69 protein-coding genes, 1 tRNA gene and 1 pseudogene (1 of these 71 cut by a window edge) are annotated in these 83,628 nt (G+C 62.0%); 40 read left to right on the top strand and 31 right to left on the bottom strand.

Annotation, left to right across the window (positions count from 1 at the left end; genetic code table 11):
- A pseudogene (locus HBJ59_RS31320) lies at positions 1-223 on the top strand (IS110 family transposase); the annotation flags it as partial.
- Between the two features lie 360 nt (positions 224-583).
- Here the strand turns inward: HBJ59_RS31320 and HBJ59_RS29660 are convergent.
- Positions 584-1,936, bottom strand: a complete 1,353-nt coding sequence (locus tag HBJ59_RS29660) for a tetratricopeptide repeat protein (RefSeq protein ID WP_167665614.1) — start codon at positions 1,934-1,936, stop codon at positions 584-586.
- 340 nt (positions 1,937-2,276) lie between these two features.
- Here HBJ59_RS29660 and HBJ59_RS29655 point away from each other — a divergent pair, with 340 nt between their 5' ends.
- The 5 genes from HBJ59_RS29655 (at position 2,277) to HBJ59_RS29635 (ending at position 8,521) form a co-directional block, all read left to right on the top strand.
- Complete coding sequence (locus tag HBJ59_RS29655; protein WP_167665613.1) at positions 2,277-3,860, top strand: ABC transporter substrate-binding protein; 1,584 nt, start codon at positions 2,277-2,279, stop codon at positions 3,858-3,860.
- A complete protein-coding gene (locus HBJ59_RS29650) occupies positions 3,857-4,834 on the top strand; it encodes an ABC transporter permease (RefSeq protein ID WP_076015720.1) in 978 nt (325 codons plus the stop codon). Before HBJ59_RS29655 ends, HBJ59_RS29650 begins: the two co-directional genes overlap by 4 nt.
- Positions 4,834-5,661 (top strand): ABC transporter permease, encoded by an 828-nt coding sequence (locus tag HBJ59_RS29645; RefSeq protein WP_167665612.1) that lies wholly within the window; start codon positions 4,834-4,836, stop codon positions 5,659-5,661. The genes HBJ59_RS29650 and HBJ59_RS29645 overlap by 1 nt, the downstream gene beginning before the upstream one ends.
- Complete coding sequence (locus HBJ59_RS29640) at positions 5,658-7,238, top strand: ABC transporter ATP-binding protein (protein ID WP_167665611.1); 1,581 nt, start codon at positions 5,658-5,660, stop codon at positions 7,236-7,238. The genes HBJ59_RS29645 and HBJ59_RS29640 overlap by 4 nt, the downstream gene beginning before the upstream one ends.
- 422 nt (positions 7,239-7,660) lie before the next feature.
- On the top strand, positions 7,661-8,521 hold the full coding sequence (locus HBJ59_RS29635) for an alpha/beta fold hydrolase (protein ID WP_076015717.1): 861 nt from the start codon (positions 7,661-7,663) through the stop codon (positions 8,519-8,521).
- Here HBJ59_RS29635 and HBJ59_RS29630 read toward each other — a convergent pair.
- The 5 genes from HBJ59_RS29630 to HBJ59_RS29610 form a co-directional block, all read right to left on the bottom strand.
- Entirely contained in the window at positions 8,488-9,210 is a 723-nt protein-coding gene (locus HBJ59_RS29630; protein WP_167665610.1) for a L,D-transpeptidase, read from the bottom strand. The two genes, HBJ59_RS29635 and HBJ59_RS29630, sit on opposite strands and share 34 nt — an antisense overlap.
- 83 nt (positions 9,211-9,293) lie before the next feature.
- Positions 9,294-10,055: a M15 family metallopeptidase gene (locus HBJ59_RS29625; RefSeq protein ID WP_372241511.1), complete on the bottom strand. Its 762-nt coding sequence runs from the start codon at positions 10,053-10,055 to the stop codon at positions 9,294-9,296.
- A gap of 67 nt (positions 10,056-10,122) precedes the next feature.
- Positions 10,123-11,643 (bottom strand): glycosyltransferase family 39 protein, encoded by a 1,521-nt coding sequence (locus HBJ59_RS29620; protein ID WP_167665609.1) that lies wholly within the window; start codon positions 11,641-11,643, stop codon positions 10,123-10,125.
- 59 nt (positions 11,644-11,702) lie between these two features.
- A complete protein-coding gene (gene arnT / locus HBJ59_RS29615) occupies positions 11,703-13,358 on the bottom strand; it encodes a lipid IV(A) 4-amino-4-deoxy-L-arabinosyltransferase (protein ID WP_167665608.1) in 1,656 nt (551 codons plus the stop codon).
- Positions 13,359-13,708: 350 nt separating this feature from the next.
- Positions 13,709-14,392: a histidine phosphatase family protein gene (locus HBJ59_RS29610; RefSeq protein ID WP_167665607.1), complete on the bottom strand. Its 684-nt coding sequence runs from the start codon at positions 14,390-14,392 to the stop codon at positions 13,709-13,711.
- 346 nt (positions 14,393-14,738) lie between these two features.
- Here HBJ59_RS29610 and HBJ59_RS29605 point away from each other — a divergent pair, with 346 nt between their 5' ends.
- From HBJ59_RS29605 to HBJ59_RS29590, 4 genes are all read left to right on the top strand, one after another.
- Positions 14,739-15,407: an ABC transporter ATP-binding protein gene (locus HBJ59_RS29605; protein ID WP_167665606.1), complete on the top strand. Its 669-nt coding sequence runs from the start codon at positions 14,739-14,741 to the stop codon at positions 15,405-15,407.
- Position 15,408: 1 nt separating this feature from the next.
- Positions 15,409-17,883, top strand: a complete 2,475-nt coding sequence (locus HBJ59_RS29600; protein WP_167665605.1) for an FtsX-like permease family protein — start codon at positions 15,409-15,411, stop codon at positions 17,881-17,883.
- A complete protein-coding gene (locus HBJ59_RS29595) occupies positions 17,873-18,937 on the top strand; it encodes a lipocalin-like domain-containing protein (RefSeq protein WP_167665604.1) in 1,065 nt (354 codons plus the stop codon). Before HBJ59_RS29600 ends, HBJ59_RS29595 begins: the two co-directional genes overlap by 11 nt.
- Before the next feature lie 121 nt (positions 18,938-19,058).
- Positions 19,059-20,528 carry a hypothetical protein gene (locus HBJ59_RS29590; protein ID WP_167665603.1) on the top strand — a complete coding sequence of 490 codons (1,470 nt, stop codon included), beginning with the start codon at positions 19,059-19,061 and terminating at the stop codon, positions 20,526-20,528.
- Positions 20,529-20,582: 54 nt separating this feature from the next.
- Here the strand turns inward: HBJ59_RS29590 and HBJ59_RS29585 are convergent, their stop codons facing one another.
- Entirely contained in the window at positions 20,583-21,260 is a 678-nt protein-coding gene (locus HBJ59_RS29585; RefSeq protein ID WP_167665602.1) for a sterol desaturase family protein, read from the bottom strand.
- Between the two features lie 931 nt (positions 21,261-22,191).
- Positions 22,192-23,595, bottom strand: coding sequence for a PLP-dependent aminotransferase family protein (locus HBJ59_RS29580; RefSeq protein ID WP_167665601.1), 1,404 nt, complete (start codon positions 23,593-23,595; stop codon positions 22,192-22,194).
- A 129-nt stretch (positions 23,596-23,724) separates the two neighbouring features.
- On the opposite strand from HBJ59_RS29580, the gene HBJ59_RS29575 reads away from it, so the two are divergent.
- The 3 genes from HBJ59_RS29575 (at position 23,725) to HBJ59_RS29565 (ending at position 26,797) form a co-directional block, all read left to right on the top strand.
- Entirely contained in the window at positions 23,725-24,360 is a 636-nt protein-coding gene (locus HBJ59_RS29575) for a LysE family translocator (protein WP_167665600.1), read from the top strand.
- Positions 24,361-24,439: 79 nt separating this feature from the next.
- Positions 24,440-25,498 (top strand): diguanylate cyclase, encoded by a 1,059-nt coding sequence (locus tag HBJ59_RS29570; protein WP_167665599.1) that lies wholly within the window; start codon positions 24,440-24,442, stop codon positions 25,496-25,498.
- Between the two features lie 69 nt (positions 25,499-25,567).
- Positions 25,568-26,797 carry a M20/M25/M40 family metallo-hydrolase gene (locus HBJ59_RS29565; protein ID WP_167665598.1) on the top strand — a complete coding sequence of 410 codons (1,230 nt, stop codon included), beginning with the start codon at positions 25,568-25,570 and terminating at the stop codon, positions 26,795-26,797.
- Positions 26,798-26,948: 151 nt separating this feature from the next.
- On the opposite strand, the gene HBJ59_RS29560 is transcribed toward HBJ59_RS29565, so the two are convergent.
- Both HBJ59_RS29560 and HBJ59_RS29555 read right to left on the bottom strand, forming a co-directional pair.
- A complete protein-coding gene (locus HBJ59_RS29560; RefSeq protein ID WP_167665597.1) occupies positions 26,949-30,020 on the bottom strand; it encodes an efflux RND transporter permease subunit in 3,072 nt (1,023 codons plus the stop codon).
- A 2-nt stretch (positions 30,021-30,022) separates the two neighbouring features.
- Positions 30,023-31,129, bottom strand: coding sequence for an efflux RND transporter periplasmic adaptor subunit (locus HBJ59_RS29555; protein WP_076015700.1), 1,107 nt, complete (start codon positions 31,127-31,129; stop codon positions 30,023-30,025).
- Between the two features lie 198 nt (positions 31,130-31,327).
- Here HBJ59_RS29555 and HBJ59_RS29550 point away from each other — a divergent pair, with 198 nt between their 5' ends.
- The 8 genes from HBJ59_RS29550 to HBJ59_RS29515 all read left to right on the top strand — a co-directional run bounded on the left by HBJ59_RS29550 (position 31,328) and on the right by HBJ59_RS29515 (position 41,669).
- Positions 31,328-32,194: a pirin family protein gene (locus HBJ59_RS29550; protein ID WP_076015699.1), complete on the top strand. Its 867-nt coding sequence runs from the start codon at positions 31,328-31,330 to the stop codon at positions 32,192-32,194.
- A 63-nt stretch (positions 32,195-32,257) separates the two neighbouring features.
- Positions 32,258-33,700 (top strand): mechanosensitive ion channel domain-containing protein, encoded by a 1,443-nt coding sequence (locus tag HBJ59_RS29545; protein ID WP_167665596.1) that lies wholly within the window; start codon positions 32,258-32,260, stop codon positions 33,698-33,700.
- A gap of 965 nt (positions 33,701-34,665) precedes the next feature.
- Positions 34,666-35,592, top strand: a complete 927-nt coding sequence (locus HBJ59_RS29540; RefSeq protein ID WP_017475204.1) for a substrate-binding domain-containing protein — start codon at positions 34,666-34,668, stop codon at positions 35,590-35,592.
- 63 nt (positions 35,593-35,655) lie between these two features.
- Positions 35,656-37,164, top strand: coding sequence for a sugar ABC transporter ATP-binding protein (locus HBJ59_RS29535; RefSeq protein WP_167665595.1), 1,509 nt, complete (start codon positions 35,656-35,658; stop codon positions 37,162-37,164).
- Positions 37,130-38,122 carry an ABC transporter permease gene (locus HBJ59_RS29530; protein WP_076016153.1) on the top strand — a complete coding sequence of 331 codons (993 nt, stop codon included), beginning with the start codon at positions 37,130-37,132 and terminating at the stop codon, positions 38,120-38,122. Before HBJ59_RS29535 ends, HBJ59_RS29530 begins: the two co-directional genes overlap by 35 nt.
- Before the next feature lie 69 nt (positions 38,123-38,191).
- A complete protein-coding gene (locus HBJ59_RS29525; protein WP_167665594.1) occupies positions 38,192-39,271 on the top strand; it encodes an alcohol dehydrogenase catalytic domain-containing protein in 1,080 nt (359 codons plus the stop codon).
- A gap of 1 nt (position 39,272) precedes the next feature.
- Positions 39,273-40,805: an FGGY-family carbohydrate kinase gene (locus tag HBJ59_RS29520; protein ID WP_167665593.1), complete on the top strand. Its 1,533-nt coding sequence runs from the start codon at positions 39,273-39,275 to the stop codon at positions 40,803-40,805.
- Between the two features lie 138 nt (positions 40,806-40,943).
- Positions 40,944-41,669, top strand: coding sequence for an SDR family oxidoreductase (locus tag HBJ59_RS29515; protein ID WP_167665592.1), 726 nt, complete (start codon positions 40,944-40,946; stop codon positions 41,667-41,669).
- Here HBJ59_RS29515 and HBJ59_RS29510 read toward each other — a convergent pair.
- From HBJ59_RS29510 to HBJ59_RS29465, 10 genes are all read right to left on the bottom strand, one after another.
- Positions 41,666-42,670, bottom strand: coding sequence for a LacI family DNA-binding transcriptional regulator (locus HBJ59_RS29510; protein WP_167665591.1), 1,005 nt, complete (start codon positions 42,668-42,670; stop codon positions 41,666-41,668). The two genes, HBJ59_RS29515 and HBJ59_RS29510, sit on opposite strands and share 4 nt — an antisense overlap.
- 51 nt (positions 42,671-42,721) lie before the next feature.
- A complete protein-coding gene (locus tag HBJ59_RS29505; RefSeq protein WP_167665590.1) occupies positions 42,722-43,585 on the bottom strand; it encodes a LysR family transcriptional regulator in 864 nt (287 codons plus the stop codon).
- 163 nt (positions 43,586-43,748) lie between these two features.
- Complete coding sequence (locus HBJ59_RS29500) at positions 43,749-45,152, bottom strand: amidase (RefSeq protein ID WP_167665589.1); 1,404 nt, start codon at positions 45,150-45,152, stop codon at positions 43,749-43,751.
- Complete coding sequence (locus HBJ59_RS29495) at positions 45,149-46,420, bottom strand: Zn-dependent hydrolase (RefSeq protein ID WP_167665588.1); 1,272 nt, start codon at positions 46,418-46,420, stop codon at positions 45,149-45,151. Before HBJ59_RS29495 ends, HBJ59_RS29500 begins: the two co-directional genes overlap by 4 nt.
- A 13-nt stretch (positions 46,421-46,433) precedes the next feature.
- Positions 46,434-47,129: an ABC transporter ATP-binding protein gene (locus tag HBJ59_RS29490; RefSeq protein WP_008430585.1), complete on the bottom strand. Its 696-nt coding sequence runs from the start codon at positions 47,127-47,129 to the stop codon at positions 46,434-46,436.
- The gene (locus tag HBJ59_RS29485) at positions 47,129-47,878 is read right to left on the bottom strand and encodes an ABC transporter ATP-binding protein (protein WP_167665587.1); all 750 of its coding nucleotides are present in this window, start codon (positions 47,876-47,878) and stop codon (positions 47,129-47,131) included. Before HBJ59_RS29485 ends, HBJ59_RS29490 begins: the two co-directional genes overlap by 1 nt.
- On the bottom strand, positions 47,875-48,885 hold the full coding sequence (locus HBJ59_RS29480; protein ID WP_076016159.1) for a branched-chain amino acid ABC transporter permease: 1,011 nt from the start codon (positions 48,883-48,885) through the stop codon (positions 47,875-47,877). The genes HBJ59_RS29485 and HBJ59_RS29480 overlap by 4 nt, the downstream gene beginning before the upstream one ends.
- 1 nt (position 48,886) lies before the next feature.
- A complete protein-coding gene (locus HBJ59_RS29475; protein WP_003215751.1) occupies positions 48,887-49,747 on the bottom strand; it encodes a branched-chain amino acid ABC transporter permease in 861 nt (286 codons plus the stop codon).
- Between the two features lie 67 nt (positions 49,748-49,814).
- A complete protein-coding gene (locus HBJ59_RS29470) occupies positions 49,815-51,017 on the bottom strand; it encodes an ABC transporter substrate-binding protein (protein ID WP_076016160.1) in 1,203 nt (400 codons plus the stop codon).
- Between the two features lie 96 nt (positions 51,018-51,113).
- Positions 51,114-51,884, bottom strand: coding sequence for a FadR/GntR family transcriptional regulator (locus HBJ59_RS29465; protein WP_076016161.1), 771 nt, complete (start codon positions 51,882-51,884; stop codon positions 51,114-51,116).
- A gap of 1,000 nt (positions 51,885-52,884) precedes the next feature.
- Here HBJ59_RS29465 and HBJ59_RS29460 point away from each other — a divergent pair.
- Complete coding sequence (locus tag HBJ59_RS29460) at positions 52,885-53,787, top strand: LysR family transcriptional regulator (protein ID WP_063028932.1); 903 nt, start codon at positions 52,885-52,887, stop codon at positions 53,785-53,787.
- A gap of 3 nt (positions 53,788-53,790) precedes the next feature.
- On the opposite strand, the gene HBJ59_RS29455 is transcribed toward HBJ59_RS29460, so the two are convergent.
- The 7 genes from HBJ59_RS29455 to HBJ59_RS29425 form a co-directional block, all read right to left on the bottom strand.
- On the bottom strand, positions 53,791-55,137 hold the full coding sequence (locus tag HBJ59_RS29455) for an OprD family outer membrane porin (RefSeq protein ID WP_167665586.1): 1,347 nt from the start codon (positions 55,135-55,137) through the stop codon (positions 53,791-53,793).
- Positions 55,138-55,238: 101 nt separating this feature from the next.
- Positions 55,239-56,591: a citrate-proton symporter gene (locus tag HBJ59_RS29450; protein ID WP_076016432.1), complete on the bottom strand. Its 1,353-nt coding sequence runs from the start codon at positions 56,589-56,591 to the stop codon at positions 55,239-55,241.
- Between the two features lie 94 nt (positions 56,592-56,685).
- Entirely contained in the window at positions 56,686-58,074 is a 1,389-nt protein-coding gene (locus HBJ59_RS29445; RefSeq protein WP_167665585.1) for an amidase, read from the bottom strand.
- Positions 58,075-58,256: 182 nt separating this feature from the next.
- A complete protein-coding gene (locus HBJ59_RS29440) occupies positions 58,257-59,084 on the bottom strand; it encodes a hypothetical protein (RefSeq protein ID WP_076016430.1) in 828 nt (275 codons plus the stop codon).
- Between the two features lie 3 nt (positions 59,085-59,087).
- Positions 59,088-59,276, bottom strand: a complete 189-nt coding sequence (locus HBJ59_RS29435; RefSeq protein WP_003208968.1) for a hypothetical protein — start codon at positions 59,274-59,276, stop codon at positions 59,088-59,090.
- Positions 59,277-59,398: 122 nt separating this feature from the next.
- The gene (locus tag HBJ59_RS29430; RefSeq protein WP_178124301.1) at positions 59,399-59,989 is read right to left on the bottom strand and encodes a cupin domain-containing protein; all 591 of its coding nucleotides are present in this window, start codon (positions 59,987-59,989) and stop codon (positions 59,399-59,401) included.
- Positions 59,965-61,920, bottom strand: a complete 1,956-nt coding sequence (locus tag HBJ59_RS29425; protein ID WP_167665583.1) for an FAD-dependent oxidoreductase — start codon at positions 61,918-61,920, stop codon at positions 59,965-59,967. The genes HBJ59_RS29430 and HBJ59_RS29425 overlap by 25 nt, the downstream gene beginning before the upstream one ends.
- 132 nt (positions 61,921-62,052) lie before the next feature.
- Here HBJ59_RS29425 and HBJ59_RS29420 point away from each other — a divergent pair, with 132 nt between their 5' ends.
- The 11 genes from HBJ59_RS29420 to HBJ59_RS29370 all read left to right on the top strand — a co-directional run bounded on the left by HBJ59_RS29420 (position 62,053) and on the right by HBJ59_RS29370 (position 75,263).
- Entirely contained in the window at positions 62,053-62,811 is a 759-nt protein-coding gene (locus HBJ59_RS29420; RefSeq protein ID WP_076016427.1) for a class II aldolase/adducin family protein, read from the top strand.
- Positions 62,812-62,852: 41 nt separating this feature from the next.
- Positions 62,853-63,491 (top strand): TetR family transcriptional regulator C-terminal domain-containing protein, encoded by a 639-nt coding sequence (locus HBJ59_RS29415; protein WP_076016426.1) that lies wholly within the window; start codon positions 62,853-62,855, stop codon positions 63,489-63,491.
- Positions 63,492-63,644: 153 nt separating this feature from the next.
- The gene (locus tag HBJ59_RS29410) at positions 63,645-64,436 is read left to right on the top strand and encodes an enoyl-CoA hydratase/isomerase family protein (RefSeq protein WP_076016425.1); all 792 of its coding nucleotides are present in this window, start codon (positions 63,645-63,647) and stop codon (positions 64,434-64,436) included.
- 42 nt (positions 64,437-64,478) lie between these two features.
- A complete protein-coding gene (locus tag HBJ59_RS29405; protein ID WP_167665582.1) occupies positions 64,479-65,639 on the top strand; it encodes an acyl-CoA dehydrogenase family protein in 1,161 nt (386 codons plus the stop codon).
- 18 nt (positions 65,640-65,657) lie between these two features.
- Positions 65,658-67,757, top strand: a complete 2,100-nt coding sequence (locus HBJ59_RS29400; RefSeq protein WP_167665581.1) for an acetate--CoA ligase family protein — start codon at positions 65,658-65,660, stop codon at positions 67,755-67,757.
- A gap of 11 nt (positions 67,758-67,768) precedes the next feature.
- Positions 67,769-69,379: a 5-guanidino-2-oxopentanoate decarboxylase gene (locus HBJ59_RS29395; protein ID WP_167665580.1), complete on the top strand. Its 1,611-nt coding sequence runs from the start codon at positions 67,769-67,771 to the stop codon at positions 69,377-69,379.
- A gap of 12 nt (positions 69,380-69,391) precedes the next feature.
- Complete coding sequence (locus HBJ59_RS29390) at positions 69,392-70,978, top strand: ABC transporter substrate-binding protein (RefSeq protein ID WP_167665579.1); 1,587 nt, start codon at positions 69,392-69,394, stop codon at positions 70,976-70,978.
- Between the two features lie 164 nt (positions 70,979-71,142).
- On the top strand, positions 71,143-72,102 hold the full coding sequence (locus HBJ59_RS29385; RefSeq protein ID WP_143503627.1) for an ABC transporter permease: 960 nt from the start codon (positions 71,143-71,145) through the stop codon (positions 72,100-72,102).
- A 3-nt stretch (positions 72,103-72,105) separates the two neighbouring features.
- Positions 72,106-72,933: an ABC transporter permease gene (locus tag HBJ59_RS29380; RefSeq protein ID WP_167665578.1), complete on the top strand. Its 828-nt coding sequence runs from the start codon at positions 72,106-72,108 to the stop codon at positions 72,931-72,933.
- Between the two features lie 2 nt (positions 72,934-72,935).
- Positions 72,936-74,555, top strand: coding sequence for an ABC transporter ATP-binding protein (locus tag HBJ59_RS29375; protein WP_167665577.1), 1,620 nt, complete (start codon positions 72,936-72,938; stop codon positions 74,553-74,555).
- 9 nt (positions 74,556-74,564) lie between these two features.
- Positions 74,565-75,263 carry an NAD(P)H-dependent oxidoreductase gene (locus HBJ59_RS29370; protein ID WP_167665576.1) on the top strand — a complete coding sequence of 233 codons (699 nt, stop codon included), beginning with the start codon at positions 74,565-74,567 and terminating at the stop codon, positions 75,261-75,263.
- A 124-nt stretch (positions 75,264-75,387) separates the two neighbouring features.
- On the opposite strand, the gene HBJ59_RS29365 is transcribed toward HBJ59_RS29370, so the two are convergent.
- Positions 75,388-76,464 (bottom strand): 3-deoxy-7-phosphoheptulonate synthase, encoded by a 1,077-nt coding sequence (locus HBJ59_RS29365; protein ID WP_167665575.1) that lies wholly within the window; start codon positions 76,462-76,464, stop codon positions 75,388-75,390.
- 339 nt (positions 76,465-76,803) lie between these two features.
- Entirely contained in the window at positions 76,804-76,938 is a 135-nt protein-coding gene (locus HBJ59_RS31775) for a hypothetical protein (RefSeq protein WP_017475425.1), read from the bottom strand.
- Between the two features lie 145 nt (positions 76,939-77,083).
- Here HBJ59_RS31775 and HBJ59_RS29360 point away from each other — a divergent pair, with 145 nt between their 5' ends.
- On the top strand, positions 77,084-77,836 hold the full coding sequence (locus tag HBJ59_RS29360) for a carbon-nitrogen hydrolase family protein (RefSeq protein WP_076016445.1): 753 nt from the start codon (positions 77,084-77,086) through the stop codon (positions 77,834-77,836).
- Positions 77,837-77,849: 13 nt separating this feature from the next.
- A complete protein-coding gene (locus HBJ59_RS29355; protein WP_167665574.1) occupies positions 77,850-78,284 on the top strand; it encodes a GNAT family N-acetyltransferase in 435 nt (144 codons plus the stop codon).
- A gap of 64 nt (positions 78,285-78,348) precedes the next feature.
- On the opposite strand, the gene HBJ59_RS29350 is transcribed toward HBJ59_RS29355, so the two are convergent.
- On the bottom strand, positions 78,349-78,588 hold the full coding sequence (locus HBJ59_RS29350) for a DNA-binding protein (RefSeq protein ID WP_076016416.1): 240 nt from the start codon (positions 78,586-78,588) through the stop codon (positions 78,349-78,351).
- An 81-nt stretch (positions 78,589-78,669) separates the two neighbouring features.
- Between HBJ59_RS29350 and HBJ59_RS29345 the strand changes: the two genes are divergently transcribed.
- The 5 genes from HBJ59_RS29345 (at position 78,670) to HBJ59_RS29325 (ending at position 82,400) form a co-directional block, all read left to right on the top strand.
- Positions 78,670-79,035 carry a helix-turn-helix domain-containing protein gene (locus HBJ59_RS29345; RefSeq protein ID WP_076016415.1) on the top strand — a complete coding sequence of 122 codons (366 nt, stop codon included), beginning with the start codon at positions 78,670-78,672 and terminating at the stop codon, positions 79,033-79,035.
- Between the two features lie 151 nt (positions 79,036-79,186).
- Positions 79,187-79,828, top strand: coding sequence for a UvrY/SirA/GacA family response regulator transcription factor (gene uvrY, locus HBJ59_RS29340; RefSeq protein WP_008436066.1), 642 nt, complete (start codon positions 79,187-79,189; stop codon positions 79,826-79,828).
- Position 79,829: 1 nt separating this feature from the next.
- Entirely contained in the window at positions 79,830-81,668 is a 1,839-nt protein-coding gene (gene uvrC, locus HBJ59_RS29335; protein ID WP_218586003.1) for an excinuclease ABC subunit UvrC, read from the top strand.
- A gap of 32 nt (positions 81,669-81,700) precedes the next feature.
- Entirely contained in the window at positions 81,701-82,261 is a 561-nt protein-coding gene (pgsA, locus tag HBJ59_RS29330) for a CDP-diacylglycerol--glycerol-3-phosphate 3-phosphatidyltransferase (RefSeq protein WP_167665573.1), read from the top strand.
- Between the two features lie 63 nt (positions 82,262-82,324).
- Positions 82,325-82,400 (top strand) — tRNA-Gly (locus tag HBJ59_RS29325).
- A 123-nt stretch (positions 82,401-82,523) separates the two neighbouring features.
- Here HBJ59_RS29325 and HBJ59_RS29320 read toward each other — a convergent pair.
- Positions 82,524-83,628: the 3' portion of a GGDEF domain-containing phosphodiesterase gene (locus HBJ59_RS29320; protein ID WP_167665572.1), read on the bottom strand. The gene runs 692 nt beyond the window's last position; the window shows 1,105 of its 1,797 coding nt (coding positions 693-1,797); its start codon lies off the right edge, out of view; it ends in the stop codon at positions 82,524-82,526.

The following is an 83,628-nucleotide window of genomic DNA, read 5'->3' as shown; positions in this document are numbered from 1 at the left end:
GGGGGACTCGGAGATCCGTCGGTTGCTGCATAACGCGGCGTCAGCAGGTATCAAGTCAAACGCTTGGAAACCGCTCTATCAAAGCTATCTGGGCAGAGGCCTGAAAACGACTCAGGCCTTGGTTATCATCGCTCGCAAGCTAGCGCGTATCGCGCTCTCCCTCATGAAAAACCAAAGTGAATACCAGTCGAAAGCAGTTTTGGGGGCTTCCCCCAAACCATAGAATCTCCCACATTTGGACCGTGCCCGCTTTAGCTTCTGATCTTGCTGTTGCTGTTGCCCACCACACTCAAGCCGGCCGGTAGGCCGCTGTGCTCTTGATCTGCTGTTGATCTTGATCTTAGGCGCCCCGTTAAACCACGCTGGCCGAACGTAGGCTTTGGAGCGTGGGTAACCCGGCAGGACGCCGGGTTAGCCGCGCTGGGCCAAGGATGGCCCATCGCGGCGGCCCACGCTCCAAAGCCGGAGTGAGGGCACACCGAGCCCAAGCGAGGTGCCGAGTGGTGGGGCAAGAGCGTTTTGGTTACTTTTGCGCTTTTCAAAAGTGAGCCGCTGTAAGAGCGGAACCCTATGCGGCCGTTACCTAAATAACGGATATACCCCCAATCCGCGCCCGCGCCCGCAGCGCCTGCTCAGGCAACCCCAGCGCCTCATACACCACCACCAAAGCCCGATTCGTCGGCACATCCAGCCCGTCATACCGCCGGCGTAATTCCAGCGCCTGCTGCGCCCCGAACCAATCCCCAATCCGCAGCCGCGCATCCAGTTCCACCTGCGCAAACAAATCCCGCTGGGCGTGACTCCCGCCAATCTCATTCAGCCGCGGCAACGCAATTCCCAACTGCTCCAGGGCCCGCCCGGCATCGCCCCTGGCATGCGCCAACAACCCCTCGGCCAACGGCAAAGTGACTTCCCCCCACACCGGCCGCGCACCAAGGCTGTGCCTGCGCAAAGCCGACAACAACTGATCCGCCTCAGGCTTACCCGCCCGGGCCAACCCGTACAGATACTGCACACTCAAAAACGGCTGAACCGCATCCCCAACCCGCCGCTGCAGGTAAGGCGCCAACGCCTGCCACCGCTCACCCACATCAATCCCGGCCAACTCCAGCCGCGCCAGCAACGACACCGCGCCCACCTGGTCCTGGGAGTACTCCGGCAAGATCCCCCACACATGCCGGTCATAAATCTCCAGCACCCGCTGGTCCTCACCGCGTGCCAGATAAAACAACGCCAGGTGCCACCAGTTATGGGTGTACATAAACGAGTTCAAACCGTCCCAGTGATGCTTCACCCCCTCGAGAAACCCGATGCCTTCCTCGATACGCCCCTGAGTCAGCATCACATGGGCCAGCGCGTGATGAGCCCACGGCTCGGACGCTTGCAGGCGCAAGGCTTCCCGAGCACTGGCCTCGGCTTCCTCCAGCAAATGACACTGCTCATACGCAAACGCCAGTAACCCATGACTGTGGGCGATATCCGGCGCGCCGGCGGTGGCTTTCAAACCGATACGCAGCAGCGCCGGCCAGTTGCCCCGGTTGAATTCCAGATACTGGTTGAGCTTGGCGGCAAACAAGTCCCGGGGATAGAGGTCCAGCAGATGCTCGCTGAGGCGCAGCACCTCATCCAGCTCATCACTGATCCAGGCCTGCAGCAGCTCCAAATACCGTAGAGCTCGGGGATGTTGCGAATTCACCGCCGCCGCTCGTTGGCGGTACTTCTCTGCCAGTGCGGGGCCTTCAGGCGACTCGATAAACATCAGCAACAGCCCGGCAAATCCACTGGCCAGCGCTGAATCGGGATCGGCGTCGGCCGCCGTGAGAATGCCCTCGGCGCGGGGCTGATAGCCGAGAAAACCACCGATGAAATCATCCAGGCCCTGACGGGTGACGGGGTTGAGGGTGTCGATGGGGTTGCCCAGATAATCCAGTGACATGCGCTTCAAACTCATGGGTTCAGATAGCGGTTAGACGGGCAAACCTTGTGCCAGTGATGGGTCCCTCAAACTTCAAACCTTACCGTAGCAGCTGCCGAGCCTTGGCGAGGCAGCGTTGGCGGGTTACCTGACACACCGCAGACGCAGCCTCGCCAAGGCTCGGCAGCTGCTACGCACAACCATTTCTCAAGAGGGCGGGCTGTTGCTTTTTCCACACTCGTCCCGGCCACTGTGGTTTTTTCATCACTGCGGTGGCCCCTGACCGCCGTAAACCCAAGGCCATCGCCCCATGGCACAGCCCTTGCTAAATCCCTGACAAAACCTTAGTCAAGGAGTCTCCATGCGCCCTTTATCTTTTCGCCGTGTCCTTTCATACCTGGGACTTGGCGCCGTGCTGCTGGCCGGCACCGCTCAGGCGCAACCCCATGACGGCGGCGTGCTGAACCTGGTGGCCCAACCCGAACCGCCGTCGCTGATGCACGGCGTGGTCAGCCACGTGTCCACCCAGTACGTCAGCGGCAAGATCCTCCAGGGCCTGCTGACCTTCGACACCGACCTGAAACCCAAACCGGTATTGGCCAAGGCCTGGACCGTTTCCCCCGATGGCCTGACCTACACCTTCGATTTGCAGGACAACGTGCGCTGGCATGACGGCCACGCCTTCACCGCCGATGACGTGGTGTTCAGCTTCCAGGCCTTCTACCCCGAAGTGGACAAGCGCCTGGGCGGGGTCTTCACCGAGTACGTCGACAGCATCACCGCAAAAGGCCCGCTGCAGGTGGTGTTCCAGCTCAAGAAACCCTTCGCGCCGTTGCTCTCGGCCCTGGGCAGCGGGCTGCGGCCTGTGGTACCCAAGCACCTCTACGAGAACACTGACTTTCGCAACAACCCCTATAACCTCAAGCCTGTCGGCACCGGCCCGTTTGTGTTTGTGGAGTGGAAACGCGGCGCCTATATCAAGCTGGCAAAGAACCCCGACTACTGGAAAAAGGGCCTGCCACACCTGGATGCGATCATCTTCCACGTGATCCCGGACGGCTCGTCCCGCGCTGCGGCTTTCGAGCGCAACGACGTGCAGGTGCTGCGCAGCGGTGATGCCGACTATTCCGACCTCAAGCGCCTGACCGCCTTGCCAGATGTGCAGTCGTCGGAAAAAGGCTGGGAGCTGTATTCCGGCCTGGCCTTCCTGCAGATCAATACGCGCAAGCCACCGCTGAACAACCCCAAGGTGCGCCAGGCGATCCTGTATGCGCTGAACCGCCAGTTCATCGTCGACAACATCTTCTTCGGTTCGGGCAAGGTTGCCCCCGGCCAGTTCGTGTCCACCTCGCCGTACCATGACCCGCAATTGCCGCAGTACACCTATGACGTGAAAAAAGCCAAGGCGCTGATTGCCGAGTCCGGCGTGGACGTGGGTGCCGTGCGGATTCGCCTGCTCAACGGCGAGAAGGGCGGCGCCTGGGAGCGCTTGGCCGAATACACCAAGCAAGCCCTGCAACCGCTGGGCTTCAAGGTACAAGTGGTGACGTCCGACGCCGCCACCTGGTTCCAGCGAGTCAGCGATTGGGACTTCGACCTGACCTACAACTTCATCTTCCAGATCGGCGACCCGTACCTGACCAACGCCTACCTGTACCGCTCCGACTACATCCTCAAGACTTCGCCGTTTGCCAACGTCAGCGGCTACAACAGCCCCGAGGCCGATGCCCTGTGGACCCAGGTCGCCAACACCCCGGAAGGCCCGGAACGCACCAGGCTCTATAGCCAGTTGGAAAACGTGCTGAACACCGACCTGCCGATCGCGCCGATCTTCGAAATGCGCTACCCGACGTTGTTCCACAAAGAGGTGAAGAACCTGCTGCAAACCGCCACCAGCCTTAACGAAGACTACGAAAGCGTCTACCTCGACGCGCCTGCACCATGAACGGGTTGCTGTATTTCAGCGGTCGCCTGCTCAAGGCACTGTTGATGATTGTGGCGGTGCTGGTGCTGGGCTTTTTGCTGATCCGCCTGGCGCCGGGTGATCCGGCGCTGCTGTTGGCCGGCGAGGCAGGGGTGGACGATGTGCAGTTCATCGAACATCTGCGCCAGACCATGGGCCTGGACAAGCCGTTGCTCACGCAGTTGCTGATCTACCTGGGCAATATCGCCCATCTGGACCTGGGTTATTCCTACCGCAACCAGACCCCGGTGTGGTCGCTGATTGCCGAGCGTTTGCCGGCGACCTTGGCCCTGATGGGCTCGGCATTTTTGCTCTCGTCGGTGCTTGGCGTCACCCTGGGGACGTTGGCCGCCCGGGCCCGGCAGAAGCGTCACTGGCTGGATGGCGTGATCTCCCACGGCGCATTGCTGCTGTATGCGATGCCGCCATTCTGGCTGGCGATGCTGCTGATCCTGTTGTTCTCCGTCAGCCTCGATTGGTTGCCGGCGTTTGGCATGGAAACGGTGGCGCAGGACTTTTCCCTGCTCGACCGGCTCAAGCACCTGCTGCTGCCGTGCGTGTCGTTGAGCGTGCTGTTCCTCGCCTTGTATATCCACCTGACCCGCGCCGCCGTGCTCGACGCCCTTGGCCAGGAATACGTGCGCACCGCCCACGCCAAGGGCCTGCACCCGCGGCGGATTTTGTACGTGCATGTGTTGCGCAATGCGCTGTTGCCGGTGGTGACCTTTGCCGGTTTGCAACTGGGCCAGTTGGCCAGCGGCGCGTTGCTGGTGGAGGTGGTGTATTCCTGGCCGGGGATTGGTCGCTTGATGTACGACTCGCTGGCCCAGCGTGACTACGGCGTGTTGATGGGCGGTTTCCTGGTGATCTCGATTCTGGTGGTGGGCTTTAACGTGTTGACCGATGTGATCTGTCGTTTTCTCGACCCGCGTATCGGTGCAGGAGTGCAAGGCTGATGCTGGTTTTCCGACGTTTTGTGCGCCAGCCTGCGGCGTTGATCGGTGCGCTGTTTTTGCTGCTGCTGACGCTGTTGGCGATCGCCGCACCCTGGCTGACCAGCAGCTCGCCATGGGAGATGAACAGCCAGCCGATGCTCGCGCCATTCCACGACCCGGCCCATTGGCTGGGCAGTGACCTGCTCGGTCGCGACCTCGCCAGTGGCCTGCTGTACGGCGCGCGAGTGTCCCTGGCCGTGGGGGCGCTGGCCAGCCTGGCGACCCTGGTGGTGGGCCTGCTGGTCGGCGCGGTCGCCGGCTATTTCGGTGGCTGGCTCGACGGTGTGCTGATGCGCATTGCCGAGTTCTTCCAGATCATTCCGCAACTGGTACTGGCGGTAATCCTGGTGGCGATCCTTGAGCCGTCCCTGTTCTCCATCGTGCTGGCCATCGCACTTGTAGCGTGGCCGGCGGTGGCACGGTTGGTGCGCAGTGAGTTCCTGACCCTGCGCCAGCGCGAATTCGTGCAGGCCGCGCGGGTGCTGGGGCAGTCGCCGCTGGGGATCATCGTCCAGCAGATCCTGCCCAACGCCCTGGCGCCGTTGCTGGTGACCATGACCTTTGTCATGGCCACGGCGATCCTCACCGAAGCGGCCCTGGCGTTTCTCGGCTTGAGCGACCCGGAAGCCATGAGCTGGGGCTACATGATCAATGCCTCCCGTGGCTTGCTGCGGGACGCCTGGTGGATGAGCTTTCTGCCGGGGTTGGCGATTGTGCTGTGCGTGCTGGCGGTCAATCGAGTCGGCGAAGGTTTGCGTGTGGCCTTTGAGCCCGGGAGGTCGCTATGACGTTGTTGAGTGTTGAGCATTTGCGCATTGCCTTGCCGGCCGGTGCCGACCGCAGCCATGCGCTGTATGACCTGTCACTGCAACTGAACCGTGGCGAATGCTTGTGTGTGGTGGGTGAATCCGGTTCCGGCAAGTCAATGCTGGCCAGGGCTTTGCTGCGCCAGTTGCCGGACTCGCTGAAGGTAGAACGCGGGCGTCTGGTGTTTCGCGACGAAGACCTGGCCGACCGCAGCGAGGAGGCCATGCGTCAACTGCGCGGGCGGGATATCAGCATGGTATTCCAGGAGCCCATGAGCGCCCTCAACCCACTGTTGCGGGTGGGCGAACAGATCGATGAAACCCTGCGCGCCCATGGCGTGGCAGCGGCACGGGTGCGGCGTCAGCGGGTGGTGGATTTGCTCGGTTATGTCGGCTTGCCCGACCCTGAGCGCTTGCGACTGGCGTATCCGTTTGAACTGTCCGGCGGGCAGCGTCAGCGGGTGGTGATCGCCATGGCCCTGGCGTTTGATCCGGCGCTGTTGATTGCCGATGAGCCGACCTCGGCGCTGGACGTGACCACCCAGGCGCAGATTCTCGACCTGCTGCGCAAGATCCAGCAGGACAAGGGCATGGCGCTGTTGTTTATCACCCACGACTTTGCCGTGGTTGAGGCGATTGCCGACCGGGTATTGGTGCTGGAAAAGGGCCGGGTGGTGGAGCAGGGCACGGCCCCGACGGTGTTGCGGGTGCCCCGTGAAGACTACACCCGGCAATTGTTGGCGGCGGTGTCGGCGCAACCGCTGGTACCGCGTACACAGGTGGCCGGTCCGGTGGTGCTCAGGGCCGAAGCGCTGGGTAAGGTATTCAGCAGTCGTAGCGGTTGGTGGGGGCGGCGTACGACTCAGGCGTTGGACGCGGTTCAGCTGCAATTGCGTGAAGGCGAAACGTTGGGGATTGTGGGGGAGTCGGGGTCGGGCAAGTCGACCCTGGGCCGGTGCCTGGTGCGTCTGTTGCGCGCTGACAGCGGGCGGATTGAGTGGTTGGGGCGGGATGTCGCGGGGCTGTCTGAAGGGCGGCTGCGAGCGTTGCGCAGTGATGTGCAGATGATTTTCCAGGATCCGTTTGCGTCGCTCAATCCACGGCAGACAGTGGGGCAGATTGTTATGACTGGGCCTTTGGTGCAGGGGGTTTCCAAGGCGGATGCCGAGCGGCGGGCCCGTGAGTTGCTGGGGTTGGTGGGGTTGCCGGCAGCGGCGTTTGAGCGGTTTCCCCATGAGTTTTCTGGTGGGCAGCGGCAGCGCATAGGCATCGCCCGGGCGTTGGCGGTGGAGCCTAAGGTGTTGATCGCTGACGAGTGTGTGTCGGCGCTTGATGCATTGATCCAGGTGCAGATTCTGGAACTGCTGGAGTCGCTGCAGCGGCGGTTGAAGTTGAGCATTGTGTTTATTACTCATGACTTGCGGGTGGCTGCGCGGTTGTGTGATCGGATTGCGGTGATGCGTCAGGGGCAGGTGGTGGAGCAGGGGGAGACGGCGGCGCTGTTTGCTGATGCGCGGCATCCGTATACGCGGGAGTTGTTGATGGCTGAGGCGATCTGACTTGGGTTGTTGGGGTTGGGGGCATATCCGTTATTCAGGTAACGGCCACCTATGGTTTCGCTCTTACAGCGAGTCACGTTGCAAAAGCGGCAAAGGCGACCTGAGTGTTAGAGCAAAAGCAGAGCCGCTTTATGTGGGAGCGGGCTTGCTCGCGAAGAACCTGAGAGCGCCGCGTTGAATCAGGATGTTCGCGTTATCGTTAACGACCTTCGCGAGCAAGCCCGCTCCCACATTTGGATCGTGTCCGCCTTTGATTTTGCTGTTGCTTCAACTGAGTGGTGGGGCAAGAGCGTTTTGCTTACGTTTGACTGGGCTGGCATTCCGGCTGTTCAAAAGTGAGCCGCTGTAAGAGCGGAACCGATACAAGCCATCACCTGAATAACGGATATGTACCCAACCCTTTCACTTATTGAGAAACCTCCATGCCGACCTCTTTCACCGAACTGCCAGTGATCCAGGGCCAACAACTGGAAATCCGCCCCAACCGTCACCTGAGCATCACCCATCACGCGGGCACCACCCAACCCGACACGGTAGTGTTCTTCTGCCACGGCGCCGGCGGCAACAAAGACCAGTGGCGCCACCTATGGCAAGCCCTGAAAAACGAGGGCTACAGCCTGGTCGCCTGGGACCTCCTGGGCCACGGCGCCAGCGCAAAACCCTATAACCCAGAGGCCTATGCCTGGCCCGAACTGGTCGCCGACTACCTGGAAATCCTCAAACGCTACAGCGGCCCCCGCAACCTCATCGTCGCCCACTCCTTCGGCACCGGCCTGAGCCTGAGCGCCTTGCTGGCCAACCCCGCGATCCCCATCGAAGCCGCATTACTGCTGGGCACCCAACTGAACCGCCCCGGCAAAAGCGGCGGCCTGATGCGCCTGCCCGCATGGATGTTGGAATGGCTGCGCCCAACGCTGGCCAAAGGTTTCCGCCAGGCCGCCTGGAACGCCAAGGCCGACCCCGCACTGGTCGCCTACGAAGAAAAACTCACCGAGCGCAACCCGCTGTACATGTTCAAGGCCCTGATGAAAAACGTCCAATGGCCAGACGCCAATGCACTGCTCACCCTGACCTTGCCCGTGAGTGTGCTGGCCGGCGACAGCGACGGCCTGACCCCGGCCAGCGGCGGCGAAGCACTCGCCCGGCATTTGCCCAATGCCGAGTATCAGTTGCTACCCGAATGCGGCCACCAACTCATGCTGGAAAAACCCGATGAGGTATTGGCCGCGTTTCACCGTCTGCAGTCAGCTCAACGTGACGGCAGTTTCCAGCGCTCACGGTAGAGGTCGTACTGCGCCACAGGCAGTTGCACCAGCACCGGGTTTTCTCGCGGGTCCAGCCAGGCAAACAACGCCTGGATATTCACCGACTCCATTGCCGTGCAGCCCAATGTCCCCGCACTGACGCTGCGCCAGATATGCAGGAAAATACACGAACCGGCGTTGGCTGAAGCCGGGGTGTTGTGCTCGACAAAAATCCCCTGGCGGTACAGCTGATCCTTGCGCAGCATCCGCTCGGAGCTGGTCCAGTCCTTGTTCACCACCGAGCGGTCGACCAGGGTGTTGTAATGGCTGGACTGGCTGTCATCCACGCATTCGCGGGTGGCGGTGCTGGCGGTGTAAGGCAACCGGGTATCGGCGGTGGGGGCGTAGCCGAAGGCGCTGCCGAGCTTGAAGATGCCGGCCGGGGCCTTGCCATCGCCTTCATGCTTGAGAGGCTGCTGGTCGGGGGTTGGCGTGGTAAGGCCGGTGCCCCAGGCCATGCCGTTTTTGCCCACCACGATGGCAAACGGTTCGCCGACTTTCTGAAAGCCTTGCCCATGCCGCTCATAACGTTGTGCGGTGCCCTGAAGGGCGTTCCAGTCCGGGGTGGTGACCACGATCAGTTGCCGGCTGTCGTCGGGGATTTGCGCGAGCGCCACGTTTGAAAGCAGCGTCAGCAGCGCCGCGCAGGTTTTGATGAGCGTGTTCAACGTCGTTCAGTCCTTGAAAAGAGGGAAACCTCAAACGCTAGTTTTCGCCCCGGGCTTTATCAAGCTGAAGCTGTGTTTTGATGTTACCGCAGCGGTTCGATAGGGAAGTCCATCGGCTCGGCCCGCACCGGGTTTCGGCTATAGGTGAAGTGCCACCATTCACCGGCATAACCGGCAAAGCCTTCCTTGGCCATCGCAGCGCTCAGCCGTTGGCGATTCTGCCGTGCCGCCTGGCTGATGTGGGGGCTGTTGGTATGGGCCATTTCGTCGAAGCAATCAAAACCGGTGCCCATGTCCAGGCCGCCATCCGGCAGGCGTCGTCCGTAATCGGCCGCGCAATCCACCGCCGCGGTGTCGGCGCTCCAGGCCTGGGCTGGCCGTGCATCGGGGCCGGTCAGGGTCACGTCGACTGCCGCGCCCCGGGAATGGTTGGAAACCTTCGCCACATAGCCCAGGCGCCAGAAACCCTGCTTGTTCACCCGGGGATAGAACTCGGCCTTGGCCGGATCGCCCGGCAGGCTGGCGAAGCGGCCCATGTTCGCCACGGCACGGCTGGGGCGATAGCAGTCGAATACCTTCAAGCCGTAACCCTGCCTGGCCAACTCGGCCTGGACCCGTACCAGTGCCTTTGCCGCGTCGGCAGACAGCACGCATTCGGCGGCGTTGTAGCCGTCCAGCGGCGCTCCGGTGAAGTTGTGGGGGCTGGCGTAGCGAATGTCCTGGGCGATGCTCGGGTCGAGGTTTCGCAGGTAAACCATGTTGGCTGGCATTGGCGTGTCTGCCGCTGCCGGCGCGGCGAGCACCAGGAGGCTAAGGGCGGCAACTGCGGGGAAAGAGTAGGGCATGGGCGGCCGGGCTCGGGCGGTGGCTTAAGCGCGCCACACTAGCAATGCCCGGCCCATGCCGCCAGTGCTACGGCGCGGCGTTGGGCACAAACGCCACGCTGCCACCGTCACGCTTGTGGAACAACCGTTCGCCGTTGTCCGGCTGGGTCGTGATGACCTGATGATCGTTGCCCAGATAGGCCAGCGGCGTCGGGTCATCCTTGGTGTACTGCGTGACAATAATCGTGCGCTTGGGATCAAAGGTGCGGCCGCTGGTTTTTTCCAGCCAGGCCATGAACGCCGCACTGTCGCCCTGGCGCGGAAAATCCTGGGTTTCGGCCACGTAGTAGAACGGCGCGCCGTGATTTTGCAGGGACATCGGCACCTTGTTGTCGACTTCCACCATCACCATTTGCCACTGATCCCACGCTGCGCTTTTCTCCGCCTGCGCTTGCACGTCGGCAGCGAAACGGGTCACGCCGCCGTTGCCATTGGTCCACGGATACACCACCCCGAGCACCAGCAGCATCACCCCGGCGGCGATGCCGAAGCCGCGGTACCAGGCTCGGCCGACCGTGCCGTTGCGGGCGATACGCTCACTGACCCACCACGCCGCCAGCAACTGCGCGAACGGCACCAGCGGCAGCACGTAGTAACTGCGTCGGCTGCCGCTGGCGGTGAAGAACACAAACAGCAGGCCCAGGCCCCACACCAGCCAGCGGGTGTTGGGCGGGGTGTCGCGCCAGTGCCGCACGGCCAGCCACAGGCCGAGGATCCAGCACGGGGCCCAGGGCAAGGTGTAGGCCGGGAGGTAGATCAGGTAGGTGTAGATCGGTCCCATATGGTCGAACGGGTCGAAGAAGCGCACCACGTTTTCCCGGAACACCAGTTCCAGGCCGCTTTCACCGTAGGTCGGTGCGCCGTAGAGATGGGACAGTACAAACGGAATCGCATAGAACGCCCCGGCGATAACCACGGCCAACACCAGCCGCAGGTTGAGATGACGCTTGTAGCGCTGTTCGCTGAGCAGGTGCGGCAACAGCACCAGGCCCGGCAGTACAAAGCCGATCAGCCCCTTGAACAGCGACGTCGCCGCCAGTAACAGGAAGAACACCGTGTAGCGCCCCAGCCGCGTGTCGTCCGGCCCCCGCCAATACCACCAGACGGCCGCCAGCACCCCGCACACGGTCAGCACGTCCGCCGTGGCCACTCGGGCCCAGAAGATGAAGTAGAAGGTGGTCGCGAGCATCCAGCCGGCAATCAGGCCGGTGCCTTTGCGAAATAGCCGCTCGCCGATCAGGTAGACCAACCAGATGCTCAGCCACGCCGAGATGACCGAAGACAGGCGCAACGACCACGGCCCCAGGCCGCCCATCAGGTTGGCAAAACCGGTGATCAGCCAATACGACGGCAGGGGTTTGTCGTAGTACGGGGTGCCCTTGAGGTACGGGTCAAAGTAGTCGCCGCTTTGCAGCATCTGCAGGGTGATGTTCGCCCAGCGGGTTTCCGGGCCCCACAGGTCGCGGGCGCCCAGGCCCAGCAGCAGGATTACGGCGGACACGCCTAGGAGCAACAGCAGGGCGCCGCGGTCGGTTTTCCAAAAATTCATGGAGCAGTTCCGATGTGGGATGAGCGTCGAATGGGTCACCCCACATTAATGCGGCTGTGTTACGGCAATGCCGGGTAAATGATGATCTCCAGATCGCCCTTGTAATAACGCTTGCCCCCCAGCGGCAGCTGGCCGGCTTCGCGCATTTCGCTGGTGCTCCTGACCCGCATCATCACGCCCACCGGGCCCTGCTGGCGCGCCTGCTTGAGCCAGGCTTGAACGCTGTCCAGATCCACCTTGCGGTGCATCGAGTCAGCGTATTGCAGGCCATAGCGCAGTTCGCCTTCAGTGTTGTAGAGCGTCACTTCGGGCCGGCGCAGGCGCCATGCCAAGGCAGACGCCGACTCCAGTTCGTTGCTCAGCAGCGCATGGGTCTGTTGCAGCTCCTCCAGGTGCTGGAGCACGAACTGGTCAGGCATCTGGTTATCTTCGATCACCGCCGGCATGCCGGCGGGCAACAGCGCCACCAGCAGGCCAATGCCCAAGGCCGGCATCGCCCACAGCACCAGCGGGCGGAACGCTTGCAGCAGGTTGGCGAGCATCCAGCCCATCAGCACGATGAACGTCAGGGACAGGTTGAACATCTCGCTGTGGCTGTTGCCGTACAACGGCCGGTCGATTTGCAGGTAGATCAACGTCACCATCGCCGCGAGGCCGATGCCCAGGTTGAGCAGGCCATTGACGCGCAGCGTGCGGGTGCGGGCGTTGGCCAGCAGGTCGATCAACGCATGGCCCATCAGCAGCGCCAGCGGCAGCAGGCACGGCATGATGTAGGTTGGCAACTTGCCGTTGCTCAGGCTGAAAAAGCCCAGGGGCAGCAGCATCCACAGCGCGAGGAAGACGATGGCGGGTTGGCCTTTGTCCTTCCAGGCCTTGCATAGCGTTGCTGGCAGCAGCGCCGCCCACGGCAGGCAGGACACCACCATCAGCGGCAGGTAGAACCACCACGGCCGCGCATGTTGGGCGTTGTCGGAGGCAAACCTGCGAATGTGTTCGTGCCAGAAAAAGAAGCGCCAGAAGTCCGGCTCCTGCAGGTGGACCGTCAGCGCCCAGGGCAGGCACACCACGACCGCCGTCAGAATCGCCAGCGGGCCGTAGCGCAGCAGCTCGCCCAGGCGGCGCTGCCAGAGCATGTAAGGCAGGGCGATCAGTACCGGCAGCAGCCACGCAAGGAAGCCCTTGGTCATGAAGCCCATGCCGCAGGCCACACCCAATAAAGTCCAACTGGCGAGGCGGGTACGTGGGTTGGCACTGTCGAGGGCAAACCACAGGGCCACGAGGCTCAGGTTGACCCAGAAGGTGAATTGCGGATCCAGGTTGGAGTAACCCGCTTGCCCGGCCACCAGGCCGAAGCTCATATACAGCAGCGCGCAGGCAAAACTCTTGCGCGGGTCGCTCCACAGCCGGCGGGCGATCAGATAGGCGAGCATCACGCTCAAGCCGGTGGTCAGCGCGGAGGCGATGCGTACGCCGAACAGGTTGTCACCGAATATCGCTTGGCCCAACGCGATCAACCAGTAACCGGCGGCGGGTTTTTCGAAGTAGCGCACGCCCATGAAGTGCGGTGATACCCAGTTGCCGCTCATGATCATTTCCTGGCTGATCTGGGCGTAGCGGGTTTCGTCGGGAATCCACAGGCCGTGCAGGCCCAGCGGCAACAAATAGAACATCACGAATGCCAGTAGCAATACCGGCAATGGTTTAAGGCGGGTCATGAATATTGCACTCTCAAGCGGTATTGACGGCGGATCAGCGCGAGCACTGGAACAGCCATGCGCGAGGGGTGAAGCGTGGTTGTGGTCGGGTAAACATCCGGCACAGAACGTTATTCCTTAAACAGTCTGTTAGTGGGCGCGAAACGGAGTGTCCATGCGCCCTGGTTAAGTTCGTTAAACGTGTGGCGTCCAATGAGGCATCGAACATCATCGTCATGGTGTTAACGTGTGAAAAGTTAGCGAGCTAAGAGTTTTCTGGAAAAAACGCCTATTAAAAATAGGTAGAAGATGCCATGGCATGGCTGTCTTTTTGCTGAACGAACTTGAATGATTAAATGTAAAGAAGTGTTCTAAAGTTGTTTAAGTGCGGCCGCCCAGTCCTTGCTGTTCATAATGCCCAGCGCCTTGAACTTGCCATTGGGCAGAAGCTTTACAAACAATGCACTGCCGTATTCGGCATGTGCAGCATGTTCGAAGCCCAGCGCCTCCTCGAAGTCGCTGATGCAGGCGCTATGAGTGACAAGCAGCAAGTTGCGATCAGGCTGTTTATGGGGGCGCAGTTCTTCGCCGATGGCAGGGCCGCAGATGGCCAGCGGGCCAGGTGACAATTCGGCCTTGCCAAACATGAACAGCGAGGTCTGCGCGGTGCGGGTCGTGGGGCTGCTCAGGACGTCAGTGTTTTCCATGCCCAGGGTCTGAAACGCCTTGCCCACAGCGCTGGCGGACAACGTGCCGAGGGTCGTCAGGCCGTCCGCCGGGCCGAGGCAGGGGTTGTTGGAGCGGTCACAGCGCTCTTCATGGCGCACCAGTATTACCAGGTCTCCGTTGCGCCAGGCTTCCAGCACGCCGGAAGTGAGCAGGCGATGGCCCACGCCCAGGTCAAGCGGCGATCTTGGCCACCAGATAAACGCTGTTACCGCGAGGCTGACCATCACGATACCCGCCACGCCAAGCCATAGCTTGTTCAACTGTTTTAAAAACGCCCAGCGCGAGCGAGACTTGCTTAGAGTCAGGTCAACCACACTATTCACCATTGGTAACTTCCAGGCGTAATCCGGTAACTGCCAGCAGCAAGTTAGGCAGGGCGCCAAGTGAAGAGCGCTTAGGCAGGAATGTGCAAAAGCGTGTCACAGGGGCGCTGTCTTTTTGCTGAACATACCGATATAAAAATTTGTTCACTTGCACTGCAAGGCTTGAAAATAATCAGCCTGTTATCTGTTCGTGGGCGGCAATTTAAAGTGCGGCAGGTGGCCGCCGGGTGAAATCGATGTGAAAAATTTGCAGGGGGTCATGGGTCGCTCCTTTTGCCCATGGTTGTGACATAAAAATGTGACAACCGTTATTCTCCGGCTTAAGTCCAGAAGCGTATGGGGAAGGGTGATGCTGCAGGTACAAGGGGTATTCAAGCGTTACGGCACGCCGCAGGGGCCGCTGGCTGTACTGGCGGGTGTCGACCTTTACCTGGGGGAGCGCAGCAGCCTGGCGTTGATGGGGGAATCCGGCAGTGGCAAAAGCACGCTGCTGCATCTGGTGGCCGGGCTCGACCAGGTCGACCGTGGCAGCATCCAGGTCGGCGATCAGCGCCTGGACCAAATGAGCGAAGCGCAGTTGGCCCACTGGCGCCGCACCGAGATCGGCCTGGTGTTCCAGCAGTTCAACCTGATCGGCAGCCTGCGAGTCGAAGACAACCTGGCATTCCAGGCGCGCCTGGCCGGGCGCCTCGATCCGGCATGGCAAGCACAGCTTGTGGAACGCCTGGGCCTGGGAGACTTGCTCAAGCGTTACCCCGAACAACTGTCCGGCGGCCAGCAGCAACGGGTGGCGGTGGGGCGAGCCCTGGCGTCGCGGCCCGGCTTGTTGCTGGCGGACGAACCCACCGGCAACCTCGACGAGGCCACCAGCGATGAAGTGCTGCAACTGCTGCTGGACCTGCTGCGGGACAGCCCTACCAGCTTGTTGATGGTGACTCACAGCCCGCGTATCGCCGCGCGCCTGGACCAGCAGGTGGTGTTGCACCGCGGCCAGGTACTTGCCGCGGATCCCCTCTGAAATGCGTGTCTTCTATTGGACGCTGTGCGCGTTGCTCAGCCATTGGCGCCGCCACCCGGTGCAGTTTTTCAGCGTGCTCACCGGCCTGTGGCTGGCCACCGCGCTGTTGACCGGGGTGCAAGCCCTCAATAGCCAGGCGCGGGACAGCTACGCCCGCGCCAGCCAACTGATCGGTGGCGAACCCCAGGCCAGCCTCGGTGCGCCGGACGGTGCCAGTTTCCCCCAGGCGCTGTTCGCCGAGCTGCGCCGCGCCGGGTGGCCGGTGTCGCCGGTGGTGCAGGGCCGCGTGACGCTCAAGGGGCATGAAGACCAGCGCTTGCAAGTGATGGGCATCGACCCGGTGTCGTTGCCTGGCGGTGGTGCGGTGGCCGGGCAGACCCTGGACCGGGCGCAGATGGTCGCGTTCTTCAACCCGCCGGGACGTACCTGGATTGCACCGCAGACCTTGCAGGCGCTGGGCCTGAAAGAAGGTGATCAGCCGCTGACGGCCGCCGGGCTTGCGCTGCCGCCCCTGCATGTACAACCGGACATGGCTCCCGGACTGTTACTGACTGACATTGGCTTCGCCCAACCCCTGCTGGACATGCCTCAACGTTTGTCGCGGCTGTTGCTGGACAAGGCCTTTGCTGCGGCTCATCCCGCCTTGCCGCCCGAATTGGGCGCGCAACTGCAACTCAAGCAGGCCGAAGAAAACAACCTCGCACGCCTCACTGAAAGCTTCCACCTGAACCTCGATGCACTGGGCTTTTTGTCCTTCGTCGTGGGGCTGTTTATCGTGCACGCCGCCATCGGCCTGGCCCTGGAACAACGGCGCGGCCTGCTGCGAACCTTGCGTGCGTGCGGGGTCAGCGCGCGGATGCTGATCCTCAGCCTGGCGGTCGAACTCGGTGGCATGGCCATGCTCGGCGGCCTGGTGGGCGTGGCCAGCGGGTACTTGCTCGCCAGCCTGTTGCTGCCGGACGTGGCCGCCAGTTTGCGCGGCTTGTACGGAGCCGAGGTGCCCGGCCAACTGAGCCTTAGCCCGCTGTGGTGGCTCAGTGGCCTGGGCCTGGGTTTGCTCGGCGCATTGCTTGCCGGGGCCAGCAGTTTGTGGCGCGCGGCGCGTTTACCGTTGCTGGCACTGGCCAATGCCCAGGCCTGGCATCAGGCGCATGGGCGCTGGCTGCGGCGTCAGGGCTGGGTGGCAGGCGCTGCCTTATTGATCGCGCTGCTGGCGCTGATGTTTGGTGACAGCCTGGCCAGTGGGTTTGTCTTGATGGCGGCCTTGTTGCTGGGCGCGGCGCTGGGCTTGCCGGTGGTGCTCAATGGCGTCCTGAAGACGGTGTTGGGGCGCAGCCGTTCGGTGTTGGGGCAATGGTTTCTCGCCGATTGCCGCCAGCAGTTGCCGGCCCTGAGCCTGGCGCTGATGGCCTTGCTGCTGGCGTTGGCCGCCAACATCGGTGCGGGTTCGATGACATCGGGCTTTCGCCACACCTTCAACAACTGGCTGGAACAACGCCTGACCGCCGAGCTGTACCTCAACCCGCAAAACCCGGCCCAGGCCGACGCGCTGCAAACCTGGCTGGTGCAGCAGCCACTGGTGCAGGCGGTACTGCCCACCTGGCAGGTTGCGGTGCAACTGCAAGGTTGGCCAGCGGACCTGTTCGGCGTGGTCGACGATCCTACTTATCGCGAGCATTGGCCGTTGCTGGAAGCGGCGACGGACCCATGGGGCCAGTTGCTGCAGGACGACACCCTGATGCTCAGCGAACAAATGGCGCGCAGGCTCAAGGTGCGGCTGGGCGATTTCATCAACATTCCCACGCCTGAAGGTCCATGGTCGCCCAAGGTGGTGGGGATTTACGCCGATTACGGCAACCCCAAAGGCCATCTGCTGGTGAACTCGCGGCACCTGTTGCAGCACTGGCCGGGATTATCACCGGCACGTTTCAACCTGCGGGTACTGCCCGGCAATGTACCGCTACTGGTGCGTGAAGTGCAGAACCGGTTCGCCTTGGAAGACAGCCGCATCGTCGATCAGCAGCAGCTCAAGGGTTGGTCGAGCCAGGTCTTCGAACGGACTTTTGCCGCCACCGCCGCCCTCAACAGCCTGACCCTGGGAGTAGCCGGCGTGGCGTTGTTCATCAGCCTGCTGACCCAAAGTCAAAGCCGCCTCGGCCAGTTGGCGCCGTTGTGGGCGCTGGGCGTGACGCGCCGCCAATTGATGCTGCTCAACCTCGGCCAAACCTGGCTGCTGGCGGTGCTGACTCTAATACTGGCATTGCCGTTGGGCTTGCTGCTGGCGTGGTGCCTGGATGTAGTGATCAACGTCCAGGCCTTCGGCTGGCGCCTGCCGTTGCAGGTATTTCCGTGGCAACTGGCGCAACTGCTGGGGCTGGCGATGTTGGCCACCTTGCTGGCGTCGGCCTGGCCGCTGTGGCAGTTGTACCGCAGTCGCCCGGCGGATTTGTTGAGGACCTTTGCCAATGAAGATTAAGTGCCTGCTTTGGGCGACCTTCCTGCTGCTCGGCGCCTGCGACAAACCGCCAGCGCCTGAAGCAAGCTTCGCCGGGCTGGGCAGCCAGGCGGCGGACTTTGCCCAAGTGGTGCCCGGCAAAGTCTTCAGCTTTCCCGAGGACCACGGCCCCCATGACGGCTATCGCATCGAATGGTGGTACCTCACCGCCAACCTCAAGGATGGGGAGGGCAATGCTTACGGCGTGCAATGGACGCTGTTTCGCAACGCGCTCAAGGCCGGGCCGACGCAACCGGGCTGGCACGACTCGACGATCTGGCTCGGCCACGCCGCCGTGACCTCGGCTACCCGGCATTATGCCGCCGAACGCTATGCCCGTGGCGGCGTGGGTCAGGCGGGCGCCCAGGCGGTGCCATTCAATGCCTGGATCGATGACTGGAATTTCGCCACCCGCCTCGATGCCGCCAGCCCTCTGGCGGACATGCAGTTGAAGGCCGCTGGAGAGCATTTCAACTACGACCTGCACCTGACCTCCAGCCGGCCATTGGTGCTCCAGGGCGATAACGGCTACAGCCGCAAGTCCGACCAGGGCCAGGCGTCGTACTACTACAGCCAGCCGTTTTTCCAGGCGGATGGCCGCGTGACCATCGATGGAAAACCTTATCAAGTCACCGGCACCGCCTGGCTCGACCGCGAATGGAGCAGCCAGCCCCTGACCGCCAGCCAGACCGGCTGGGACTGGTTCTCCCTGCACCTGGACAGCGGCGAGCAGCTGATGCTGTTTCGGGTGCGGCAGACAGACGGACCGTCGTACCTGACTGGCACCTGGATCGACAAGGATGGCCACACACAGACCCTGCACAACCAGGATATTCAACTGACGCCACTGGGCACGACCGCGATCGATGGGCGCAGCATTCCCACCCAGTGGTCATTGAAAATTCCGGGCAAACATCTGGATATCACCACGGAAGCGGTCAACCCAAAGGCCTGGATGAACCTGAGCATTCCCTACTGGGAAGGGCCGGTGAAATTTCAGGGCGGGGTGGGGTACCTGGAGATGACTGGGTATTAATTGTAAGAATCGGCTTACAAAATACTGGGCATACATACAGTAATTAATTAGATTCCATCCCAGGTGACCGGATGTCACCGGTTACCTGAGCTTCAATTTTTTAACTATGGATGGATAAAAAATGAAATCTAAAAAAGCCTTTGTATTGGGCGCGGCCATGATGGCTGTCAGCTTCGTTTCGGCCTTTGCCCTGGCCGAGCAATACCCGTCGCAGAGCAGCGTGCATCTGAGCGAAAAAAGCTTGAGTGCAGCGGTCAAGGGGGCCCTGAAATCTGGTGGCAAGGTGCAGGCCTCCGCGTCTTCGGCGCAGGTCCTGGACAAGCTCAAGGCTGCACAAAAAACCAAGACCCTCGGTGTGCCCAAGAAGGCTGCCAGTGTCGCGAAGCCTTCTGAAAGTGTGCAGGTCTCGCCGGCCACCCGGCTGGTAAAACCGGCCAAGGCGCCTGCGGCCCAGGCCGCGTTTATACCGCTGTGCGACAGCCTCGATATTAACGTCGGTTACAGCTATGACGGCTTGCAGAGCGGTGAATCAAAGTGCTTCCACTTTAATGTGCCCGCCAAGGCCAAGGTGCAGATCTACCTCGCCGGCCAGCAGCCGGGGACCGAAATGGCCCTGACGCTGTTCCAGGACGACGGGCAGAACAACCTGACGGCACTGATCACTTCTGATAACCCGGGCAACGGCGACGAAGTCATCAGCGGCATGCTTGAAGCCGGGGACTACTACTGGTTCCTGGAGGCCAAGGTTGCCGACGGTTCGGCCTTCGACTTCGGCGCGATCGTCAACACGGCAATTGACGCCTACGAGCCCAACGACACTGCGGAAACTGCCTTCGCCTTGCCGGACCGCTTGAATTATCTGGCGGGCAACCTCGACAGCCCGGATGACGTTGACTACTTCGATTTCGCCGCCGTACGCGGGCAGGGTGTCAGCCTGTTCCTCGGTGATGACGACAAGGGCGTGCGCAATCAGTGGATCTTCGAGTACTTCAACGGCAGCGCCTGGGTCAACATTCCGGGTGGCTCGACGGCGACCTTTCCGAGCCGGGCGCCAGGCTTTGTCTACAAGGCGCGCGTGCGGGCCAACCCCGCTGAGGCGTGGGATGCCACGTCCGAGTACAAGCTGACGTTCGGTTCGAGTCCGCGCCTGACGGACTCCGATGCGAGGGGCGGAACGGTGACCCGAATCCCGGTGGGCATCGCACCTCTGGCGACCCAGGTTGGTCGTCTCATGACCTGGAGAACCGAATGGAAAGACAGCACTGGCGTACCGTTGGTGGGGGTCACTTCACAGCTCAAGGTCGACAAGCGTTTTGTTCCGGGTCCGGACTTTAACTGGACGGTATTCTCGGACGTCACCGACAGTGCTGGCAAAACATCCGGAAGCGCGGAATTGGGCGGTTGTGTGGGGGATTACCGTGCCCAGTACTACGACAGCAGCACGGGCGTGAAGTACCTCTGGGACACCTGGTACAACGTCGGCGGCTGGCGCATCGACCTCAAGGAACTGCCGAATGTCGGCGTCGGTGGCGATAACGTTGCCTATGTGAGCCTGGGGCATATCTGCAGCCAGGACATCATTGGCCGATAACGGGCGCACAAGAGCCCTCTGAACTGTAAACGCTCCACTTAGGTGGGGCGTTTTTTATGGGTCTTTTTTTGATTCACGCGCTGGTGGTTCCCAATGCAGGGTGCCGAACAGGTAGTCCATCAGCGGCAGGACGATATTGAAGTTGCGCCCTTGCATCAGTTCACGACGGTGATGGAGGGCGTGCAGGTGATGCATCTGGCGGATCCACGGCAGGCGGGCCAAGGGGTGGTCGGGGTGCAGGTGTTCGCAGGCGTGGAAGCATTCATAGAGCAGATAGCCGAGGATCATGCAGCCGGCGAACAGGCCGGCGACGTTGGGGTTGAGGTGTTTGAGCAGCCACCAGGCGGGGAGGGTAACGGCCAGGCTGTGGAGCAGGATGAGCCAGGCGGGGAACAGGATGACGCGCCAGTCTCGCGGGCTGTCGTAGGTCATGTGGCCAGGGGTGAAGAAGCTGTGGTGGTCGCCGGTGTGGCGGGCGTAGAACAGGCGGGCGAGGGTGTGTTTGTGGTGGCCCAGGTGGCGGTGGACGAGGTAGATGCACAGGTTGAAGAAGATCAGGGTGAGGGGGATGGTCAGCCATTCCAGGGGGTGGATTTGTTGGGTGGTGGACCAGTACAGGGTGATGCAGAGCAGGCCGTAGCCGAGGACGAAACCGGCGTGGAGCCATGGGTTGTAGTGGGGGGTGATGCTTGCGCGGTAGCTGGCGCGGAAGGCCTCGGTGGGGTGGGTCATTGGGGGGCGCTCGGTGTTGTTTTTGTTGGGGGGTGAGCTTAGTTGGGATTGGGGGGATTGCTTGGCTTCGCGGGGGGGATTCCTGTGTACATATCCATTTCTTCGGTAACGGCGGCTTATGGTTCCGCTCTTACAGCGGGTCACTTTTGGCAAACGCCCCAAAAGTAACCAAAAGGTCTTTGCCCCACCACTCGGTGCCTCGCCCAGGCTCGGCATGCCCGCACTCCGGCTCGGCTCCGCGGGCCGCCGCGACGGGCCATCCATGGCCCGGCGCGGCTAAATCGGCATCCCTGCCGATTTACCCGCTCCACCGTGCCTGCTTGCGGCCATCGTGGTTAACGGGGCCCGCAGATCAAAATCACAAGCCAGATCAAAAGCAAGAGCACAGCGGCCTACAGGCCGGCTTGAGTGTTAAAAGCAAAAGCAGAGCTGCTTTTCTGTAGGAGCGAGCTTGCTCGCGAAAAACCTGAGACCGCCGCGTTGAATCAGGATGCCCGCGTCATCGTTAACGACCTTCGCGAGCAAGCCCGCTCCCACATTTGGACCGTGCCCGCTTCTGATTTTGCTGTTGCTGTTGCTGTTGCTGTTGCTGTTGCTTCACCACACTCAAGCCGGCCTGTAGGCCGCTGTGCTCTTGATCTGCTGTTGATCTTGATCTTAGGCGCCCCGTTAAACCACGCTGGCCGAACGCAGGCTTTGGAGCGTGGGTAACCCGGCAGGACGCCGGGTTAGCCGCGCTGGGCCAAGGATGGCCCATCGCGGCGGCCCACGCTCCAAAGCCGGAGTGAGGGCACACCGAGCCTAGGCGAGGTGCCGAGTGGTGGGGCAAGAGCGTTTTGCTTACTTTTGCGCTGTTCAAAAGTGAGCCGCTGTAAGAGCGGAACCCATATCAGCCATCACCCAAATAACGGATATACACCCCAAACCCCGCCTACACCTGCGACAGCAACAAGCCCTCAAACTCAACCTGAACCCGCGCCTGATCACAATGCGCCACATTAAACCGCATAAAATCCCGCAACCCCGGCTCATACCCAAACAACGCCCCCGGCGCCAACACCATCCCGCGTTTCAACCCGGCTTCAGCCAGCCGCTCACCATTAACCTCTGCCGGCAACCGCGCCCAGATAAACATCCCCCCCTCAAACCCCATCGGCAACTCACACCCACAACGCCGCAGCCACTGCTCAACGCGCCCCCCAGCCTCCAGCAGCCGCTGAACCATGCGCTTGCGATGCCTGGCATACCCACCCTCACTCAACAGCCGATACACAATCTGCTCAAACAACTCCGACGTAATCCCACCGCTCATCAACTTCATATTGGTCAGATTCGCCGCCAACTGCGGCGCCGCCACCACATAACTGACCCGCGCATTCGCCGTCAGCACCTTCGAAAACCCCGACAGATATGTCACCTGCTCCAACCCCGCCAACGTCGCCAAACGCGGCGGCGGGTTAGGGTGCAAGTCCCCGTAAAGATCATCCTCAACGATATGGCAGCGATACTCCCGGGCCAGCTGCAATAACCGAAACGCCTGGCTCGGACTAAACGAATGCCCGGTCGGGTTATGCAGCACACTGGTGGTCAGGTACAAACTGGGACGATGCTCCGCGAGCAACTGCTCAAGCGCGACAAAATCAAACCCGTCGGGCCGGCGAGCAATCGTCACCACCTTGACCCCATGCAATGCCAGGTTCGCGTGGAAGTTGAAATAACACGGCGCGTCCAGCAACACCGTGTCCCCGGGCCGCGCCAGCAGGCGCATTAGCATGTCCAGGCCTTGCACGGTGTTGGGCGTGGTGATGATCTGCTCCACCGGCACCGACAACCCTTCACCGTGCAGTTTCTGCTGCAACGCCTGGCGCAACGGCAGCAGGCCCGCCGGGGTGCCCAGCCCGGCGATGCGCAACGTGGGAGCACGCACAGCACTGCGCATGGCTTGGCGCAGCACGTCGGAATCCAGCCAGTCTTCCGGCAGGTGGCCGCCGCCGGGGCGCAGGTCGCCTTGGGCCATGGCCAGGGGGCGGCGCAGTACGCTGAGCAGGTCCTGAGGCAGCAAGTCGACCCAGGTGCTGGACGACGGTTGCGCCAGGCTGCTGGCGACAAAGTGCCCGCGACCCTGGCTGGAGGTCAGCAGGTGGCGCCCGCGCAGGCGGTCCAGCGCTTCATTTACGGTGAATTTTCCGACGCCCAGCAAGGCCCCCAACTCACGCACCGACGGCAGTTTGCTGCCGGCCGCCAGCTCGCCTTGCTCAATCGCATGGGCCAGTGCATCGACGATCTGCTGCACCTTCGGCGCTCGGTCATGAAAGTGAATCGCAGGAATGGGCATCGCACTGTCCTTAAGTTTGCCGCCAACTTTACCGGTAAAGTCTGCGCTTATTTCCGCAGAGTTTACCTGCCTGTGGCACGCCGTGCGCCCTAGACTGCAAACCTTCTTTCCTGCTGTGAACCCCACGCCATGGCCACTGCGCTGACGCTGTCTTCGTTTTTGTATTTCCTGCTGTTGTGCACCACCCTGGCGTTCAGCCCCGGCCCCATGACCTTGTTGTTGCTCAGCCTCGGCTTGAAAGACGGCCTGCGCCGCTCTTTGCCGGCACAGTTCGGTGCGAGTGTGTCCTATCTGGTCTCGATCCTGATCTTTGCCGTGGGCTTTTCCGAACTGATCAAGGACTACCCGCTGATCACCCGGATCATCCAGGTGGTGGGTGTCGCCTACATCCTTTACCTGGCCTACAAGCAATGGACCAGCAGCGGGGTGACGATCACTGCCCACGACGCAACCCCGGAAAATGCCCGTAGCCTGTTCGGTAAAGGCTTGCTCACCGGCCTGTCGAACCCCAAGGCGATCATCCTGTTCAGCGCTGTATTCCCACAGTTCGCCGCCATTGGCCAGGGCAGTGCGGCCGCTGACATCGCCATCCTCGGCCTGACTTTCCTGCTGCTGCAATTCGCCAGCGGCTGCCTGTATTGCTACTTCGGCCAGCGTATCAAGCACGTACTGGAGAACCCCAAGCGCCGGGTGCTGTTGCAACGGGCTACGGCGGTGCTGCTGCTGGGTGTGGCGTTGATGCTAGCCCGGGGCTTTTCCAACTGATGGCCAGCTTATGAGCGGTAGTGGCGATCTGCCGTTGCCCTGATAGACTTCGGGCATTCATCCAGGATCAAGCCAGACCATGCCAGCCGCAGGAGGAAAGGGGCTTTCGCTCGCTTCACGTCTGTACAAGTCGCGCGCCCTGGGATTGACCCTCGGGTTTGTCTGCGTGGCCGCCGCCATCTACCCGTTGAATAAACCCGTTTGGGTCTGGGGGGTGATGATCGCCAATGCCTTTATCTGGCCACATGTGGCGTACCAATGGTCGCGGCACTCGAAAAACTCCCTGCGCGCGGAACACCGCAACTTGTTGCTCGACTCGTTCTGCGGCGGGTTCTGGGTCGGCGCCATGCAGTTCAACCCGCTGCCCAGCGTGACCACCTTGTCGATGATGACCATGAACAATGTCGCCATTGGCGGCCCGCGCTTCATGCTCGCCGGGTGGGTGGCCCAGGCGCTGGGTATCGGCGCCTCGCTGCTGGTGTTCACCCCGGCAGTGACGGCCCTGACCAGCGAAGTGCAGCTCTACGCCTGCCTGCCGATCCTGATGCTCTATCCCCTGGCCCTGGGTTGGATCTGCTACCGGCAAGCGATTACCCTGGCCCGGCACAAACGCGAGTTGTTGGCCCTGAGCCGCACCGACAGCCTGTCGGGCCTGCTCAACCACGGCGCCTGGAAAGATCACCTGGAAATCGAGTTCCAGCGCTGTCGCCGCGACCAGCAGGGCGCGGCCATCGCGCTGATCGACATCGATCACTTCAAGACCATCAACGACACCTACGGCCATGTCACCGGCGATATCGTGCTGCGCCAATTGAGCAAAGTGCTGCGCCAGAATCTGCGGGCCACTGACCTGGCCGGGCGTTATGGCGGCGATGAGTTCTGCGTGATCCTGCCGGACATGCCGCTGAACCGTGCCACCGAAGTGATGGATGCCCTGCGCGACCGCTTCAACTCCCTGGCCTACGCACAGGACCCGACCTTGCGCGCCAGCCTGAGCATCGGCCTGGCGCCGTATCGACCGGCCCACGGCGACGCCACCAGTTGGCTGAACGACGCCGACCAGGCGCTGTACGAAGCCAAAAGCAGCGGGCGCAACCGGGTCAGTTCGGTGCAGGGAAGTTGGCTGAGGTCGATCTGAGGATCAACAAATTGTTTTTTGTCAGGTAGGGTGGAGCGCTACCTCCCAACAAAAAACAAGGATCGGTTCATGCTCTTCAACTTCCCGCGTACCTTGCTGGCAGCCACCCTGGCGCTGTCGTTCGCCATGCCGGCCTTCAGCGCCGAGCCCCACAAACAGATTCAGGCCGATTCCGAGCAGTACAAGGCCGATGCCTTGAAACTGTTGGAGCGCCTGGTGAATATTGATTCAGGCTCCGGCTACGAGCCGGGCCTGACCCAAGTGCGTGACATCGCTGTCGACGAGCTCAAACAACTGGGTTTCAGCATCCAGCTGGTGCCGGATGCTGCGGCCCATAACAGCCATGTCATCGCCACCCTCAAAGGCACCGGCAAGGCCAAGATCCTGCTGATGGCCCACATGGACACGGTGTTCAAGGAAGGTTCGGTTGCCGCGCGGCCGTTCCACATCAAGGACGGTCGTGCCTATGGCCCGGGCGTAATGGATGACAAAGGGGGCATTGTCGCCGGCATCTACGCCTTGAAAGTCCTGAAAAACCAGGGCTTCAAGGACTACGCGCAAATCACTTTCCTGCTGGACGCCAGCGAAGAAACCGGCACCGATGGCGCTTCCGAGCTGATCCGCAACACCGCCAAGGGCCACGACGTGACCCTCAACCTGGAACCGGGTCGCCCGGCGGATGGCCTGGTGGTGTGGCGCAAAGGCAGCGCCACTGCGGTGGTCGAGGTCAAGGGCAAGGCCGCCCACGCCGGCGTCGCTCCGGAACTGGGCCGCAATGCCGCAATGGAAGCGGCGCACCAGATCTTGCAACTGGGCAAGCTGGGGGATGCCGAGAAGAAAACTACCATCAACTTCACCGTGATCAACTCCGGCGACCGGGTCAATGTGATCCCGGACCAGGCCACCGCCAAGGCGGACGTGCGGGCGGCGTTGCCGGAAGAGTTTGATCGGATCGAGAAGGACCTGGCGCGAGTCTCGGCCAACAAGCTGATCCCCGAGACTGAAGTGACCACCAGCCTGCACCGTGGCCTGCCGCCAATGCCGCAGACGCCGGAGTCGGACAAGCTGGTGGCGATCGCCCAGGGGATTTATGGCGAGCTGGGGCGCAAGCTGACCATTGAAGGCAGCGGCGGGGCGGCGGATGCCAGCTTGTCGGCCGGCGTGGGTACGCCGACCCTGGACGGGTTCGGGATTGTTGGGGGCAATATTCATACGCCGGAGGAATATGCCGAGGTGGAGAGTGTGGCGCCGCGGATTTATTTGCTGAGCCGGATGATTATGGAGCTTTCCAAGCGCTGACTTAAGAACGCCACACCTCTAAATGTGGGAGCGGGCTTGCTCGCGAATGCGGTCTATCAGTCGACATCTGCTTGTCTGGTACACCGCTTTCGCGAGCAAGCCCGCTCCCACACAAGCCCGCTCCCACATGGGTTCTGTGGTGTTAGTGAGGTCAGGTTGCGATCACCGCCTCCCGCGTCTTCTCCCGCCCCAACACCAAACTGCACAGCGCCGGCAAGAACAGCAACGTCAACACCGTCCCCACCAACACCCCGCCAATCAGCACATACGCCAGCGACGACCAGAACACCGACAACGTCAGCGGAATAAACGCCAACGCCGCCGCCAGCGCTGTCAGGATCACCGGCCGTGCCCGGCGCACCGTGGCCTCGATGATCGCTTCACGAATCACCATGCCCTGGTCCTGGTTCTGCCGAATCTGGTCGGTGAAGATCAGCGTATTGCGCATCAAGATCCCGCCAATCCCGATCAGCCCCAATATGGCGTTGAACCCGAACGGCTGGTTGAACAGCAGCAACGTCGGCACCGCCCCGATCAACCCCAGTGGCGCGGTGGCGAACACCATGAACATCACCCCGAATGAACGCACCTGGAACATGATCACGGTCAACGTCAGCAGGATCATGATCGGGAACAGCGCCGCCAGGGCGACGTTGGCCTTGGCGCTTTCTTCCACCGGGCCGCCGATGACGATTTGATAACCGGCCGGCAGCTTGGCGATCAAGGGTTGCAGATCCTTGTACACGGCCATTTCCACATCCGGCGGCTGGGTGCCGTCGACGATGTCGGCGCGCACTTCCACGGTCAGCGCACGGTTGCGACGCTTGAGGATCGGTTCTTCCATCACCGCCTGGAAATGCCCGACCTGGGCCAATGGCACCGACACGCCGGCGCTGTTGGTCAGGGTCATGTTGTCCAGGTTGCCGAGGTCTTCGCGCTGGCTGCCCTGGGAGCGGGCAACCACTGAAACGGTGCGATTGCCCTCGCGTACTTCGGTGATCGGGTTGCCGCTGAGCAACGCATTGAGTTGGGATTTCACCCCGTCGGGGGTAAAGCCCAGCAGGCGCAGGCGGTCCTGGTCCAGCACCAGGCGATAGCTGCTGGCGCGCTCGCCCCAGTCGAGGAAGCTGTCGCGGGTGAGGGTGTTGGCGGCGACCACTTGACGCACGTCTTCAGACAGGCTGCGCAGCACATTCAGGTCGGGACCGGACACGCGAAACACCACCGGGAACGGCACCGGCGGGCCGAACACCAACTGGGTGACCCGCACCCGCGCCGATGGAAATTCGCCTGCCGCGATGCGTTCATCCATGCGTTTTTTCAGGGCGTCCCGGGCGTGGGCGTCGGCGGTCTGCACGATCAGCTTGGCGAAGGCCGGGTCTGGCAACTCGGGGTTCAGCGACAGGAAAAACCGCGGCGCACCACCGCCGACGTAGGTGTCGACCATCACGGTTTGCGGCTCCTCCATCAGCGCTTTTTCCACCTGCGCCGCTACCGCTTCGGTGCTTTTGAAGGCGCTGCCCGGCGGCATGTACACCTCAAGAATCAGCTCGGAACGGTCGGAGTTGGGAAAGAACTGCTTCTTCACCACGCCCATGCCCAGGCCACACAACACGAATGCCGCCACCACCAGCCCGGTCACCAGCCAGCGTCTGCGCACGCAAGCGTCCACCAGGCGGCGCAGTTTCTGGTAATAACGCCCGGCATAAATCGCATCGTGGCCGCCGGCAACCGGCTGGATGTGCGGCAGCAGCTTGACCCCCAGGTACGGCGTGAACACCACCGCCACCAGCCACGAAGCGATCAGCGCAAAGCCGACGATCCAGAAGATATTCCCGGCATATTCCCCGGCGCCCGAGCGGGCGAAACCCACCGGCAGGAAGCCGATAATCGTCACCAGCGTGCCCGTGAGCATCGGCGCGGCGGTGGAGCTCCAGGCAAACGTGGCCGCATGAATCCGGTCAAAACCTTCTTCGAGTTTGACCACCATCATCTCAATCGCAATGATCGCGTCGTCCACCAGCAGGCCGAGGGAAATGATCAGCGCGCCCAGGGTCACCCGGTCGAATTCACGGCCGGTCATCAGCATGATTACAAATACGATCGACAGGGTCAGCGGCACGGCGGCCGCCACCACCAGCCCGACCCGGAACCCCAGGGCCAGCAGGCTGATGATCATCACCACTGCCAGGGCAACGAAGAACTTCAGCATGAACTCGTTGACCGCCAGGCTGATGTTTTTCGCCTGGTCGGAGACCTTGGCAAAGTTGACCCCCAGGGGCAGGTCGGCCTGGATTTTCGCTTCCTGGGCCTTGAGGGCCTTGTCCAGTTCCAGACCGTTCCAGTGCTTCTCCATGATCACGCCAAGCATCAGCGACGGGTCGCCCTGATGGCGGATGCGGTAGCTGGGCGGGTCTTCATAGCCCCGGCTGACGGTGGCCACATCGGCGATGCGCAGCAGCTTGCCGTTGGCTTCCAGCGGGACGTTTTCGATCAGCGCCAGGCTGTCGAAGGCGCCATCGATACGGATATAGGCACGTGCCCCGGCAGTCTCGACAAAGCCTGAAGGCGCCACGGCGTTCTGGGCGGCGAGGGCGGCGAAGATCTGTTCGGGCTTGATGCCCAACGTGGCCAGGCGCTCATAGGAAAACTCGACAAAGATCCGCTGCGCCTGCTCGCCAAGAATATTGACCTTCTTCACCCCCGGCAGGTTGAGCAGGCCTTGGCGCATGTCCTCGGCCATCTGTACCAATTGCCGGTGTGGCAGGTGTTCGGCCTCCAGCGCGTACAGGGAAAAGTACACGTCGGAGTATTCATCGTTGAAGAACGGCCCGATCACGCCCTTGGGCAACTTCGCGGCTTCGTCGCTGAGTTTCTTGCGGGTCTGGTAGAACAGGTCCTGGATCTCGCTGGGGCGCGTGGACTCCAGGTACGTCATGCGCATCGAGACAAAACCCGGCTGGGCGATGGTTTCGACGCGGTCGTAGTAGTCCAGCTCCTGCAGGCGTTTTTCCAGGCGGTCGGCCACTTGTTCCTGCATTTCCTGGGCGGTAGCGCCGGGCCAGGCGGCGGTGATGGTCATGACCTTGACGGTGAACGAAGGGTCTTCGGCGCGCCCCAGTTTGCCAAAGGCAAAGACCCCGGCGGCGAGGATCGCGATGATCAGGAACAGCGTGACCGCGCGATGTTTGACCGCCAGTTCGGAGAGGTTGATCCCGCGCATTATCAGTGTTCCTGCTGACGGTTGAGGGCCAATACCTGGGCCGGCAACAGGCGTACCGCGTCACCGCTGTGCAGCAGGTGCGCTCCAAGGGCGACGACTACTTGGCCAGGGCTCACGCCGCTGTCCAGCAACGCGTCTTCCTGGCCGAGGCTGGCGACTTTGACCGGGGTGAAGCTGACCTTGTCGTCGGCGCCGATCACCCACACACCGGTACCTTTGCCGGCATCCTGCAGTGCGCCAATGGGCACGCGGGTCTGTTGGGCCTGGCCGTCGCCTTGCAGGCGCACGGTGATGGTCGAGCCGAGGGCGAAGCGGTCGACGGGGCCATGCAATACATAGCGCGCACGGTAGGTGCGGGTGGTCGGGTCGGCGCTGGCGGACAGCTCGCGCAAGGTGGCCGTCACCGCCTGTTCGGGGGCGCCGAAGGGGAAGGCCAGGGCTTTTTGCGAAGCCTGGTCGCGCTGGTTTTCCGGCAGGTTGACGATGGCTTCCCGGGCGCCGTCGTGGGCCAGGCGCGCAACCACTTGCCCCTCGGCCACCACTTGGCCGCGATCCACCCGCACGTCGGTGATGATGCCGTCGCTATCGGCCTTCAGCACCGAGTAGGTGCGGCGATTTTCGATCTGGCTGGCGTCGGATTGCGCGGAGGCCAGTTCGGCTTCGGCCACCCGCAGGTTGGTGGCGGACTGGTCGAAAATCTGCCGCGACACGGCGCCGGTATTCGCCAGGCGCTGGTAGCGGGATTCATCATCCCGCCGTTGACGCAGTTGCGCCTGGGCCGCATTGACGCGGTTTTTGGCCGAGCGCAGGGCCAGTTCGAAGTCGCCGATATCCAGCACCAGCAAGGTGTCGCCACGGCTGACGTGCTGGCCGGGATCCACCTTGCGCTCGATCACCTTGCCGCTGACGCGGAACCCCAGGTCACTTTCCGTACGTGCAGCCACTACGCCGGTGTAGGCGCTTTGCTGGCTGCCGGCGGCTTCGACCTTGGCGGCGAGCACCGGGCGGGGCAGGGGTGCTTCGGCGACGGGGTCGGCCTTGTTGTTACAGCCGCTGAGTACCGCTAACAGGGCCAGGGGCGTGAGAAGACGCAGGGGAAGAGGGTTCATGTCGGGCTCCGTGGGGCGGGTGAGCGTGTTAGGTGATAAAAAATTACGTGCGTAATATTTAACGCCATATTATGGCCGAAATATAAAATAATCCAGCCCTCGAACTTCCGTTCCATAGGTAGGACGATCCAGGCCGATTTTGCCGTCTAGCGCTGAATTGGTATCGGATTTAAGGTGTATCCATTACTGGAGACACATATGAAAAAGATCATCGGCCTCTACACCAGCCCGCGCGCCCATTGGGTCGGCGACGGCTTTCCGGTTCGTACCCTGTTTTCCTACGACACCATGGGCAAGCAGATCAGCCCGTTCCTGTTGCTGGATCACGCCGGTCCTGCGGCGTTCACCCCGACCGAGCAACGACGCGGCGTGGGCCAGCATCCCCATCGCGGTTTTGAAACCGTGACCATCGTCTACAAGGGCGAAGTCGAGCACCGCGATTCCACCGGCGCCGGCGGCACCATTGGCCCGGGCGATGTGCAATGGATGACCGCAGCCAAGGGCATCATTCACGAGGAGTTTCACTCCGAGGCATTCGCCCGCAGCGGTGGCGCCCTGGAAATGGTCCAGTTGTGGGTCAACCTGCCGGCCAAGGACAAAATGACAGATGCCGGTTACCAGACCATCCTCGATGGCGATATCCCGACGCTGCCCCTGGCCGACAACGCCGGCAGCCTGCGCTTGATCGCGGGCGAGTTCGACGGGGTCAAGGGCCCGGCCCGAACCTTCACGCCGATCGACGTGTGGGACATGCGCCTCAACGCCGGCCGTTCGGTGACGCTGGACCTGCACGCAGGGCGCAATACGGCGCTGGTGGTATTGCGCGGCACGGTGCGGATTAACGCGACAGACGTGGCGCGGGAAGGGCAGTTGGCGCTGTTTGAGCGCGACGGCACGCAACTGCGCCTTGAGTCCAGCGACGATGCCATGGTGTTGCTGCTCAGCGGCGAACCGATCGACGAGCCCATCGTCGGCCACGGCCCGTTTGTGATGAACACCGAGCAGGAAATCCACCAGGCGTTTGCTGACTATCAGTCCGGGCAATTCGGGCAGATGCAGCGCTAGGGCGCTATACCCTCCAAAGGCATTTCATGCGATCTTCATGGCATTCGCCCTGGAGTCGCCTGGATGCCCTCATTTATCTCCGATCACCCGATGTTTTGTGCGTTGGCGCTGGTGCTGATCGACATTGCCGTATGGCGCCTGATCTCTGCCGATTTCGCCAATTGGAAGCTGGCGGCGCGGCTGGTGATTTTTGCGGTGTTCAGCGCCGTGCTGTTCAACGAAGGCATGAACCCGATGCAGGTCGCGCCGTTTGGCGACAACGTGGCGCTGCACCTGGCGGCGACGGCGTTTCAGATCGGCTGGTGGTTGTTCGCGGCACGCACCCTCACGGTATTGCTCGGCGCGGTGATGATGCAGCGGGTCGGCCATACCGGGCGGCTGTTGCAGGACCTGGTGGGCGCGGTGATCTTCCTGATCGCGATCATCGCAGCCATGGCCTACGTGCTCGACCTGCCGGTCAAGGGCGTGCTGGCCACTTCCGGTGCGGTGGCGATCATCGTCGGCCTGGCGTTGCAAAGCACCTTGAGCGACGTGTTTTCCGGCATCGTCCTCAACACCACCAAGCCCTACCAACTGGATGACTGGATCTCCATCGACGGCATCGAAGGCCGGGTGATTGACATCGACTGGCGCGCCACTCAACTGCAAACCTCCCAGGGCAGCCTGGCGGTGGTGCCCAATTCGTTGGCGGCCAAGGCCAAGATCATCAACTTCTCGCGCCCGGCGGATATGTTTGGCTTGTCGGTCAGCCTGCAGGTCAGCCCCCATGCGCGGCCGCAAACCGTGCTGGATGCGTTGGAGCGGGCGATGCAGGGGTGTCGGCCGTTGTTGGCCAAGCCGGCGCCGAGTGTGGCGTTCAAGACGTCGGCCAGTGGTGGGGTGGAGTATGAGATCAGTGGGTTTGTGCCGGCGATGACGCTCAAGCGTGAGGTGCGTAACCAGCTTTATGATTTGGCGTTTCGGCATTTGCAGGCGGCGGGGGTGAGTTTGTTGTCGTCGGCCGAGGGTAATGCGCCGGTGGCGGTTTCCCGGGCTCGGGCGTTGTTGGAGAGTTCGTCTATTTTCTCGACGTTGAGGCAGGAGGAGAAGGAGACGTTCAGCCAGAACATGACGCTGCAGACCTTCCGCGCCGGGGAGATGATTTTGCCGGCCGGGGAGGTGAGTGATCACCTGTTTATCATTGAGTCCGGGGTGATTTCGGTGATGTTGACCAAGGCTGGGCACAAATTTGAAGCCGGGCGGATGGGGCCTGGCGAGGTGATCGGCGAGGCCGGGATTTTGTCGGAGCAGGGTGTGCCTGCGGACTTTTCGGCGAAGACGTTTTGTACGTTGTATCGGATTGAGAAGGAGTATCTGAAGCCTTGTCTGGATGCTCGGCATGACATTAGTGAGGCGATGAAGAGTTTGTTGGATTTCAGGTTGCATGCGGCTCAGAGTTTGACGCAGGAGGCGCCTGTGGTACCGGTTAAGAAGGGGTTTATGCAGTGGCTGCGGAGTCGGGGCTGACGGGGTGCATATCCGTTGCTGCGGTAACGGCCGCCTATGGTTCCGCTCTTACAGCGGGTCACTTTTGGCAAACGCCCCAAAAGTAACCAAAAGGTCTTTGCCCCACCACTCGGTGCCTCGCCTGGGCTCGGCATGCCCGCACTCCGGCCCGATTCCGCGGGCCGCCGCGACGGGCCATCCATGGCCCGGCGCGGCTAAATCGGCATCCCTGCCGATTTACCCGCTCCACCGTGCCTGCTTGCGGCCATCGTGGTTGACGGGGCCCGCAGATCAAGATCAAAAGCAGATCAAAAGCAGAGCACAGCGGCCTACAGGCCGGCTTGAGTGTGGTGAAGCAGAGGCAAGATCCAGAGCGAAAACAGGGCTGCTTTTCTGTGGGAGCGGGCTTGCTCGCGAAGAACCTGAGACCGCCGCGTTCATTCAGGATGCCCGCGTCATCGTTAACGACCTTCGCGAGCAAGCCCGCTCCCACATTTGGACTGTGCCCGCTCTTGATTTCGCTGTTGCTGTTGCTGTTGCTTCACCACACTCAAGCCGGCCGGTAGGCCGCTGTGCTGTTGATCTGCTGTTGATCTTGATCTTAGGCGCCCCGTTAAACCACGCTGGCCGAACGCAGGCTTTGGAGCGTGGGTAACCCGGCAGGACGCCGGGTTAGCCGCGCTGGGCCAAGGATGGCCCATCGCGGCGGCCCACGCTCCAAAGCCGGAGTGAGGGCACACCGAGCCCAAGCGAGGTGCCGAGTGGTGGGGCAAGAGCCTTTTGGTTACTTTTGGGCTCCTTTCAAAAGTGACCCGCTGTAAGAGCGGAACCAATAGCCGCCCTGACCGCAGCAACGGATATGTACACCACCCCCGCCACCACCGATCAAACACCCCTTGCGACCCCCCAATTTCTTTGCTAGCTTCTTACAAAATGTTAACGATAACATTTGCTCTAAAAATAAAAACAAAACAGAGATCCCCACCATGAAAATGCTTCCGAAAACCCTGTGTTTGTTGGCTCTGAGCATCAATCTTGGCACTTCTGGCCTGGCCCTGGCCGACACCAAACCCGCCCCCATCCGCATCGGCGCGTCCTTCCAGGAAATCAACAACCCTTACTTCGTCACCATGAAAGACGCCCTGCAGGAAGCCGGGGCGACCATCGGTGCGCAGTTGATCATCACCGACGCCCGCCACGACGTGTCCAAACAGGTCAGCGACGTCGAAGACATGCTGCAAAAGGGCATCGACATCCTGCTGATCAACCCCACCGACTCGGTCGGCGTGCAATCAGCCGTCAAATCCGCCCACGCCGCCGGCGTAGTCGTGGTCGCCGTCGACGCCCAAGCCGAAGGCCCACTGGACTCCTTCGTCGGCTCGAAAAACTTCGACGCCGGCTTCCAGGCCTGCGAATACCTGGCCAAGAACATCGGTGACAAGGGCAATATCGCCATCCTCGACGGTATCGCCGTCGTACCGATCCTGGAGCGCGTACGCGGTTGCAAAGAGGCCGTGGCCAAGCACCCGGACATCAAGATCGTGAGCATCCAGAACGGCAAGCAGGAACGTGACCAGGCGCTGACCGTCACCGAAAACATGCTGCAGGCCCAGCCCACCCTCAAGGGCATTTTCAGCGTCAACGACAACGGCTCCCTCGGTGCACTCTCGGCCATCGAAGCCAGTGGCCTGGACGTCAAACTGGTGAGCGTCGACGGCGCGCCGGAAGCGATCAAGGCCATCCAGAAACCCGGCAGCAAATTCATCGCCACCTCCGCGCAATACCCCCGTGACCAGATCCGCCTGGCCCTGGGCATCGCCCTGGCCAAGAAATGGGGCTCGCAAGTGCCGGCCACGATCCCGGTGGACATCACCCTGATCGACCAGGCCAAGGCCAAGGATTTCAGCTGGTAAAACACCCAGGCCCCACGCCAGGCGTGGGGCACAGGTCATCCATCTGAATGCGAGGTCGGCGGTATGAGCAGTCTTCTGAAGCTGGAAAATATCTGTAAGCGCTACCCGGGGGTGCAAGCTCTCAAGGCGATCAACCTGGAAGTGCAGCGCGGCGAAATTCATGCGTTGCTCGGGGAAAATGGCGCGGGCAAATCGACCCTGATGAAGATCCTTGGCGGGGTCGAGCACCAGGACGAAGGGCAGATCCTGATCGACGGCGAGGCCCGGCAGTTCGCGACCTACCGTGATGCGATTGCCGCCGGTATCGGCATCGTGTTCCAGGAATTCAGCCTGATTCCCTACCTCACGGCAGTGGAAAATATCTTCCTCGGCCATGAGCTGAGCAACCGCTTCGGCCTGTTGCGCAAGCGCGAAATGGTCGAGGCGAGCGAGGCGTTGTTCAAGCGCCTCGGCGTCAGCATCGACCTGCAATGCGCGGTCAAGCACCTGAGTGTGGCCGAGCAGCAGTTCGTCGAGATCGCCAAGGCCCTGGCCCTGGATGCGCGGCTGCTGGTGCTCGACGAACCCACCGCCACGCTGACGCCGAGCGAAGCCGAGCTGCTGTTCGATATCATGCGTGAGCTCAAGCGCCAGGGCGTGGCGGTGATTTTTATCTCTCACCACCTGGAGGAGATTTTCCAGGTGTGCGACCGCATCAGCGTGCTGCGCGACGGCGGCAATGTGGGCGTCACCGATGTGGCCGACAGCGATATCGACCGCCTGGTGGAAATGATGGTCGGCCGCCGCCTGGAATGCAGCTTTCCGCCCAAGCCCAGCAGCGAACGTGGGCCGCTGTTGCTGGAGGTCAAGGACATCCAACTGGTGCGCAACGGTCCCCACAACCACTTTGAATTGCACAAGGGCGAGATTCTCGGCTTTGCCGGCCTGGTGGGTTCCGGCCGTACCGAATTGGCGCTGGGCATGATGGGCGCGCTGCCATCGGTGAGCAAAGACGTATGGCTGCGCGGCGAAAAAATCACCCTTGACGACCCGGCCCAGGCCTTGGCCCATGGCATCGGCCTGCTGCCGGAAAGCCGCAAGACCGAAGGCCTGATCACCGACTTCAGCATTCGCGAAAACATCTCCCTCAACAACCTGCCCAAATACCAGAACGCCAGCGGCCTGATCGACAAGGACAAGGAATGCGCCAGCGTCGAAGCGCTGATGCGCCAGCTGTCGATCAAGGCTCCCAGCGGCGAGAGCCGGGTGTTCAACCTCAGCGGCGGCAACCAGCAGAAAGTCGTGATTGCCCGCTGGATCAACCATCACTGTGACGTGCTGGTGTTTGATGAACCCACCCGTGGCATCGACGTGGGGGCCAAGGCGCAGATCTACGCACTGATGCGCAGCCTCACCGAACAAGGCTACGCAATCATCATGATTTCCTCGGAACTGCCGGAAGTCATCGGCATGTGCGACCGCGTCGCCGTGTTCCATAAAGGCGCCATCGTCAAGGTACTGGAAGCGTCTGCCGTCAATCCTCAAGAGGTCATGCGCCATGCAACAGGGGGCTCAAGTGAATACGTCCATTAATGCCGTGACGCCTGGCCGGCTGCGGCTGAACCTGGCGCGGTTGATTCGCTCACCGGCGTTTTATCCCTTTGTCGGGCTGCTGGTGGTGACGTTGGTGATGATCTTCGCCAGCGATAATTTCCTCACCGCCAACAACCTGTCGAACATTGCGCGCCAGGTGTCGATCAACGCGATTATCGCGGTGGGCATGACCTGCGTGATTCTCACCGGCGGCATCGATTTGTCGGTGGGGCCGGTGATGGCCTTGTCCGGCACCCTGACCGCCGGCTTGATGGTCGCGGGCTTGCCGCCGGGGCTGGCGATTGGCGCCGGGATGCTGGTCGGCGTGGCCTTCGGCATCGGCAACGGCTTGTTTGTCGCCTACCTGCACATGCCGCCGATCATCGTCACCCTGGCGACCATGGGCATCGCCCGCGGGTTCGGCCTGATGTACACCGATGGCTACCCGGTTTCCGGTTTGCCGGAGTGGTTTGGCTTCTTTGGTCGCGAAAGCCTGTTCGGTATTTCGGTGCCGATCCTGATCATGCTGGTGACGTACCTGGCGGCCTATGTGCTGCTGCAACACACCCGCATCGGTCGCTATATCTACGCGATTGGCGGCAATGAGGAAGCGGTGCGCCTGTCCGGTGTGCGGGCGGCGCGCTTCAAGTTGCTGGTGTATGGCATCAGCGGTTTTACCGCCGCGATTGCCGGGCTGGTGCTGACCTCGCGCTTGATGAGTGGCCAGCCGAATGCCGGGGTGTCGTTTGAACTCGACGCGATTGCGGCCGTGGTCCTGGGCGGCGCCTCGATTGCCGGCGGGCGCGGGGTGATTGTCGGCACCTTGCTCGGCGCCATGCTGCTGGGGGTGTTGAACAACGGCTTGAACATGCTCGGGGTCTCGCCCTACGTCCAGAGCGTGATCAAGGGCGGGATCATTTTGCTGGCGATCTTTATCAGCCGTCAGCGCCACAAGTAAACCGGTTATCTCCACGCGGCCATGGTGGCCGCGATGGGTTCTCTCATGCTCAAGAAAGGTCCGCACATCATGGAAAAGCACAACCAAATGCAAGCCGTCGTCTGCCACGGCCCGAAAGACTACCGCCTGGAACGCATCAGCAAACCCCAGGCGCGGGTCAATGAACTGGTGATCCGTATCGCCGCCTGCGGCATCTGCGCCAGTGACTGCAAATGCCACTCGGGCGCTGCGATGTTCTGGGGCGGCGACAACCCGTGGGTCAAGGCGCCGGTGGTGCCGGGGCATGAGTTTTTCGGCTACGTGGTGGAAGCGGGTGAGGGTGCCGAGGAACACTTTGAAGTGAAGGTCGGCGACAAGGTGATCGCCGAGCAGATCGTGCCGTGTGGCAAGTGCCGTTTCTGCAAGTCCGGCAAGTACTGGATGTGTGAAGTGCACAACATCTTCGGCTTCCAGCGTGAAGTCGCCGAGGGTGGCATGGCCCAGTACATGCGCATTCCGAAGACCGCCATTGTGCACAAGATTCCGGAGTCGGTGTCCCTGGAAGATTCGGCGCTGATCGAGCCGATGTCCTGCGCGATTCACACCGTCAACCGCGGTGAGATCCAGTTGGATGACGTGTTGGTGATTGCTGGTGCCGGCACCCTGGGCCTGTGCATGGTGCAGGTGGCGGCGCTAAAAACGCCGAAGAAACTGGTGGTGATCGACATGGTCGACGAGCGCCTGGAACTGGCGAAGCAGTACGGGGCCGACGTGGTGATCAACCCGTCGCGAGACAATGCTCGCGAGATCATCAATAGCCTGACCGACAACTACGGCTGCGACGTGTACATCGAAACAACCGGCGTACCGGCGGGCGTTACCCAGGGCCTGGACTTGATCCGCAAGCTCGGGCGGTTTGTCGAGTTCAGTGTGTTTGGTGCCGAGACCAGCGCCGACTGGTCGATCATCGGCGACCGCAAGGAACTGGACGTACGCGGCGCGCACCTGGGGCCGTATTGCTACCCGGTGGCCATCGACCTGTTCGAGCGCGGCCTGGTGACCTCCAAGGGCATCGTGACCCATGACTTCGGGCTGGATAACTGGGCCGAGGCGTTTGAACTGGCCAACTCGACCAAGTCGATCAAGGTGCTGCTGAAGCCGGTGGTCTGAGATGAACTACGTAATGGGTGTGGACATCGGCACGCAAAGCACCAAGGCGCTGCTGGTGGATGCGGACGGTTTGATCATCGCCCAGCACAGCCAAGGGTATCGCGTGGACACCCCGAAAGTGCGCTGGGCCGAGCAGTGGCCGCAGGTCTGGCTGGATGCGGTCGAGGTCTGCGTCGCCCAGTGCATGGCCAAGGCCGGCGTCGCGAAAGAACAGGTCAAGGCGCTGTGCATCAGCAGCCTGTACGGCGGCTCTGGAATTGCCGTGGACGCGCAGATCACGCCGCTGCACCCGTGCCTGATCTGGATGGACCGGCGCGCGGGCGAGCAAGTGGAGTGGGTGCGCGAGCATGTGGACCTGGAGCGGCTGTTCGCGATTACCGGCAACTCGGTGGACAGCTACTACGGCTTCACCAAGATGCTCTGGCTCAAGCAGCATCAGCCGCAGGTGTGGGCCAACACCCGCTACCTGCTGCCGCCCAACAGCTATATCAACTATTGCCTGACCGGTGAGTTGGCGGTGGATCACAGCAGCGCCGGCAATATCGGTGGCGTCTACGATGTGGTGCAGCGTAGCTGGTCGGCCGAGATGCTGGCGGCGCTTGAGATTCCGTTGGCGATGATGCCGGAGCGCTTGCTGTATTCCAGTGAAGTGGTGGGCGGGTTACTCGAGGAATGGGCGCAGCGATTGGGCTTGTCGGCGGGTACGCCGATCCTTGCCGGAGGCGTGGATGCAGCCATGGCTACATTGGCCGCCGGAGTGACGCGACCGGGCAATCACGTGGCGATGATCGGCACCAGCATGTGCTGGGGTTATCTCAATCAGCAGGTGGACGCGCGCCATGGCCTGGTGAGCATGCCCCACGTCTATAACGGCCATCAGGACCTGTACATCTTCGGCGGTGCGATTACCGCCGGGGCGTCGGTCAGTTGGTTTCGCGAGCAGTTCTGCCAGGCCGAAGAGCAGCAGGCCAGGGACACCGGCCAGGACAGTTTGTGGCTGCTGGAGCAGAGCGCCGCGAAGATCCCGGCGGGCAGTGAAGGGCTGTTGTTCCTGCCGTACCTCATGGGCGAACGCAGCCCGGTGTGGGATGACCGCGCCAGCGGCAGCTTTGTCGGGCTGAACCTGTATCACAGCCGTATCCACCTGTACCGCGCGGTGCTCGAAGGGGTGAGTTTTGCCCTGCGGCACAATATCGAAGCGGGGACCCGTGGGGCGCATTCCCTTGATCCACGGTTGATTGTGGTGGGCGGCGCGAGCCATTCGGATTTGTGGATGCAGATCATTGCGGACATCACCCACTACCCGGTCTACACCATTGTGCAAGAGGTGGAGGCAGCACTGGGCGCGGCGTTGCTGGCGGCCCATGCAGTGGGGTTGGTGGATGATCGGCAGATGGAGAAGGGCTGGGTGCAGTTGGAGCTGCGGGCGGAGCCGGAGGTTGGGAATGTCGGGGTGTATGACCGGGCGTTTGCCAGTTATCTAGAGCTGTATCCGGCGCTGAAACCGGTGATGCACAGCTTGCAATTAAATTAAGCGAACACCGAGCCAAATGTGGGAGCGGGCTTGCTCGCGAATGCGGTGTATCAGTACCAAATTGATTACCTGACCCACCGCATTCGCGAGCAAGCCCGCTCCCACATTGGATCTCCATCGTTTTAGAGATCGTGAACCATGAACGCTACCTTCGACTTCACCCACCAGCGCATCCTCGTCACCGGCGCCAGCAGCGGCATCGGCCGGGAAATCGCTCTGCAATTGATCGCCAGCGGCGCCGAGGTTTTCGCCTTGGGCCGCGACGCCCAATCCCTGGCCCAACTCGGCTGCGCAGCCCTGTGCCTGGACATCGCCAACAGCGCCGCGCTGGACCTGGCCCTGCAAGGTTTGCCGCCGATGCACGGCCTGGTCAACTGTGCCGGCATCTCTCGCCTGGAACCGGCTGCCGCCATCAGCGCCGAAGCCTTCGATCAGGTGATGAACGTCAACGCCCGCGCCGCCGCCCAGGTCGCCAGCCGTATCGCCGCGGCAATGATTGAAGCCAAGATCGCGGGCAGCATCGTCAACGTTTCCAGCCAGGCCTCACTCGTAGCGTTGGACGATCACCTCGGCTACTGCGCTTCTAAGGCCGCACTGGACGCCATCACCCGCGTGCAATGCGCGGAATGGGGACGTTTCGGGATTCGCGTCAACAGCGTCAACCCCACCGTCACCCTCACGCCCATGGCGCAGATGGCCTGGTCGGCGCCCGCCAAGCGCGACCCGGCATTGGCGGCGATTCCCCTCGGGAGGTTTGCCGAAACGGCGGAGGTGGCCCTGCCGGTGCTGTTCCTGCTGAGCGATGCCGCCAGCATGATCAGCGGCGTCAGCTTGCCGATCGATGGCGGGTATACCAGCCGCTAGCCGTTCTCCAGTTTGCCGGCGATCACCACTTTGTCCCGCGGTTTGTGCGGGTCTTCAAGGCGGTCCAGCAGCAGCCGCACCGCGCTGCTGCCGGCCAGTGATGCGTCGTGGGCCACGCAGGCAATCGGCACGCCGAAGATATCGGCGAAGGGCAGGCGGTCGATGCCGCAGATGGTCAGGCTTTCGTGGGGGATGTTGTGCATGCGCAACGCGCGCAAGGCGCCGAGGGTGATCAACTGATTGAAGCCCATGATCGCGTCCGGCGCCGAATGCTCGGCCAGGTAGTCGAGGGTGTGCAGGTAGGAGGGCATCAGTGTGTAGTCGCCGGCACACACTTCGACGTGCACTTGAGGGTGCTCGGCCAGGACTTCTTTCAGGCCCTTGAGGCGCTCCATGGTGATGCGCGAATGCTCCGGCCCGGTCAGCACCAGCAGGCGCTTGAGATTCGGGGTTTGCCGCACCAGGTACTGCGCTGCCTCGATGCCGCTGTGGTAGTTATCCAGCACCACGCGGCTGAACGGGCTCTCGTGGATGGTGCGGTCGAGCAATACAACCGGCGTCTTGCCGTTGGCCAGGCGCTCCAGGTAATCGGGCTGGTAGCTGGGCTCATCGGAGACCGGCGACAGGATGATTCCCGCCACGCGGTAGCCCAACAGGGTGTCGACTGCCTTGCTTTCCAGTTCTTCCAGCTCGTCGGTGTCCACCAGCATGATGGTGTAGCCGTGCTTTTTCGCCTCGCGGGAAATCGCCTTGATCATCTCGCTGTAGAAGGGGTTGTCCACCGAAGCGGTGATCACGCCGATGATCAGGCTTTCGCTGCGCTTGAGCCCGCGGGCGAAGGCGTTGGGCACGTAGTCCAGCTCCCGCGCCACCTCGAGAATCCGCGCCAGGGTGGCGGGCTTGACCAGGTCGGGTTTGCTCAGCGCCCGGGACACCGTGATGGTGGTCATGTTGACCCGTTTGGCGATGTCGCTGATGGTGACGGATTTTTTCTTGTTCATCGGCAGGGGGAAACCAGGAGAAAACAACCTGAGGCTACCATGTGCACGGCTTCAAATCACCGGATCCCAGCGCTGCGACCAATCCTTTTCCGCCTCCACCACCGCTCGCAGCAAGGCCAGTGCCTGTTGCAAAACCGCCGAGTCGCGCTCGCGGGAATACACCAGGTACGTCGGAAAACTGAACTCCGGCGCCTTGGGTACCCGTTCCATCACGCCGCTGTCCAGGTAGCTCTGCACCACCCGCGTGCGGAAATACCCGGCGCCGCCGTTCTCAAGAATGTACTGCAACGCCAACGGCCCCAGATTGAAACTTAGAGCTGCGCGGGCCTTTTCCGGCAGCGCCGCATCGTGTTGTTGGCGAAAGCCCTGGCCCCAGTCGATATACACGTAGGGCTCGGGCCGCGCCGCCAGTTGCACCAGGATCAGCTTTTCTTCCAGCACCTGCTCCACCTGCAACCCCGGCCAGTATTGCGGCTGGAACACCAGTGCAGCGTCCAGCACGCCCAGCTCCAGCTGACGCAACAGGTATTCGCCTTCGCGAATCTCGGTGCGCAAGGCATGACCGGGGATGTGTTCACGCAGGGCCTGGGCCCAGCCGAGCATCAACGGGTTGCACAGGCTGACTTCGCCACCGATGTGCAGCACGTTGCGGTAACCATCGGGCAACGGCAGGTCGCGGCGGGCGGCTTCCCAGGTTTGTACCAACTGGTTGGCGTAGACCACGAAGGCTTCGCCGTCCGGGGTCAGGCGGGCACCGGCGCGGTTGCGCACGAACAGGGTGCTGTTGAGCTGGCTTTCGAGGTTTTTGACGCGGGCGGTGATCGCGGTCTGGGTGACGTGCAGCTTCTCGGCCGCCGCGGCGAGGCTGCCGCAGCGGGTGATTTCGAGGAAGGTGCGTGCCAGTTCGATGTCCATAAAAGCCCCTTGGATGATAGGAGGCATTGTAGGGGCTGATGATCGGAATACGGACAAAAATGTGGGAGCGGGCTTGCTCGCGAAGGCGGTGTGTCAGTCACCGGATGCCTTGACTGATACACCGCCTTCGCGAGCAAGCCCGCTCCCACAGTTTGATTGCATTTCAGGTTGGGGTTTTTGGGGCTTGCAAGTGCGAGGTCGGGAAAGCCTTGGCATACGCCTGGCAAACCCTCAGCACCTGCTCATCCGCAAACCGCGCCCCCACCACATGCAACCCCACCGGCAACCCATTCGCGGCCAACCCGCACGGCACCGACGCTGCCGGTTGCTGGGTCAGGTTGAAGGGATAGGTAAACGGCGTCCATTCCATCCACTCCCCAAGGCCCGAACCCGGCGGTACGTTATGCCCGGCCTCGAACGCGGTGATCGGCATCATCGGCGAAACCAGCACATCGTAATGTTCATGGAACGCCGCCATGCGCGCGACCAGCGCAGCCCGTGCTTCCAGCGCCGCACTGTAGTCACTGAGGCTGATCTGCTCGCCCAGTCGGGCAATGCGCAGCAACCCCGGGTCCATCAGTTGCCGTTGCGCATCGCTCAACGGCCCGGCCAGGCGTGCCGCGCCGGCGAACCACAGGGTATTGAACACCTCCAGCGGATCACTGAACCCCGGATCAATCTGTTCAACATGGGCACCCAACTGCACCAGACCTTCGACCGCCTGGGCGACGACGCGGGCCACTTGCGGGTCCACGTCCACATAGCCGAAATTCGGGCTGTAGGCGATACGCAGGCCCTTCAAGTCAGCCCCGGCCTGCAACCATGGCGTGGTCCGTGGCGCGCCGATCAAACCGTCCCGCGGGTCCGGCTGGGCGATGGTTTGCAGCATCAGCACCGAGTCTTCCACGGTGCGGGTCATCGGCCCCAGGTGGGACAGAATGGTCATCGAACTGGCCGGCCATTGCGGCACGTAACCGAATGTCGGCTTGATGCCAAAGGTGCCGGTGAAGGCGCAGGGAATCCGGATCGAGCCTCCGGCATCGCTGCCCTGGTGCAGCACGCCCAGGTTCAAGGCCGCTGCCGCACCGGCACCGCCGGACGAACCGCCCGCCGTCATGCGCGTGTTCCACGGGTTGCGGGTAATCCCATACAACGGATTATCCGTGACGCCTTTCCAGCCGAACTCCGGCGTGGTGGTCTTGCCCAGCAGCACCGCGCCGGCCTTGCGCATGAAGGCCGAGAAGGGCGCATCCACATCCCACCGGCCCTCGGCGGAGGTGGTGCGCGAACCCTTGCGCGTCGGCATGCCGATGGTCTGCGTCAGGTCCTTGATGGACGCCGGCACACCGTCCAGCGCGCCGCACGGCTGGCCCTTGAGCCAGCGCTGTTCCGAGGCTCGGGCCGCGTTCAAGGCGCCTTCCGGGTCGACGTGGCAGTAGGCGTTGACCGCCGGGTTGTAGCGTTCGATTCGCAGCAATGCATCTTCGGTGACTTCCACCGGCGACAGGCTTTTATCCCGATAGAAAGCCAGCAGCTCAACAGCGGTCAGGTTGGCGATATCCGTCATGCCGCTTTCCCTCCTTGCGCCGCGTTGACCATGGCCCGCAGCAACACGGCGCAGCCCGCTGCCAGGTCATCCGGTGCGGCGTTTTCGATTTCGTTGTGGCTGATGCCGCCTTCGCATGGCACAAAAATCATCCCGGCCGGGCCCAGTTCGGCGACGAAGATCGCGTCATGCCCGGCGCCGCTGACGATGTCCATATGGCTCAGGCCCAGGGCGCTTGCACCCTCGCGCACGGCGTTGACGCAGGCGGGGTTGAAGTCCAGCGGCGGGAAGTCGGCAGTAGGCGTCAGTTCAAAGCTCAGGCCGTGTTGCTCGGCAGTCGCTTCGATCACCTGGCGCACTTCGTCGACCATCGCTTGCAGCTTGTCGGCGTGCAGGTGGCGCAGGTCGATGGTCATGTGCACTTGGCCGGGAATCACGTTGCGTGAGCCAGGGTGCAAGCTCAGGCAACCGACAGTGCCGCAGGCATGGGGTTGCTGTTCGTGGGCGATGCGATTCACCGCGCTGACCACTTGCGCCGCGCCTACCAAGGCGTCTTTGCGCAGGTGCATCGGGGTGGGGCCGGCATGAGCTTCGACGCCGGTGAGGGTCAGGTCGAACCACTTCTGGCCCAGGCAGCCCATGACCACGCCGATGGTGGTGGCTTGGTCTTCCAGCACCGGGCCCTGTTCGATATGCGCCTCGAAATAGGCACCCACCGGATGGCCCAGCACGGTGCGGGAACCGGCATAGCCGATGCGCTGCAATTCGGCGCCCACCGACAGGCCGTGCTCGTCCTGTTTGTCGAGGGTTTCCTGCAAGTCGAATTTACCGGCGAACACCCCGGAACCCATCATGCACGGCGGGAAACGCGAGCCTTCTTCGTTGGTCCACACCACCACTTCGATCGGTGCTTCAGTCTCTATATTCAAATCGTTAAGGGTGCGGATCACTTCCAGGCCGGCCATCACGCCATAGCAGCCGTCGAACTTGCCGCCGGTAGGCTGGGTGTCGATATGGCTGCCGGTCATCACCGGCGCCAGTGCCGGATTACGCCCGGCGCGGTGGGCAAAGATATTGCCGATGGCGTCGATGCTGACGCTGCAGCCGGCCGCCTCGCACCATTGCACAAACAGGTCGCGGGCCTGGCGGTCAAGGTCGGTGAGGGCCAGGCGACATACGCCACCTTTTGGCGTGGCGCCCAGGCGGGCGAGGTCCATCAACGATTGCCACAGGCGGTCGCGGTTGATCAGCGGGGCGTTGCTCTGGAGCGGTTGCGCAAAACTATTCATCAGCAGTCTCCGGTCAGGCACTCAGGGCCAGGTAACGGTTCTTGATCGTCGGGTCGGCGCGGAAGGCTTCGGCACTGCCTTCGTACACCACGCGGCCTTGTTCGAGGACGTAATGGCGGTCGGCGAGCTTGTCGCAGACCATCAGGTTCTGTTCCACCAGCAGCACCGGCAGGCCGTCTTCCTTGACCTTGCGCAGGATCTTCACCAGTTCGTCGACGATCACCGGCGCGAGGCCTTCGGTGGGTTCGTCGAGGATCAGCAGCTTCGGATCGTTGAGCAGGGCGCGGGCGATGGCGAGCATCTGTTGCTCGCCGCCAGACAGTGCGTGGCCGGCGTTTTTGCGGCGCTCCTTGAGACGCGGGAACATGCCGTACACGTCTTCCATCTGCCAGCGGCTGGTTTTGCGCACCGCGATGCGCAGGTTTTCCTCGACGGTCAGCAGGCGGAAGATCCCGCGATTCTCCGGTACCAGTGCCAGGCCCTGACGGGCGATTTCGAAGATTTTCTGCCCCACCAGCGGCTGGCCGTTGAAGTGAATCTGGCCCTGGCGCGGGCAGATAATCCCGAGGATGCTGCGCAGGGTGGTGGTCTTGCCGGCACCGTTGCGCCCCAGCAGGGTCACCAGTTCGCCGGGATTGACGGTCAGGGACACGCCTTCAAGGACATGGCTCTTGTCGTAGTAGGAATGGATATTGTCGACGGTCAGCATCAGGCGGCTTCTCCCAAATAGGCGGTGCGCACGCGCTCGTCGGCGCGCACGAATTCCGGTGTGCCTTCCACCAGGATCTGGCCGTGGCTCATCACGGTGATGCGTTGGCTGATGGACATGACGATGCTCATGTTGTGCTCGATCAGCAGCACGGTATGGTCGCGGCCGAGGTCGCTGATCAGTTGGGTCATGATCGGGATGTCGTCGATGCCCATGCCCGATGTGGGTTCGTCGAGCATCAGCAGCTTGGGTTTGGAGCAGATCGACATGCCGACTTCCAGCACCCGTTGCTGGCCGTGGGACAACTCGCCGGCCAAGGTGTCGGCGCGGGCGGTGAGTTGCAGGCGTTCCAGCACCTGGTCGGCCATCTCCAGGTGTTCGCGCTTGCTGTCGACCCGGCGCCAGAAGTTCAGGGCGCGGGCACCGTCGCGGCCCTGGGCGGCCAGGCGCAGGTTCTCGCGCACGCTGAGGTTCTGGAACAGGCTGGTGAGCTGGAACGAGCGGGCCATGCCCAGGCCGACGCGGCCGTGGGCCGGTTTGCGCATCAGGTTCTTGCCGTCGAAATGAATCGCCCCGGCAGTGGCCTGGCGTTCGCCGGTCAGGCAGTGGAACAGGCTGGTCTTGCCCGCGCCGTTGGGGCCGATGATGGTGTGGATGGTGCCGGCTTCCACCTTGAGGTTGACGCCGTTCACCGCGTGGAATGCGCCGTAGGCCAGTTCCAGGTTTTTGGTTTCCAACAGGATGCTCATGACAGCTTCTCCTTGCTCACAACGTCGGCCTTGCGGCTGCCGCGCACACGTTCGAACAGGGTCGACAAGCCGCCCCACAAACCGCCGCGCATGAAGATCACCACCAGGATCAGAATCACCCCCAGCAGCATGAGCCAGCGCGGCCACAGGTCAGACAGGAAGTCCCCCAGCAGCACGATGGAGCCGGCGCCCAGCAAGGAGCCGAACAGCGACCCGGTGCCGCCGACGATGGTCATGATCAGGATGTTCTCGGACATCGCCAGGTCGATATTCGACAGCGGCACAAAGTGCAGCAGCATCGCGTACAGCGCCCCGGCAATCCCGGTCACGGCGCCAGACAGTACGAACACCAGTATCTTGAAGTGGCGGGTGTCGTAGCCGATGGCTGAAGCGCGGGTTTCGTTTTCGCGAATCGCCATCAACGTGCTGCCGAATGGCGAGGCGATCACCCGGCGCGCGCCGATGAAGATCAGCAGGAACAGCACCGCGACAAACCCGTAGAACGCGCGGGCATCGGTGAGGGACAACAGCACCGTGTCACCGATGCGGATTTCCGGGCGCGGCACGCTGAGCAGGCCGTTGTCGCCGCCGGTCCAGTCGCTCAGGGTGTAGGCGACGAAGTAGGCCATCTGGCTGAAGGCCAGGGTCAGCATCACGAAGTAAATGCCGGTGCGGCGGATCGCCAGGGCGCCCACCAGAAACGCCAGGAAACCACCGGCGACCGCAGCGCCCAGCAATGCGCTGAACAGGCCCAGTTGCAGGTGGATCATCAGCAACGCCGCGCAGTAGGCGCCGGCCCCGAAGAAGATGCCTTGGCCGAACGACAGCAGCCCGGTGTAACCCAGCAGCAGGTTGCAGGCGAGGGCCGCCATGGCAAAGATCAGGATCTCGGTGGCCAGGGTCGCCGAGGGCAAAATCAACGGTAAGCCGATCAATACCGCCAGCACCAACAGCAGCATGTAGCGCGACTGGGTTTTGGCGAACGGCAGGGGATTTTTCTCGCTCATGTCAGGCTCTCCCGAACAGGCCGTAAGGGCGCACCAGAATCACCACGGCCATTGCACCGTAGATCATCAGGCTCGCGCCCTGGGGCCAGAGTGTGGTCATCAGGCTTTGCACCACGCCGACCAACAGGCCGCCGACCAGTGCGCCGCTGAAGGAACCCATGCCGCCAATCACCACCACCACGAAGGCCACGCCGAGGATTTCCGGGCCGACAAAGGGCTGGGCGCCGCGCAACGGCGCGAACAGCACACCGGCAACGCCGGCCAGGGCCACGCCGAGGGCGAAAGTCATGGAGAACAGGCGGAAAATGTTGGTGCCCAACAAGGACACGGTTTCCGTGCTTTCACTGCCGGCGCGCACCAGGGCGCCGAAGCGCGTGCGTTCCAGCAGCAGCCACAGGCCAAGGCCAACGAGGCCGGAGAACACGATCAGGAACAGCCGGTAGTAGGGGTAGACGAAATCGCCGACCACCAGTACCCCGCGCAGTAATTCCGGCACGGCGACGCTTTTGCCCACCGGGCCCCAGATCATCACGCTGGCTTCCTGGATGATCAGGGCGATGCCCAGCGTTACGAGGATCTGGAACATGTGCGGCAAGTGATAAATCCGCTGGATCAATAATCGCTCGATCACCCAGGCCAGCGCGGCCACCACCAGCGGCGCAATCAGCAGTGCCAGCCAGAAGCTGCCGGTGAGGCTGACGGCGGTGTAGCAGATGTAGGCACCCAGCAAAAAGAACGCACCGTGGGCGAAGTTGACGAAGTTCAGCAAGCCGAAAATGATCGTCAAGCCGACCGCGATCAGGAAGTAAATCATCCCAAGGCCCAGGCCGTTGAGAATCTGGAACAGGTAAAGATTAAGCATGCAGGAACCCTCGGCAGGTGGCCGCGTGAGCGGCCCTGCGCTGTGTCACCAGTAGATTTTCAGCGGATCAGCCGAGCACGCAGCCCGTGGCTTCCACCGGTGGAAACGACTGACCGGAGCTGAGCACCTTGGCCAGGTCGTCCTTGTCGGCCATATCGGCGGCGGCCTTGCCTACCAGCAGGTAGTAATCCTTGATCACCTGATGGTCGCCGGCGCGGATCGATTCCTTGCCAGTGGGGCCTTCGTAGCTCAAGCCCTGCATGGCCTTAGCCACGGTCGGGCCGTCGAAACTGCCAGTGGAGATGATGGTTTCGAGCATGACCTTGGTGCTGATGTAGTCAGCGGCCAGCGGGTAGGTGGGGTTGATGCCGTATTTGGCCTTGGTCAGTTTCACCAAATCGCGGTTGAGCGGGGTGTCGACCTGATGCCAGTACTGCGCGCCGAGGTACACGCCTTCCAGTACGTCACTGCCCAGCTCCTGAAACTGATCGAGGCCGGCGGACCACACCAGCAGCACTTTCATGCGCTCCTTGATGCCGAAGTTCACCGCTTGGCGCAGGGTGTTGGACGACTGGCTGCCGAAGTTCAGCAGCACCAGCACATCGGGTTTGGCGGCGATTGCGTTGGTCAGGTAACCGGAGAATTCCTGTTCCTGCAGCGAGTGGTAGCTGTTGCCGGCGTGTTCCAGGCCATGCTCGGCCAGCACCGATTTGGCGCCTTCGAGCAGGGCTTCACCGAACACGTATTGCGGGGTGATGGTGTACCAGCGCTTGGCGTCGGGCAGCAGCTTGATCAGCGGCACGATGGTCTCGCGGATCGCACCGTAAGTCGGTACCGACCAACGGAAGGTGGCGCTGTTGCAGTCCTTGCCGGTGACTTCATCGGCGCCCACCGGGGTCATGAACACGCCACCGGCCTTGCTCACTTCCTTGGCCACCGCGAGTGCCGAAGACGACAGGGTACAGCCCTGGAAGAAGCGTGCACCGTCCTGCTGGATTGCTTCCTGGACCTTGCGCACGGCCTTGCCGGCGTTGCCTTCGGTGTCGATCACCTTGTAGACCAACGGGCGACCGAGCAGCTCGGGGTGTTGTTCCACCGCGAGGCGTGAACCCATGTCGGCAAATTTGCCATAGCTGGCAAAGGCGCCAGACATGGACTTGAGGCCGTAAAAGGTAAAGGGCTCGGCGGCGAATGCAGAACGCACGCTCAGCGGAAGGCTGAGGGCGGCTGCGGCGGTGAGACTGGCTTTCAACAACGTACGACGCTGCATGGGGTGACTCCCTGGATTAGTTATTGGCAGGAGTGGCAATGGCGATACGGTGGAGCACGGCCTGTGGTCAGGCCTTTTATTGGGGGTTGGGGGGTGTCAGTGGTTGTGATCGAACTCCAGTAGAAAGTGCGGGCTGACTTCACCTTCAAGGGCGGTCATGTGGTGTTCGGCGTCGCACATGTGTTCGTGCATCAGGCTGCGTACGGTGGCTTCGTCTTCGGCTCGGAAGGCGATCAGCAGTTGCTTGTGGTAGTCGAGGTTGGCGGCGTCGAATTGCTTGCGCTTGGGTTTGTAGGCTTTTTTCAGGACGACCAGGTCGCGCAGCAGGTCGTTGAGGAATTGCGCCATGAAGCTCAGTAGCGGGTTGGGGCATGCCTTGGCCAGCAGGTTGTGGAATTCGAGTTCGGCGATGCGTTGTTCGCGTTGGCCGGCTTCGCTGTCTTCGGGGGCGCTGCAAAAGTCGACGTTGTCCTGGAGGGCGCGGTAGTCGTCTTCGCTCAGGTGGCCCAGCACGGAGACGGCGAGTTCGACTTCGATGACTTTGCGCAGTTGGTAGACCTGTTCGCCGTCCAGGTGTTGGAAGTGCAGGTAGTTGCGCAAGGCGCGGCTGGCGGGTTCGGTGCCGGCCTGGTTGAGGTAGGCGCCGCCGCTGGGGCCGGTGCGGGTGTTGACCAGGCCTTCGACTTCCAGCGCCTTGAGGGCTTCGCGGGCGGAGCCTTTGGAGCACTGGAAGCTTTCCATCAGCTCGCGTTCGGTGGGCAAACGGTCGCCGGGTTTCAGGGCATCGGTGACGATTGAGCGTTTGACCGACTCGACGATGACGTCGGAGAGCTTCTGGCGTTTGCGGCGCAACGGGCGGCTTAGCATGGTGGTTGATTGATCCTATTAATGCGCATTAATAGTACTTAATAGGGGTTTGGGGTGGGGCGTCAACGGAGGGGGTCGTTTTTGGTTTGGATGGGTCGTAAATGGGGTGGGGGTGTATATCCGTTGCTGCGGTCAGGGCCGCTTATGGTTCCGCCCTTACGGCGGCTCACTTTTGAACAGCGCAAAAGTAAGCAAAACGCTCTTGCCCCACCACTCGGCTCCTCGCCTAGGCTCGGAGTGCCCTCACTCCGGCTTTGGAGCGTGGGCCGCCGCGATGGGCCATCCTTGGCCCAGCGCGGCTAACCCGGCGTCCTGCCGGGTTACCCACGCTCCAAAGCCTGCGTTCGGCCAGCGTGGTTTGACGGGGCGCCTAAGATCAAGATCAACAGCAGATCAAGGGCACAGCGGCCTACAGGCCGGCTTGAGTGTGGTGAAGCAACAGCGAAATCAAGAGCGGGCACAGTCCAAATGTGGGAGCGGGCTTGCTCGCGAAGGTCGTTAACGATGACGCGGGCATTCTGGATGAACGCGGCGTTCTCAGGTTTTTCGCGAGCAAGCCCGCTCCCACAGAAAAGCAGCTCTGCTTTCGCTCTGGATCTTGCCTCTGCTTCTCACACTCAAGCCGGCCTGTAGGCCGCTGTGCTCTGCTTTTGATCTGCTTTTGATCTTGATCTGCAGGCCCCGTTAACCACGATGGCCGCAAGCAGGCACGGTGGAGCGGGTAAATCGGCAGGGAAGCCGATTTAGCCGCGCCGGGCCATGGATGGCCCGTCGCGGCGGCCCGCGGAGACGGGCCGGAGTGCGGGCATGCCGAGCCTAAGCGAGGCACCGAGTGGTGGGGCAAAGACCTTTTGGTTACTTTTGGGGCGTTTGCCAAAAGTGACCCGCTGTAAGAGCGGAACCATAAGCCGCCGTGACCGAAGAAACGGATATGTACACATGAATGGCGCAGTAATTGCGTCCCCCCCCAACCCCAACCCCCCAAAAAAAGGAGCACCCCATGCAACTACGCGCCTTGCGATATTTCCATGAGGTCGCCCGCTGCGCCTCCCTGCGTAAGGCCGCCGAACGTCTTTACGTCACCCCAACCGCCGTCAGCCGCCAGATCGAACACCTTGAACACTTCTTCGGCGCCGCCCTGATTGAACGCGGCCCCCGCGGCATCCGCCTCACCGCCGAGGGCGAATGCCTGGCCGAACAAGTCACATCAACCCTGCGCGGCCTCGACCAGGTGCGCGAAGTCATCGCCAGCCGCCAAAGCCAGGTAGCCGGTAACATCAGCATCCATGTGTCAGAAAGTATCGTTTCCACCGTACTCGCCCCGGTACTCGCCACCTTCTACCGCGCCCACCCCAAGGTCACCTTCAACATCGTGATCGCCAGCGCATCGGCGACCCTCGACGCCCTGTGCAGCGGCGAGGCAGACCTGGGCCTGGCCTTCTACCTGCAAGAGCGCGCCGACGTCGAAGTCACCGCCCACTGCCAGTTATGGCACCGGGTGCTGGTCAGCGCCGAACACCCCTTCGCCCAGCGCGAAAGCATCGAATTGAGCGAACTGCAAGGCCAACCCCTGGCGATTCCCGACTCGGCCTACGGCGTGCGCCAGGCCCTGGAAGTGGCCGCAAAAAAACGTGGAGTCACCCTCGAACCGGTGTTCACCACCAGCTCCCTGGAAGTGCAGAAAAGCCTGGCCCGGCAACGGGCAGCGGTGCTGATTTTGCCCCAGGTAGAGGCAGACGTGCGGGACTTGGGCGACGGCCTGGTCGCCGTGCCGATCGCCGATGAAGACCTCGGCCGCATCCGCATCGACTTGTGCGTCTATCGCAACCGCCCCCGTTCGGTGGCGGTGCTCAAGTGCCAGGAGATGCTGGCGGGGGCGATGCAGCGTTGTTCGCTGAACTGAGGCTTAGAAGATATTGATCGGCATGTTGGCGACGAGGCGGAACTCGTCGTAGCTGCCGTCGATCTGCCCGCCGCTGGCGCGGTGGTTGTAGACGATGCTGCGCAGTACAGTGTTTTTGAGGGTGCCGGACTGGATCACGTAGGCCACCATCAAGCCGTTTTCGTTGTGCTTGGCACCATCCAGGCTGCGCACGTTGTAGCCGGTGTTGTGGCCGTTGCGGTCGCCGTCGTAATGGGTGCCGTCAATGTCCCAACCCTTGGCGTGCCACAGGCTGGCGGTGAGGCCGGGCACGCCGTAGGCGGCGAAGTCCAGGTCGTAGCGCAGTTGCCAGGATTTTTCGTTGGGGCCGTTGTAGTCCGAGTACAGCGAGTTGGCCATGTAGTTGCCGGTGGATTCCCACACGTAGTCGAAGTATTCATTGCCGAAGACCTGCTGCCAGGCCAGGGTCAGGCTGTGGGCCAGGTGCGTGGCGGTGAAGGCCAGGCTGGCGGCGTTGTTGTCGATGTAGCCGAGGTTTTTGTCCCCCGAATCGCTGGTGTGGTAGTAGTTGAAGGCGGTCTTCAAGGCGATGTCGCTTTTGTCGCCGATGCGGTGGGTCAGGCCGACATAGGTCTGGTCCCACATGTCTTCGAAGCGCGAGGCGTAGACGCTGGCTTCCAGCCCGTAACCCGGCTTGACCGTGGCCCCCAGGTAGCTGATGCGCGCGCCGCTGTAGGCGCGGTTGCCGAAGGTGGTGGTGAGCTTTTCGGCGCCAGTGCCGGTGCGCGGGATCGCCCGCTCGAAGCTGCCGCCCTGCACCGACAACCAGTCGAATTCGTTGCTGAACAGGCCCACGCCCTGGAAGCTGGAGGGCAGGGCACGGTTGTCCTTGTAGCGCAGGATCGGGTTGTCGGTCATCAGCCGGCCCGCCTTGATCTCGGTGCTGGACAGGCGCAAACGCACGTCGCCCACGCCCAGGCGGCTCCAAGTGGGAATCGCATCGCCGTCGCCGTCCACCAGTACTCGGTCGCCACCATTGGCCACCTTGCCGTGGCCACGCTCCAGGTTGACCGCACTGAAGATCCCCGCGTCCACACCCACGCCGATCAGGCCCTGGGTGTAGCCGGAGCTGTACTTGAGCATGCTGGTCTGCACCCAGGTTTCACGCACGCGGGTGGGCTCGATGCCGCCGGGTTTCTTGATGCTCAGGTGGGTGGTGCGTTTGGTGTGCTGGTTGGAATAGTAGTGCCGCAGGTTCAGGTCCAGGGTGCTGCCTTCAAGGAAGCCCGGTGCGTTGGCTTGAGCGTTCTCTTGGGCGAAAGCCTGGGTGCTGGAAGCCAGGGTGACGGCCAGCAAAAGACGTGGATACATGGTAAATCCCCATACAAATCAGACGTAAGGCGACCGTCCCGGCAGGCCCTTGGGCGCTGCCGGTCGGTGGCGAAAAGACGCGGGACAGTGGGAAAAGGTATTCAGCGAACCGGGGCTTCTGTGAGCCGGGTTTCGCGGGCCGGGCTGCCGGGCAGCGACGGGCGGGTTTCCTTGGCGAACCAGGCGGCGGTGAGGCACACCAGGTTGGCGATCAGCAGGTACCAGACCGGCGACATTGGATCGCCGGTGGTGCCGATCAGCCAGGTAATGATGATCTGCGCGGTGCCGCCAAACGCCGCCACACCGAAGGCGTAGACGATGGAGAAACCGGTGGAGCGCACGGATTTCGGAAAGCTTTCCACCAGCAACACGATCAACGCTGCGCCGCTCATGCCGTGCAGGCCCGAAAGTACCGCGAGGGTCAGCAGGAAGGTCGCCGGGCTGGGGTGCTCGGTCATCAGTTGCAGGGCCGGGAACAGGATCAACAGCAACACCACCCGCGGTGTCATCAGGATCACCCGGCGCCCGAAGCGGTCGCAGAGCATTCCGCCGGCCACCGCACACACGGCCATGGCGGCGCCCGCCACCAGGGTCGAGAGCATGGAGATGCTGGTGGGCAGCTTCAGCTCGGTGAGGGCGAAGGTGGTCATGTAGTTGAGGAAGTACTGGGTGATGGTGCTGCCGGAAAGGATCAGCAGCCCCAGCACCAGCGCCCGTCGGTGCTTGCCGCAGACTTCCCGCACCAGGTCGCCGGTGCTGGTCTGCTCGCCGTGGCCGTGGAAGGTTTCGGCGAGGTTGCGACGGATGTAAATGCCGATCGGCAATACCAGCAGGCCGAACACAAACGGTACGCGCCAGCCCCAGCTGTTGAGGTCTTCGGGGGACATGACTTTGGTCAGGGTAAAACCCACCAGCCCGGCCACCATGGCTGCGACGCCCTGGGCAACCACTTGCCAGCAGGCGTACGTCCCGCGTTTGTGGGGCGGTGCCGCTTCGAGGATGTAGGTGGTGGCGGGGCCGGCTTCACCGCCCCAGGCCAGGCCCTGGATCATGCGGGTGACTACCAGCAGGATCGGCGCCGCGATGCCGATGGTCTCGTAGCCGGGCAATATCGCGATGCTGCCGGTGCCCACGGCCATCATCACCAGGGTCAACAGCATCGCCGGTTTGCGCCCGACGCGGTCGGCATAGGCGCCGATCAGCACCGCGCCCAGCGGCCGGACGATAAAGCCGATACCGAACGCGGTAACCGACAGCATCAAGCTGACGAAGGCGCTGTCGGACGGAAAAAACGTGTGGCCGATCATCACCGCAAAGGTTGCGTACACACCAAAGTCGAAAAACTCCACGGCGTTACCCAGGACCACGGCGAAGATGCTCTTTTTGCCGGCGTCCGGGGACGGTGTTTCGGGTGCGTGATCAGGATCGGATCGTGTCAATTGCTCGGTGTGCATACCAGCCCCTCGATTTTAGTTATAGGTCGTCCGAGCTCCTGGCCGAGTAGGCCCGGAGCTGGCGTGTGGGTGGGCAGTTCTTACAGCGTCAAAGTCAGGAAGGATTCGGCCAGTGGTGGATTGCGCCACGCCAGCTCTCGTAGGTTTTAGCGATTTGCAGCAGCCATTGATCGGCGAAACGCGGGGCGATCATCTGCAAGCCGATAGGCATGCCATCGGCAGCGAAACCGCAGTTGATCGACAGCGCCGGTTGTTCGCCCATGTTCCAGGGCACCGTGAACACAATGTGTTCGAACGGCAGTTGTGGGTCGTTGCTGGGTGATGGCCACTCGGCAGGGAAGGCGTTGACCTGGTTGGTGGGGGACAGCACCAGGTCGAGTTCGGTGAACACCTGCGCGGCGCGGCGGCGCATTTCGAAGGTCTGGTTGAAGCCTTTAACGGCCTGTACGCCGCTGACCTCGGCGCCCGGCGCGGCCCAGTCGCGGATATACGGCAAGACCTTGTCGAACTGCTCGCTGCTCAGCGCGGACAAGTCACCCCACTGGCGGGCGCGCCAGAAATGGTCGAGGCCGTCGAGTTGTGCGCGGTCCATGATCGGCGGGATCAGCGTGACCTTGGCGCCGTGGGCTTCGAACAGCCGCGCGGCTTGCTCCACTGCTTCACACACGAAGCCTTCAGGCTGCATGCCCACGCCGGGCTCGAGCATCAGGCCGACGCGCAGGCCCTTGACCGACAACGGCTGGTTGCTCCATTGGGTGGTGAGTGGCGGCAGGCTGGTGGCGTCTCGGGCATCGGGCCGGGCCAGGTGTTGCATCAACAGTACGCAGTCATCGACGCTGCGGGTCATGGGCCCGGCGGCGCGGCCGGTGTAATACGGGTCGATGGGGATGCGTCCCAGGGTCGGCTTGAATCCCACCAGGCCGCACCAGGCGGCGGGCAGGCGCACCGAGCCGCCGATGTCGGTGCCCACGTGCAGCGGGCCATAACCGGCGGCGGCCGCAGCGGCGGCACCGGAGCTGGAACCGCCGGTGTTGTTGGCGGTATTCCACGGGTTGCGGGTGATGCCGTGGAAGCTCGACAGTCCGGAAGACAGCATGCCGAAATCCGGGTTGGTGGTCTTGGCCAGGATAATCGCCCCTGCTTCACGCATACGGGCTGCGGGCGGTGCGTCCTTGAGGGCAGGGGTCAGGCGGGTGGCGGCGCTGCCGAGGGGAATGGGCACGCCCTCGGTGGCGATCAATTCCTTGAGGGTCACCGGTACACCGTCGAGGGCACCGTTGGGTTGGCCCTTGTTCCAGCGTTCGGTGGAGGCCTGGGCCTGCTGGCGCACCTGTTGCGGGTCGAAGGCATAGAGCGCGTTGATCTGCGGCTCCCAACGGTCGATATGGGCCAGGAGCTGGTCGTAGTAGTCGATGGGCGCGAGTTGCCGGCTGGCAAATTGCGCCAGCAGTTCGGCAGCCGTAAGGGTGTGCAGGTCAGTCATCGAACGCTTCCTTGTGATGGGCCGGCTGGCTCATGGCGGGTTGCAGTAGGGACGACTATATAAACCCCAGTGTGACGCGGCCATTACAATCGGTGCAGTTCAGTGTTGCGTTTTTGTGTGCACTGAAACCGACGGGTAGATGTGGGATATGGCTGGAAGGTTTACTGTTCGGCAGGCGGACCTCAGGCGCAGGCGCCTGGCGTCTTTTTCTTGCGTGCCGACGGACGACGATAGCTCCGGGTAGGCTGGGGTTTTGCCCGTGTGCGGGATTGGAAAGACATCCACGTCGCAGGATCAAAGCGGGTGGCTGATACCACCGCTTCCTGGAGCAGCATGATGGAAATGGCGTCTGACGCATCCGGGTATTCAGTATCGAGGATGATTTCCAGGGTGTCCTTGTCGCGATAGCCGCTGCAGGTCGGAATCAGACTGAAGGCGTGATCTATACCTTCGGACTCATTCGGCTCGCAGATGGATGAAACGACGCCCACATAAACATTCCGATCGTTCAGCGTGAACATGCATTGAGAGCCGCGCGCAATGGATTCCCTGAGCAGGGTCCTGAGGGGGCGCCCCGTTAGAAGCTCGAGCATCAATTGCTGGTTCAGTTCCTCCTCTGAAGCAAGTTGCAGTCGTCGTCGACGCCAACGCACAAATAATCGCGCCCAGCAGTAGGGAATGATCATGGCTGTCAGGCCGACCTGGAGCAAAAATACCCAGAGGCCATGATTTCTCTCGGTGGCAATATCCAGCTCTATCAGCAGCTTGCCCAGATAAGCACTGTAATCAATGGGGATTGTCTGGCCAGCCAGTTGCAGCGGCTGTTTGGACAGGCAAAGAATCAAGGTGGTCAGTACGAACGACAGTACGAGGCAGGTCCAGCCTAATCTTGCGACCTGTAGATAGAGTAACTGGCCCTCAAAGCGGTGGAGGCGGCAGTAATGGCCGGGGTGTTTCAAACACACCAAATAGCCACTCACCAGTAACGGCAGTATCAGTAGTAGCCCCATGGGTTATTTGAATATCAGTTCACGTATCTTGCGCTTGTGTTCCTTGAACTCGGGTGAGTTGGCGATTTCCGCCGGGTCGACAGAAATTCCCCACTCACCCACTATCCTCATGGTTTTGTACCGCTTGATAGCCCTGATATTTTCCAGATCTTCCTCAGTGGGTTTCTTGAACCACGCAAACGACTCAAACATGACCGGCACCCTCGAAAAAAAGTAGTCGGTTTTATAGCAAGAGCCGTTTTTACCGACTACTGATGGCCCCCATCCAGAACTCCCCGCGTATCGTAGGAAACGTCCTCAGTTGCTCCAACGGTCTAAAACGTCGGCGGCGTAATCACCCAAATCACCACCGCATCCACCTTCCCGGGGTTGCCGTACCGATGAGGCTCACTGCTGGGGAAGCTGAAACTGTCGCCTTCAGCCAGCTGAAAATGCCGCTCGCCCACCCACAACTCAAACGTTCCACTCAACACATAACCCGCTTCTTCACCCTCATGGCTATAGCTCTGCTGGCTGTAGGTGCCCGGCGGAAAACGCGAATGCAGCATCTCCAGCTGATGATTGGGCAGGGGCGTCAGCAACTGGTCGACGATCCCGTCTTCATAATGAATGCTCTGGCGATTGTTCTTGCGCACCACAAAACCTTCATCCTCCGCTGCCGGCGTGGTCTCGCTGGCAAAAAACCACTGGATCGTCACCCCCAGGCTGCGGGCGATATTGAACAGGGCCGGGATCGACGGGTAGGCGAGGTTGCGTTCCAGTTGGCTGATATAGCCGGCCGTCAATTCGCTTATCTGCGCCAATTCGGTAAGCGTCATGCCCCGGGCCTTGCGCAAGCCGCGGATGCGGGTGCCGAGAAACAGCTGTGGCGGTTGGTCGTTCAAATGTCCCACGCTACCTTCAATCCTTCATAAATCGCCTCTTCGGCGGTACGCGGCGCCAGGCAATCGCCGATGCGCCTGAACGCCACCAGGCCTTCCAGTTCCGCGCCCAGAGTGTCCACCGGCTGGTGGCCCTGGCACAACACCAGGGTGTCGATATTTTCCAGCAACATCGGCTCGCCGCTGGCGGTGTGTTGCAGGTAGACGGTGGTGTCGTCGCAGCCGTACAAACGGGCGTAAGGGATGATCGGAATGCCCAGCCGGTGCAGTTCGCCGGCCAGTTGATCACGCACGTATAACGGCAGGTTTTCCCCGCAATGGGTGCCGTTCACCGCCAGTTGCACCTGATGGCCGGCGCGGGTGAGGCGCTCGGCAATGCCCGGGCCGATCCAGTCGCAACGCCAATCCACCACGACCACCGAACGGCCCAGCGGCACCTCGTCGCGCAGTACTTGCCAGGCGTCCACCACCTGTAGCTCGCCGCCGCGTTCGAAGGCCGGCCAATAGGGCTCGGCGCCGGTGGCGATGATCACCAGGTCAGGTTGTTCGCGTTCCACCAATGCGCGGTCGACGCGGGTGTTGCGCACTACGCGAACCCCGGCCAGTTCCATCTCGCGCTGCAGGTTGGTACTGGCGCCGCCGAACTCGCTGCGTCGTGGCAGCAACTGTGCGAGGAGCACCTGGCCGCCCAGTTGGGCGCTGGCTTCATACAAGGTCACTTCGTGCCCGCGTTGCGCCGCCACGGCCGCGGCTTTCATTCCTGCCGGGCCGCCGCCGGCGACCATAATCCGCTTGCGTCGCAGTGCCGGTTGCAACTGGCCAAACTGCAATTCGCGGCCGGTCTCGGGGTGCTGGATGCAGGAGATCGGCAAGCCTTTGTGGAAGTGTCCGATGCAGGCCTGATTGCAGGCGATGCACGCCCGTACATCCTCGGCATGGCCGCTTGAGGTTTTGGCCGGCATTCGCGGGTCGCAGATCAGCGCGCGGGTCATGCCGCACACGTCGGCCTGGCCGCGCTGCAGCATCAACTCGGCTTCCTGAGGCTGGTTGATGCGCCCGGTGACGAACAGCGGAATCGACAGGCCGGCCTTGAACGTCGCCGCTTCTGCCGCCAGGTACGCGGGGGCAATGGCCATGGGCGGCACGATATGGATTGCGCCGCCGAGGGAGGCCGAGGTGCCGGCGACGATGTGCACATAATCCAGCTGTGATTGCAGCTGTTGCACGGCGGCCAGGGAGTCATCTTCTGTCAGGCCTTCGGGGTCGCGCTCATCCGCAGAGATGCGCAAACCGATGATGAAATGCTCGTCGGTTTCGGCACGCACAGAGGCGATGATCTCCCGCAGAAAACGCAGGCGTTGTTCCAGCTCACCGTTGTAGCCGTCGGTACGGCGATTGACTCGCGGGTTGAGAAATTGCGCCGGCAGATAACCATGGCTCGCGACCACCTCCACACCGTCAATCCCGGCCTGGTACAGACGCCTCGCCGCTGCGCCGTAGCCCGCGATGATCTCGTCGATCATTGCCTGGTCAAGGGCGCGCGGCATCACCCTGAACCGCTCGTTGGGCACCCCGGAAGCCGAGTAAGCCACTGCCAGCAAGCCATCGGCCGACTCCATGATTTCCCGCCCCGGATGGAAAATCTGCGACAGCACCACGGTGCCGTGGGCATGACAGGTTTCGGCCAGTTGGCGGTAGCCGTCGATGCAGCTGTCATCGGTGGCCATCAGCACATGGGAGGTGTAGCGGGCGCTGTCATGCACCCCGGCGACCTGCAACACAATCAGCCCCACACCGCCCTCGGCGCGTGCCCGGTGGTAGGCGATCAACTGCTCGTTGACCCGGTTGTCGGTGGGCATCGAGGTGTCGTGCCCACTGGACATGATGCGGTTTTTCAGGCGTTTGCCGCGCAGCGTCAACGGTTCAAAAAGATGCGGAAAGGCATGGGGCGACATGGTGCGGATACTCCAGGCGCTGTTGTTATTATTTTTCTATAGGAGGTCAGCCCCAGTAAAAAATCAACTTGTTTTTTTACTGGGGACTGGATTAGCGTCAGCCACATCACCCACCCGCCTGGAGAATAAAAAATGACTGGGGCCACCGAACGACAGCTGCGTGAAGAGCTTGCCGCCTGCTACCGGCTGATCGCGCACTTTCGCATGAGCGACCTGATCTTCACCCATATCTCGGTGCGCATTCCCGGGCCTGAACACCACTTTTTGATCAACCCCTATGGGCTGATGTTCGAGGAGATCACCGCGTCCAGCCTGGTGAAGATCGGCCTGGACGGACGTGCGGTCGAGGCGTCGGCCCATGGGGTCAACCCGGCGGGGTTCGTGATTCACAGCGCGATTCACGGCGCCCGCGAAGACGCTCAGTGCGTGCTGCACACTCACACCCGCGCCGGGTGTGCGGTGGCGGCGCTGGAGTGCGGGCTGTTGCCGGTGAACCAGATTTCCATGGAGTTCTACGGCAAGGTCGCCTACCACGACTACGAAGGCGTGGCGCTGGACATGGACGAGCAACAACGACTGGTTCGCGACCTCGGCGACAAGCCGGTGCTGATGTTGCGTAACCATGGTTTGTTGACGGTGGGGGAGACGGTCAGCCAGGCCTTCCTGCGCATGTACTACCTGGAGAAGGCCTGTGATATCCAGCTTGCCGCCCAGGCGTGCGGCAAGCTGATCCTGCCGCCTGCAGACGTGTGTGAATACACCGAGCGGCAGTTCAATGAGCCTGGCCGGTCATTGGAAGAGGGCGAACTGGCAGACCTGGACGCCATGCAACTGGCGTGGGCGGCTTTGCTGCGGTTGCTGGATCGGGTGTCGCCGGGTTTCCGGGAGTGAGGTAGAGTCGTCCAGCCGACTCTACCCAAGGACACCGCCTCATGACCCAGGAATCCCGTTTCTCCCGTATGGAGCCGGAGTTGCGCAAGGCCAATCTGGTCCAGGCGACGCTGGTGTGCCTCAAGCGCCACGGTTTCCAGGGGGCCTCGATTCGCAAGATCAGCGCCGAGGCCGGGGTGTCGGTGGGGCTGATCAGTCATCACTACTCGGGCAAGGATGAACTGGTGGCGGAGGCTTATCGGTCGATCACCGGGCAGGTCATGGACTTGCTGCGCGATGCCATGGCCAAGGCGCCGCCCAGCCCGCGGGAGCGGCTGTCGGCGTTCTTTCGCGGCTCGTTCTCGCCCGAGTTGCTGGACCCGCAACTGCTGGATGCGTGGCTGGCATTCTGGGGCGCGGTCAAGACTGCGCCGGCGATCAACCAGGCTCACGAGCATTCCTATGGCGAGTACCGCACCATCATGCGTTCAGCCTTGGCAGACATGGCCGCTGAAGAAGCATGGGAGCGCTTTGACGCCGACCTGGCAGCCATCGCCTTGAGCGCCTTGCTCGACGGTTTGTGGCTGGAATCGGGGCTCAACCCCGGCACGTTCACCCCGGAGCAGGGCATCCAGATCTGCGAAGCCTGGGTCGATGGCTTGCAGTCCGGCGGCCGCAAGCGCTTCCAGATCAAACCCTGAACTGACGATTTCTCGCTGCCTGGACGCCACGTCCAGGCCGGCATTCCCCCTCGAAAAATATTTGCAGTTACCCGATTGCCTCCTTACTGAACACTCGTTTAGTATCGCCCCATGTCGCACCCCTCAAGCCAATTAAAATAATTCGAGGATTCCATGACTACAGATCCGTCCGTGCTCACTCAAGTGCAAGCAGGCGTTGCCTGGATCACCCTCAATCGCGGCGCCCAGCGCAACGCCCTGGACATCCCGACCCTCAAGCACCTGCATGCATTGCTGGACGGTTTCAACAGCGACCCGGCTGTGCGCGTGGTGGTGTTGACCGGCACTGGTCGCAGCTTCTGCGCCGGTGCAGACCTCGCCGAATGGGCCGACGCCGAAGCCCGTGGTGCCCTCGAAACCTACGGCTGGACCGAAACCGCCCACGCCTTGATGACCCGCCTGCACACCCTCGACAAACCTACCCTCGCTGCCATCAACGGTACTGCGGTCGGCGCCGGCATGGACCTGACGCTGTGCTGTGACCTGCGTGTAGCCGCGCAATCGGCACGTTTCAAGGCTGGCTACACCAGCATGGCCTACTCGCCGGACGCCGGTGCCAGCTGGCATCTGCCGCGCCTGATCGGCAGCGAACAGGCCAAGCGCCTGCTATTCCTCGACGAATTGTGGAGTGCCGACCGCGCCCTGGCCGCCGGCCTGGTGGGCGAAGTGGTCGCCGATGAGCAACTGCATGCTCATGTCACTGAGCTGGCCACGCGCCTGGCCAACGGCCCGACCTTCGCCTTCGCCCAGACCAAAACCCTGATCCGTGAAGGCGCCGGGCGCAGCCTGCCCGAGCAGCTCCAGGCCGAACTCGCCGCCGGCTTGCTGTGCGGCCGCAGCGCCGACGGTGCTGAAGCCCTGCGCGCGTCGATGGAAAAGCGTCCCCCGAATTTCTCCGGCAACTGATTCCTCCTCAAAACACCCCTCGAACGATCGACAGGTAGCGCCATGAATTTCCAGCCCAGCCAAGAACAAGACATGTTGGTGGACGCGGTACGCAGTTTTGTTGCCAAGGAATTGTTGCCCCACGAGGAGGCGGTGGACCGCGCCGATGAAGTCTCGCCAGAGCTCGCCGCGCAGATCCGGGACAAGGCGATTGCCGCCGGGTTCTATGCCTTCAACATGCCGGAAGAGGTCGGCGGTGGCGGCCTGGATTACCTGTCCCAGGCGTTGATCGAGCGCGAGTTGTCGAAAGTCTCCTGGGCGCTGCACGTGTTTGTCGCCCGGCCCTCGAAGATCCTTATGGCCTGTACTGGCGCGCAGATTGGCGAGTACCTGTTGCCGTGCGTGCAGGGCAAGAAGATCGACTGTTTTGCCTTGACCGAACCGGGCGCCGGTTCCGACGCCAATGCGATCAAGACCCGCGCCGTGCGCAACGGCGATGACTTTGTGCTCAACGGCAGCAAGCATTTCATCAGCCATGCCGGCCAGGCGGATTTCGCCATCGTGTTTGCCGTCACCGACACCTACGAACACAACGGCCGCCAGCGCAACGCCGTGACCTCGTTCCTGGTGGACCGTGGCACGCCGGGCATGACCATTCGCCGCGGCCCCAAGTGCGTCAGCAACCGCGGCTACCACACCTATGAAATGTTCTTCGACGACTGCCGCGTGCCGGCCTCCAAAATCCTCGGCGAAGTCGGCAAAGGCTGGGAGGTCGCCAACGCCTGGCTGACCGCAGGCCGCGTGATGGTGGCTGCCAACTGCGTTGGCCAGGCCCAGCGTGCGCTGGATGTGTCGCTGCAATGGGCGGCGGATCGCAAACAGTTCGGCCAGCCCATCGGCACCTATCAAGGCATCTCGTTCAAGCTCGCCGACATGGCCACGCAAATCCGCGCGGCCGAACTGCTGACCCTGAACACCGCCTGGAAAATGGACCAGGGCACCATGACCGACGGCGAGGCCGGCATGGCCAAGCTGTTTGCCAGCGAGGTGCTGGGCAAGGTCGCTGACGAGGCCGTGCAGATTTACGGCGGCATGGGCTTGATGGACGAAGGGCCGGTGGAGCGCATCTGGCGCAACGCGCGGATCGAACGGATCTGGGAAGGCACTTCGGAAATCCAGCGCCATATTATTGCCCGCGAGCTGTTGCGGCCGTTGTTGCGCTGATCGGGTCGGAGAACGCTTATGTCCCAGGCTATTCGCGACAATCTCAAGCGCCTGCTGGCGCCCCGTCACCTGGCATTCGTCGGTGGGCGCAGCATGGCCCGCGCCCTCAAGCGCTGTGCCGAGGGCGGTTTTGCCGGCCAGATGTGGCTGGTCAACCCGCAGCATGACAGCCTCGACGGTATTCCCTGTGTACGCCGCGTAGCTGATTTGCCATGCGGCCCGGACGCAGTGTTTATCGCCACCAACCGCGAGCTGACTTTGACCTGCGTTGCCGAACTGGCGGCCATCGGCACCGGTGGCGCCATCTGCTACGCCTCCGGGTTTGCCGAAACCGGCGCCGAGGGCCTGGCCTTGCAGCAACAACTGCTTAAGGCGGCTGGCGGGATGGCGCTGCTGGGCCCCAATTGCTATGGCCTGCTGGATTACCTGCACAGCTCGGCGTTGTGGCCGGTGGCCCATGGCGGCAAGCCGGTAGAGAAGGGCGTTGCGGTGCTGACCCAGAGCGGCAACTTCGCCTACAACCTGTCCATGAGCGACCGTTCGCTGCCGGTGGCCTATATGGCGTCGGTGGGCAACCAGGCGCAATTGGGCGTTGCTGAACTGATGGATGTGCTGCTCGACGAGCCGCGCGTCACGGCCATCGGCTTGCACCTGGAAGGCTTGAAGAATGTGCCGGGGTTCGCCCGTGCGGCCCATAAGGCGCTGGAAAAAGGCATTCCGATCATCGCCCTGAAAACCGGCGTGTCGCAGATCGGCGCCGAGTTGGCCTTGAGTCATACCAGTTCGTTGTCGGGTTCAGACGCGTTGTACGACAGCCTGTTTGCGCGCCTGGGCGTGATCCGGGTCAGCGGCCCGGTGAGTTTTGTCGAGACCCTGAAAGCCGCGGCCTGCGGTAACTTACCGGCGGGCAACAGCCTGATCGCCCTGGCCTGTTCCGGTGGCGATGCCGGGTTGATTGCCGACTACGCCGAGCGCAACGATTTAAGCCTGCCCAAACTCAATGAGGGCCAGCGTTCGGAACTGACGCAGGTACTGCCGAGCTATGCCAATCTGGTCAATCCGCTGGATTTCACCACGGCCATCTGGGGCAACAGCGAAGCCCTCAATATCATGCTCGATACGGCACTGCGCACCGACGCGGATGCGGCGATGCTGGTGCTCGACTACCCGGCGGAATTTACCGGTGAGCGCAAGGAATGCGACCTGCTGCTGGAGCTGTTTTGCAGTGCGCTGACTCGCCATGGCAAGTCCGGGTTTGTGACCTCGGCATTCCCCGAATTGTTGCCGGCTCACGCTCGCGAGCGTCTGCATGCTCAAGGTGTTGCCGCGTTGCAAGGCGTGGAAGATGCGCTGGCGGCCTGGGGCCGGATTGCCGACTACCAAAACAATCGCCGGGCGCTGCTGGCCCGTGGTGAATCGGTACTGGTGCCGCTGTGCCCGCAAGCGCTGGAAGCACTCGGACAGTCGCTTAACGAGTGGGATTCCAAGCAGGCTTTGCGTGCTTTCGGCCTGACCACGCCGGCCGGCGTCTTGAGTACGCCAGCGCGGGCCATCGCCGATGCCAAAGTGCTGGGCTACCCACTGGTACTCAAGGCCGTCAGTGCCGACCTCCCGCATAAAACCGAAGCGGGCGCCGTGGCACTCAACCTGCAGGACGGCTTCGCCTTGACTGCGGCCCTGGCCCATATGCGTGAGCAGATTGCTGCCTATGCGCCGGATGTACCGTTCGATCACCTGCTGTTGGAATCCATGGCCACGCCGCCGTTGGCCGAGTTGATTGTGGGCATCAAGCGCGAAAACGATTTCGGCCTGGCGCTGGTGATTGGCGCCGGTGGAATCCTCGTGGAGTTGCTCAAGGACAGTCGCAGCCTGCTGCTGCCGACCACCGACGACGCGATTCGCAATGCCTTGCTCAGCCTGCGCAGCGCGGCATTGCTGCAAGGTTTTCGCGGGCGGGAAGTGGCTGACATGGAGGCGCTGGTGGCGGCTATTCGTGCGGTGGCCGACTACGCCTGCGCCAACGCCGGGCAGTTGCTGGAACTCGATGTAAACCCATTGCTGGTCAATGCCCGGGGCGCCACGGCGGTCGATGCATTGATCCGTCTCGCCCAGGCGTGAAGGAGATGACGATGCAAAGCAAAACCTTGACGGGCGGCCAGGCCCTGGTGCGATTGCTGGCCAACTATGGCGTCGACACGGTGTTCGGGATTCCCGGCGTGCACACGTTGGAGCTGTATCGCGGTTTGCCCGGCAGCGGCATTCGTCACGTTCTGACGCGCCATGAGCAGGGCGCCGGTTTTATGGCCGACGGTTATGCGCGGGTCAGCGGCAAGCCAGGCGTGTGTTTCATCATCACCGGGCCGGGGGTGACCAACGCCGCCACGGCGATCGGACAGGCGTATGCCGACTCGATTCCGCTGTTGGTGATTTCCAGCGTCAACCACACCGCCAGCCTCGGTAAGGGGTGGGGCTGCCTGCATGAAACCCAGGACCAGCGCGCGATGACCGCGCCCATCACCGCGTTTTCAGCGGTGGCCTTGAGTGCCGAGGATTTGCCGGAGTTGATCGCGCGGGCCTACGCGGTATTCGACAGTGAGCGGCCACGGCCGGTGCATATTTCGGTGCCGCTGGATGTGCTGTCGGCGCCGATCAAGCGCGACTGGAGCAATGACGTGGTACGCCGTCCCGGGCGAGGTCTGCCGTCGGCTGAAAGCCTCGATCAGGCCGTGGCGAAACTGGTTGCGGCCAAGCGGCCGATGATCATTGCCGGTGGCGGCGCACTGTTGGCGGCCGAGGCCTTGCAGCGCTTGAGCACACAACTGGCGGCGCCGTTTTTCAGCAGTGTTGCCGGAAAGGGTTTATTGCCGGTGGAGCATCCGTTGAATGCCGGTTCGACCTTGTGCGTCGACCCCGGCTGGCAGCTCATCGCCGAGGCGGACGTGGTGTTGGCCATCGGCACCGAAATGGCCGACACCGATTTTTGGCGTGAGCGCCTGCCGATTAACGGCGAGCTGCTGCGAGTGGATATCGACCCGCGCAAGTTCAACGATTTCTATCCTTGCGCCGTCGCGTTGCACGGTGACGCCCGGCAAACGACGCTGGCTTTGCTGGGGCGCTTGCCAGCCACGCCGCGCAACGCGGACGCCGCCACTGTTGCGGTCGCGACGTTACGCCAGGCAGTCAGCAGCGGCCATGGCCCGTTGCAACGGATTCACCAGGCGATTCTCGACCGCGTCGCCGCCGAGTTGCCCACCAATGCCTTCATCAGCAGTGACATGACCCAACTGGCCTACACCGGTAACTACGCGTTCCCCAGCAACGCCACCCGCAGTTGGCTGCATCCCACCGGCTACGGCACCTTGGGCTATGGCCTGCCGGCCGGTATCGGCGCCAAGTTCGGCGCGCCTGAACGGCCTGGCCTGGTGCTGGTGGGCGACGGCGGCTTTCTCTACACCGCCCAGGAACTGGCCACAGCGGTGGAAGAGCTGGACAGCCCGCTGGTGGTATTGCTGTGGAACAACGACGCCCTCGGGCAAATTCGCGACGACATGCTGAACCTGGACATCGAACCCATCGGCGTACTGCCGCGCAACCCGGACTTCGCCGCGCTGGCGCGGGCGTTCGGCTGCACGGTCAGCGAGCCACAGAACCTGGATGAGCTGCAGACGGATTTGCGTAATGGTTTCAAGCGCAACGGCGTGACCTTGATCGAGTTGAAGCATGCCTGTGTGAACCTTTAGAGGAGCAACACCATGAGCGAAAACAACAACAAAATGACTCAAGCGATGCACCGACGGGATTTCCTCAAACACAGCGCTGTAGCCGGTGCCGTGGCCGCCGCTTTTTCCATGGGCCTGCCGCTGCAGGCCTTTGCCGAAGAGGCCACGCCCAAGCCGGGCGGCGTGCTGCGCATGGGGCTGGCCGGCGGCAGCACCACCGACTCCCGCGACCCTGGCTCCTGGGTCGACACCTTCACCTTCGTCGGCTTTTCGGCGGTGTACAACACCCTCACCGAAATCGCGGTGGACGGTTCTGCCATCCCCGAATTGGCCGAAAGTTTCGAGTCGACGCCCGACGCCCGCATCTGGACTTTCAAACTGCGCCAAGGCGTGACCTTCCATAACGGCAAAGGCCTTACCGCTGAAGACGTGGTGGCCTCGATCAACCACCACCTGGACGCTAAATCCACCTCGGCGGCCAAGACGGTGCTCGGTGATGTGGCCAGCGTCAGCGCCAAGGGCAATGACGCGGTAGTGTTCGAACTGCACTCGGGCAATGCCGATTTCGCCTATGTGGTCGCCGATTACCACCTGGTGATCATGCCCGCCAAGGACGGCGCCGCCGATTGGCAGGCCGGGATCGGCACCAGCGGTTATCGCCTGAAAAGTTTCGAGCCCGGCGTACGCATGGACCTGGAGCGCAACCCGGATTACTGGAAGCCGGGCCGGGCGCACTTCGCCAGCGCCGAGCTGTTGGCGATTGCCGACGGCGCAGCGCGGGTCAATGCGCTGGTCACCGGGCAGGTGGACGTGATCAACAAGGTCGACCTGAAAACCGTGGCCCTGCTCAAGCGCAATCCCACGCTGGTCATCGAAGAAACCAAAGGCGCCCAGCACTACACCTTCCCGATGCTGTGCGACAGCAACGAGTTCAAGAACAACGACATCCGCATGGCGATGAAGCATGCGATCAACCGCGAAACCCTGCTGGCCTCGGTGCTGCATGGCTATGGCCTGGTGGGCAACGACCATCCGATCCAGCCTGGTAGCCGCTTTATCAACGCGGCGCTGGAGCAGCGTACCTACGATCCGGACAAGTCGCGCTTCTACCTGCGCAAGGCCGGTGTCGAGTCGCTCAAGGTGCGCCTGCAAGCCTCCGATGCCGCCTACACCGGCGCAGTGGACGCCTCGGTGCTGTTCAAGGAACAGGCGCGCCAGGCCGGGATTGATATCGACGTCGTGCGCGAGCCGGCAGATGGGTACTTCTCCAACATCTGGATGAAACAGCCATTCACCACCTCGTTCTGGTACAGCAGCCTGACCGCCGACCGCATGTTCAGCATCGGCTACGCCAAGGGCGCGGCGTGGAACGAAACCCATTGGGATAACCCGCGCTTCAACCAGTTGCTCAACGCGGCGCGGGGCGAGATGAACGCGCCGGTGCGCCAGGAGATGTACAACGAAATGCAGAGCCTGTGCCGGGACGATGGCGGGGCGATTGTGCCGTTGTTCGCCAGCTCCGTGGCGGCCCGCTCGAACCGCGTCAGCCATGGACCGCTGACGGCGCCGTATGGGGAACTGGATGGGTTGCGGCTGATCGAGCGGTGGTGGCAGGCGTGAAGATTTCAGAAACGCCACAAGTCAACTGTGGGAGCGGGCTTGCTCGCGAATACGGTGTGTCAGTCAACACAGATGCAGACTGATCCACCGCTTTCGCGAGCAAGCCCGCTCCCACATTGGTCCTGTGTCGCCTTCGAGCGCATGCCAACTCATGAGAACCGAACATGAATAGCCTATTCAAACTGGTGCTCCAACGCCTGGCTCTCGGCCTGCTGTCTTTGTTCGCCGTCTCGGTGATCATCTTCCTGGCCGTCGGCATGCTTCCCGGCGATATCGCCCAGGCCATGCTTGGCCAGTCCGCCACGCCGGAAACCATCGCCGCGTTTCGCGCCCAACTGGGCCTCGACCTGCCGCCCCTGAGCCGGTTCGTGCAATGGCTGCTGCGCCTGCTGCACGGCGACCTCGGTGCGTCCCTGGCCAACCAGCGGCCCATCGCCGAACTGATCGGCGCACGCCTGGGCAACACCTTGCGCCTGGCGGCACTCGCCGCGCTGGTTTCGGTGCCCCTGGCGCTGGTGCTGGGCATGCTCGCCGCGCTGTACCGCAACAGCTGGTTCGACCGCCTGCTCAACACCTCGGCCCTGAGCGCGGTGTCGTTCCCCGAGTTTTTCGTCGCCTACCTGCTGATCCTGGTGTTTTCGGTCAAGCTCGGCTGGTTTCCCAGCCTGTCCAACCTGGCGCCGGACGCGTCATTCGGCACCATCCTCGAACGCTCGGTGCTGCCGGTGGTCACCCTGAGCCTGGTGGTGATCGCGCAGATGATGCGCATGACCCGCGCCTCGCTGATCAACCTGCTGGCCAGTCCGTACATCGAAATGGCCCGGCTCAAGGGCATCAGCCAGTCGCGGATTATCTGGCGCCACGCATTGCCTAATGCCTTGGCGCCGATCGTCAATGTGATCGCGCTCAACCTCGCTTACCTGGTGGTGGGCGTGGTGGTGGTCGAAGTGGTGTTTGTCTACCCGGGTTTGGGCCAGTTGCTGGTGGACTCGGTGTCCAAACGCGATATCCCGGTGGTGCAGGCGTGCAGCCTGATCTTTGCCGCCACCTACATCCTGCTCAACACCGGCGCCGATGTGCTGTCCATCGCCAGCAACCCACGCCTGATGCATCCCAAGGGGTAGACCATGAGCCTTCTGACACAACTGGCCCGGGCGCCATTGAGCGCGAAGTTCGGCCTGCTGATTATCGTGCTGTACGTGCTGGTGGCGCTGTTTGCACCGGTGCTCGCGCCCTATGGCGAAACCCAGGTGGTGGGCGACGGGTTTGCGCCCTGGAGCGGCCAGTTTTTGCTGGGTACCGATAACCTCGGGCGGGATATGTTCAGCCGCCTGGTGTATGGCGCGCGCAACACCCTGGGCATCGCCTTTTTGACGACGGTGCTGGCGTTTTTACTGGGCGGTTTGAGCGGCTTGGTTGCGGCGATCAAGGGTGGCTGGGTCGATCAGGGATTGTCGCGGGTGGTGGACATCCTGATGGCGATCCCGCAGTTGATCTTCGCCTTGCTGATTCTTAGCGTTGTCGGCACCAATGCCACCTCGCTGGTATTGGTGATTGCACTGCTGGACTCGACCCGGGTGTTTCGCCTGTCCCGGGCCGTGGCGATGACCGTGGTGGTGCAGGAATTTGTCGAAGCCGCGCGCCTGCGCGGGGAAGGGCTCTGGTGGCTGGTCACCCGAGAAGTGCTACCCAACGCTGCTGCTCCGTTGATTGCCGAATTCGGCCTGCGCTTTTGCTTCGTGTTTTTGTTTATCAGCGCGCTGTCGTTCCTTGGCCTGGGCATTCAACCGCCCACCGCCGATTGGGGCAGCATGGTCCGCGACAATGCGGTGCTGATTACCTTTGGCGACATCAGCCCGTTGCTGCCGGCCCTGGCGGTGGCGTTGATCACCGTCAGCGTGAATTTTGTCGTCGACTGGATGCTGCATAAATCCAGCGGCCTGAAGGAGTGTTGAGGATGGACAAGCCATTGCTGGAAATCCGCAACCTGCAGGTTGAAGGGCATTACGAAGACGCCTGGCATCCGCTGATCAAGGGCATCGACCTGACCTTGCAACGGGGCGAGGTGCTGGGGTTGATTGGTGAGTCTGGCGCGGGTAAATCAACGTTGGGCCTGGCGGCGATGGGATTTGCCCGCGACGGTTGCCGCATCACCGGTGGCTCGGTGTGCTTTGACGGCATTCAGCTGTTGCAGGCCAAGCCTGAAGCGCTGCGCAAGCTGCGAGGATTGCGCATTGCCTACGTCGCGCAAAGCGCTGCCGCGTCGTTCAACCCGGCTCATCGGCTGATTGACCAGCACGTGGAAACCGCGGTGATCAACGGCGGCATCAGCCGCGCCCAGGCTGAACGCGAGGCGGTGGAGTTGTACCGCGTGCTGCGCCTGCCCAATCCGGAAACCATTGGCCAGCGTTACCCTCATCAGGTCTCCGGTGGGCAATTGCAACGGGTGATGACAGCCATGGCGATGGCCAGCCATCCCGACCTGATCATCTTCGACGAACCTACCACCGCCCTCGACGTCACCACCCAGATCGAAGTGCTGGCGGCGATTCGCGATGCGGTCAAAACCTTCGGCAGTGCCGCGCTGTATATCAGCCATGACCTGGCGGTGGTCGCACAGATGGCCGACCGCATCATGGTGCTGCGCCACGGCAAGCGGGTGGAGGAGGCCGAGACCCGGACCATGCTCAGCGCACCGCAGCAGGACTACACCAAATCCCTGTGGGCGGTACGCAGCTTTCGCACCGAACCCAAGGCCTGTCCGCAGCAGCAGGTGCCGTTGCTGGAAGTACGGCAGGTGTGCGCCAGCTACGGGCATCAACCGGTGCTGCACGACGTGTCGATGAGCCTGTATCGCGGCCAGACGCTGGCGGTGATCGGCGAGTCCGGCAGCGGCAAAAGCTCCACCGCACGCGTGATTACCGGGTTGCTGCCGGCTACGGCGGGGCAGGTGCTGTATGACGGCGAAGCGTTGCCGGCGGACTTTCGTCGACGCAGCAAGGAGCAGTTGCGGCGGATCCAGATGATCTACCAGATTCCCGATACTGCGCTGAACCCACGCCAGCGCATCGTCGACATCATCGGCCGGCCGCTGACCTTCTACCTCGGCCTCAAGGGCAAGGCCATGCGTGCCCGGGTCGCCGAGTTGCTGGAGATGATCGAGCTGGATCCGGCCATATTCATGGAGCGTCAGCCCCGTGAACTGTCCGGTGGCCAGAAGCAGCGAATCTGCATCGCCCGCGCCCTGGCGGCTGACCCACAACTGATCATCTGCGACGAAGTGACCTCGGCCCTGGACCAGTTGGTGGCCGAGGGCGTGCTGCAGCTGCTCAACCGCATCCAGCAGCAGTTGGGCGTGGCCTACCTGTTCATCACCCACGACGTTGCCACGGTGCGCGCCATCGCCGACGAAGTGGTGGTGATGCAGCGGGGCAGGGTGGTGGACCAAGGCAGCCGCAGCGCGATCTTCACCCCGCCGTATCAGGACTACACCGGCCTGCTGTTTTCATCGGAGCCGGAAATGGACCCCGACTGGCTCGACCACTTGCTGGCCGAACGGGCCGCGCTTACTTCTTGAGGAGTTTTTATGAAGGTGTTGATTGTCCATGCCCATCCTGAGCCGCAGTCGTTTACCGCGGCTTTGCGTGACCAGGCGATCGCTACCCTGCAAGCGCAGGGGCATGAGGTGCAGGTCAGCGATCTTTACGCGATGCACTGGAATCCCGTAGCCAGCGCCTCGGACTTCACCTCGCGGGAGAACCCCGAGTACCTGGTGTATGCCCTGGAGCAGCGACTGGGGGTGAAAAGCCAGTCCATTGCGGCGGATATCCAGCAGGAGTTGGACAAGCTGCTGTGGGCTGATCTGCTGATCCTCAACTTCCCGATCTTCTGGTTCTCGGCGCCCGCGATGCTCAAGGGCTGGATTGACCGGGTGCTGGTGTCGGGCGTGTGTTACGGCGGCAAGCGGTTTTATGATCAGGGTGGGCTCGCGGGCAAGAAAGCGCTGGTCACGGTGACCCTCGGCGGGCGCGAGCATATGTTTGGCGAGGGGGCGATTCATGGGCCTTTGGAGGACATGTTGCGGCCGATTCTGCGTGGCACGCTGGCGTATGTCGGGTTTGAAGTGCTCGAGCCGTTTGTGGCGTGGCATGTGCCGTATATCAGCGCCGAGGCTCGGCAGGGTTTTCTGCACAGGTACCAGCAGCGATTGGAAGGGCTGGCGGCTGACCAGCCGCTGGTGTTTCCCAAACTCGAGCAGTTTGATGAGGCGCTGTACCCACTTTAGTCAAGTGAATGAAGATCCAGTGTGGGAGCGGGCTTGCTCGCGAAAGCGGTGTGCCAGTTGATGCATATGCTGGCTGAACCACCGCATTCGCGAGCAAGCCCGCTCCCACATTTGATCTTCATTGTCAGGCGGGATTCTGTGCCCGCAGCCGCTCGGCAGCACTGCGCAGCAACTGCTCCGTCCCGTCCCAGCCCAGGCAGCCGTCGGTGATCGACACGCCGTACTTCATCGACGGGCTCAACGGCTGGCAGCCTTCGAACAGGTGGCTTTCGATCATCATGCCGATCAGCGCCGTGTCGCCCTGCAAGCGTTGCTCCAGCACATCGTTGAACACTGCCGGTTGGCGCAGCGGGTCTTTGCCGCTGTTGGCGTGGCTGCAGTCGACCATGATCCGCGGTGCGACTTTGCTCTTGGCCAGGTCGGCATGTACCTGGGCCACGCTCTGGCGATCGTAGTTCGGCCCGCGGTGGCCGCCGCGCAATACCACATGGGTATCGGGATTGCCCGGGGTCTGGATGATCGCCGGATGGCCTTGGCTGTCGACACCGAAGTGGCGGTGCGGGTGAGCGGCGGAACGCATGGCATCACAGGCGATGGCGACGCCGCCGTCGGTGCCGTTCTTGAAGCCCACGGGCATGCCGAGGCCGCTGGCCATTTCGCGGTGGATCTGCGATTCGGTGGTGCGCGCGCCAATGGCGACCCAGCTCAGCAGGTCATCGAAGTAGCCGGCAGCCATCGGTTGCAGCAGCTCGGTGGCCACCGGCAGGCCCAGGCGCAGCATTTCACGCATCAGCTCCCGAGACAGGCTCAGGCCCGCGGCCATGTCGTCGCTGCCATCCAGGCGTGGGTCGTAGGCCAGGCCTTTCCAGCCGATGGTGGTGCGGGGTTTTTCGACGTAGGCGCGGATCACCAGCAGCATCTGGTCACTGACTTCATGGGCCAGTTTTTTCAGGTTGCGGGCGTATTCCATGGCCGATTCCGGGTCGTGGATCGAGCACGGGCCGACGATCACCAGCAGGCGTGAGTCTTCGCCCTTGAGAATGGCGCGCACGGCTTGGCGATGGGCGTGGATCTGTTCGTTGAGGAACGGGCTCAGGGGCAGTTGGTGCTTGAGCTCCAGGGCACTGGGCAAACGCTGGGTCAGCGCTTCATTGGCGCAGGACAAGGTAGAAACAGGCAGAGCGGCGATCGAGGAGTTCATATTCGGGCTTCCTGGGCAAGCGGCGGGCTGTTCCCGCGCGCTTTGCCCTACTGGGGTGTTCGACAATTGGCCGTATTGGCTACGTGTGTTGGCTTGCCACCAATAGGTGACCGATCGGAGGCGGCAGGCTGTCCCGAACGGAGCTTGCTAAATCGCCAGGCGGTGGAGGTGTCGTAGCGGTAATAGGTGGCGTAGTTCATGTCGTGAGTCCTTTAAGTGTTCGGTGTGTGGCAAAAATAATTAAGGGCTGAAAAAACAAAACCCCCGGTCGGGGAGCCGACCGGGGGTTAGATTTCTCTGGTAGGCGACCCCTTGAGTAGTGGGCGCCGATTTCAGGTATCAGGCGCGCCAGTGGCTAAACCAATACCCAAAATAAAAGCTGACCAGTGCGCTCAAACCGCTCACACGGGCAGCCACGACCGAGCGCTGGGCGCTGGCAGCAGGGCAAACCTGAATGTGGGTGAGTTGCAACATGGTGTGTCTCCAAATGATGGGCGGAGCTTAACTGAGGCGAGCGGGTGGATTCAATCAGTAATTTCTATGGAGCTTGGGTACTTACGGCTATGACCCAAGTGCCGATATGCTGCACCGACTTAACGATGATTGCCTGGATGCGACCATGACTGCCTTGACGATTGCTGCTGCCCAATCCATTTCCATTGCAGGCGATGTGCCCGGCAATATCGCTCGTCACCTGGCCTTCATGCGTGTTGCGGCGGAGCACGCTGTGCAGTTGCTGGTGTTTCCGGAACTGTCCCTGACGGGATATGAACCCTCCCTGGCCGCCGGGCTGGCGATTGCGCCGGACGATGAAGTACTGGCGCCGCTGCGGGAGATGGCTCGTGAGTTGCGCATTACAGCAGTGGTGGGCATGCCGATTCGTCTGGGCGCGGCGAAAGAGGTGTTGATCGGCGCGCTGGTACTGGAGCCGGGTGGCTCGGTGTCGGTCTATACCAAGCAGCATTTGCATCCCGGTGAAGAAGCGGCCTTTGTTGCGGGGCAGGGCGGGGCGGCCCTTGAGTGGGGTGACGACCGGATTGCCCTGGCGGTATGCGCAGACTTCTCCCACGCCAGCCATCCACGGCAGGCAGCCGAGGCCGGGGCGAATATCTACGCTGCGGGTGTGCTGATCAGCGAGGACGGCTACGCGCCTGATACGACGTTGCTTCAGGGCTACGCCGCCGAGCACCAAATGCTGGTACTGATGGCCAACCACGGCGGCCCAACCGGTGGCTGGACCTGCGCCGGACGTAGCGCCATCTGGGGCGCTGACGGCGGCTTGATCGCAGCCGCCCCGGGTGTGGGCGATTCGCTGGTGATTGCACGTCGCAGCACCGCTGGCCAGTGGTCCGGGGACCAGGTGGCGATTTAGGGAGCGCAGGCACATGGCGTTTCAACTACAGGCCGCAACCAGCCAACACTTGGCATTCGCCCGAACCCTGACCCATCAGGCCATGGGCAGCTATTATCGCCAATACGACTTGTCGTGGTCCGATGCCGGGTTCGATACCGCCTGGGCGGGTCGGGAAAACTGGCTGATCTGTCGCGATAGCGAGGTGATGGGTTTTATCAGCCTTAGTCGTGACCCGAAGGCGCTGTATATCCGCGAACTGCACATTCTTGAGGCGTTTCGTCATCAAGGAGCGGGCGGCTGGGTTATCGAGCAGATGGTGTACAAGGCGCGCGCGGAAGGTCTGGGTCTTTTACGGTTGACCGTTTTCAAGACCAACCCGGCGCGAAGGCTTTACCAGCGCAAGGGCCTGGAAATCGTTGGCGCGGAGGATAGCTTCTGGCGCATGGAGCGCAATTGCCGGACGTGATCAGGCGTGAGTACTGTCAATTTGAGGAAAACAGGCACTTGGTTTTAATAAGCGCATACTGACTTCAAGAGGTGAGTTCCTGATCTTGCCTCGCGGTTTCGTCCTCAACCGGAATGATCCCGTCCTTCATGCCCAACAGGACCGCCACCTTGTGGGCTTCTCCCCGTCGTCCCTTTTTGCGCCCAGCGAGCACTTGATAAGTGGTTGCCGGGTCCACGCCATTTTCCCGGGCGAACGCTTGAACAGACTTACCTTGATGTTCCAGCCAAGCCTTGGCTTGTGCAGCAGTGCGAATACCGGGCATAGTTCAAAACCGTTCAAGTTTGTGTAAAACGAGATGAGTGTGTCACCTCTAGGGGTGTGCCAAATAGGATCATACATCCAAATGAGTGGAATCGGTTTCCGGTTAAGGCAAGAAAGAGAGCGACTTGGCCTGTCGCAGAAAACTTTTGGTGAAATAGGAGGTGTAGAGGCTAACGCACAGGGTAAATATGAAAATGGCGGACGCGCGCCCAAGGCTGATTACTTGTCCCGCGTGGCAGAAAGAGGTGTCGATATCCTGTACGTGTTGACCGGTACTCCGACGCCGACCCAAATGGAAAATCTGAGCCAAGTCGAAGAAAAAGTACTGGGCAACTACCGTGCGATGTTCAAGGAAGACCAGGATGCAATCCATCGCCTGACTTCAACCCTGGCCGAGCTTTCAATCTCCACTAATGGAAAAAACAGGTCATCCGCCCCGGATTCCTGACCTTTTACCCAGGAAATTGAGCCGCCCGCCATTCGGCGGCGGCCCGTTGTGCATTGAAACTCTATATATATGACGCTTGCAGCTAGGTCTGCGCCTTGGTTTTTTGCTAAGGTGTTCAGCAACCTATAAGACCATATCGCGAGGTGTCTGCTTGATTAGGGTGCTAGTAGTCGATGACCATGATCTCGTTCGTACAGGCATTACACGAATGCTGGCTGACATCGATGGCCTGCAAGTAGTCGGCCAGGCCGAGTCAGGGGAGGAGTCCCTGATCAAGGCCCGGGAGTTGAAGCCCGACGTGGTTTTGATGGACGTCAAGATGCCCGGGATCGGCGGTCTTGGCGCCACTACAAAGTTATTGCGCAGCCATCCGGATATCAAAGTCGTGGTAGTTACCGTGTGTGAGGAAGATCCGTTTCCTACACGGCTGCTACAAGCGGGCGCTGCCGGCTATCTGACAAAAGGCGCGGGCTTGGCGGAAATGGTCCAGGCCATTCGCCTGGTGTTTGCCGGCCAACGCTACATCAGCCCGCAGATTGCCCAGCAGTTGGCGATCAAGTCGTTCCAGCCTACCAGTGACTCGCCGTTCGATGCGCTGTCGGAGCGGGAAATCCAGATCGCCTTGATGATTGTCGGGTGTCAAAAAGTCCAGTCGATCTCCGACAAGCTGTGCCTGTCGCCGAAAACCGTGAACACCTACCGTTATCGGATTTTCGAAAAGCTTTCCATCAGCAGCGATGTTGAATTGACCTTGCTGGCGGTCCGCCACGGCATGGTAGATGCCAGCGCCTGAAATGACAGCTCCTGAAATAAAGGTCCAATTCGATCCGAGTGCGTTCCTTGCAACCTGCAGTGGCCGTCCCGGCGTGTATCGCATGTTTGACAGCGAAGCGCGCCTGCTCTATGTCGGTAAAGCCAAGAACCTGAAGAGCCGCCTGGCGAGTTACTTCCGCAAGACCGGCCTGGCAACTAAGACGGCGGCACTGGTGGCGCGTATCGCCCAGGTGGAAACCACCATCACCGCCAATGAAACCGAGGCGCTGCTGCTTGAGCAGACGCTGATCAAGGAATGGCGGCCGCCCTACAACATCCTGCTGCGTGACGATAAGTCCTACCCGTACGTGTTTCTCTCGGACGGCGACTTTCCGCGCCTGAGCATCCATCGCGGTGCCAAGAAGCAGAAGGGCAAGTATTTCGGGCCTTATCCCAGTGCTGGCGCCATTCGCGAAAGCCTGAGCCTGCTGCAAAAGGCGTTTTTCGTGCGCCAGTGCGAAGACAGTTTCTACAAGAACCGCAATCGTCCGTGCCTGCAGTACCAGATCAAACGCTGCAAGGCGCCGTGCGTGGGTCTTGTCGAGCCTGCGGAATACGCCGAGGACGTGCGTCACTCGGTGATGTTCCTCGAGGGCCGCAGCAACGCCCTGGCCGATGAACTGTCCGGCGCCATGGAGCAAGCGGCGAGCACCCTGGATTTCGAGCGCGCCGCCGAACTGCGCGACCAGATCTCCCTGCTGCGCCGCGTGCAGGACCAGCAAAGCATGGACGGTGGTACCGGCGACGTTGACGTCATCGCGGCTTTCGTCAACCCGGGCGGCGCCTGCGTGCACCTGATCAGCGTGCGCGGCGGCCGGGTGCTGGGCAGCAAGAACTTCTTCCCCCAGACCGGTATAGAAGAGGAGGTCGCCGAAGTCATGGCGGCGTTCCTCGGCCAGTACTACGTCAGCAGCCCTGAGCGCGACCTGCCGAGTGAGCTGATCGTCAACGTGGTGCACGAGGACTTCCCGGCACTGATCGAAGCGATTCACGGACTGCGCGGCCGCGAGCTGGACATCAGCCACCGCGTGCGCGGCACCCGTGCCCGCTGGCAGCAACTGGCCGTGACCAACGCCGAACAGGCCTTGGGTGCACGCTTGGCCAACCGCCAGCACGTCGCCGCACGGTTTGACGCCTTGGCCGAAGTGCTTAACCTCGACGAGCCGCCCCAGCGCCTCGAGTGCTACGACATCAGCCACTCCAGCGGCGAAGCCACCGTGGCCTCCTGCGTGGTGTTCGGGCCGGAAGGGCCGATCAAGTCCGATTACCGGCGCTACAACATCGAAGGCGTCACCCCGGGCGATGACTATGCCGCCATGCATCAGGCCCTGACCCGGCGCTTCAGCAAACTGAAGGACGGCGAGGGCAAACTGCCGGACATCCTGTTGGTGGACGGTGGCAAGGGCCAGCTGTCCATGGCCCGCGACGTGCTCAACGAACTGGCGGTGCCCGACCTGATCCTGCTCGGCGTGGCCAAGGGTGCCACCCGCAAGGCCGGTTTTGAAACCTTGTACTTGAATGATGCAGCCCATGAGTTCACTTTGAAGGGTGACTCCCCGGCGCTGCATCTTATCCAGCAGATCCGCGACGAAGCCCACCGTTTCGCCATCACCGGCCACCGCGCCCGACGTGGCAAAACCCGGCGTACCTCAACCCTGGAAGGGGTGGCGGGGGTCGGGCCAACGCGGCGGCGGGACTTGTTAAAACATTTTGGTGGCTTGCAGGAGCTGTCCCGTGCCAGCATCGAAGAAATAGCCAAAGCTCCCGGTATCAGTAAAAAGCTCGCAGAGTTGATTTATGCAAATCTGCACAGCGAGTAGAATGCCTTCTCACCTCGTAGCCAGTTGTGCCGATGAATATCCCTAATCTGATCACCGTTCTACGCGTCCTGCTCATTCCGATTTTCATTTTGCTGTTTTACCTGCCGTACGAATGGAGTTACATGGCATCCAGTTCGGTCTTCGCCTTTGCGGCTGCCACCGACTGGCTGGACGGCTACCTGGCCCGCCGCCTGGAGCAGAGCACGCCGTTTGGCGCGTTCCTGGACCCGGTGGCCGACAAGCTGATGGTAGCGGTCGCCCTGGTATTGCTGGTGCAGGAACACGGCAACCTCTGGCTGACCTTGCCGGCGGCCGTGATCATCGGTCGCGAGATCGTCGTATCCGCGCTGCGGGAATGGATGGCCGAAATCGGCGCTCGTGCCCATGTGGCCGTGTCCAACATGGGCAAATGGAAAACTGCGGCGCAGATGCTTGCCCTGGTGATCCTGCTGGCCAACCCGTCGGACTTCTCCTTCTGGGTATTGCTGGGCTATGCCTTGCTGCTGGTCGCCGCAGGCCTGACCTTGTGGTCCATGCTGCAATATTTACGCGCTGCTTGGCCGCATCTGCGCACCGAGGTTGAAAAGAAATAAAACTTTTTTGAATCAAGGGGTTGACGGGTGATGAGGATTCTATAGAATGCGCATCACCAAGACGCGGGAATAGCTCAGTTGGTAGAGCACGACCTTGCCAAGGTCGGGGTCGCGAGTTCGAGTCTCGTTTCCCGCTCCAAACACAAAGAAAAAGCCACTCTAACGAGTGGCTTTTTTTTGCCTGTGATTTAAGGAATAGACGCTTCGGCGTCTTTTTTCGTTTCTGCGCAAAACTACTTAAATCCAGGGCGATCCGGTACGTTTAAGTATGGTTTTGGGTACCGTCTAATGAAGGGTCGCCAGAGCACACTCCTATCCAGGTTTCCAGGTCCGCTGCGCTCATAGGCTTTGCTATCAGGTAGCCCTGCGCTTCGGAACACCCCCACTGTATTAAGAGGTCGAGGATTTCCTGGTTTTCTACGCCTTCGGCAACGACGCGGTAGCCGAGCCCCTTCGCCAGGCCTATCAGGGTTTTAACCAGTTGCTTGTCATTTTGATTGGTGCCCAGTCCGCTGATCAGTGATTGATCAAGCTTGACGCTAGTGGCCGGTAGTTCCTTCAAATACGCCCAGTTACTGTAGCCCGTGCCGAAATCATCAACGGCAACCTCTACGCCAAACTTACGAACCCGTTCCAGCTGCCGAATGACTTCTTCAGGGTTGGTCATCAGCATGCTTTCGGTAAACTCAAGTTCAAAGCTGGCCGGGTCCAGGCCGTACGTTTGAATTTCATGAATCATCGCGTCTACGAACTCTGAACTCTCCAGATCGCTGACAGTGATATTCATCGCTATCCGCAGGAGCAGACCTTGCGCTTTCCAAACAACCGTTTGCCGGATGATTGCGTTGAGCACCCATAATCCAACGGAGGGTATCAGGGCGGTTTTTTCAGCCAAGGGTATGAATTCAGCAGGGCTGATGGGGCCAAGCAACGGATGGGTCCACCGTAACAATGCCTCTACCGAATGACAGCTTCCGGAAGGCAGTTTGATTTTGGGTTGATACACCAGGCTGAACTGTTTGTCGGACTTGACCGCCTCCGGCAAAGAACTCAACAACATGAAAGCGCGTTGTTGAGCGGCATCAAAATGAGGTTTATAGAGAGACCATCCCAGCTTGCGGTCACGCGCCTCATCTGCTGCGCTGACCAGCAGGCGCAGCCAGTCTTGCTGCCCTGAGCCATGAATAGGCAGGACGCCAATCCCCACTTGCATGAGTATGGGGATGCCGTGGCATTCAACCGGCTTTTTGAAGTCCGTCAGAATACTTGTGCAGATGTGCTCGGTGGTTTGTTCCTCCTCAAGGATGAAGCCAAACCGGGTCGGGCTTATTTTGTAAAGCAGGCACCGCGCGGGTAAGAGTGTTTGC

The organism is Pseudomonas sp. AN3A02, from assembly GCF_011765255.1.
GTDB lineage: Bacteria > Pseudomonadota > Gammaproteobacteria > Pseudomonadales > Pseudomonadaceae > Aquipseudomonas.
This window is presented reverse-complemented; position numbering and strand designations above follow the sequence as displayed.

What these genes read in the sequence shown, in the direction of transcription:
- HBJ59_RS29660 (WP_167665614.1), bottom strand. Translation starts at nt 1,936, where the DNA reads ATGTCACTGGATTATCTGGGCAACCCCATCGACACCCTCAACCCCGTC.
- HBJ59_RS29655 (WP_167665613.1), top strand. Translation starts at nt 2,277, where the DNA reads ATGCGCCCTTTATCTTTTCGCCGTGTCCTTTCATACCTGGGACTTGGC.
- HBJ59_RS29650 (WP_076015720.1), top strand. Translation starts at nt 3,857, where the DNA reads ATGAACGGGTTGCTGTATTTCAGCGGTCGCCTGCTCAAGGCACTGTTG.
- HBJ59_RS29645 (WP_167665612.1), top strand. Translation starts at nt 4,834, where the DNA reads ATGCTGGTTTTCCGACGTTTTGTGCGCCAGCCTGCGGCGTTGATCGGT.
- HBJ59_RS29640 (WP_167665611.1), top strand. Translation starts at nt 5,658, where the DNA reads ATGACGTTGTTGAGTGTTGAGCATTTGCGCATTGCCTTGCCGGCCGGT.
- HBJ59_RS29635 (WP_076015717.1), top strand. Translation starts at nt 7,661, where the DNA reads ATGCCGACCTCTTTCACCGAACTGCCAGTGATCCAGGGCCAACAACTG.
- HBJ59_RS29625 (WP_372241511.1), bottom strand. Translation starts at nt 10,055, where the DNA reads ATGCCCTACTCTTTCCCCGCAGTTGCCGCCCTTAGCCTCCTGGTGCTC.
- HBJ59_RS29620 (WP_167665609.1), bottom strand. Translation starts at nt 11,643, where the DNA reads ATGAATTTTTGGAAAACCGACCGCGGCGCCCTGCTGTTGCTCCTAGGC.
- arnT (WP_167665608.1), bottom strand. Translation starts at nt 13,358, where the DNA reads ATGACCCGCCTTAAACCATTGCCGGTATTGCTACTGGCATTCGTGATG.
- HBJ59_RS29610 (WP_167665607.1), bottom strand. Translation starts at nt 14,392, where the DNA reads ATGGTGAATAGTGTGGTTGACCTGACTCTAAGCAAGTCTCGCTCGCGC.
- HBJ59_RS29605 (WP_167665606.1), top strand. Translation starts at nt 14,739, where the DNA reads ATGCTGCAGGTACAAGGGGTATTCAAGCGTTACGGCACGCCGCAGGGG.
- HBJ59_RS29600 (WP_167665605.1), top strand. Translation starts at nt 15,409, where the DNA reads ATGCGTGTCTTCTATTGGACGCTGTGCGCGTTGCTCAGCCATTGGCGC.
- HBJ59_RS29595 (WP_167665604.1), top strand. Translation starts at nt 17,873, where the DNA reads ATGAAGATTAAGTGCCTGCTTTGGGCGACCTTCCTGCTGCTCGGCGCC.
- HBJ59_RS29590 (WP_167665603.1), top strand. Translation starts at nt 19,059, where the DNA reads ATGAAATCTAAAAAAGCCTTTGTATTGGGCGCGGCCATGATGGCTGTC.
- HBJ59_RS29585 (WP_167665602.1), bottom strand. Translation starts at nt 21,260, where the DNA reads ATGACCCACCCCACCGAGGCCTTCCGCGCCAGCTACCGCGCAAGCATC.
- HBJ59_RS29580 (WP_167665601.1), bottom strand. Translation starts at nt 23,595, where the DNA reads ATGCCCATTCCTGCGATTCACTTTCATGACCGAGCGCCGAAGGTGCAG.
- HBJ59_RS29575 (WP_167665600.1), top strand. Translation starts at nt 23,725, where the DNA reads ATGGCCACTGCGCTGACGCTGTCTTCGTTTTTGTATTTCCTGCTGTTG.
- HBJ59_RS29570 (WP_167665599.1), top strand. Translation starts at nt 24,440, where the DNA reads ATGCCAGCCGCAGGAGGAAAGGGGCTTTCGCTCGCTTCACGTCTGTAC.
- HBJ59_RS29565 (WP_167665598.1), top strand. Translation starts at nt 25,568, where the DNA reads ATGCTCTTCAACTTCCCGCGTACCTTGCTGGCAGCCACCCTGGCGCTG.
- HBJ59_RS29560 (WP_167665597.1), bottom strand. Translation starts at nt 30,020, where the DNA reads ATGCGCGGGATCAACCTCTCCGAACTGGCGGTCAAACATCGCGCGGTC.
- HBJ59_RS29555 (WP_076015700.1), bottom strand. Translation starts at nt 31,129, where the DNA reads ATGAACCCTCTTCCCCTGCGTCTTCTCACGCCCCTGGCCCTGTTAGCG.
- HBJ59_RS29550 (WP_076015699.1), top strand. Translation starts at nt 31,328, where the DNA reads ATGAAAAAGATCATCGGCCTCTACACCAGCCCGCGCGCCCATTGGGTC.
- HBJ59_RS29545 (WP_167665596.1), top strand. Translation starts at nt 32,258, where the DNA reads ATGCCCTCATTTATCTCCGATCACCCGATGTTTTGTGCGTTGGCGCTG.
- HBJ59_RS29540 (WP_017475204.1), top strand. Translation starts at nt 34,666, where the DNA reads ATGAAAATGCTTCCGAAAACCCTGTGTTTGTTGGCTCTGAGCATCAAT.
- HBJ59_RS29535 (WP_167665595.1), top strand. Translation starts at nt 35,656, where the DNA reads ATGAGCAGTCTTCTGAAGCTGGAAAATATCTGTAAGCGCTACCCGGGG.
- HBJ59_RS29530 (WP_076016153.1), top strand. Translation starts at nt 37,130, where the DNA reads ATGCAACAGGGGGCTCAAGTGAATACGTCCATTAATGCCGTGACGCCT.
- HBJ59_RS29525 (WP_167665594.1), top strand. Translation starts at nt 38,192, where the DNA reads ATGGAAAAGCACAACCAAATGCAAGCCGTCGTCTGCCACGGCCCGAAA.
- HBJ59_RS29520 (WP_167665593.1), top strand. Translation starts at nt 39,273, where the DNA reads ATGAACTACGTAATGGGTGTGGACATCGGCACGCAAAGCACCAAGGCG.
- HBJ59_RS29515 (WP_167665592.1), top strand. Translation starts at nt 40,944, where the DNA reads ATGAACGCTACCTTCGACTTCACCCACCAGCGCATCCTCGTCACCGGC.
- HBJ59_RS29510 (WP_167665591.1), bottom strand. Translation starts at nt 42,670, where the DNA reads ATGAACAAGAAAAAATCCGTCACCATCAGCGACATCGCCAAACGGGTC.
- HBJ59_RS29505 (WP_167665590.1), bottom strand. Translation starts at nt 43,585, where the DNA reads ATGGACATCGAACTGGCACGCACCTTCCTCGAAATCACCCGCTGCGGC.
- HBJ59_RS29500 (WP_167665589.1), bottom strand. Translation starts at nt 45,152, where the DNA reads ATGACGGATATCGCCAACCTGACCGCTGTTGAGCTGCTGGCTTTCTAT.
- HBJ59_RS29495 (WP_167665588.1), bottom strand. Translation starts at nt 46,420, where the DNA reads ATGAATAGTTTTGCGCAACCGCTCCAGAGCAACGCCCCGCTGATCAAC.
- HBJ59_RS29490 (WP_008430585.1), bottom strand. Translation starts at nt 47,129, where the DNA reads ATGCTGACCGTCGACAATATCCATTCCTACTACGACAAGAGCCATGTC.
- HBJ59_RS29485 (WP_167665587.1), bottom strand. Translation starts at nt 47,878, where the DNA reads ATGAGCATCCTGTTGGAAACCAAAAACCTGGAACTGGCCTACGGCGCA.
- HBJ59_RS29480 (WP_076016159.1), bottom strand. Translation starts at nt 48,885, where the DNA reads ATGAGCGAGAAAAATCCCCTGCCGTTCGCCAAAACCCAGTCGCGCTAC.
- HBJ59_RS29475 (WP_003215751.1), bottom strand. Translation starts at nt 49,747, where the DNA reads ATGCTTAATCTTTACCTGTTCCAGATTCTCAACGGCCTGGGCCTTGGG.
- HBJ59_RS29470 (WP_076016160.1), bottom strand. Translation starts at nt 51,017, where the DNA reads ATGCAGCGTCGTACGTTGTTGAAAGCCAGTCTCACCGCCGCAGCCGCC.
- HBJ59_RS29465 (WP_076016161.1), bottom strand. Translation starts at nt 51,884, where the DNA reads ATGCTAAGCCGCCCGTTGCGCCGCAAACGCCAGAAGCTCTCCGACGTC.
- HBJ59_RS29460 (WP_063028932.1), top strand. Translation starts at nt 52,885, where the DNA reads ATGCAACTACGCGCCTTGCGATATTTCCATGAGGTCGCCCGCTGCGCC.
- HBJ59_RS29455 (WP_167665586.1), bottom strand. Translation starts at nt 55,137, where the DNA reads ATGTATCCACGTCTTTTGCTGGCCGTCACCCTGGCTTCCAGCACCCAG.
- HBJ59_RS29450 (WP_076016432.1), bottom strand. Translation starts at nt 56,591, where the DNA reads ATGCACACCGAGCAATTGACACGATCCGATCCTGATCACGCACCCGAA.
- HBJ59_RS29445 (WP_167665585.1), bottom strand. Translation starts at nt 58,074, where the DNA reads ATGACTGACCTGCACACCCTTACGGCTGCCGAACTGCTGGCGCAATTT.
- HBJ59_RS29440 (WP_076016430.1), bottom strand. Translation starts at nt 59,084, where the DNA reads ATGGGGCTACTACTGATACTGCCGTTACTGGTGAGTGGCTATTTGGTG.
- HBJ59_RS29435 (WP_003208968.1), bottom strand. Translation starts at nt 59,276, where the DNA reads ATGTTTGAGTCGTTTGCGTGGTTCAAGAAACCCACTGAGGAAGATCTG.
- HBJ59_RS29425 (WP_167665583.1), bottom strand. Translation starts at nt 61,920, where the DNA reads ATGTCGCCCCATGCCTTTCCGCATCTTTTTGAACCGTTGACGCTGCGC.
- HBJ59_RS29420 (WP_076016427.1), top strand. Translation starts at nt 62,053, where the DNA reads ATGACTGGGGCCACCGAACGACAGCTGCGTGAAGAGCTTGCCGCCTGC.
- HBJ59_RS29415 (WP_076016426.1), top strand. Translation starts at nt 62,853, where the DNA reads ATGACCCAGGAATCCCGTTTCTCCCGTATGGAGCCGGAGTTGCGCAAG.
- HBJ59_RS29410 (WP_076016425.1), top strand. Translation starts at nt 63,645, where the DNA reads ATGACTACAGATCCGTCCGTGCTCACTCAAGTGCAAGCAGGCGTTGCC.
- HBJ59_RS29405 (WP_167665582.1), top strand. Translation starts at nt 64,479, where the DNA reads ATGAATTTCCAGCCCAGCCAAGAACAAGACATGTTGGTGGACGCGGTA.
- HBJ59_RS29400 (WP_167665581.1), top strand. Translation starts at nt 65,658, where the DNA reads ATGTCCCAGGCTATTCGCGACAATCTCAAGCGCCTGCTGGCGCCCCGT.
- HBJ59_RS29395 (WP_167665580.1), top strand. Translation starts at nt 67,769, where the DNA reads ATGCAAAGCAAAACCTTGACGGGCGGCCAGGCCCTGGTGCGATTGCTG.
- HBJ59_RS29390 (WP_167665579.1), top strand. Translation starts at nt 69,392, where the DNA reads ATGAGCGAAAACAACAACAAAATGACTCAAGCGATGCACCGACGGGAT.
- HBJ59_RS29385 (WP_143503627.1), top strand. Translation starts at nt 71,143, where the DNA reads ATGAATAGCCTATTCAAACTGGTGCTCCAACGCCTGGCTCTCGGCCTG.
- HBJ59_RS29380 (WP_167665578.1), top strand. Translation starts at nt 72,106, where the DNA reads ATGAGCCTTCTGACACAACTGGCCCGGGCGCCATTGAGCGCGAAGTTC.
- HBJ59_RS29375 (WP_167665577.1), top strand. Translation starts at nt 72,936, where the DNA reads ATGGACAAGCCATTGCTGGAAATCCGCAACCTGCAGGTTGAAGGGCAT.
- HBJ59_RS29370 (WP_167665576.1), top strand. Translation starts at nt 74,565, where the DNA reads ATGAAGGTGTTGATTGTCCATGCCCATCCTGAGCCGCAGTCGTTTACC.
- HBJ59_RS29365 (WP_167665575.1), bottom strand. Translation starts at nt 76,464, where the DNA reads ATGAACTCCTCGATCGCCGCTCTGCCTGTTTCTACCTTGTCCTGCGCC.
- HBJ59_RS31775 (WP_017475425.1), bottom strand. Translation starts at nt 76,938, where the DNA reads ATGTTGCAACTCACCCACATTCAGGTTTGCCCTGCTGCCAGCGCCCAG.
- HBJ59_RS29360 (WP_076016445.1), top strand. Translation starts at nt 77,084, where the DNA reads ATGACTGCCTTGACGATTGCTGCTGCCCAATCCATTTCCATTGCAGGC.
- HBJ59_RS29355 (WP_167665574.1), top strand. Translation starts at nt 77,850, where the DNA reads ATGGCGTTTCAACTACAGGCCGCAACCAGCCAACACTTGGCATTCGCC.
- HBJ59_RS29350 (WP_076016416.1), bottom strand. Translation starts at nt 78,588, where the DNA reads ATGCCCGGTATTCGCACTGCTGCACAAGCCAAGGCTTGGCTGGAACAT.
- HBJ59_RS29345 (WP_076016415.1), top strand. Translation starts at nt 78,670, where the DNA reads ATGAGTGGAATCGGTTTCCGGTTAAGGCAAGAAAGAGAGCGACTTGGC.
- uvrC (WP_218586003.1), top strand. Translation starts at nt 79,830, where the DNA reads ATGACAGCTCCTGAAATAAAGGTCCAATTCGATCCGAGTGCGTTCCTT.
- pgsA (WP_167665573.1), top strand. Translation starts at nt 81,701, where the DNA reads ATGAATATCCCTAATCTGATCACCGTTCTACGCGTCCTGCTCATTCCG.